The organism is Stenotrophomonas sp. MYb238, assembly GCF_009496535.1.
GTDB lineage: Bacteria > Pseudomonadota > Gammaproteobacteria > Xanthomonadales > Xanthomonadaceae > Stenotrophomonas.
In genome coordinates this window covers 1-85,209 of record NZ_WIDL01000019.1, presented here as the reverse complement: position 1 = coordinate 85,209, position 85,209 = coordinate 1, and the positions used below count along the sequence as shown (strand labels likewise).

Below are 85,209 nucleotides of genomic sequence, written 5' to 3'. Positions count from 1 at the left end.
CCGCCCCCTCCCTCGCCGCCCGCGGCGGCCACCATGGAACGCACGCCATGAGCAAGCGCATTCCGCTGGATGTCGTGGACGACCAGGGCAATTCGTTCTACGTCAGCGAGCGCAAGGTCTACCCGCGCGATGTCTCCGGGCGCTTCAACCGCCTGCGCGTGGCCGCGGTGGTGTGGCTGCTGGGCATGTACTACCTGTTCCCGTGGCTGTCGTGGGACGGCCGCCAGGCCGTGCTGTTCGACCTGCCCGCACGCAAGTTCTACATCTTCGGCCTGGTGTTCTGGCCGCAGGACTTCCTGTTCCTGGCGCTGCTGCTGATCATCGCGGCGATGACCCTGTTCTTCTCCACCGCCCTGTCCGGGCGCCTGTGGTGCGGCTACGCCTGCCCGCAGACGGTGTGGACCGAGACCTTCCTGTGGATGGAGCGCTGGACCGAGGGCGACCGCTCCCGGCGCATGAAGCTCGACGCCGGCCCGTGGAACGGCGAGAAGGTGCTGCGCAAGGGCAGCAAGCACCTGCTGTGGCTGCTGTTCGCGCTGTGGACCGGCTTCACCTTCGTCGGCTTCTTCACTCCCATCAAGGACCTTGGCGCGCGCCTGCTGCCGTTCGCGTGGGGCGGCTGGGAAACCTTCTGGGTGCTGTTCTACGCGCTGGCCACCTGGGGCAATGCCGGCGTCCTGCGCGAGCAGGTGTGCAAGTACATGTGCCCCTACGCGCGTTTCCAGAGCGCGATGTTCGACCGCAACACCCTGCTGATCGCCTACGACCCGATGCGCGGTGAACCCAGAGGCCCGCGCAAGCGCGGCCTGGGCAGCGTGCTGGAGCGTGCGCGCGGCCTGCTGATCCCCGCGGTCGCCTACGACTACGTGTTCCGCGCCGGCCGCCATCCGTCGGCCGCCACCCAGGCCGCGCATGCCAAGGGCACAATCACCTGGGACGGCGACCTGGCCGAGGTCGCGCCGCTGCCGAAGTTCGCGCCCGAGGAACTGGGCGACTGCATCGACTGCACCATCTGCGTGCAGGTCTGCCCGACCGGCATCGACATCCGCAACGGCCTGCAGTACGAATGCATCGCCTGCGGCGCCTGCATCGACGCCTGCGACGAAGTGATGGACAAGATGGGCTACCCGCATGGCCTGATCCGCTACTCCACCCAGAACGCCATCGACGGCAAGCCCACCCGCGTGCTGCGTCCGCGCATCTTCGTCTACGGCCTGCTCCTGCTGGGCCTGTGCGGCGCCTGGGCGTGGGGCGTGACCCACCGCAGCGAACTGATCGCCGAGGTGCTGCGCGACCGCAACGCGCTGTATCGCCAGTCCGCCGACGGCAGCATCGCCAACGACTACACGCTCAAGCTGATCAACAAGAGCCAGGAAACCCGGCGCTACCGCATCACCCTGGAGCCGGCCGACGCCGGCCTGCGCCTGGGCGGCCAGACGGAGGTCCAGGCCGGTCCCGAGCAGGTGCTGCCGGTGGCGCTGAACGTGGTCGCCGACGGCGAGGTCAGCGGCCGCCGTCCCCTGCGCTTCGTGGTCGAACGCGAGGACGGCAGCGAGAAGCGCGTCGTCGAAAGCAGTTTCTTTGGTCCGGTGCAATGAACGAAAACCCGAAATCCCTGTGGCGTATCCCCGTGTTCTGGCTGGTGGTCGGCCTGCCGCTGCTGTCCATCGTGGCCGGCGTCGGCCTGGTGATCGTCGCGGTGCGCTCCGGCGGTGCCGATGTCGTATCCGATCCGGTGCAGCGGGTGTCGCAGATCCAGACCACCGACCTCGGCCCGGACGAAGCGGCGAAGAAACTGGGCCTGAGCGCGGTATTGCGGGTGGAGGACGGCGTGGTCGAGGTCCTGCCGGCCACTGGCAGGTTCGCCCCCAGCGCCTCCCTGCAACTGGTGCTGGAACCCCCCACCCGCCAGTCCGACGACCTGCGCCTGGAACTGGTGCCGCAGGGTCCGGGCTGGCGCATCGAAAAGGCCGTGGACGCCGAGCACGACTGGGTCGTGCAGCTGCGCGATGCCGAAGGCCATTGGCGCCTGCACGGCCGGCTGCCGAAACAGCAGCACGCCGCCCGCCTTTCTCCCTCGCTGGGCGGGGACCGCTGAGCCTGGCCGTGGTCGCCGATCCGGCCCGCCCGCCCGCCGTCGCGGCGGCCAGCGGCACCTGCCACCACTGCGGCGAAGCATTGCCGGCCCAGCCGCACATGGCGGCGCTGGGCGGCGGCACGCAGGCCTTCTGCTGCCACGGCTGCGCCGCCGCCGCCGAGTGGATCGCCAGCGCCGACCTGGACGGCTACTACCGCCTGCGCAGCGCCAATGCCGCGCGCGTCGGCGAGGACCTGCCCGACCTGGCGGTCTGGGACCGCGCCGACGTGCAGGCCGAGCACAGCCGGCAGATACCGGGCGGCCGCGAGATCACCCTGCTCACCGACGGCATGCGCTGCGCCGCCTGCGCCTGGCTGATCGACCGCGCGCTGGCGCGCGAGCCGGGCGTGACCGACTGCGGCGCCAACGCCGTGACCGGCCGCATCCGCATCGCCTGGGACCCGGCGCGCACCGCGCTGTCGGCGCCGCTGCGGCGGCTGGCGATGCTCGGTTACCGCCCCTACCTGGCCGGCAGCGAGGCCGCCGAGCGGCAGCGCACGCGCGAGCGCCGGCGCTGGCTGCTGCGGCTGGGCATCGCCGGGCTCGGCATGCTGCAGGCGATGATGCTGGCCGAGGCGCTGTACCTGGATTTCAACAGCACCATGCCGGTGCCCACGCGCGATTTCTTCCGCTGGCTGACCTTCCTGCTGTGCACGCCGGTGGTGTTCTATTCCGGCTGGCCGTTCCTGTCCGGGGCGATGCGCGAACTGCGCGAGCGCCGCCTGGGCATGGACGTGCTGATCGCCGGCTCCACCCTGCTCGCCTACCTGGCCAGCCTGCTGGAGACCATCCGCGGCGGCCCGCACGTCTGGTACGACGCGGCGGTGATGTTCGTGTTCCTGCTGCTGGCCGCGCGCATGCTCGAACAGCGCGCGCGCTCGGTGGCCAGCGCCCAGGTCGACGCGCTGGCGCGCGCCCGCCCGGCCTTCGCCACCCGCGAGCTGGCCGACGGCCGCCGCGAGGCGGTGCCGCTGGCGGCGCTGGACGTCGGCGACGTGGCCTGCGTGGCCGCCGGCGAAGCGGTACCGGCCGACGGCGTGCTGCTCGGCGACGGCGAGGACGAGGCCTGGTTCGAGGAGGCGTTGCTGACCGGCGAATCGGCGCCGGTGCGCAAGCAGCCCGGCGAACCGGTCTATGCCGGTACCGTCTGCCGCGAGCGCCCGGCGCGGCTGCGCGTGGCCCTCACCGGTACCGCCACCCGCCTGTCGCAGCTGGCGCGGCTGGTCGAACAGGCGCAGGAACACCGGCCCGCGCTGGCGCGCCTGGCCGACCGCATCGGCAGCCGCTTCGTGCTGGCGCTGCTGCCGGTGGCGCTGGCCGTGTTCGCCGGCTGGTGGCATTACCAGCCCGAACGCGCACTGGAAGTCACCCTCGCCCTGCTGGTCATCAGCTGCCCCTGCGCGCTGTCGCTGTCGGTGCCGGCGGCGCTGGCCACGGCGCATGGCGCGCTGGCCCGCATCGGCCTGCTGGCGGTGCGCCCGGATGCGATGGACACGCTGGCGCGCGCCACCGACATCGTGTTCGACAAGACCGGCACGCTCAGCGACGGGCGTCCGGCGCTGGCCGCCACGCAGGTGCTGGACGCGTCGCTGGATGCGGCCGCCGCGCTGGACATCGCCGCAGCGCTGGAGCGCGACAGCGGCCACCCGCTGGCTGCCGCCTTCGCCGGCGGCGATGCCGGCGCGCTGCCCGCCGCCCAGGTCGAAACGGTGCCCGGCCGCGGCGTGCAGGGCCTGGTCGACGGCCGCCACTGGCGGCTGGGCCGGGCCGACTTTGCCGCCGCGCGCGCGGACGACGGTGCGCTGTGGCTGGGCGACGGCCAGCGCGCCGCCGCCCGCTTCGTGCTGGAGGAACGCGCCCGCCACGACGCCGCGCCGGCGCTGGCCGCGCTGCGCGCGCAGGGCCTGCGCGTGCACCTGGCCAGCGGCGACGGCGAGGCCGCCGTGCAGCGCATGGCCGCCACGCTGGGGCTGGACGACGCGCATGCACGGCAGTCGCCCGAAGACAAGCTGGAACTGGTGCGGCAGCTGCAGGCCGAAGGCCGGGTCGTGGCGATGGTCGGCGACGGCCTCAACGACGCGCCGGTACTGGCCGGCGCCGACGTCTCCATCGCCATGGGCGAAGGCGCCTCGTTGGCGCACCGCGCCGCCGACCTGGTCACCACCGGCGGCGGCCTGCGGCGCATTCCCGCCGCGATCGCGCTGGCGCGTGCCACCCAGCGCATCATCCGCCAGAATCTGGCCTGGGCCACCGGCTACAACCTGGTGGCCCTGCCACTGGCCGCGGCCGGCTGGGTCACGCCATGGCTGGCGGCGCTGGGCATGGCCCTGTCCTCGCTGATCGTGACCCTCAACGCCCTGCGCCTGGCGCGGCTCAAGACGCCCATGGAGGCACCCTGATGGCCATCCTGCTGATGCTGATCCCGATCAGCCTGGTCCTGCTGGGGCTGGCCGTGGCCGCCTTCATCTGGGCGGTCAAGCGCGGTCAGTTCGACGACCTCGACACCCCGGCGCTGGACATCCTCGAGGACAACGACCGCCCCGCCCCGCCGCCCGGCCAGGCCGCCGACGCGGACGCCCGCGCCGCGGACCCTGCCCGCGAACGCTGACCGTGTTGCCGCTGGACATCCCGGTCCTGACCGCCGCCTTCGTCGCCGGCCTGCTCGGCGGCCTGCACTGCGCGGTGATGTGCGGCGGCATCGCCACCGGTTTCCCGGCGATGGCGCCGGGCCGCGCCTTGAGCGTGGCCTGGCAGGCCAATCTCGGCCGCGTCGGCGGCTATACGCTGGCCGGCGCGCTGGCCGGCGGTCTCGGCGGCGGCATCCTGCGGCTGGCGCGCAGCGACTCCCTGGCGCTGGGCGTGCGCATCGCCGCCGGCATCGCCCTGGTCCTGCTCGCGCTGCGCCTGCTCGGCCGCGGCGGCCGCTTCGATCTGCTGGCCCGTCCCGGCCAGCAGCTGTGGCAGTGGCTGCGGCCGCTGCACCGCCACCTGCTGCCGGCGGACAGCGCTTGGCGGCGCCTCGCGCTGGGCGCGCTGTGGGGCTGGATGCCCTGCGGCCTGAGCCTGAGCCTGCTGAGCGTGGCCTGGCTGCAGGCCAATGCGCCTGGTGGCGCATTGGTGATGGCGGTATTCGGCCTGGCCACGCTGCCGGTGATGCTGCCGCTGACCTGGTCCGGCGCGCGCATGGGCCGCTGGCTGCAGCGCCCCGGCCTGCGCGTGGCCCTGGCCGGCTTCGTGCTCGCCGCCGGCCTGCTCACCATCGCCGCACCCTGGCTGATGCAGGTGCCGGCCCTGCATGGCGTGCTCAGCGCGCTGGGCTGCCAGCCCCTGCACCCGTAGGAGCGCACCTTGGTGCGCGATGGGCCTTCCCATTGAACCCCGCACATGGATGCGAGGGTTGATCTGCATGCAAGCCCATCGCGCACCAAAGGTGCGCTCCTACGGGGACGGTATTCCCCGCGATGGACCGCGCCGGTCAATGCCGGTGGTCGTGGCTTTCGTGATCGTGATCGTGATCGTGATCGTGATCGCCATGATCGTGCCGTGCCTGCGGCGCGTGCGCGGTGCAGGCATCGCCGCAATGGTCGGCTTCCACCTGCAGGGTCACGTGGTCGATGCCGAAACGCTCATGCAGCATGCCGGCCAGCGCACGCCGCAGCGCATCCGCCGGCTGGCCGTCGGCCGTCACCACGTGCGCGGTCAACGCCGGCGTGCTCGAGCCCAGCGCCCACACATGCAGGTCGTGGATGTCGGCCACGCCCGCGTGCCGGCGCAGCGCCTGCTCGACGTCGGCCAGCGCCATGCCCTTGGGCACGCCTTCCAGCAGCACGTTCAGCGCGTCGCGCAGCAGCACCCAGGTGCGCGGCAGCACCCACAGGCCGATCAGCACGGCCAGGATCGGATCGACCAGGGTCCAGCCGGTGAAGCGGATGATCAGCGCGGCGACGATCACCGCCACCGAGCCGAGCATGTCGCTCCACACTTCCAGGTAGGCGCCCTTGACGTTGAGGCTCTCCCCGCTGCCGGCGCTGAGCAGGCGCATGGCGATCAGGTTCACCAGCAGGCCGAAGCCGGCCACCCACAGCATGCCGGTCGAGGCGATGGCCTGCGGCTCGCGGAAGCGGTCCACCGCTTCCCACAGGATGTACAGGCCCACCGCGAACAGCAGCAGGCCGTTGGCCAGCGCGCCCAGCGCCTCCAGCCGCGCGTAGCCGTAGGTGCGGCGCGCGTCGGGCGGGCGCCGGCTCAGCCGTACCGCGGTCAGCGCGATCACCAGCGCGAGCGCGTCGGTGGCCATGTGCGCCGCGTCGGACAGTAGCGCCAGGCTGTTGGTCATGAACGCGCCGACCACTTCCACCACCAGGTAGGACGAGGTCAGCGCCAGCGCCCACCACAGGGGCTTTTCGTGGCGGATCTCGCCGGGAAGGTGGTTGTGGTCGTGGCTCATGGCGGGCTCCTGCAGGACGCGGCCAGCTTAGTCAGCCCGCTCCGGCGGAGACTATTACATCGCCGCTGCCAGCCCCCGGACCGTCCGCTCAACGCGGCCCCAGCACCGCCTGCAGATCCTCGCCCTGCGGCAGGCCCGAACGCGTCTGCACGCTGCCGTCGGCGTCCTTGAAGACGATGCCCGGCGTACCCTGGAAGCCGAGCTCCAGCATCGCCAGTTCGTTGTCGCGCAGCTTGGCCTCGATGTCGGCCGGCACCTTGGCCACGCCCTTGATGCCGCCGCGGGCGAAATCGCGTTCGTTCTGCTGCAGCGCCTGCTCCGGCGACGCCGCGCCGAGGATCGCCGCGGCCTTGTTGGCGCTGTCCTCGCGGATGACGCCCACCAGGATCTGCCGGATCTGCACCTTGCCCGCGTCCACCCACGGCCGCGCCGCTTCCCAGAAACGGTTGCAGTACGGGCAGTTGGGATCGCTGAAGGCGTAGACGATGCGCGGCGCGCCGGCCTTGCCGTCGGCCACCCAGTGGCTGGCCTCGACCCGCTGCCACATTCTGGCGCCCATCGGGCCGGACACCAGCTCCTTGAGTTTGGCCGCGCCGACATCCTCGCCCTTGGCGTTGACCAGGGTACCGACGATCGCGTGCTGCCCATCTTTGGACACATACACCGCCAGCGGCCGCTGCCCGGCGACGCCGGCATAGCCGGTCAACCCCACCGGCGTGTCGAAGGTGCCCATGAACTCCACGCCTTGCCCGCGCAGGGTCTTGACCACCTCCGGTTCGGCGGCGGCGGTGCTGCCGGTCTTTCCGTCGGTGGGCGGCGCGGCGCCGCCATCGCGGGCGCAGGCGGTCGGCGCCAGCAGCGTGGCGGCAAGCAGGAACAGGGTGGGACGGGAACGGATCATCGGGTATCTCTTCAGCGGAATCGGGAAGTCATCGCAGGTCGCGCAGGCGCGCTTCCAGCGTCGCCGGCGACAGTTCGCCCATGTGCGCGGCGCGCAGCCGGCCGTCGGCATCGAAGAACAGCGTGGTCGGCAGGGCGCGCGCGCCGGTCAGGCGCATCAGCTCCGACTCCGGGTCCAGCAGGATGTTCCCCGGCGCCAGCGCTTCGGTGCGCAGATAATCGGCGACCTCGGCCGCATCCTCGCCCTGGTTGGCGAACACGAACCCGATCCGCGGATGCTCGGCCTGCGCGCGCGCCAGCGTCGGCATCTCGCGCCGGCACGGGCCGCACCAGCTCGCCCACAGGTTGACCACCAGCGGCCTGCCCGCGTGCGTGGACAGCGATACCGGAGCGCCCCGCACGTCGGCGAGCACGATGTCCGGCAGCACGATGGTCGAGCGCTGCAGCGCGAACAGCGCCATGCCGCCGACCAGCCAGAACGCGGCACCCGCGGCCAGCCCCATCAGCACCGGCTTGCGCGGCGCGTGGCGGCGCGTCCGCCACAGCGCGTACGCCACCGCCACAACCAAGCCCGCCCACACCGAATAGCCGCCATCGCCCAGGCGGATGATCGACAGCGGCTGCGGCAGGTAGTCGCCGACGTGCCGCAGCACGTGCGCCATGCGCGCGCCAAGCACACCGAGCAGGAAAGCGTCGAATACCACCGCGCCGGCGCGGCGGCGCGCGTCATCGGCGGCCGTCGTCATTCCACGTGCGCACAGCCACGCGATCAACACCGCGGCAAGACCCAGCACCGCCATCAGCGGAAACGGTCCGGCGCTGATCACGGACACGGCGCCGCACCGCGTCCAGAGCGCGCCCGATCCGGCGCAGGCGGGCAACGGAGCGCGCGCATTGCATCGGGATGCGGTTGCGGCATGGCGGAGAAAAAGGCGCTGGGCGGCACGTGAGCTTGGAACGACAGGGAGAAACGCTCAAACAGTAGCGGCAACGGCCGATAATGTCTCTTCGCCCCCGCCACGCCGCACGCCATCGCCATGATCCCCGTTCATTCACCTCCCGCCGACCACGACAGCCACGGCCTTGCCGCCGACTGGCGCGGGAGCCTGCTGGAGGCTGGCTCCGAGGCCGCGCAGGTGCTGGCCGCGCTGGCCGACACCGACGCCGCCGCGATGGCGGTGCATTTCTACCAGGTGATGATGGACGACACGCGCGCCTCGCGCCTGCTGTCGCACCAACAGGTGCGCACGCGCCTGCAACCGGCGATGCAGCGCTGGGTGATCGGCCTGCTGCGCGCCACCCCGGACGACGTCGACGGCCTGATCGCCGCGCAGCGCGTGATCGGCGACGTGCATGCCCGCGTCGGCATCCCGGTGGACCTGGTCACGCGCGGCACCCGCGTGCTCAAGCAGCGGCTGTTCCAGGCCATCGCCGCACAGGCCGGGCACGGCGAGGCGGCGCATGCCGCCATCGCCAGCCTCACCGCCTCGTTCGACATCGCGCTGGAAGGCATGACCCTGGCCTATTCCAACGCGCGCGAACGCTCCTCGCGCACCGATGCGGCCTACCGGCTGTTCTCGCTGGTGCAGAACGTCGGCACCGAACGCGAGCGCCAGCGCGCGCTCCTGCTCGACTGGGAAAACACCCTGCTCTACGCGCTGGCCAGCCAGTACGACACGGCCGGCTTCCAGCCGCTGGCCGGTTCCGAGTTCGGGCTGTGGTTCACCCACAAGGGCGTTCCCAGCTTCGGCGAAAGCGCAGAGACCCTGCAGATCTGCGGGCTCATCGAAGAGGTCGACCGCGCCCTGCAGCAGGCCCTGCGCGGGGAAAACGACGCGCGCATGCGCGCCGTGCAGCTGCAGGACATCCGCGGCCGCGTCAGCCAGATACGCAACCTGCTGGGCATGCTGTTCGAGCGCATCGGCGAACTCGACGCCGGCTGCGACGCCCTGACCAACCTGCTCAACCGCCGTTTCCTGCCCACCGTGCTGCGCCGCGAGATCGAACTGGCCGCCAAAGCGCAGGGCAGTTTCGCGGTGCTGCTGCTGGACCTGGACCATTTCAAGGCGATCAACGACGAACACGGCCACGAAGCGGGCGACCGCGCCCTGCAGCACGTGGCCGGCATCCTCGGCCAGTTCACCCGCGGCAGCGACTACGTGTTCCGCTACGGCGGCGAGGAGTTCGTGGTGGTGCTGGTGGCGGTGGACGAGCCGCAGGCGATGGTGATCGCCAACAGCCTGTGCCGGCGCGTGGCCGAATCGCCGGTGGTGCTGGCCAACGGCGGCAACCTGGACGTCACCGCCAGCATCGGTGTGGCCGTGCACGACGGGCATCCGGACTACGAACGGGTCATGGCCCGCGCCGATGCGGCGATGTACCAGGCCAAGAAGCGCGGCCGCAACCGCGTCGTGCTGGCCGACGGATCGCTGCCGGAAGCGCCCGGCAGGATCGCGCTGCAACGCGGCTGAATCGGGAAAACTGCTCCGGGCTTACTTCGCCGGAGCCTGGGCTTCCTGCTTCCCGGCGTGCAGTTTCCGCGCCGCTTCCAGGTACTTGGCGGCCTTCGGGTTGTCGGCGTTCCAGCGCGGCGCCTGCGGGTCGTTGGCGATGGTCAGGACCGCCAGCGCCACGGTACGGTCGATCGCCGCCATGTTGGCGTAGTCGATCTTGTCCCAGGTGTCGGCCGGGCCGTGGTAATCGGAGAAGGCGTAGGCGACGCTGACCGTATGCGCCGGCACGCCGAGATCGGCCAGCGCCTGGTTGTCGCTGGCGCCGAAATAGCGGTCGCTGTTCACCGGGTGGCGGGTGATGCGCGTGCCGGTCCGTTCGCCGGCCCTGCGCAGCACGTCGCCCACTTCGGAATAGTCGGCGCCGGTGACCGCGGCGGCCAGCACCTGCGGGCCCTCGCTGTCGTCGGTGCGGCCGATCTGCTCCAGGTTGATGTTGGCCACGGTGTCGGCCACCGGCACCAGCGGATGCGCGCCGTAGTAGCGCGAGCCCACCAGTCCGTGTTCCTCGCCGAACACCGTCATGAACACGATGCTGCGCTTCGGGCGCTGCTTCTGCGCGGCGAACGCGCGCGCCAGTTCGATCACCGAGACCGTGCCGCTGCCGTCGTCGTTGGCGCCGTTGTGGATCGCATCGTCGCCGGTGCCCTCGCGGATGCCGAGGTGGTCGTAGTGCGCCGTCACCAGCACGTAGGTCCCGCTCAACGCCGGATCGGAGCCGCGCAGCAGCCCCACCACGTTGCGTACCGGCAGCGGCGCCGGCGCGTCGGCGAACCTGGCGCGCTCGCGCTCGGGCGCGATTTCCCGCCAGTCCGCGGTCTGGAAGTAGCCGTCGTCGCCCAGCGGCTCCAGCCCGGCGGCGCGGAACTGGGAGGCGATGTATTCGGCGGCGATGTCCAGCCCGCGCGACGGCGTGCCGCGCCCCTCCAGCGCATCCGAGGCGAGGAAGGACAGATGCCCGCGCATCGCGTCGGCGGAAATGCTGTCGAGCAGTTGCGCCTGCGCGGGCGGCAGGCGCGGTTCGCCGGCCTGCGCGGCGACCGCCGCGAACAGGGTGGCCGCCAGGGCGGCGCGCAGGATTCGGGAAACCGGCATGGACTGTTCTCGCAGAGGGAATCAGCGTGGAGTCTAGTGCCTGTGCGCCCAGAAAATCAGCGGCGGGTCCGGGCACGCCCGGTGCCGAGGCCAGTTCCCCGAGCGGCGGCACCCGGTGCGGGGAAAGACCGCGCCGCAACGATGGCCCGATGTTTCCGCGCAGGACCGATGACACATGCCGCCGCGCGGTCGCTGCCATAGCATCGCGCGGTACCCGTCGCTCCAGGACACTCCGATGACGACCATCCGTCCTTCGTTCCGCCACCTCCTCCCGCTGCTCCTGATGCTGCTGGCCAGCGGCCCGGCCCTCGCCGCCGAGCCGCCCGCACCGGCCGCGCATGTCGACGCCGACGGCCCCTACGTGTTCCGCGAGGACGGCCGCCTGCGCGCCCGCTGGATCTGCGACGACGCGGTGCAGGAGCAGGCCTGGGACGCCGCGCAGGCGACGGTGCCGGCGCGTTGCGGCTATGCGCATCCGGTGGCGGTCGCGCTGCCGGCGCCGGTGGCCACGGCGGTGCTGCCGCAGGCGCCGCGCATCGTCGCGGTGTCCGACATCCACGGCCAGTACGGACTGCTGGTGAAGCTGCTGCGCGCCAACGGCGTCATCGACGGCGATGACAACTGGGCGCTGGGCCGCGACACGCTGGTGATCGCCGGCGACGTGTTCGACCGCGGCCCGCAGGTCACCGAGGCGTTCTGGCTGCTGTACGGCCTGCAGCAGCAGGCGGCCGCGGCCGGCGGCGCGGTGCATTTCGTGCTCGGCAACCACGAGACCATGGTGCTGTACGACGACCTGCGCTACGTCAATCCCAAGTACCTGCGCAGCGCGCAGCTGCTCGGCCGCAGCTACCCGCAGCTGTACGGCGCCGATTCGGTGATCGGGCAGTGGCTGCGCACCCGGCCGGTGTTGCTGCGCATCGGCGACACCCTGTTCCTGCACGGCGGCATCTCGCCCGAGGCGCTGCAGCTGGCGCTGGACCCGGCCGCCACCAACGCCGCCTACCAGGCCTCGCTGGGCCGGCCCAAGGCCGAGGTCAAGGCCGATCCGGCCACCGCGCCGCTGTACGACGGCAAGACCAGCCCGATCTGGTACCGCGGCTATTTCGACGGCCGCCTGGACACCGCCGGCGTGCAGGACGTGCTCGACCGCCTGGGGCTGAAGCGCATCGTCGTCGGCCACACCTCGATGCCGCACGTGAGCAGCTTCCATGGCGACCGCATCATCGCCATCGACAGCAGCATCAAGAAAGGCGAGAACGGCGAGCTGCTGTTCATCGAGGACGGCCGGCTCAGCCGCGGCCTGCTCGACGGCACCCGGGTGCCGCTGGCCGAAGGCCGCATCGGCCAGGACGACTGAGGCGGCGGGCGGCCGGCTAGAATCTGTTGCCGCACGGACCATTCCGGCCCGCGCAACGCCCTTCGCAGGCCCCCATGCAGACCATCGTTCCCCAGCAGGTCACCGCCCGCGTCACCCGCGCCGCCCTCTTCCTGGTGGTCGTGCTCCGGCCCGACGCCGACGCGGCCGCCCGCTGCCGCGCCCTGTGCGGCGACCTCGCCGCGCTGGTGCGCTCGATTGGCACGCGCGTGCCCGAAAGCGGGCTGTCGTGCGTGCTGGGGGTCGGCTCCGACGCCTGGGACCGCCTGTTCGGCGCGCCGCGGCCGAAGGAACTGCACCCGTTCGCCGAAATCGTCGGCAAGCACCACGCCATCGCCACGCCGGGCGACCTGCTGTTCCACATCCGTGCCGACCGCATGGACCTGTGCTTCGAGCTGTCCACGCACGTGATGACGCGGCTCGGCGATGCCGTCGCCGGCGCCGACGAAGTGCGCGGCTTCAGCTACTTCGACAGCCGCGACCTGATCGGTTTCGTCGACGGCACCGAGAACCCGGTGGACGACGCCGCCCGCGAAGCCGCCATCGTCGGCGTCGAGGACCCGGACTTCGCCGGCGGCAGCTACGTTGTCACCCAGAAATACCTGCACGACCTGCAGGCCTGGAACGCCGTGCCGGTGGCCGAGCAGGAACGCATCATCGGCCGCACCAAGCAGGACAACATCGAGCTGGACGACCAGACCAAGCCCAGCTGCGCGCACAACGCCCTGACCAGCATCGTCGAGGACGGGCGCGAACTGAAGATCCTGCGCGACAACATGCCCTTCGGCGACACCGCCAAGGGCGAGTTCGGCACCTATTTCATCGGCTACGCGTGTTCGCCCGCGCGCATCGAGAAGATGCTGCGCAACATGTTCGTCGGCAACCCGCCGGGCAACTACGACCGCCTGCTCGACTTCAGCCGCGCGGTCAGCGGCAACCTGTTCTTCGCGCCGCCGGCCGGCTTCCTCGAAGAAGCCGGGCAATAGTCCCGCCGCAGGCGTCGCCGCGGCCCGGTTCGTCGCCGGCGGCCCCGCCCCGTATCATGGGCCATCCATGCACCATGCCCATGCCGCCGCCCTCACCGGCCGGCGCCGCGGGCCATCCGCCGGAAGCCAAGCACTTGCAACACGCCGAACCCACCAAGAAGGGCCGCCAGGACAACGGCGCGGTCGAACACACCCCGCTGATGAAGCAGTACTTCGCAGCCAAGTCCGACCATCCGGACCTGCTGCTGTTCTTCCGCATGGGCGACTTCTACGAGCTGTTCTACGACGACGCGCGCAAGGCCGCGCGCCTGCTCGACATCACCCTGACCCAGCGCGGCAGCTCCGGCGGCGCGCCGATCCCGATGGCCGGCGTGCCGGTGCACGCCTACGAGGGCTATCTGGCGCGGCTGGTGGCGCTGGGCGAATCGGTGGCGATCTGCGAGCAGATCGGCGACCCCGCGCTGGCCAAGGGCCTGGTCGAGCGCAAGGTGGTACGCATCGTCACCCCCGGCACGGTCACCGACGAGGCCCTGCTGGACGAGCGCCGCGACACCCTGCTGATGGCGCTCTCGCGCAGCAAGGCAGGCTACGGTTTGGCCTGGGCCGACCTGGCCGGCGGCCGTTTCCTGGTCAACGAGGTCGAGACCGACGACGCGCTCGAAGCCGAACTGGCGCGGCTGGAGCCGGCCGAGCTGCTGGTCCCGGACGAGGAGAACTGGCCGGAGTTCCTGCGCCAGCGCACTGGTGTGCGCCGCCGCGCGCCATGGCTGTTCGATGCCGACAGCGGCCGCCGCCAGCTGCTGGCCTTCTTCAAGCTGCACGACCTTTCCGGCTTCGGCATCGACGACAAGCCGCGCGCCACCGCCGCCGCCGGCGCCCTGCTCGGCTACGTCGAGGAAACCCAGAAGCAGCGCCTGCCGCACCTGACCGCGATCGCGATGGAGAACGCCGGCGAGGCGATCGCGATGAACGCCGCCACCCGCCGCCACCTGGAACTGGATACGCGCGTGGACGGCGACACCCGCAACACCCTGCTCGGCGTGCTCGACAGCACGGTCACGCCGATGGGCGGGCGCCTGCTGCGGCGCTGGCTGCACCGCCCGCTGCGGCTGCGCGAGGTGCTGCAGCAGCGCCACCACGCGGTGGCGATGCTGATCGACCGCGGCGTGGATGCCGACCTGCGCGAATCCTTCCGCGCGCTCGGCGACATCGAACGCATCCTCACCCGCATGGCGCTGCGCTCGGCGCGCCCGCGCGACTTCTCCACCCTGCGCGACGGCCTGGGCATGCTGCCGGCCATCGCCGCGCAGCTCGAAGCCCTGGATTCGCCGCGCCTGCAGCAGCTGCGCGCCGAGCTGGGCTCGCACGAGGACAGCGCGCACCTGCTGGCGTCCGCCATCGCCGAGCAACCGCCGCTCAAACTGTCCGACGGCGGCGTGATCGCCGAGGGTTTCGATGCCGAGCTGGACGAACTGCGCCGGCTCTCGACCCATGCCGACCAGTTCCTGATCGACTTGGAAGTGCGCGAGCGCGAGAGCAGCGGCATCCCGACGCTGAAGGTCGGCTACAACCGCGTGCACGGCTACTACATCGAGATCAGCAAGGGCCAGGCCGACAAGGCGCCGGTGCACTACACCCGCCGCCAGACCCTGACCAACGCCGAGCGTTACATCACCGAGGAGCTGAAGAGCTTCGAGGACAAGGTGCTGTCCGCGCGCGAGCGCTCGCTCTCACGCGAGAAGCTGCTGTACGAAGGCCTGCTCGACACCATCGGCCAGCACCTGGAGCCGCTCAAGCGCTGCGCCGCGGCGCTGAGCGAACTGGACGTGCTGGCCTGCTACGCCGAGCGCGCGCAGGCGCTGGACTGGTCGCAGCCGGAGCTGGAAACCGCGCAGTGCCTGAAGATCGAGCGCGGCCGCCACCCGGTGGTGGAAGCCGTGCGCGAGGCGCCGTTCGAGCCCAACGACCTGGACCTGCACCCGCAGCGGCGCATGCTGGTCATCACCGGCCCGAACATGGGCGGTAAGTCGACCTACATGCGGCAGAACGCGCTGATCGTGCTGCTGGCCCACATCGGCAGCTTCGTGCCGGCCAGCCGCGCGGTGATCGGCCCGATCGACCGCATCCTCACCCGCATCGGCGCCGGCGACGACCTGGCCAAGGGCCAGTCGACCTTCATGGTCGAGATGGCCGAGACCAGCTACATCCTGCACCACGCCACCGCGCATTCGCTGGTGCTGATGGACGAGATCGGCCGCGGCACCTCGACCTACGACGGCCTGGCCCTGGCCGACGCGGTCGCGCGCCACCTCGCCCACGCCAACCGCTGCTACACCCTGTTCGCCACGCACTACTTCGAACTGACCGCCCTGGCCGACGAAAGCCACGAAGGCGGCCCTAGCGGCATCGCCAACGTGCACCTGGACGCGGTCGAGCACGGCGAGGCGCTGGTGTTCATGCACGCGGTCAAGGACGGCCCGGCCAATCGCAGCTTCGGCCTGCAGGTGGCGGCGCTGGCCGGCCTGCCGCGCGCCACCGTAGCGCAGGCGCGGCGGCGGCTGGCCGAGCTGGAGCAGCGCGGCGGCGAGACCCACGCCGCGCAGATGGCGCCGCAGTCGCTGGACGCGCCGCAGCAGTTCGGCCTGTTCGCGCCGGTGTCCTCGGCGGCGCTGGAGGCGTTGCAGGCGATCGATCCGGATGAACTGACGCCGAAGCAGGCGCTGGAGGCGTTGTACCGGATGAAGTCGTTGCTGTGAGCGCTGGCGCTCGCTGACCGTGAGCCACCCTGCAGTTGCAGTTGCAGTTGCAGTTGCGGTTGCGGTTGCGGTTGCGGTTGCCCGTGATTCTGCTGTCGCCTTTGGCTTTTGACTTCCGGGTCCCCTTCCGCAGCGACGGAGCCGACGGAAAAGACCCCGCAGGGGCGACGTGCATGGGTTCGGCGGAATTAGGCGAAGCACTGCTTCGCCCCGCCGGACGGGCAGGCGCCGTGCGGCGACTGCCCCGGACTCGACCGCGAAGCGGGCGAGCACGTCGTTTTTCGACGAGACATGGATGTCTCGTCGAAAAATCCCGGCGGCGGAGTGAACCCAGCCCGCGTAGCGGGTTGGGCGCGTAGGCAGGGGCGTGTTTCTCTTGGTTACTTCTCTTTGCACGAGCAAAGAGAAGTAACTCGCTCCTGCGAAGCAGGGGCGAAAGCTCTGCTTTCAAGTTCCCGCTTTCATGCTTGGCCTTGGCCTTTGCCTCTACCCCTACTCTGGCTCTGGCTTGGCCCGTTGCCTATCGCTTTGGTACCGACGTCCAAGGGAAGCCAGAGCAAGGCAAAAACTGGATCAAAGGCTTTCGCTCCCCTCCGGGGGCGCGAGCCACCTTTCTTTGCTCGTGCAAAGAAACGTGGCCCAAAGAAACACGCCCCTGCCTCTGCGCCCTCCGTGCCTACGGCACTCCGGGTCCACTCCGCCGCCGGGATTTTTCGACACGACATCCCTGTCGTGTCGAAAAACGACGTGCGTCCCTGCACGTCGCCCCTTCGGGGTCTTGTCCGTCGGCTCCGTCGCTGCGGAAGGGGATACTGAAGTCAAAAACAGAGCAACTTCACAAGCACCGCAACGGCAACAACGGCGACAACGCAACGGCAACGGCAACGGCAACGGCAACGGCAACCGCGGCAGCGTGCTGCGCTCAGGCACTCTCCGCCCGCGCCGCCACCAGCGCATCGTCGCGCGCATTGGCCCGCTGCGCCGCCGGCCGCTGCAGGTGCAGCCCGGCATAGGCCTCGAACCACGGTGTCGGCGCCAGTTCGCCGATGCGCATGTAGTAGCCGAGCAGCGCGGCCATGTACAGGTCGGCCACGGTGAACCGTTCGCCCACCAGATGCGTCCTGCCTGCCAGCGCGCCCTCCAGCGTGCGCATCAGGTCGGCCTCGTTGCCGTAGCCCGCCTCCGTCGACGGCGCCAGCGCACCGTGCCGGCGCGCGGTGATGAAGGCCTCCAGCGGGCCGGCGGCGAACAGCACCCAGCGGTAGCAGGCGCCGCGCTCGGGCGAGCCGGGCGGCGGCAGCAGGCCCTTTTCCGGCGCCAGTTCGGCCAGGTGCAGGCAGATGGCGGCGTTCTCGGTCACCACGACGCCGTCGTGGCGCAACGCCGGCACCTTGCCCATCGGATTGACGGCCAGGTATTCGGGCGCCTTCATCGTGGTGGCGAAGTCGAGGACCACCTCGTCGTACGGCAGGCCGGTTTCCTCCAGCATCCAGCGCGTGACGCGGCTGCGGGAGAAAGGATGGGTGTAGAAGGTCAACGTGGTCATGGCGGCTCCTGTATCGGGAGCCCGCAGTGTGCGCGGGGGCTGCTGACAGCCGCTGTCAGCAGTCGGCGCTGCGGCGTTGCCTGCGCTGGTCGCTCCAGCGCTTGAGCAGGCGGTGGCGCTGCTCGGGATAGCGCATGCCGGTGTCGTGCAGCGTCACCACGCGGTCGGCACGGAAATGGCGGAAGTCGCCGCGCATCTCGCACCACGCCGCCAGCAGGCGCACCTCGGCCAGGAAGGCCATGGCGAACGGCCAGATCATGCGTTCGCTGGCGCGGCCCTCGGCATCGCGGTAGTGGATGCGCACGGCGTTGCCGGCGCGGATCGCACGGCGCAGCGCCGGCAGCCACGGTTCCGGCTCGGTGGGATGCCACTGCGGCGCGTACAGGCCGCTGGTCTCCACCTGCAGGCGCAGGTCCTCGGGCAGCACGCCGGTGACCCGGTCCAGGGCGGCGCCGGCGGCGGCGGCCAGCTCCGGATCGGCATGCGAGGCCACCCAGCGCACGCCGAGCACGATGGCCTCCAGTTCCTCGGCCGAGAACATCATCGGCGGCAGCAGGAAACCGCCGCGCAGCTGGTAGCCGACGCCCGGATCGCCGAGGATGTCCGCGCCCTGCCCGCGCAGCGCGTCGATGTCGCGGTACAGCGTGCGCAGGCTCACCCCCAGCCGCTCGGCCAGCTGCGCGCCGCGCACCGGCGTGCGCCGCCGCCGCAGTTCGTCCAGCAGGTGCAGCAGGCGGGTGGCACGTTCGCTCATGCGGGATTCCGGGGTGTATCGATGGGCCGCCCGGAGTCTGGCAGATCGCGGGCGCCACGGCACCGCGCCCCTTGCGCTTTGCCAGCGCCCGCAACACATTGGCCTCCGGCAACCGCACCGGAGAGGCCCCATGTCGCTGCTGCTCTATGGCCACCCGTTCTCGTCGTACACGCAGAAGGTGCTGATCGCCCTGTACGAGAACGCCACGCCGTTCCAGTTCCGCATGCTCGGGCCGGACACGCCGCAGAACGCCGCCGAATGGCTGCGGCGCTGGCCGCTGCGCAAGTTCCCGCTGCTGGTGGACGGCGAACGCGGCGTGGTGGAGACCAGCATCATCATCGAGTACCTGCAGCAGGCGCACGGCGGGCCGGTGTGCCTGCTGCCGGACGACCCGGCCGCGGCGCTGGACGTGCGTTTCCTCGACCGCTTCTTCGACCTGCACGTGATGACCCCGGTGCAGCACGCGGTCGGCGGCGCGCTGAGCGGCGACGACGGCAAGCGCCGCGAGGCGCTGGCCACGGCGGTGGAACGGCTGGAACTGGCCTATGCATGGCTGGAGGAACAACTGGCCGGCCGGCACTGGGCATGCGGCGATGCCTTCACGCTGGCCGACTGCGCCGCCGCGCCCGCGCTGTTCTACGCCGACTGGACCCACCGCATCCCCGATACCCTTCCCGTGCTGGGCGGCTATCGCGCGCGCCTGCTGGCGCGCCCCTCGTTCGCGCGTGCGGTGGAGGAAGCGCGGCCATACCGCACGCTGTTCCCGCTGGGCGCGCCGGACCGCGATTGAGCCATCACCCGGCCCTGGCCGAAGCGCCGGAGCGCCCGGCTGCCGGCAAGCTCGATACGGACAGCCATAGAAAATCCCTATCGATCCGAGCGGATCATTCGATTTTCCATTTCATCACCCCGTCGCTATCGTCGTCGCAGGATGTTTCCCGAGCCAGCCAAGGAGCCCGCCGCCATGAGCAGCAACGACAGCAAACCCACCTGCCCCTACCACACCGCCCCCACGCCGGCGCAGGCCGCGCAGTCGCAGCGCGATACCAGCACCACCCCGCAGCAGAAGCACGGCGATGCGCCGGTCACGCCGATGACCACCGCCTTCGGCGCGCCGGTGGTGGACAACCAGAACAGCAAGACCGCCGGCCCGCGCGGCCCGCTGCTGATGGAGGACGTCTGGCTGCTGGAGAAACTGGCCAACCTCAACCGCGAGGTGATCCCCGAGCGGCGCATGCACGCCAAGGGTTCGGGCGCGTTCGGCACCTTCACCGTCACCCACGACATCACCCGCTATACCCGCGCGAAGCTCTTCTCGGAGATCGGCAAGAAGACCGAGATGTTCGCCCGCTTCACCACCGTGGCCGGCGAGCGCGGCGCGGCCGACGCCGAGCGCGACATCCGCGGCTTCGCGTTGAAGTTCTATACCGAGGAAGGCAACTGGGACCTGGTGGGCAACAACACGCCGGTATTCTTCCTGCGCGACCCGCGCAAGTTCGGCGACCTCAACAAGGCGGTCAAGCGCGACCCGCACACCAACCTGCGCAGCGCGCGCAACAACTGGGACTTCTGGACCCTGCTGCCGGAGGCGCTGATGCAGGTGACCGTGGTGATGAGCGACCGCGGCATCCCGCGCAGCTTCCGCCACATGCACGGCTTCGGCTCGCACACCTACAGCTTCACCAACGACGACGGCGAGCGTTTCTGGGTGAAGTTCCACTTCCACAGCCAGCAGGGCATCGAGGCATTGACCGACGCCCAGGCCGAAGTGCTGGCCGGCAAGGACCGCGAGAGCCATGGCCGCGACCTGTTCCAGGCGATCGAGCGCGGCGATTTCCCGAAGTGGAAGCTGTTCGTGCAGGTCATGCCGGAACTGGAGGCCGAGACCTACCGCATCCATCCGTTCGACCTGACCAAGGTGTGGCCCACGAGCGACTACCCGCTGATCGAAGTGGGCCAGTTCGAGCTCAACCGCAATCCCGACAACTGGTACCAGGACGTGGAGCAGTCGGCGTTCGCGCCGAGCAACCTGGTGCCGGGCATCGGCCCGTCGCCGGACAAGATGTTGCAGGCGCGCTTGTTCGCCTATTCCGACGCGCAGCGCTATCGCCTCGGCGTCAACCACCACCAGATCCCGGTGAACGCGGCGCGCTGCCCGGTGCACAGCAACCACCGCGACGGCGCCATGCGCGTGGACGGCAACTACGGCGGCTTGCCGCACTACGAGCCCAACAGCTACGGACAGTGGCAGGAGCAGCCGCAGTACCGCGAGCCGGCGCTGCGCATCCGCGGCGACGCCGACTTCTGGAATTTCCGCGAGGACGATGCCGATTACTTCAGCCAGCCCGGCGCGCTGTTCCGCAGCTACGACGCCGCGCAGAAGCAGCGCCTGTTCGACAACACCGCGCGGGCGCTGGGCGATGCGCCGGACTTCATCAAGCAGCGCCACGTGGACAACTGCGGCAAGGCCGACCCGGCCTACGGCGCCGGCGTGGCGGCGGCGTTGAAGAAGCTGGCGGAGATGCCGCCGGCCGATCCGTTCGCTCCGGCAAGGCCGGAGGCGAAGTTCCCCAGGGCCACGCCGGGCGCGGAGGACATCTCGCTCTGAGGCCGATGCGGTGGGGTGGTAACGCCATCCCACCGCATTCCGGCAGAGGCCGGCCGCGGGCCAACTGCGGCCCGGCGCGATCATTCCAGGCCCGCACGGCGCTACCATGCCGCTGTTCACCCACCGCAAGGACCACGCTCCGATGAGCCTCACCGACGATCTCCTTTCCCAACTGCAGGGCGCGCCGCTGCAGCAGGTCTCCCAGCAGCTGGGCCTGGACAGCCAGCAGGCCTCGGGCGCCATCGGCGCCGCGCTGCCGCTGCTGATGGGCGCGCTGGGCAACAACGCCGCCAGACCGCAGGGCGCCGAAGCCCTGCTCGGCGCGCTGCAGAACAACCACAGCGGCCTGGACATCGGCAGCGTGCTCGGCGCGGTGCTGGGCGGCGGCGGCAGCCCGGCCGCCAACGGCGCCGGCATCCTCGGCCACATCTTCGGCGGCAGCCAGGGCCGCGCCGAGGCCGGGCTGGCGCAGGCCACCGGCCTGAGCAGCGACCGCGCCGGCCAGCTGCTGAAGATCCTCGCCCCGATCGTGATGGCCTACCTGGCCCAGCGCATGTCCAGCGGCGGCCAGGCCAACGCCAGCGACCTGAGCCGGATCCTCGGCCAGGAGAAGCAGCATGTGGTGCAGCAGGGCGGCGTCGGCGGCGGCCTGCTCGGCAGTCTGCTCGACCAGGACGGCGACGGCCAGTTCGGCGTATCCGACCTGATCAAGCTCGGCAGCGGCCTGCTGGGCAGCGGCAAGCGCTGATCGGCCGCGCAGGTCGCGGTGCCCGCACCCCGGGACCGCGGCCTGCCACAAAGCACTGCGGATGCCTCCGGGCGGCGCACTGCTCCGCCCTTTCGCCGATGCGAATGCGAGGGTGATTTTGGAGTAAGACGGAGGGCGGCCTTTCCGGCAACGCGCGTGGACGGGCCGCGTGCGGCCTTGCCATAATCGCCGCTCCAGGAGATGGCGTTCCTCCTTCAACCGCAGCGATCCCCTGCTGCTGATGACGCCTGCAGACACCCGGCCAACGCCGGGCTGCAGGCGTTCGCGTCCGCGCCCCGTCGCTGGTCGGCCCGATTCCATCGAGCGGACCCGCCCCATGCGCCCTTTCCCCCGATCCGAACACCTGGAACTGCTGCCGTATATCGGCAAATGGTTGCTCATCGCCAGCACCGTGGCCTTGATGGCCGGCAGCGCCTCGGCCTTCTTCCTAGTCGCCCTCGACCACGCCACCGGCTGGCGCGAAAGCCATCGCTGGATCGTCTGGCTGCTGCCGCTGGCCGGCTTCGGCGTCGGCTGGATCTATCTGCGACTCGGCAAGGCGGTCGATGGCGGCAACAACCTGATCATCGACCAGATCCATGACCCCAACAAGGTCGTGCCGCTGCGCATGGCGCCGCTGGTGCTGGGCGCCACCGTGGTCTCGCACCTGTTCGGCGCCTCGGTCGGGCGCGAGGGCACGGCGGTGCAGATGGGCGGCGCACTGGCCGACCAGCTCACCCGGGTATTGCGCATCCGGCGCGAGGACCGCCGCATCCTGCTGATGGCCGGCATGAGCGCCGGCTTCGCTTCCGTGTTCGGCACGCCGCTGGCCGGCGCGGTGTTCGGGCTGGAAGTGCTGGCCATCGGCCGCATGCGCTACGACGCGCTGTTCCCGTGCGCGGTGGCCGGCATCCTCGCCGACCGGGTGTGCCTGGCCTGGGGCGCGCACCACACGCACTACGCGATGGGCGCGGTCGTCCCGGTCGGCCTGGGCAGCGTGAGCGCGGTGGTCGCGGCCGGGATTGTGTTCGGCCTGGCCGGCATGCTGTTCGCCACCGCCACCCACCGGCTCGGCGCGCTGGTCCGGCGCGCGATCGGCTACGCGCCGCTGCGCCCGGCCGTGGGCGGCCTGGTGGTGGCGGTCGCGGCATGGGCGCTGGACGCCTGGCAGTACCTCGGCCTGGGCATCCTCGGCATCGAGCAGTCCTTCCGGCAACCGGTGGCGCCGTGGGATTTCCTCGGCAAGTTCGGCTTCACCGTGGTGTCGCTGGGAACCGGCTTCAAGGGCGGCGAAGTCACGCCGTTGTTCTACATCGGCGCGACCCTGGGCAACGCACTGGCGCCGCTGCTGCACCTGCCGTTCCCGCTGCTGGCCGGCATCGGCTTCGTGGCGGTGTTCGCCGGCGCGGCCAACACGCCCATCGCCACCACCGTGATGGCGATGGAGCTGTTCGGCGCCGAGATCGGCCCGCTCGCCGCCATCGGCTGCATCACCGCCTACCTGTGCTCGGGCCATACCGGCATCTACCACGCCCAGCGCATGGGGCAAGGCAAGCACCGCCGGCACCGCGACGCCGTGCCCGAAGGCCTGCGCATCGCCGAGCTGGCGCAGTACCGCCGGCGGAAGGACGATCCCGCCGACAAGGCCGGGCCTTCCGGCGAGGACGCCGCACCATGAACGCCGCACCATGAACGCCTGCGCCGCGGCTGATTTCGCGACCGTTGCCACGGCCAAGGCGGCACACCGCCGGCGACGGCGCGCAAGGCGGCGCGCGGCTACAGCGCGTCGATGTCGCCCAGCGCGCGGATCAACCGGCGCGCGCGCTTGTCCGGCTTGTGCTCCGGCGGCAGGTAACCGTCGCGGGCCGCGGCGCGCTGCAGGCGCTGTTCCTGGCGCGCCCTGCGCGAGGCCTCGGTCTCGGCGTACAGCGCCTGCGCCACCGGCGCCGGTCCGCGCGTGTCGCTCAGGCCCAGCACGCCGATCTCGAACGTCTCCTCGCCGCGCTGCACGCGCAGCGCATCGCCGACGCGGACCGCGCGCGAGGATTTCGGGCGCTGCCCATCGATCTCGACCTTGCCGGTCTCCACCGCGTGTTTGGCCAGGCTGCGGGTCTTGAAGAAGCGCGCCGCCCACAGCCAGACATCCAGGCGGACGGCGGCCACCGGCGCGTTTTCCGTTTCAGTCATGCTTTTTCCTGAAATCCACGTCCATCGCATCCTTGCGCGGCTGGCCGATGGTCCAGTTCAGGCTGTCGTCGGGATTGCAGCGGCGGCTGCGCGCCGAAGGTACGCCGCCCTCGTGGCGCGCGTCGGCGCGCTCGCCGCCGACCAGGCAATCGGCGCGGTCGGCCGGGCGCACGCCGGCGTCCATCAGCCGCTCGGAGCTGGCGCAGGCCGACAGGCCCAGCACCACCAGCGCGCCACACAGCGGTTTCAGCATTGCCGCTTCTCCCTTGGATGCATGCAGGTCATCGTAGCGGCACCTGCAACCCTCGTCACAGCGGCGATGCTACTGTCCGCATTCAGCCATCGACCCGCGCCCATGACCGCCGCCGCCCCCCCGACCCGTTCGCTGACCGAAGGCCCGATCGGGCGCAACCTGCTGCTGTTCGCCCTGCCCATCCTGGCCGGCAACATCGCCCAGTCGCTCAACGGCTCGGTCAACGCGATCTGGGTCGGCAAGTTCCTGGGCGAGGCGGCGCTGACCGCCACGGCCAACGCCAACAACATCATGTTCTTCCTGATCGGTTCGGTGTTCGGCATCGGCATGGCCGCCACCATCCTGATCGGCCAGGCGATGGGCGCGCGCGACGTGCCCCAGGCGCGGCGGGTGATGGGCACCAGCGCCACGTTCTTCATCGGCATCTCGGTGCTGATCGCCATCGCCGGCTGGTTCATGGCGCATCCGCTGCTGGCGGCGATGGGCACGCCGGCGGTCTCGCTGCCGCTGGCCGAGGCCTACCTGCGCATCATCTTCCTGGCCACGCCGACGCTGTACGCCTTCGCCTTCCTCAGCGCGGCGCTGCGCGGCGCCGGCGATTCGCGCACGCCGTTCCGCTTCCTGCTGCTGTCGGTGGCGCTGGACATCGTGCTCAACCCGCTGCTGATCTTCGGCATAGGCCCGTTCCCGCAGCTGGGCATCGCCGGCGCGGCGTGGGCCACGCTGCTGGCGCAGTCGCTGTCGCTGCTCGGCCTGCTGGCCTACATGCGCCACCGCGGCCACGTGCTGTGGCTGGGCCGCAAGGACATGGCGCTGTTCCGCATCGACCTGGCCATCCTCCGCGCGCTGGTGGTCAAGGGCGTGCCGATGGGGCTGCAGATGGTGCTGATCTCGCTGTCGATGATCATGCTGATGACCATGGTCAACGACTACGGCACCGACACCGCCGCGGCTTACGGCGCCTCGCTGCAGCTGTGGACCTACGTGCAGATGCCGGCCATGGCGATCGGCGCGGCGTGTTCGTCGATGGCCGCGCAGAACGTGGGTGCGCGCCGCTGGGACCGGGTGCGCGGCACCGCGCGCAAGGGCGTGCTGTTCAACTTCCTGCTCACCGGCGTGCTGATCCTGCCGCTGATCCTGCTGGACCGGCATTCGCTGGCGCTGTTCCTGCCCGACGGCAGCCAGGCGCTGGCGGTGGCGCGGCACCTGAACCACATCGCGGTGTGGTCGTTCCTGTTCTTCGGCGTGAGCTTCGTGATCTCCGGCGTGGTGCGCTCCACCGGCGCGGTGATCGCGCCGCTGCTGATCCTGGCCGCCTCGCTGTGGGGCGTGCGCGTGCCCTTCGCCGAACTGCTGCAACCGTACTGGGGTGCCGACGCGATCTGGTGGAGCTTCCCGGTCAGTTCGCTGGTGTCGATGCTGCTGTCGCTGGCCTATTACCGCTGGGGCGGCTGGCGCAAGGCGACGATGATGGCCGCCCCGCCGCATGCCGCGGAACTGGCGACGCCGGCCGAAGTGCCGGCGTGCCCGCCATCGCCGGTGGCCGACGCGGACGCCGAGGCCTGAAAAGATGGCCTCACCCACCGTAGGAGCGGCTTCAGCCGCGAACGGGGCCTTCGTCGGGAAAGCCTGGTCGCGACTGAAGTCGCTCCTACGGGAATGTGGCGGAAGTGCCGGCATGTCCGTCATCGCCGGTGGCCGACGCGGGCGCTGAGGCCTGAAGACTTGCCTCACCCACCGTAGGAGCGGCTTCAGCCGCGAACGGGGCCTTCGTCGGGAAAGCCTGGTCGCGACTGAAGCCGCTCCTACGGGAATGTGGCGGAAGTGCCGGCGTGTTCGTCATCGCCGGTGGCCGACGCGGGCGCCGAGGCCTGAAGACTTGCCCCACCCACCGTAGGAGCGGCTTCAGCCGCGAACGGAGCCTTCGTCGGGAAAACCTGTCGCGGCTGAAGCCGCTCCTACGGGAATATGGCGGCAGTGCCGGCGTGCCCGTCATCGCCTGTGGCCGACGCGGGCGCTGAGGCCTGAAGACTTGCCCCACCCGCCGTAGGAGCGGCTTCAGCCGCGAACGGGGCCTTTGTCGAGAAAGGCCCTGTCGCGGCTGAAGCCGCTCCTACGGGGTGGCGAGAGGTGCTTCAGTAGCTGCCGTCGAAGGCGAAGATCGGCTTGCGCTGCTGCCACAGGCCGCCGGTGAAGTCGGGGAACGCCAGGGTCTGGAAGCCGTTGGCGATGGACTGTTCGGACAGCGGCGTGATCGCGCTCCAGGTCACCGCGTCGAAGATGTCGATCGGCATAGGCGCGCGCGCCTTCAGCGCCTCGACGAAGGCGTGGATCACGAACCAGTCCATGCCGCCGTGGCCGGCGCCGGCGGCGGTGTCGGCGTGCTGCTTCCACAGCGGATGTTCGTACCGGTCCTGGTAGGTCTTGAAGTCCTCCCACTCGTGCGGCGGGCTGCGGCCCTCGATGTGGATGCCGTGGTTGAGGTCCATCCACAGGCCCTTGGTGCCCTGCACGCGGAAACCCAGCGAGTACGGGCGCGGCAGCGAGGTGTCGTGCTGCAGCAGGATGGTCTCGCCGTTGGCGCAGGCCAGCGTGGTGGTGACGATGTCGCCGAGCTTGAACTGCACCTTCGTGCTCGGATGCGTGGTGCCGCCGCTCTTGGCCACGGTGTAGTCGTGCAGCCCGCGCGCCTTGCTGGCGAAGGCGTTGATGTGGGTGAAGCGGTTGCCGCGGTTGATGCCGGTGTACATCGCGCACGGGCCGATGCCGTGGCTCGGGTACAACTCGCCGTTGCGCCTGACCGAATGCTCGGTGCGCCAGCGCGCCTCGGACCAGCCCCTGGGCCCGAACTCGACGCCGCTGCCGTAGGGATGGTCCGGATCGCCGTCGTTGAACTTCACCGCGCGCAGGTCGTGCTGGTAGCCGCCCTGCAGGTGCACCAGTTCGCCGAACAGGCCCTCGCGCACCATCTGCAGCGCCGCCATCACGTCGCGGCGGTAGCACACGTTCTCCAGCAGCATGTACGGCGTGCCGGTCTGCAGTTGGGTGTTGAGCACGTCCCAGTGGTCCTGCAGGGTGATGCCGGCCACCACTTCGCAGCCGACCGCGACCTTGGCCTGCATCGCGGCGATCGCCATCGGCGCGTGCAGTTCCCACGGCGTGGCGATGACCACCCCGTCCAGGCCGCGCTGTTCGAGCAGGCGCTTCCAGGCGTTGGCGTCGCCGTCGGCGCCGTAGGTCCTCGGCGCCGGCTTGCCGGCCTTGGCGACCATGGCGGTGGCGCGGCCGAGCATGATCGGCTCGATGTCGCACAGCGCCACCACGTCCACGTCGTCGCGGCGCAGCAGCTCCTTGAGCAGCACCTGGCCGCGCATGCCGGTACCGATCATGCCCAGCCGCACCTTGCGGCCGCGCGCCCAGGCCGGGGTATCCGGCAACAGGCTGGTGGCGGCCAGCGCCGCGCCGGCCAGGATGAATTCCCTGCGTTTCATTGCATGTCCTCTTTCACTTGGAATCGCGCCCGTCGCGGCCTGCATGGCGTGCCGCGCGGGCGAAGCGGCGTCCTCCCCTTCATGCCATGCACGCAGGGGAGGACGCAACGGTCCTGCATCAGAACCGGTAGGTGGCCGTCACGCTGTAGATGCGGCCGAAGTTGTTGGTGTAGCCGGGGAAGTTCATCCAGTCGTTCGGGTCGTAGAACGGCAGGCGGTTGAACAGGTTCTTCACCGTCACGCCCACGCTCAGCTTCTCGATCGGCCGCCAGTTCACGCTCAGGTTGGCCGTCCACCACGAAGGCGCGCCCTCGCACTGGCTGGGCGACGCATCGACATAGCTGCCGGTGCACGTCTCGGCGTTGTTGTCCTCGCCATCGACCCGGTCGTACGCCCACTTGGTGCCGCCGACGTAGTTGACGTAGAAGCCGGTGTCCCAGTTGCCGTAGGTCCAGTTGGTGTTGAACGTGGCGCGCAGGCGCGGGTTGTTGTAGTAGCCGACGACATTGCCGTAGTACCAGCCGTCGGCGTCGTCGGAGTTGTACATGTTGCGGTTGGCGATGGTCGCGGCCACGCCGATGTTCAGCCGGCCCCACTCGCCCAGGTCGAAGCGGCCGCGGGCGTCCACGTCCAGGCCGTCGATCAGGGTGCGGCCGCGGTTCTTGTACTGGCCGATGACGCTGGCCACGTTGCCGGTGCTGTAGCCCGGCAGGGTGGACGGGCAGGCCACGCCGCTGGCCGGGTCGGCGCACATGCGGGCCAGCGCGGCCAGGTTGGCCAGGTCGGTCTCGGTGATCGGGAAACGCGTCATCGCGCTGATCTCTTCCGGCTTGCTGTAGTCCGGCGCGACGATCTCGTTGCGGCGGTACACGAACCAGTAGTCGGCCGACACCGACAGCCAGTCGGTCGGCTCGAGCACGAAGCCCAGCGTCGCGATCTTGGCCTTCTCCGGCTTCAGGTCCGGGTTGGGCTGGGTCATGCGCGCCACGTTGCGGCTGCAGTCGCTGTTCCACAGGCTGTTGCCCAGGTCCTTGTCGACCGTACGGCTGGACTGGCGCAGCAGGCCGGCGATCGCGTTGGTCTCGGCGCAGCGGGTCTCGTCGCGGTAGCCGCCGATCTGCGCGTACACGCCGCCGGTGCCCGACTCGGCCAGGCTCGGCGCACGGAAGCCTTCCGAATAGGTGCCGCGCAGCAGCAACTGCGGCAGCGCCTGGTACTTCAGGCCGACCTTCGGCGCGAGGTTGGCGCTGAAGTCCGGGTACTTGTCCAGGCGCAGCGCGGCGTCCAGTTCCAGCTTGTCGGTGAGCGGGGCCACGGCTTCGGAGAACAGCGCGTAGGTGTTGCGCTTGCCGTCGAACCAGGAGCCGCCCTGCTGGGTGATCAGGCCGTCGGCGGCGTCCTGGTTGCCCGGCGTATAGAAGGTCTCGCGGGTGGCGTTGAAGCCGAACGCGGCGCGCACCTCGCCGGCCGGCAGCTTGAACAGCGGGCCTTCGACCTTGCCGTCCAAGGTGTGCAGGCGCGTCCACGACTGGATGTCGAAGGTCGGGAACGCCTCGCGGATCAGCGCGGCGTTGGCCTCGCTGAGCTCGCCGAACTTGTACGCCGGATGGTCGGAGATGATCACCCGCCCGGTGCCCGGGTCGATCGTGTACGGGCCGAAGGCCTTCTCGAAGCCCTTCAGGTTGACGTTGGTGGTCTGGTAGGTGACCGAGTGGGCGCCGGCGGTGGCGAAGGCGGTTTCCCAGCTCCAGTCGCTGTCGCCGAGGCTGCCGCGCAGGCCGGCCAACGCGCGATAGCTCTTGTCGGTGTTGCGCTGGCCGAAGTGGTTGCCGCCCACGTCCTGCAGCAGGTAGCTCAGGCCGACCACGCCGCCCATCAGCGCCTTCATCTCAGGGCTGGCGTGGTTGTACTCGTTGTTCGGACCGAGCCACGGGGTCAGGAACTGGTTGACGGTGTTGCCGGTATTGCGCGAGAACCAGCTCTGCGGGTTGCCGGTGGTGGTGCCGTAGGCGCGCGGGGTGCCGCCGTTGGCGCGCAGGTCGATGTCGGTATAGGTCACCTCGGCGAACGCCTCGGTGGCGTCGTTCACCTGGAAATGGCCGTTGACGTAGGCGGTCACGCGCCGGGAATCGGCGCCGCCGTTGATCTGGCGGTTCATCCACGTCTGCCAGATGCAGCGGGTACCGGTGGCCACCTGCAGCACGTTCTGGCAGCCCGGCGCGGCCTCGTCCACGCGCGCGTTGGTCACCGGGTCGATGGCGTAGTAGTAGCCGGGGTTGAACACGCCCGGCGCGCTGCCGGTGTCCAGGCGCAGGTTCTTGATGTAGTCCGGATTGTTGACGTAGAACTGCGCCGGGTTCTTGTCGTACCACTCGCTGTCGGGGATGCCGTTGCGCTCGTACAGGTTGACGCTGGCGTAGACGTTGTAGCGGTCGGTGGACAGGTCGCCGAAGCCGCCGGTGATGCTGGCCTGCTTCTCGCCGAAGGAATCGAAGCGCGGCGCGGTGTCCCAGGTGCCGCTGACTTCCAGGCCCTGGTAGTTGTTCTTGGTGATGACGTTGATGACGCCGGCCACCGCGTCGGTGCCGTACACGGCCGAGGCGCCGTCGGTCAGCACCTCCATGCGCTCGATGGCGGCGGCGGGAATCGCGTCGATGTTGACGAACTGGGTCTGGAAGCCTGACGGCGCGCCGTAGTACGACAGGCGGCGGCCGTTGAGCAGCACCAGCGTGCCCTGCGGGCCGAGGCCGCGCAGGTTGGCCTGCGAGGCGCCGTCGGAACCGGTGAACAGCGATTTGGAATCCACCTGCGCCGGGCGCGCGGCCGGCAGGTTGTCCAGCACCTGCAGCAGGGTGCGGGCGCCCATGTTCTGGATGTCCTGCTTGCTGATGACCTGCACCGGCGAGGCGGTCTCCACATCGGTGCGGCGGATGTTGGAACCGGTGACCTCGACGCGGGCCAGCTCGGTGGTCTTGTCCTTGTCTTTGTCCTTGCCGGCATCCTGCGCGAGCGCGGGCGCGGCGATGGCGATCAGGGCGCTGGCCACGGCCAGCGACAGCGGCGTGATCAGGCAGCGGTTGGGATTGCGGCGGGCTGGCAACATCGGGGTTCTCTCCTGGCGGTGACGCACGGAACAGCGGATGGCGGGCATGGCGATCCCGTTCCACGGCCGCGGCGGCCGTGGTCGGTGTGTTGGGGGAGCAGCAGCGTTACGCGGGGGTCATGGGGCGACGAGTTCGGCCGAATCGCCCTCCTCGCCGATCAGCACGGCGTTGGCCCAGTTGCCGCAGACCTGGGCGGGTTGGCTGCCCTGCGCGCCCAGCGTGCGCAGGCTCAGCGAGGACAGGCCGCGGATGTCCAGCTCCGGCTTGACCACGCCGGGCGCCTTCACCAGGCCGCTGTCGTAGAGCAGGCGGCCGTCGCCCCAGACCTGGAACTGCATGCCGCCGGCGGCGCGGCAGGCATCGTCGATGCCGAGGTCGGCGCGCAGCAGGTGCCAGCGGCCCTTGAGCGCGAGATCGACGCGGCTGTCCGCGCCCACGCCCAGGCCGCGGCGGAACTGCAGGCCGTTCATGCGCATGGCGGCATCGCCGCGGAAGGACTGGTCGGCGCGGACGCTGCCGGCCAGCGCGGCCGGCAGCGGCAGCTGGGAGAGGTATTGCTGCCGTGCCGGCCGTTCCGGTTGCTGCTGTTCGAGGATGCGGAAGGTGGACAGCGCGATCGGGCCGACGTCGCGCGGCTGCAGCGCGTCGACCGCGCGCGCGGCTTCAGCCTGCGCGGCAGTGACCATCGGATCGCTGCCGGCAGCACCGTCGCCATCCGGGTTCTGCACGCCGAGCACGCGGAAGCGCAGCAGGCGGCCGGCATGGGCCGGGAAGTCGATGCGCTGCAGGCCTTCCTTCAGCGGCAGGCGGCCGCGGGCGATGGGCTGGCCCCACTCGCCGTTGCTGTCGGCCATGTAGATCTCGTAGTCGCGCACCTGGCCGTGCTTCCAGTGCTGGTCGTTGCGCGGCGCCAGTTCGACGCCGTCGATCATGCGCCGCTCGCCGAAGCCGATCACCCATTCGTGGGCGCCGGTGCGGATGGCCTGATTGCGCACGGTGCGGAACCAGGTGGCCGGATCGTCGTCGAAGGCGTTCTCCAGCGGATAGCCCTTTTCCTCGGCCGGGCGGTTTACCACCAGCAGGCTGTCCGGCGGCAGCGCGCGGCCCTGCTCCGGCGCGGCCGGGAACGCGTCGTCGGCCGCGGCCGCGGCGGCCGGGAAATCCATCTGCAGCTGCAGCGGCTGGCGGATGTCGACCGTCGCGGTGCGCACGTGCAGGGTGCCGCGGCGTTCGCCGGCATCGAAGTACCAACCTTCGCCGGCCGCGGCGAAGGCGGCCGCATCGGCGAGCGCGGGCAGCGCGCGGCCGTCCAGCCGCACCGCCGCCGGCGCCTGCCGGTTGAGCACGCGCAGGCCGTAGCGGCGCTGCTGCAGCTGTCCGCGGTACTCGCCCTGCACCGGGTCGATGCGCACCTGCACCGGGCCGCTGCCCTGCGCCGGCGCCTGCACGCGGATCAGCTGCGTGCTCGATTCGCCCTGCTGGTAGCGGCGGGTGCTGCCGTCGTCCTCGTACAGCGTGTAGCTCGAATCGCCCTGCGGATACAGGTCGAAGGTGACCTCGTCCAGCGGCTTCTCGCCGTCGAACAGCATGGCCGGGTACATCGGCAGGATCGCGCCGGCGCGCACGAACACCGGCAGCGTGGCCAGGTCCACCTGGCGGTCGAACTGGCGGCCTTCAGCGCCGGCCTGCACGCGGCGGCCGTCCCAGTAGTCGTACCATCCGCCCTCGGGCAGATGGATGTCGCGGCGCCAGCCGCGGCTGGCGGCCTGGCTGCGGTAGACCGGCGCCACCAGCAGGTCGCGGCCGAGCAGGAACTGGTATTTGTAGGCCTCGTCGCGCGCATGCGGGTCGCGCGGGTTGTCCCACATCAGCCCGCGCACCGGCGGCGCGCCGGTCTGCGCGGCCTCGTGCACCAGCCCGTACATGTACGGGGTCAGGCGCATCTTCAGCTTGAGGTAGTCGCGGTTGATGCCGCGGTAGGGCTCGTCGAACCACCACGGATGCTTGCGCGCGCTCGAGGACCAGCCGCTCATGCCCATCAGTACCGGGGTGAACGCCTTCCACTGCAGGTCGCGGGTGAAGGTCTCGGCGCTGCCGCCGAAGATCGCATCGACGTCGCCGCTGGCGTAGGCCATGCCGGACAGGCCCGAGCCGACCAGGGTCGGCACGTGCCAGCGGATGTAGTCCCAGCTGCTGCTCTGGTCGCCGGTCCAGGCCACCGCGTAGCGCTGGATGCCGGCCCAGCCCATCACCGTCCACAGGAACGGGCGCGAATCGGAATTGTCGAGGATGCCGTTGAACGCCTGGCGGTTGGCGTCCATCGCGAACTGGTAGCCCTTGCCGGTCCAGGCCACGTCCAGTTTCTGCACGCGGGTGCCGGCCTTGCCGACTTCCCAGGCGATCTTGTCCACGCCGTTCTCGGTCCACAGGCCGGTCTTGAAGCCGTACTTCGCCAGGCCCTGCACGGTCTCGGGCAGCTGCCTGTAGCCGCAGCCGTAGCCGTCGTTGGGCAGGATCCAGCCGCCGGGCATGTCGTTTTCGCGGTACCTGGCGGCGACGCTGTCGACCACGTCGATCGTGGTGCCGGTGGGGCCGTCGCTCCAGCCTTCGGGCACGCTGCCGGGCTTCTTGATGTTGTCGCCGTCGTTGTAGCAGTCGGCATCGCCGTAGGACAGCGCCCAGCGCGCGACCATGTTCGGGCGGCCGGTCAGCCGGGTATAGCGCTCGATCAGCCGCGGCAGGTCGGCGCCGACGAAGTAATAGGCGTCGAAACGGTCTTCGCGGTGCAGCAGCGTGGCCTGGTCGGGCTGACGCAGGTCGTAGCTGCCGTCGCTCCACGTATTGCGCAGCATGCCCCAGCCACGCGAGCTGAGCAGCATCGGCGCCGGGCTGGGCCGGTCGCCTTCCTCCCAGCCGCCGGAATAGGAAATCTCCAGTTCGCGGCCCTTGAACTGGTAGCGGCCGTTCTGCTGGCCGCCGCCGAAGAAGGCTTCGTCGGCCTGCGAGGACAGCACCTGCACGCTCTGCTCGGCATCCAGGTCCAGCGGTTGCAGCTCCTGCCACAGCGCGGTGGCGCGGCCGTCGTCCAGCCGCTCCAGGCGCAGCCGCAGCGGTTGCCGCTGCACGTGCAGCACCAGCGCATCGGTGCGCACGCGGATTTCCTGCGCGTCTTCTTCCAGCTGCGCCTGCACGGTGGCCCTGGGCTGCGGCAGCACGATGGGCGCGGCCTTGTCGCCGGCGCCGGTCAGCTTGCCCTTACGGCCGGCCTGCACGCGGACGATGTCGCTGGCCGGCAGTTCGATGCGGATGCGCGCGCCGTTGTCGGTGAGCAGGTCCCAGCCGCGCACGCCGTCGCGGCCGTCGTTGGCGCCGACCGAACGCAGGTTGCCCACCGGCTCGGCATGCAGCGGCAGCGCCGGCAGCAGCAGGACGGAAAGCAGCGCCACCGGCAGTGGCAGACGACGTACGCGCTTGTGCACCTTGCTCCCCAGGCCCGTGCGGGCATTCGATGGCGGTTACGCCGACTCTAGGGCAGCATTTCGAAAGATGTCAACAAAATGAAAGCAAAAGACAAGAATTTTTATATCAATCGAAAGATTGTGCAAAGCACCACTTTCCTTATGCGCTCCTGCGGCGTGAACTCTGCCTGCGAAAGCAATTTCCGGCCGACCTTTCGATTCGGGGCGGCGCGCCGGCAGAAGCGGTAGCACGAAAGAATTCTTTCCTTTTTCTTTCGATGTTTGACATTTCGAAAGAAAAAGCAGATCGTGCACCGGCCCAACAGGAACCAAGAATGGACGCCACCCTGCTTACCGATCCGTCCGCCTGGCAGCGCCTGGGCGGAGCCGATACCGCCGCCGAAATCGCCCAGCAGCCGGCCTTGTGGGAAACCCTGGCCGCCAGCCTGGAACGCGACCAGGAGCGCCTGCAGGCCTTCCTCGGCCAGCGCCTGTCCGACCCGGCGCAGCGCGTGCTGTTCACCGGCGCCGGCAGTTCCGGCTTCATCGCCGAGATGGTCGCCGACCACATCAACGCGCAGTGGCCCGCCGAAGTGCGCGCGGTGCATACCACCAGCCTGCTGACCCACCCGGCGCTGTACCTGCAGCGCGAGCGCCCGACCCTGCTGGTGTCGTTCGGCCGCAGCGGTTCCAGCCCGGAAAGCGTGGCCGCGGTCGAGCGCGTGCGCGCCGACGTGGACGACGCCCGTTTCCTCGACATCACCTGCAACGCCGACGGCGAACTGGCACGCCGCGGCGCCGGGCGCGAGGACACCTGCACCCTGCTGATGCCGGCGGCCAGCTGCGACCGCGCCTTCGCCATGACCAGCAGCCTGAGCTGCATGCTGCTGGCGGCGCTGGCGGTGTTCGACCGCGCGCCGTGGAGCGAACGCGGCGAGCGCATCGGCCAGGTCGCCGCGCTGGCGCGGGAAGGCCTGCAGCGCTGGGACGCGCCGGTGGCCGCGCTCGCCGCGCAGCCGTTCGACCGCGTGATCTACCTGGCCAGCGGCCCGCTGGAAGCGCTGGCGCGCGAAGCCGCGCTGAAGGTGCTGGAACTCACCGCCGGCCGCGTGCTGGCGATGGCCAACACGCCGCTGGGCTTCCGCCATGGTCCCAAGTCCACGCTCGATGCGCGCACCCTGGTGGTGATGGTGCGCAGCGCGCAGCCGCTGGCGCGCCGCTACGAGCAGGACCTGCTGGAGGAACTGCGCGGCGACGGCGTGGCCGGCAGGGTGCTGTCCATCGGCCCGCATTCGGACATCGGCATCGGCGACGACTTCACCCTGCAGGTGCCGGCCCTGCCCGACGCCTGGCTGGCGCCGGCGTGGCTGCCGTTCGCGCAGCTCTATGCGCTGCGCCGCTCGGCCGCGCTGGGGCTGACGCCGGACAATCCGTTCCCCGACGGCACCGTCAACCGCGTGGTCAAGGGCGTCACCATCCACCATGGCTGAGTCCGCCGCCAAGGCCTGCTACGGCATCGACATCGGCGGCACCAAGATTGAACTGGTGGCCTGCGATGCGGCCCTGCAGGTGGCCTGGCGCAAGCGCATCGCCACGCCGCAGGGCGATTACGCCGGCTTCCTGCAGGCCGTCGAAACCCTGGTCGCCGATGCCGACGCGTCGCTGGGACAGGCCGCGCAGGCCGTCGGCATCGCCCTGCCCGGCGTGCGCGACCGCCGCAGCGGCCGCCAGCTCAGCGCCAACGTGCCGGCCCTCACCGGCCAGTGCGTGGCCCGCGACCTGCAGGCGCGCCTGCAACGGCCGCTGCATTTCGGCAACGACCTGCAGTGCTTCGCCCTGTCCGAGGCGCATGGCGGCGCCGCCGACGGCTACGCCAGCATGTTCGGCGCGATCCTCGGCACCGGCGCCGGCGGCGGCTACTGCGTGCAGGGCCGGCTGATCGGCGGCTTCAACGGCCTGGCCGGCGAATGGGGCCACTGGAGCGTGCCGGCCAACCTGCTGCAGCGCCACGGCCTGCCGCTGCTCGATTGCGGCTGCGGCCTGCGCGGCTGCGTGGAGCGCTATGTCTCCGGCAGCGGCGTGGCGATGATCGAACGCCATCTCGGCGGCAGCGCCGCCAACGCCAGCGAGGTCATCGCCCTGGCCGAGGCCGGCGACGCCCGCGCGCGGCAGGCGCTGGACATCCACCGCGACCTGCTCGGCCACAGTTTCGCGGCGCTGATCCTGGCGCTGGACCCGCACGTGATCGTGCTCGGCGGCGGCCTGTCGCAGTACGCGCCGCTGTACGAACAGCTGCCGGCGGCGATCGCCGCGCACCTGTTCGCCGGCGTGCAGGTACCGCCCATCGTGCCACCCCGCTTCGGCGATGCCGGCGGCGCGCGCGGCGCCGCTCTGCTCGCCTGCCAACCCACTTTTTCCTGACCCGGGAGTTCGCCCATGTCTCCGTTGCAGACCCTGCTCGCCGCGCATCGCGCCGGCCACAACGTCGGCCTGTACAGCGTGTGCTGCAGCAACGAACAGGTGCTGCGCGCGGCCATGCACGTGGCCGCGCGCCACGGCACCGTGCTGCTGGTCGAAGCCACCTCCAACCAGGTCGACCAGTTCGGCGGCTACACCGGCATGACCCCGCCGCAGTACCGCGACTACGTGCGGGCGCTGGCCGACGAGGAAGGCTTCCCGCGCGACCGGCTGGTGCTCGGCGGCGACCACCTGGGCCCCAACGCCTGGCAGAAGCAGCCGGCGGCCGAGGCGATGGCGCACGCGCGCGTGCTGATCGAGGCCTACGTCGCCGCCGGTTTCCACAAGATCCACCTGGACTGCAGCATGTCCTGCGCCGACGACCCGGTGCCGCTGCCCGACGCCACCGTCGCCGCGCGCTCGGCCGAACTGGCCGTGATCGCCGAACGCACCGCCGCCGCGCACGACCTGCCGCCGCCGGTCTACGTGATCGGCACCGAGGTTCCCGTGCCGGGCGGCGAAGCCTCGCTGGACGCCGGGCTGGCGGTGACCGCGCCGGCCGCGGCCGCGCAGACGCTGGAGATCCACCGCCGGGCCTTCGACACGCCGCCGCTACGCGATGCCTGGCAGCGGGTGATCGCGATGGTGGTGCAGCCGGGCGTGGACTTCGACCACAGCAGCGTGCACGACTACGATCCCGCGGCCGCCGGCGAGCTGGCCGACTTCCTCGAAAAGCAGCCGCGCATCGTGTTCGAGGCGCACTCCACCGACTACCAGCGCGAGAGCGGGCTGCACGCGCTGGTGCGCGACCACTTTGCCATCCTCAAGGTCGGCCCGGCGGCGACCTTCGCCTACCGCGAGGCGCTGTTCGCGCTGGCCGCGATCGAGGCCGAACTGCTGCCGGCCGCGCAGTGCTCGCGCCTGCCGCAGGTGCTGGAGGAGGTGATGGTCGCGCAACCGAAGTATTGGCAGGCGCACTACCACGGCGACGAAGGCACGCTGCGCCTGCTGCGCGCCTTCGCCTTCAGCGACCGCTGCCGCTACTACTGGGGCGAGCCGGCGCTGCTGGACGCGGTGCGCACGCTGTTCGCCAACCTGGAAAAACACGCGCCGCCGCTGGTGCTGCTCAGCCAGTACCTGCCCGAACAGTTCCGCGCGGTGCGCGAGGGCACGCTGGCCAATACCCCCGGCGCACTGGTGCGGCACCGCATCGGCCTGTGCCTGGACGAATACGCGCGCGCCTGCTCGGCCAATACCGCCGGTGCGCGCGGGCAAGGCGAAAGTTCCGCCCACCCGAACCTTGCGAACGGCTAAGCTCGGCCTTTCGCGGAGAAAGCACGAGATGGCCATGCGCAACACCCGTTCCCGCCGGCAACAGATCCTGCAGCAGCTGATCGAGCAGGGTGCGGTGCAGGTCGCCGAGCTGGTCGGGCGCTACGGCGTGTCGGCGGTGACCATCCGCACCGACCTGGGCCATTTCGAGGAACAGGGCCTGGCCACGCGCACCCACGGCGGCGCCACCCTGGTGCGCACGCCGCCGCAGGAGCAGGACATCCACGAGAAGGATGCGCTGAACCTGCCGCTGAAGGAGTCCATCGGCGCGTGCGCCGCGCAGCTGGTGCAGCCCGGCGACAACATCATCATCGACTCCGGCTCGACCACGATGACCCTGGCCCGCCACCTGCGCGGGCACCGCGACGTGACGGTGATGACCAACGGCCTGAACATCGCCTGGGAGCTGGCCAACGCACCGGGCGTGAACGTGCTGCTCACCGGCGGCCAGCTGCGCAAGCAGTCGCTGTCGCTGCAGGGCAGCCAGGCCGAGGCCAGCCTCAACCCGTACAGCTTCGACACGCTGTTCCTGGGCGTGGACGGCCTGGACCTGCAGTTCGGCCTGACCACCCACGACGAGGCCGAGGCGCGCCTGAACCACCGCATGGTCGAACGCGCCCGGCGCATCGTGGTGCTGACCGACACCTCCAAGTTCGGCCGCGTCAGCCTGCACCGCATCGCCTACCTGGACCAGATCCACGCCGTGATCACCGACGCCGGCATCGACGAGGCCACGCGCGAGGGGCTGCAGCGCCGCGGCATCGAAGTCGTGGTCGCCGAAGCGGCGGCGTAGGCCGGAACGGTCCCTCCCGGAACGAAGCCCCGTTCCCCCTGGAGCGATAGTGCGCGGCTGCGTGCCGCAGGTGTGGGCCGGCGCCAGAGCGGACTGGAAGGGAACCAGCCGCGCCGAAAGCAACCATCGGCAGCGCGACGGCAAACGCATCGCCACCAGCCTGACGGGAAACACGAACGGTGGACACGTCGTGAGGCTTCGCCCTGCCCTCATCCGCCCCTTCGGGGCACCTTCTCCCGTGGGGAGAAGGGACAAGCGCGCCCATGCCATCGGCGCTACACCGCCGAGTGTGGCGAAGGCGCAGGCATCCGTTGGACGCCTCACTTCCCCTGTGGAAAGCGGAAACGCAAACGGCCGCCCGGAGGCGGCCGTTGCTGCGACGGGCGCGAAGCCCGTGGCGGGTATTACTCGGCGGCCTTGGCAGCCTGGCGCGCGGCCTTGGCCTGCGCGGCGGCGGCCAGGTCTTCCTTGATGCGGGCAGCCTTGCCTTCCAGGCCACGCAGGTAGTACAGCTTGCCGGCGCGGACCTTGCCGCGGCGCTTGACTTCGACCGAGTCGATCAGCGCGCTGTGGGTCTGGAACACGCGCTCCACGCCGTAGCCATGCGAGATCTTGCGCACGGTGAACGAGGAGTTCAGGCCGGCGTTCTTGGTGCCGATCACGACGCCTTCGTAGGCCTGCACGCGCTCGCGGTTGCCTTCCTTGACCTTGACGTTGACCACGACGGTGTCGCCCTGGCTGAACTTCGGCAGTTCGCGGGTGATCTGGGCGGATTCGAAGTCCGCGACGATGGATTTGTTCAGCTTGCTCATGGGTGCACCGATGTATTCGGAGTGGGCGTGTCGATTCGACAGCGGGGTCTCATGCAGTCGCCGGATTGCGCTGCACGTTTGTTGTAGTTGGAACCGCCGCTACCGGTCAGGCAGCAGCAAGCCGCGCATTATAGATGACCTTCCGGCCCGGTGCCAGTAGTGCCGGCCAGCCCGCATCACCTGGTATTCCTGCGTTGCCGCCCAGCGGCCGCGCTGCCGGGGTGCCCGGGCGGAACGCGTGGAGTGCCTCCCGATCCGCCGGAAACCCGGTCCACGCGCAGAGGCCGGGCACAAAACCCTGCCGAAGAAACTCGATGCGCGGCAAACCGCCCGCCTACGGTTCCTTGCGGGCCTCGTCCAGCAGCTTGCGGTCGGCCTTGCCGAGGCCGGCTTCGTCCAGCAGGTCCGGTCGGCGCAGGGCGGTGCGCAGCAGCGACTGCTGCCGGCGCCAGCGCGCGATCGCGGCATGGTTGCCCGAGCGCAGCACCTCCGGCACCTCGCCCAGCGCGTGGCTGGCCGGCTGGCTGTAGTGCGGGCAGTCGAGCAGGCCATCGCCCTCGAAACTGTCCTGCACCGCCGATTCGGCGTCGTTGAGCGCGCCTTCCTGCAGGCGGGTGACCGCATCGATGATCACCGCCGCGCCCAGCTCGCCGCCGGACAACACGTAGTCGCCGATGGAGATTTCCTCGTCCACCTCGGCGGCGAGGAAACGCTCGTCCACGCCCTCGTAGCGGCCGCACAGCAGGATCATGCGCGGCAGCGCCGCCAGTTCGCGCACCCCGGCCTGGGTCAGCGGCCGACCCTGCGGGCTGAGGTAGATCAGCGGCGCCGGGGTCGGGTCGGCGGCGCGCGCGGCGGCCAGCGCCGCGCGCAGCGGCTCGATCAGCATCACCATGCCCGGGCCGCCGCCGAACGGACGGTCGTCCACGCGGCGGTAGTTGCCCTCGGCGTGGTCGCGCGGGTTCCAGCCGTGCAGTTCGAGCAGGCCGCGCTCCTGCGCGCGGCCGACCACGCCCAGCGCGGCGGACTGCGCGATGAACTCGGGAAACAGGGTGATGACGTCGACGCGCACCGGGTCAGAACTCCGGATCCCAGTCGACCACGATCAGGTTGGCGTCGAAATCGACCGACTTGACGAAGTCGCCCATCACGAACGGCACCATGCGCTCGCGGTCGCCGCGCACCACCAGCACGTCGTTGGCGCCGGTGTTGAACAGGTGCGAGGCGCGGCCCAGCTTCACGCCGTCCACGGTCTGCACGTCCAGGCCCTCGAGATCGACCCAGTAGTACTCGTCCGGACTCGGCGGCGGCAGCGCGCTGCGCGCGATGTAGATCTCGGTGCCGCGCATGGCTTCGACCGCGTTGCGGTCGTCCACGCCGGGAAAGGTCGCCACCAGCGTCTTGGCGGCTTCGCGGCCGCGCACGCCGGTGATCTGCGACTCCTGCCCGGACGGGCTGCGCAGGATCCACGGCTGATAGTTGAAAATGGCCAGCCGCGGCTCGGTCCAGGACTCGAGCTTGAGCTCGCCGCGCACACCAAAAGCGCCGGTCACCCTGCCCAGCAGGATCCGGCGCTCGGAATCTTTCTTCATAAAGCAGTCGGGCCGCGCTTGCGCGCGGCCCGCCAGGATCAGGCCGCAGCGGCCTGGGCCTTGGTCGCTTCCTTGTACAGGTTGCGAACCTTGTCGGTCAGCTGGGCGCCGTTGGCGACCCACTTGTCGACGGCGGCGATGTCCAGCACCACGCGCTGTTCTGCGCCCTGGGCGACCGGGTTGTAGTAGCCGACGCGCTCGATGTTGCGGCCGTCGCGGGCGCTGCGCACGTCGGTGACGATGATGTGGTAGAACGGACGCTTCTTGGCGCCGCCGCGGGTCAGTCGGATCTTGACCATGGTGGTTTTTCCTTTGTAGCCCAGTCGCCAGGATGGCGCGGTAAGCCGGCGATTATAGCCGCGGCCCTGCGCCATTCCAAGCCCGCCGCCCGTCCTGCCTGAATGGCTGGCTCAGAGCGGCCGCCAGGGCTCCAGCGCCAGCGCCTGCCGCAGCCGTTCCAGCAGCGCCTGCGAATCCGCAAACCGGCATCCGCCGATGCGCGCCAGCGGCCACAGCCCGGTGGCGTTGCAGGCCACCGCCCCGGAGAAACCGGGTAAGGCTTCCAGCGGGATTTCCCGCCGCGACTGCGCCAGCCCCTGCCGCTCCAGCCCGGCGACCAGCAGCTGTTCCGCGGTGCCGCGCAGCGCCTCCGCCTGCGGCCACACCACCTCGTCGCCGGCGAGCAAGGCGATGTTCCAGGTGCTGCCCTCGCCCACCCGCCCGGCCGCATCGACGAACAGGGCATCGTCGAATCCCTCGCGCATGGCCTGGCGCCGGTACTGGAACAGCGGGAAGGTGCCGACATGCTTGAGCTGCGGCCACGCGCGCTGGTAGCGCACCGGCAGGACTGCGCAGGCGGCGGCGGGCACCGTCGCCGGCGCGGCGATGCCGATCAGCACGTCCACCGGCACCGCGCGCAGCGGCTGGCGGAAGTCGAAGGCGCGCGAGAACACGGTGATGCGGACCGAGGCGTCCTCCCTGCCGCAACGCTCCAGCGCCTGCCGCAGCCAACCCAGCAGCCGCGCCTCGTCCAGTTCGGCGTCGAACAGTTCGCGCGTGCCCTGCTGCAGGCGCCGCAGGTGCAGGGCCCAGCCCTGCGCCGCGCCACCGCGCACCTGCAGCGAGGTGAAGTGTCCGTAGTTGACCAGTGCGGCGCCGACCAGCGCCGCATCGACGGGCTCGCCGTTGCAGGTCAGGTGGCTCACAGCAGCGCCTGCGCCTGTTGCCACATCCCCTGGACCACGGCAGCGGCGGGACCGCGCCGGGCCATCCACGCCGATTGCCCGGCCCAGGCCTGCATCGCGTCCAGGCGGTTGTCGGCCTGCGCCTGCCTGCGCATGCCGGCGGTGAGCCCACGCTGCACCGGATAGGGCTGCGGACGCGGCGCATCGGCGGCCTCGGCGGCGCGCACATAGCCGGTATCCAGCGCACGGCCCAGGCGGCCGCTGAAAACGCGGGTGGCACGGGTGTGTTCCGGCTCCGCCGCGGTCAGCGCCTGTTTCCAGGCATCGGGAATCGTGGATTCGTCGGCGGCGAGGAAGGCCGTGCCCACCTGCACCGCGCTGGCGCCGAGCATCAGCGCGGCGGCCACGCCGCGGCCATCGCCGATACCGCCGGCCGCGATCACCGGCACGTCCAACCGGTCGGCCAGGCGCGGCAGCAGCGCGAACAGCCCGCTCATCTGCGCGTCGGCGCGCGCGGCCTCGAACGCGCCGCGATGGCCGCCGGCCTCCATGCCCTGCGCGACCACCGCATCGGCACCGGCCGCCTGCGCCCGCAGCGCTTCGTCCAGCGTGGTGGCGCAGGCGAACCAGGCGATGCCGGCGGCCTTCAGGCGGCGCGCCTGCGCCGCGGAGAACACGCCCATGATGGTCGAGGCCACCGCCGGCCGCGCCGCTATCAAGGCATCGAACTGCGCATCGAAATCGGCCGGGCCGGCATCGCCGGCGCTGGCCGGCACCGGCGGCCCCCAGCGCTCGAGGAAGGCACGGGTCGCCGCTTCGGCCGCGGCATCGCGCGCTGGCGCCGGGTCGGGCACCCAGACGTTGACCTGGGCCGGCCCATCCGACTGCCGGCGGAAGTCGTCCATCCACTGCCCGATCTGTTCCGGCGTGGACAGCACCGCGCCCATCGCGCCCATGCCGCCGGCATTGGCCACGGCCGCGGACAGGGCCACCGGGCAGGCGCCGGCCATCGGCGCCAGCAGGATGGGAAGCGCGATGCCGAAACGCTGGCAGAAGCGGTCCGCGCGTTGCCGGATGTCCGGGGTCATGGCGCACTCCAATCGGGGGTCGCCATCATCGCCGAGCCGTCCTGTGGCGCCAATGTCGGCAGACAGCAAGTCACGCAAGCTCCCGCGGCACGGGCATCTGCATCCGGTACCAGTCCTCGACCCGGCCTTGGCGCAGGTCGAAGTCGCGCACGGCCTGCGGGCGCTGCAGGAAGGGGCCCCACAGCCGCAGGTCAACGAAATCCGTGGCCGGCCGGGCGCGCCACTCCGGCGGCCCGTGCAGTTCCAGCTCCAGGCAGTGGAAGCCGTCGGCGCCGCAGGTGAAGACGTGGCGGCCATCCGCCACGCCGCCGTCGTACAGGTGCGGTCCGCGCACGAAGCCATACAGGCGCAGACGGGCGTCGGTGAAACCGACCGCGCCGTCGTCGCGCGGCAGGCGGCGGCCGAACACGTCCGCCTGCCATGCCTGCTCCAGCACCAGCACGTCGCCCTGGCTCAGCTGCAGGTACCAGCGGTAGAGGTGCCGGTACTGCGCCAGCCAGTCGATGGAAGGATCGCCCACGCCTGCTGCGTCCCATGCATCGGCGACATCGGCGAACAGCAGCACTGCGCCGCACGGCACGTTGGCGACCTCGCGCGATGGCAGGCGCGCGCGCGTCTGCAGCGGGTGTTCGCCGTCGATCCGCACCACCACGCCGCCTTCGCCGTCGCGTTCGTAGCGGCAGGTCGCGCCGTCCTCCGGCTCCAGCGGCAGCGAGAGCGCGTCCGGCGCGGGCACCGCCAGCCAGATGCCGATGCTGCCGGCGGCCGCGGAAGCGCCCGGCGCGTCCTGGCCGATACCCAGCGAATACACGCCGGTGCGTTCGATCGCAATGCGGATCTCGTCCAGGCTGCCGGCGTCGAACCAGCGCCGCCCGCCCGGCGCCGGCGCACACAGGTCGCAGGGCCAGTGCGCCGGCGCGCCGCTCTCGCCCCGCGCATCGGGGTGGAAGCGCAGCAGCAGCACGTCGCCTGCGCGCAGGAACATCTCGTGCGTGGCGCAGATGTCCGCGCGCGGGAAGCGTTCATTGTGAAACGGCTCGAGGTCGGCGACATGCCGGCGCCATTCGCGTCCGGCCGACGCCGGTTCCCGCAGCACATCGGCGCGTGGCGGCGGATCGTGCAGGGGCGACAGGGCGGCAGCCGGCGCGACGGCGGGCTCCCGCTCCGCCCGCACCGCGGGCGATCCTGCACGCCGCCGGAACAGGGCATCGACCAGCCCGGCCCCCAGCAGCAGCGCGACCCACAGTACCAGCGTGGCCGGCAGCAGCGCCCAGCCGGACGCCAGCCGCAGGGCCAGCACCAACGCCAGGCCCAGGAGGATGGCGTGCTGGCCCGGCGACCAGGACACGCGACGGCTCAGCGGAACGGCAGGCCGCCCTTGCCGCCCATGGCGCCGAGCATGCCCTTCATGTTGCGCATCATGCCCTTCATGCCGCCGCCGGCCAGCTTGCCCATCATCTTTTCCATCTGCATGTACTGCTTCATCAGCTTGTTGACGTCGGCCGGCTGGGTGCCGGAACCGCGCGCGATGCGGGCGCGGCGCGAGCCGTTGAGCAGGCCCGGGTTGCGGCGCTCCTTCCTGGTCATCGAGTTGATGATGGCGATCATGCGCGGCACTTCCTTGCTCTGCTGCACCTGCTGCTTGAGGTGCTCGGGGATCTGCCCCAGGCCGGGCAGCTTGTCCATCAGCCCGCCGATGCCGCCCATGTTCTGCATCTGCTCCAACTGGTCGCGCATGTCGTTGAGGTCGAACTTCTTGCCCTTGGCGACCTTCTCGGCCAGCTTCTGCGCCTTGTCCTTGTCGACCTGCTGCTCGACCTGCTCCACCAGCGACAGCACGTCGCCCATGTCCAGGATGCGGCTGGCCACGCGCTCGGGGTGAAACACGTCCAGGCCGTCGACCTTTTCGCCGGTACCGGTGAACTTGATCGGCTTACCGGTGACGTAGCGCACGCTCAGCGCGGCGCCGCCGCGGGCGTCGCCGTCGGTCTTGGTCAGCACCACGCCGGTCAGCGGCAGCGCCTCGCCGAAGGCCTTGGCGGTGTTGGCCGCGTCCTGGCCGGTCATCGAATCGACCACGAACAGGGTTTCGGCCGGGTTGACCGCCGCATGCAGGGCCTTGATCTCGGCCATCATCGCGTCGTCGATGGCCAGGCGGCCGGCGGTGTCGACGATCAGCACGTCGGCGAAGGACTTGCGCGCGTCGTCGATGGCCGCGCGCACGATGTCCACCGGCTTCTGCTCGGCCGCCGACGGGAAGAACAGCACGCCGACCTGCTCGGCCAGCGTCTTCAGCTGCTCGATCGCGGCCGGGCGATAGACGTCGGCCGAGACCACCATCACCTTCTTCTTGCGCTTTTCCTTCAGGTGCTTGGCCAGCTTGCCGACCGTGGTGGTCTTGCCCGCGCCCTGCAGGCCCGCCATCAAGATGATGGCCGGGGCCGGCACGTTGAGGTTCAGGTCGGTGGCCTGCGCGCCCATCACCGCGGTCAGTTCGTCGCGCACCACCTTGATCAGCGCCTGGCCCGGGGTCAGCGACTTGAGCACTTCCTGGCCGACCGCGCGCACCTTGATCTTCTCGATCAGCGCCTGCACCACCGGCAGCGCGACATCGGCCTCCAGCAGCGCGATGCGCACCTCACGGGTCGCCTCGCGGATGTTCTCCTCGGTCAGGCGGCCGCGGCCACGCAGGCGCTCGATGGTGCCGGAAAGGCGCTGGGTCAGGGACTCGAACATGCGGTGCAACCTGCGGGAACGTTGGCAAAGAGATCGAAATTATAGCGGCCGGCGGCTTCGACCGCCGCCCCGCCCCGGCGCACGTCGCCAGCGGCGGGCGCGTGTGCGAAACTGTGGCGATGACAATCGTTCTCATCGCCGTCGCGCTCTACCTGCTGTCCACCGGACTGCTCGTCCATGGCCTGGCGGCCGAGCGCGCCGCCAGCGCCCGCGGTTGGCTGTGGCCGGCGACCGGCGCGGTCGTGCTGCACGGCGGCTACCACCTGATGGTGGCGATGCGCACCAGCGGCGGGCCGGACATGCATTTCTTCGCCGCGCTGTCGCTGGTGGGCCTGGGCATGGCCCTGCTCACCACCGTGGTGGGCGCGCGCGGGCGCATGGCGGCGCTGGGCGTGCTGGTGTTCCCGATGGCCGCGCTGCTGCTGCTGGCCTACCACGGCTACGGCCACGAACCGAGCAAGGTGCTGGGCTGGCAACTGGCCACCCACGCGTGGCTGGCGCTGCTGGCCTACGCCACGCTGAGTATCGCCGCGCTGCTGGCGATCATGCTGTGGCTGCAGGAACGCGCGCTGCGCCGGCGCGACTTCCGCCCGTGGCTGCGCGCCCTACCGCCGCTGACCGACCTGGAAATGCTGCTGTTCCGCACCATCACGGTCGGCTTCTGCCTGCTGACCCTGACCCTGGTCACCGGCGTGCTGTTCGTGGACGACCTGCTGGCGCAGAAGCTGGTGCACAAGACCGTGCTCAGCGTGCTGTCGTGGCTGGTGTTCGGCACGCTGATGATCGGCCGGCGCCGCCATGGCTGGCGCGGGGTGAAGGCCGTGCACTGGACGCTGAGCGCGATGGTGCTGCTGCTGCTGGCCTTCTTCGGCAGCCAGTTCGTGATCGAACTGGTGTTCGGGCACGCACGCTGAGCGGCCGGCCCGGCGCCGCCCGCCTCAGGGGAGCGGCTGCTCCAGTATCCCGCGCAGGGATTGGCCGCGATCGGTGACCAGGTCGTCGACCCGCCAGCAGCCATCATCCTGCCGGCGCATCGCCAGGCGCGTCCGCCGGGGCTCGCCCCAGACCGAAAAACGCACCTCCACCGTGCCGGCCGCCGCAGACCGCGCCTGCCACCGGTAGGCGGCGTCGCTGTCGATCTCGCCGTCCTGGCCGTCCAGCCACGGGTCGTAATCCAGCCGGCAGATGCCCTGCTCGCGTTCCTCGCAGTCGCGTTCGTCCGCCATCGCCGTGGCGAACTGCGTACTCAGCAGGGTATCGGGCGCATCCAGGAAACGCGCCGCCGTGCCCGCCTCGAACAGCGCGCGTGCCACGGCCAGCGGATCGCCGCAGGCGGGCGCGGCCTGTACCGCCGGCGCCAGCAGCAGCCCCAGCATTCCGATCCCGGCCCATGCGCTACGCATCGATGCATTCCCTACGGCGACGAACCGCGAGTGTAAGGCTCAGGCGGCCTCGATCGCCTCGGCCAGGCGCTCGACCGCGATCACTTCCATGCCCTTGACCGAGCCGGCCTTGGGCGCGTTGGCCTTGGGCACGATGGCGCGCCTGAAGCCATGCGTGGCCGCCTCGCGCAGGCGTTCCTCGCCATTGGGCACCGGGCGGATCTCGCCGGACAGGCCGACCTCGCCGAAGGCGATGGTCTTTTCCGCCAGCGGCTGGTCGCGCAGCGAGGACAGCACCGCCAGCAGCACCGGCAGGTCGACCGCGGTCTCCTGCACGCGGATGCCGCCGACCACGTTGATGAACACGTCCTGGTCGCCGACCATCACCCCGCCATGGCGATGCAGCACCGCCAGCAGCATCGCCAGCCGGTTCTGCTCCAGCCCCACCGCGACCCGGCGCGGGTTGGACAGCGGCGAGGCATCGACCAGCGCCTGCACTTCCACCAGCAGCGGCCGGGTGCCCTCGCGGGTGACCATCACGCAACTGCCGGGCTGGCGCGTGCTGCCGCCGGACAGGAAGATCGCCGAGGGATTGGGCACTTCCTTCAGCCCCTTCTCGCCCATCGCGAACACGCCCAGTTCGTTGACCGCGCCGAAGCGGTTCTTGAACGCGCGCAGCACCCGGAAGCGGCTGCCGCTCTCGCCCTCGAAATACAGCACCGCATCGACCATGTGCTCGAGCACGCGCGGCCCGGCGATGCCGCCCTCCTTGGTGACGTGGCCGACCAGGAACACGGCCGTGCCGGTCTCCTTGGCGAAGCGCACCAGCCGCGCCGCGCTCTCGCGCACCTGGCTGACCGAGCCGGGCGCGGCGGTGAGGGTCTCGGTCCACAGCGTCTGCACCGAGTCGGCGACGATCAGCTTCGGCCGCGCCGCGGCGGCGTGCTGCAGGATCAGTTCGATGCCGGTCTCGGCCAGGGCGTTGAGCCCGTCCAGCGGCAGGTCCAGGCGCACCGCGCGCCCGGCCACCTGCGCCAGCGATTCCTCGCCGGTGACGTAGAGCACCGGCAGGGTGCCGGCCATCCTCGCCAGCGCCTGCAGCAGCAGGGTCGACTTGCCGATGCCCGGGTCGCCGCCGACCAGCACCACCGCGCCTTCGACCAGGCCGCCGCCCAGCACGCGGTCGAACTCGCCGATGCCGGTGGACACACGCGCGTGCTCGCTCTGCCGCACGTCCTTGAGCGCGGTGATCTTCGGCGCCTCGACCTTGCCGGCCCAGCCGCCGCGCCGCGCGGCCGGCGCCTTCGCCGCGGCCGCACTCTCCAGCACGACCTCGCCGAGCACGTTCCAGACGCCGCACTCGGTGCACTGCCCCTGCCACTTGTTGTACTCGGCGCCGCATTCGCTGCAGACATAGGCGGTGCGGTTCTTCGCCATCGGGATTCCTTCGGTGGATGCGCGCACAGGATACCCGCCAGCCGTCGCAGCCGATGCGACCGCGCGCCTAAAGAAGCCGGGGCGCTGGCCGTTAGTTGATGCACTCTTTCACCCACGGAACATCGGAATTCCCCCATGGTCGGTACTTACGACCCGCCGCTGGTCGTGTTCTCCCTGCTGGTCGCCATCCTCGCCTCGTACACCGCTCTGGACATGGCCGGGCGCCTGGCGACGGCGCAGGGGCGCGGCCTGTACGGCTGGATGGCCGGCGGCGCGCTGGCGATGGGCCTGGGCATCTGGTCGATGCACTTCATCGCCATGCTGGCCTTCAACCTGCCGATCCCGGTCGGCTACGACCTGGCCATCACCCTGTACTCGCTGGCCGCTTCGGTCGGCGCCTCGGCCTACGCCCTGTGGCTGGTCTCGCGCCCGCGGCTGCCGCTGCTGCGGCTGCTGGCCGGCGCCGTGCTGATGGGCAGCGGCATCGCGGCCATGCATTACCTGGGCATGGCCGCGATGCGCATGCAGCCGGGCATCGACTACGACCCGCTCTGGTTCGCCGCCTCGATCCTTGTGGCTATCGCCGCGTCCGGCGCGGCGCTGTGGATCGCCCTGCGCCTGCGCCGCGAGGGCCGCCATACCCGGCTGCTGCGGCTGGCCGCCTCGCTGGTGATGGGCCTGGCGATCGTGGGCATGCACTACACCGGCATGGCTGCGGCGGACTTCCCGGCCGGCAGCTTCTGCGGCGCTGCGGTCGACGGCGGGCTGCAGAGCCGCTGGCTGGCGGTGCTGGTGATCGTCACCACGCTGGGCATCATCGGCATCACCCTGATCGCCTCGCTGTTCGATAAGCGCCTGCACAGCCGCACCGGACGCCTGGTCGATTCGCTGGCGCGCGCCAACCAGGACCTGGTCGAAGCCGCGCTGCACGACCCGCTCACCCGCCTGCCCAACCGCATGCTGCTGCAGGACCGGATCGAGCAGGCGATCGAGAAGGCCAGGCGCCACGACGCCTCGGTGGCGGTGATGTTCTGCGACTTGGACGGCTTCAAGCTGGTCAACGACGCCTACGGCCACCAGTTCGGCGACCGCCTGCTGATGCGCATGGCCGAGCGCGTGCGCGACCTGCTGCGCCCGCAGGACACCCTGGCCCGCCTCGGCGGCGACGAGTTCGTCGTGGTGCTGGGCGTGGAATCGACCGACGACGCGGTGGTGGTGGCCGAACGCATCACCGCGGCGGTGGCCGAACCGTTCGTGATCGACGCGGCCGAACTGCAACTCAGCGCCAGCCTCGGCATCGCCCTGTACCCGGACGATGCCACCAGCGAACGCGAGTTGATGGCCCACGCCGACGCGGCGATGTACCACACCAAGCAGAGCGGGCGGAACGGCTACACCTTCTTCACCCCGGCCATGCAGGCCAGCGCCAGCCGGCGCCTGCGCCTGCTGCAGGACCTGCGCCGCGCGCTGGCCCGCGACGAACTGCTGCTGCACTACCAGCCCAAGTTCCCAGCCAGCGGCCAGCCGGTGATCGGCGCCGAGGCGCTGCTGCGCTGGCAGCACCCCGAACTCGGCCTGCTGGGGCCGGACGCCTTCATCCCCATCGCCGAACGCAGCGGCCTGATCCTGCCCATCGGCGACTGGGTGCTGGACCGCGCCTGCGCCCAGCTGCGCGCCTGGCACGACGCCGGCCATGGCCACTGGTCGATGGCGGTGAACCTGTCGCCGCTGCAGTTCGCCTCGCCCTCGCTGGTGGAGACGGTGCGCCAGACGCTCCAGCGCCACGCGCTCGATCCCGGCCACCTGACCCTGGAAGTGACCGAGACCACCGCGATGAAGGACGTGGAGAGCAGCCTGCAGCTGCTCAACACGCTGACCGCGATGGGAGTGAAGATCGCCATCGACGACTTCGGCACCGGCTATTCCAGCCTGCTCTACCTCAAGCGCATGCCGGCCTCGGAGCTGAAGATCGACCGCGCCTTCGTGCGCGACCTGGAAAGCAACAGCGAGGACGCCGCCATCGTCTCCTCGATCGTCGCGCTCGGCCGCTCGCTGCAGCTGCAGGTGGTGGCCGAAGGCGTGGAAACCGAGGCCCAGCGCGATTTCCTCGACCAGCTGGGCTGCGACCTGCTGCAGGGCTACCACCTCGGCAAGCCGATGGATCCGGAAGCCTTCCTGCGCCAGGCCGTTCAAGCGGGAAGCTGACGCCCCACCCCGGGCTGCTGGCATCGGCCGGCATGCCGCCACCGGCCTTCGCAGTCCGCCTGCCGGGTGCCCCGGCAACGCCGGGGCCACACTCGGCCACAGCGCTATCGGGAAGCGGGGGCGCATCGCGGCCCGGTGGCCGCGCCGCCAATCCGGAAACCCCGGCCGGCATGCGCCGATGCCGCGCCTGTCGCAGGCCCGCGATGCCGGCTGCGCAGGCAGCCGCCGGCATCGGCAACGCGCCGCCTTTCCCCGTCCAAAAGAAAAGGCCGCCCCGGAGGGCGGCCTTTCTTTCGATCGCGACGCCGTCGGACCTCAGTGCATCATGTGGTAGTTCATGTTCCACATGACCCACAACGTGCCGGCGACGATGATGCCGATCACCACCACGGTGAACAGGCCGGCATTGACGTTCCAGCGCGCGGCCGAGGAGCGGTCCAGGTGCAGGAAGAACACCAGGTGGACCAGCAGCTGCAGCACGCCGGCGACCAGGATCACCAGGGCGGTGGCCAGGGTCGAGGACAGGCCGCCGCCCATCACCACCCAGAACGGGATGATGGTCAGGATGGCGGCCAGCACGAAGCCGATCAGGTAGGACTTGACGCTGCCGTGGCTCTCGCCGCCGGCGCCGTGGTCGTGGTTGTCATGTGCGGACATCAGAGGGCTCCCGACAGGTAGACGACAGAGAACACGCCGATCCAGACCAGGTCCAGGAAGTGCCAGAACAGGCTCAGGCACGCCATGCGGGTCTTGTTGGTCTGGGTCAGGCCGTTCTGCTTGAGCTGGATGAACATCACCAGCAGCCACAGCAGGCCGGCGCTCACGTGCAGGCCGTGGGTGCCGACCAGGGCGAAGAACGCCGACAGGAAGGCGCTGTGGTCCGGGCCGTAGCCCTCGTGCACCAGGTGGCTGAACTCGGTGATTTCCATGTACATGAAGCCCGCACCCAGCAGCCAGGTGACGGCCAGCCACGCGAACATCAGGCCGGTCTTCTTCTGGTGCATGGCGATCATGCCCAGGCCGAAGGTCAGCGAGGACACCAGCAGCAGCGCGGTTTCGCCGGCCACGAACTTCAGGTCGAACAGCTCCTTCGCGCCGGGGCCGCCGTTGGTGCCGCCGGACAGCACCACGTAGGTGACGAACAGCGAGGCGAAGATGAGCAGATCGCTCATCAGGTACACCCAGAAGCCGAAGACGGTGTTCTCGCCCGCGTCGTGGTGGTGCTCGTGGTCGTGGCCATGCTCCGCCGCGTGCGCGGCGTGGCCAGGGTTCAGCGTGTGGGCGGTCGTGCTCATGCCTTCACCTCGGTCTTCACCAGCCCCTGGGCTTCCAGGTGGCGGCGATGTTCGTTTTCGATGCGTTCCACTTCGGCGGCCGGCACCCAGTAATCCACGTCCTTGTCGAAGGTGCGCCAGATGAAGGCGCCGATCATGCCGACCAGGCCGATGATCGCCAGCCACCAGATGTGCCAGATCATCGCGAAGCCGAACACCAGGCTGAAGGCGCCGATCACCACGCCGGCGCCGGTGTTGCGCGGCATGTGGATGTCGCTGTACCTGGCCGGCTTCGGCCAGGCCTCGCCGCGCTGCTTGCGCTCCCAGAAATCGTCCAGTTCCTCGCCCTTGGGCAGGGTGGCGAAGTTGTAGAACTGCACCGGCGAAGCGGTTTCCCACTCCAGGGTGCGCGCGTCCCACGGGTCGCCGGTCAGGTCCACGTTCTTCTTGCGGTCGCGGATGGAGACCACGATCTGGATCAGCTGGCACAGGATGCCGGCGCCGATGATGAACGCACCGATCATCGCGACCACGAAGTACGGCTGGTAGTCGGCGTTCGGGTAGCTCTGCAGGCGGCGGGTGACGCCCATGAAGCCCAGCACGTACAGCGGCATGAAGGCCACGTAGAAGCCGATGAACCAGCACCAGAACGCGCGCTTGCCCCAGGTCTCGTCCAGCCTGAAGCCGAACATCTTCGGGAACCAGTAGGTGATGCCGGCGAACATGCCGAACACCACGCCGCCGATGATGACGTTGTGGAAGTGCGCGATCAGGAACAGCGAGTTGTGCAGCACGAAGTCGATGGCCGGGATCGCCAGCATCACGCCGGTCATGCCGCCGATGACGAAGGTGACCATGAAGCCGATGGTCCACAGCACCGGCGAGGTGAAGTGCACGCGGCCGCGGTACATCGTGAACAGCCAGTTGAAGATCTTCACGCCGGTCGGGATCGAGATGATCATCGTCGTGATGCCGAAGAAGGCATTGACGTTGGCGCCCGAGCCCATGGTGAAGAAGTGGTGCAGCCACACGATGAAGGACAGCACGCCGATGCAGGCGGTCGCGTACACCATGCCCTTGTAGCCGAACAGGGTCTTGCGCGAGAAGGTGGCGATGACCTCGGAGAACACGCCGAACGCCGGCAGCACCAGGATGTAGACCTCCGGGTGGCCCCAGATCCAGATCAGGTTGATGTACAGCATGGCGTTGCCGCCGGCGTCGTTGGTGAAGAAATGCATGCCCAGGTAGCGGTCCAGGGTCAGCAGCACCAGGGTGACGGTCAGCACCGGGAAGGCGGCGATGATCAGCACGTTGGTCACCAGCGCGGTCCAGCTGAACACCGGCATGTGCATCAGCTTCATGCCCGGGGTGCGCATCTTGAGGATGGTGATGAAGAAGTTGATGCCGCTCAGCGTGGTGCCCAGGCCCGAGACCTGCAGGCCCCAGATGTAGTAATCCACGCCGACGCCGGGACTGTATTCCCTGCCCGACAGGGGCGGGAACGCCAGCCAGCCGGTCTGCGCGAACTCACCCACGCCCAGCGAGATCATCACCAGACCCGCGCCGGCCACGAACAGCCAGAAGCTGAGCGAGTTGAGGAACGGGAAGGCCACGTCGCGCGCGCCGATCTGCAGCGGCACGACCAGGTTCATCAGGCCGGTGATCAGCGGCATCGCCACGAAGAAGATCATGATCACGCCGTGGGCGGTGAAGATCTGGTCGTAGTGATGGGGCGGCAGGTAGCCCTCGGCGCCGCCGGCGGCGACGGCCTGCTGGATGCGCATCATGATCGCGTCGGCGAAGCCGCGCAGCATCATGACGAAGGCGACGATCAGGTACATCGCGCCGATCTTCTTGTGGTCCACCGAGGTGAACCACTCGTTCCACAGGTAGCCCCACAGCTTCGCCCGGGTGAGAAGGCCCAGGATCGCGAGGCCGATCAGCGCGGCCGCGCCGAGCGTGATCATGATGATCGGCTCGTGGTACGGGACCGCTTCGATAGTCAGTTTGCCCAGCATTGTCATTCTCCCGAGGCGCCGTGCCCGGCATGGGCGGCGTGCTCGTCAGCGTTGTGTCCGGCGTCGCCGGCAGCGTCCGGCCGGCTGTCGCCGGCGTCGTGGCCGTCATGGCCCTCGTGCGCGGCGGCATCGTGCGGCGCAGCCGCGTGGTTGTGCGTCTTCATGCCGAAGTGGCGGTTCTCGCCCATGTGGCGGGCGAGGATCCAGTCGAACAGGCCGGCCTCGGTGCGCCCGTAATAGGTCACCGGATACCAGTCGTGGTTCTTCTCCGCGCCCAGTTCGCCGAACGCGGCCTTGTCCAGCGTCTTGTCGCCGGCGCGGACCTTGTCCAGCCAGGCGCGGTACTGTTGCTCGCTCACCGCGTGCGCGGTGAAGTGCATCTTGTTGAAGCCGGCGCCGCTGTAATGCGAGGCCATGCCCTCGAACGCGCCGGCCTCGTTGGCGACCAGGTGCAGCTTGGTCTCCATGCCCGCCATCGAATAGACCATGCTGCCCAGGCGCGGGATGAAGAACGCGCTCATCACCGTGTCGGAGGTGATCTTCAGGTTCAGCGGCGCATCGACCGGGAAGGTCAGCTCGTTGACCACGGCCACATTCTCTTCCGGGTAGACGAACAGCCACTTCCAGTCCATCGAGATCGCCTCGACCACGACCGGCGCGTGTTCGGATTCGATCGGCCGGTAGGGATCGAGCGCGTGCGAGGAGCGCCAGGTCAGCACCGCCAGCACCAGCACGATCATGCACGGGATCGACCACACCACCACTTCGATGGCGGTGGAATGCGACCACTTCGGCTCGTAGCGGGCCTTGGTGTTGGAGGCGCGGTACTTCCACGCGAACGCCAAGGTCATCACGATCACGGGAACCACGACCAGCAGCATCAGCACCGTGGCGGTGATCAGCAGGGTCTTCTCGTCGTGGCCGATCTGGCCCTTGGGGTTGAGGATGGCCGCGTCGCAGCCCGCCAACAGCGCGGACAAGGCAAGCAGCAGGCCCGGACGCAGGCTGCGTCCAAGTGATTTCAACGGAATCATCGGTCGATCCAATTGCGAGGGGGGGCCTGGTCCGGCACTCCCTTGCACGCTTGCGCGGAACGACCACCCGATGGATTGCCCACCGGGGAAAACGTATACGGGACTGCCGGATTCAGCTCGGCAATTCTAGGCTTCGCCCATCACTTTAGAAAGGCATTGACAATGATCCAGCGCAGCTGGAGCCCGGTTCAGCATGCGACATGTTGTCGCACCTGCGCGCAGTGCGGCATTTCGTTGCCTCCCGGTGGCCGTTGCCGGCCACCGGGAGGGTATTGCCTGGGTCAGAAGCGGTAGCCCAGGCCCAGCATGACGCCGTTCACGGTCTGGCCGTCGCGGCGTTCGCCGACGTAGTCCAGCATCACCGACAGGCGCTCGCTGGCGCGGCTGCTGACGCCCAGGTTCCACGACAGCAGCTGCTCGCCGAGTTCCTGGCTGGCCGCGCCGAAGGTCAGGTCCGGCGCCGCGGTGAAGGCCGAGGTGAAGCGCGCCTGGCTGTCGCGCAGCTCCTTCTGCCACAGCACCCGCGCGTGCGGGGTGATGCGTTCGCCGTTGCGGCCGTCGAAGGTCTTGAACAGCTGCAGGCCGGCGCCCACGCGCAGGCTCTCCAGGCTGCCGCTGCGCCCGGCCAGGGCGCCGGCGCCCTGGCCTTCATCGAAGCGGGCATCGGACAGGCGGGTGTAGTCGACCACCGGCAACAGCGGCTGCACCACCGCGCCGCCGGCAGTGGTGAACGAGAAGCCGTGCTCCAGCCGTGCCGATACCGCGTTGCTGTCGTACTTCGCGCGCAGCGGGGCTTCCAGCCCCTCGATGCCGGCGATGCCGCGGCGGGTGTCGTGGCGCAGGTCGGTGTAGCGCACCGAGGCGGCCACGTAGCCCTTGGCATAGGCCGCGTCCAGGTAGCCGCCGATGTCCAGCGCGCGCACGTCGCCGTGGAAATCCACGCCGTCGCGCGCCTTGGCCGACATGTCGGCCGCGGCCACGCTCACGCCCAGGGCCACCTTGTCGTCGGCCACGCGGGTATCGGCGCCGACCACGATGCCGCCGATGTTCTGGTTCATGCCGGCGACGCTGCCCTGCGCCTTGATCCGTCCCTGGCTGCCGAAGCCGCGGCCCCAGATGCCGACGCCGCGGCGGCTGTCGCCGCCCTGCATGCCGCCCTCGCCTTCGCCATTGGCGGCCGGCTCGACCAGGTGCATGGCCAGCTGGCTGAACAGGCTGCCGTTGCCCATGCCCGGCTGCGCCGAGGCCGCCTGCGCCGCCTGTGCGGCCAGGCCGTCGGCGTCGCCGCCGTTGCTGCGCAGGTCGAACTGGTGGTGCTGGATGACGCTGCCGATGCCGCCGACCAGCGCGGTGTCAGCCAGCTGCAGCGTGGCGTGCGCGTCGCCGCGCAGCGCGCCGGCCTGCTGCCGGATCGCGTCGCGGTCGGCGAACTGCAGCGCGCCCAGCAGCGGCTTCATGCCGGCGCGCCCGGCATTGGCGGCGGCGGCCAGGGCGCGGCCCAGCCCGTCGCCGGACTGCGCGTTGGCGAACAGCCCGGTCTGCTCGAAGCCGGTGTTGGCGGTCAGCCACAGGCCTTCGGCGGTCTGGTGCACGTTGAAGCTGAGCAGGGAGTTGTGGCGCGGGCGGAACACCTCGCCGTCGGCGATGCTGGCGCTGTAGCCGGCGTCGCCCAGGCGCGCGACCTGCTGGAACCCCTTGTAGCTGCCAGCCATGTAGATCGGCCCGTCGATCAGTTCGCGCGTGTACCCGGCGCCGTAGAAGCCTTCGGCGACGTTCAGCGCCAGCTGCGCGCCCGGGGCCACGACCAGCGCGCCCTCGTTCATGCCGCCGTCGTAGAAGTCGCCCACGCGCAGGCGGCCGGCCGCGGCACCGCCGGCCTCGGTCACGTCGAAGGCGACCAGCGAACCCGGCTGGATGTTGACGTAGCCGTGGGTGGTGAGGTCGCCGCCGCGCGGCATCAGCAGCCCGTTGACGACCACGCGGCTGAAGCCGTCCTCGCGCCACGAGGGACCGCTGGCGTCGAGTAGCGCGTCGGAATCCATCGTCGCCGAGGCGATGTCGCCATGGCCGATCAGCGCGCCGTCGCGCTGGACGCGCAGCTCGGTGGTGCGCAGGGCGCCGCCTTCCAGGGCGATCGCGCCGCTGTCCACCCGCATCAGGTCGGCGCCGGTGGTCGCCGCGGTCCGCCAGATCGCGCCGTTGCCGATGCTGATGACGCCGGCGGAGTTGGCCAGGGCCGAGACGTCCAGCTCGTCCAGGCGCAGCTTGGACCGCAGCATCTCCTGGATGCCCGGATCGCTCAGGTAATCCTGGATCGAGAACTGGCCGATGCCGTTGGGGCCGTTCTGCGCCAGGTTGTAGATGGTGACGGCGAGGTTGATGTAGGTGGTGCCGTATTCCTCGTCGTTCCAGCGTGCGAAATCGTCGTCCACCAGGGCCTGCAGCAGCCGCCCGGTACGCAGGTAGCCGGGGTTGATGTCGCCGGTCACATTGGACGTCACCCGCAGGGTATCGCCCGGGTTGTTGTAATCGGCCGAGGTCATGATGTTGTTGTTGAACATGTCCTGGCCGGGGAAGGTCTGGCTCGCGCGGCCGCTACCGTCCGGATCGAAGCTGACCGAATCGCCGCGGGTGCGCGCCGGGTCGGAGAAGACCAGCAGGCCGTTGGGCTGGGTGACCTGGAACAGCGCCTTGTACAGCAGTTCCTCGTCCATGCCGCCACCGTAGTTGCCGGTGTAGATGCCGAACATGCGCGGCGACGGCCCGTAGGTCACGCGGCCGCCGGAGCTGGCTGCGTGGATCTGCACCGAGTCGACTTCGGTTGGCAGGTCGCCGGCCATGTAACGCTCCACGCCGCCGGACTGCATGATCGAGCAGGAGGAAATGCAGTGGCCGGAAACGATCGTGTTCAGGCCGGCGGTGCGGATCACCGCCTGCAGCCATTCGCCGCTGATCAGCGCGCCGCCGTTGGAGGTGCGCAGCACCACTTCGCGGAACGGCCTGCCTTCAGCCTCGGCCTTGGCCAGCATCGCCGGCAACGCCACGATGTCCGCCAGGGTGACGTCGCCGCTCAGGAAGATGCGGTCGCCGTTGACGTGGACCGTCATCGCGTTCGCGTCCGCGGCCATACCGAAGGCGGCGGTGGCCAGCATTCCGGACAGCGCCATACTCAATACCGATCGTTTCATTCGCACTTCTCTCTCCATGGTGGCGGCGGGCAATCCCGCCCATCCCGCGCCTGCGGGACCAGAGCAGAACGTGGAACGGTGGCGTTCACCCCCGGTCGTCCCGTCGCATGAAAATGAACATGTTCATTCATGCGCTGACACTCGGCCTCGGCGCTTCCCGCCGGCGCCACCCTGCGTACACTCTCCGCACCCTTCGTCTCCGGATCGTCCGACTGCCTCCTTTCCCAGCCACGGCCGACGACACCGCGCACGCCGCCGCCGGCGACGCCTTCGCGCGCTTCCTGCGCGAACAGCGCGAGCCGCTGCGCGCCTTCCTGCGCGCGCGCGGCGCCAGCGGGGAGGACGCCGAGGACATCGTGCAGGACTGCATGGAGCGGCTGATCCGCTACCGGCAACATCCGCAGGAAGAACTGAAGCTGCTGCTGTACCGGATCGCGCGCAACCGCCTGGCCGACCGCGGCAGGTCCCCGCATGCCACGCCGCACCTGCCGCTGGCCGAGCACGACCTGCCGAGCGAAGCGCCGTTCTCCACGCCCGGGCCGCTGCGCCAGGCCGAGTCGGGGCAGATGCTCAACGCCCTGCGCCAGGCGCTGCTGAAACTGCCCGAGCGCTGCCGCGAGGTCTACCTGCTCAACCGCATCACCGGCATGAGCTACAGCCAGATCGCCCGGCATCGCGGCATCACCGCCAAGACCGTCGAGAAACACGTCGCGCGCGCCCTGCAGGGACTGCGCCGGGAACTGGGCGCGGACGCCTTCGGCATGGGCGGGGAGGAATGATGGACCGCGATGCACCGACCCGCGACGCACTGTTCGCCCGGGCCGCGGCCTGGGTGGCGCGGCTGGACGCCGCCGACTGCTCCCGCGCCGAACGCCAGGCCTTCGAGGACTGGCTTGCCGGCGATCCGGCCCGCGTGCGCGCCTGGACCGAGGCGGAACGGCTGCATGCGCGCGCGGCGTCGTTGCGCAATGACCCGTGGCTGCGCGCCGGCGCGCGCCACGTGGTGCGGCGGCCGCCGCTGTACCGGCGGCCGCTGTTCGGGTTCGCCGCCGCCGCGGCGCTCTGCCTGGCGGTGGGCATCGGCTGGGCCTGGACCACCGACGGCAATCCCACCCTGCACACCTACGTGAACAGCGGTGCCGCCCCACAGCAGCAGGTCCTGGAGGACGGCAGCGTCGTGGTGCTGGACGCGCACACGACCCTGACCGCGCGCTTCGGCTGGCGCAGGCGCGGCATCGAGCTGCAGCGGGGCCGGATGCAGCTGCAGGTGGCGCCGGCGCGGCAGGCGATGCGGGTGCAGGCGGGCAACAGCACGCTGCGCGACATCGGCACCACGTTCCAGGTGGAGCGGCTGGACGACGGCCGGATCGACGTCGCCCTGCTCGAGGGCGCGCTGGAGATCGACAGCCGCGGCGCCGAAGGCATGCGCCGCGCGCTGCGGCCGGGGCAACAGCTGCAGGTGCAGCCGTCCGGCCGCATCGCGCCGGCGCAGCCGCTGTCGCGGCAACAGGCCGAAGGCTGGCCGCTGGGGCGGCTGGTGTTCGACGCCACGCCGCTGCCGGTCGCCCTCGCGCGCATGAACCGCTACACGCCCACGCGCGTGGTCCTCGGCGATCCGGCGCTGTCCGCGCTCGCGGTCAGCGGCACCTTCGGCGCCGGCGACCAGGCCGCGCTGCTGTCCGCCCTGGAAGAAGGCTGGTCGATCACCCGCCACGCCCGCGCCGACGGGACGCTCGAACTGCGCCGCAGGCAGTGAGCGTGGCGATGGAGGAATGGCTTGGCCGGCTGCGCCGGACCGCATTGTGCCTGGCGCTGCTGGCGCCCTTGGCGGCCGTGGCCGCCGATGCAGGCGACACGGTGGACTACCGGGTGGCGAACGGGCCGCTGGCGCAGGCCCTGCGCGAATGGTCGCGGCAGGGCGGCACGCCGCTGCTGTTCGACGCGCGCGAACTGGCCGGGCTGGACAGCGCCGGCATCAGCGGCGCGCTGACGCCCGAAACCGCGCTGGAAAAGCTGCTGCGGGGCCTGCCCGTCCGGCTGTCGCGTTCGCCGGGCGGGATATTCACGGTACGCCGTACCGCCGCGCGGGAACGTGCGCACCCGCCGGCGCCCGCCCGCCGGCCTGCGCGCGCGCCGGAGCAGGCCACGCCGGCGGAAGTGGAGCTGGCTCCGGTACACGTCACCGGCAGCCGGCTGCCGCGCACCTCGCTGCAGGCGACCATGGCGGTCGACGTCATCGAGCGCGAGGACATCCGCCGCAGCGGCTACGGCTCGCTGTTCGACCTGCTGCGCCACCTGCCCGGCATGAACGGGCACCCGCCAGTGGACGCGTCCCGCGACGGCGACTCGCCCTACCTGCCCGGCGCGGCCGCCGCGGCCACCAGCCTGGATGGCATGGGTCCGCGCGCCACCCTGTTCCTGGTCAACGGCCGGCGCCTGCCGCGCTACCCGATGGTGTCGCTGCGGCAGGGCGCGCTGACCGACCTGGGCAGCATCCCGCTGAGCTTCGTCGAACGCATCGAACTGGTCCGCGGCGGCGCCTCGGCCATCTATGGCGCCGACGCCATGGCCGGCGTGGTCAACATCGTGCTGCGCGACCAGGCCGACGGGCCGGAAGCCATGCTGCAGACCGGCATCAGCAACCAGGGCGATGGCGCCCAGTACCGGATGCAGGCCGCCACCGGCCGCGGCGGCGCCGGCGACGACTGGTTCCTCGGCATCGACCTGCAGCGGGCCGACCACGTCGCCGGCGACCGCCGCGACTGGCATCGCGAACGGCAGCGCTATCCGATCGGGCTGCTCACCCGCGACGGCTACTACCTGCCGGCCCAGCTGTGCCCGACCGGGATGCGCGAGGACAGTGGCTGCTGGTACGACAGCTCGCGCCCGCGCTCGCTGCAGCCGGCGACGTCCGCCGCCGCCGTGTACGCGCACTGGCGCCACGACGCCGGCGACGGCCTGCACGCCCATGCCGAACTGCGCGCCAGCCATGCCCGTCAGCGCTATGAACTGGGACCGACGGCGGCCGCCCTGCGCCTGGGCGGCGGCGACCTGATCAACCATGTGTTCCAGGAAGGCGGCATCGTGCGCCCTACGATCCGCAGCCTGGAGATCGACCTGGCCGCCGGCATCGGCCGCGACCGCGGTGACAGGGGATGGGACGCGGGCCTGGGCCGGCAACGCAGCGCGACCGCGTTGACCACCGAGGGCGCGGTGCGCACGGCGCGGTTGTTCGATGCGGTGGCGGATGGCTACTTCCCTGGGTTCACGCCCTTGGACCCGACGCTGCGCGATGGTCTGTTCCCCACCACCCGCAACCGCGGCCGCACCGACCAGTGGCTGGCCTGGTGGGGCACGCGCCGCGAGCTGGGCCGCCTGGCCGGAGGCGCCGCGCAACTGGCCAGCGGCATCGACCTGCGCCACGAGACCTGGACCTCGCGCCCGGACCGCCTGCTCGAAGAAGGCGAACTGGCGCTGGGCCTGCCGACCGAGCGCCGCCGCCTTTCCCGCCAGAGCAGCGCCGCCTATGCCGAACTGGGCCTGCCGCTGGCCGTCCCCGTGCGCGTGGACCTGGCCGCGCGTCTGGACCACGACGCCGGCGACCTTTCGTTCTCGCCCCGCGCCGGCCTGCGCTGGAACGTCTCGCCGGCCTGGTCGCTGCTGCTGTCCGCCAGCCGCGGCTACCGCGCGCCCAGCCTGTTCGAGCGCCGGCGTCCGCCCGGCTATTTCGGCACCGAGGCGGTGGCCTGGTCGCCGGACATGCCGCCGTGCGCGCACCCGGCGGACGACGCCTGCCTGGTCGACGTACAGGTCGTCGAGAACGCAGGCGTGAAGGCCGAAACCTCGCGCAACCAGTCGCTGGGCGCCCTATGGAATCCACGGTCCGACCTGAACCTGTCGCTCACCCACAACCGCGTCGAGCTGCGCAACGAGATCCTGGCCCTGCGCCCGGCCGACGCCGGCTGGAACGCCGATACCTGGCTGCTGGACGACAGCGGCCGGCTGCGGTCGCTGCGCCTGTCCTTCGACAACATCGGGCGGACGGTCTCGCGCAACTGGGTGCTGCACGGCGACTACCTGCATGCCGCCGGCGCCGGCCAGTGGCGGTTCTCGCTCGATGCCATCCACCAGCAGGCGCTGCGCCGCCGCGAACGCGCCGGCGACCGCTGGATCGACCTGCGCGGCCACCCCACGCCGGGCACCGCCGCCACCGCCTCGCTGCAATGGCAGGGTGCGCGCTGGGGAACCGCGCTGCATGCGCGCTACGCCGGCAGTACCCGCGCCTGGCAAGCGGGCGCCGCCTGCCCTGCCCCGCAGCGCGGCAACGGCCATTGCAGCAACCCCGCGCAACTGCGCTGGAACCTGCATCTCGACCGCCGGATCGGCACGCGGCTCTCCGCCGCGCTGGACATCCTCAACCTGCTGGATACCAAGCCGGTGGACTACCTGCCCGGCAACGGCGGCCTGGCCACGGGCCAGGACGATCCGCTGGGGCGCTACGTCCAGGTGACCCTGCAGTTTCACTGAAGCGAATTCTCCGACAATCCGCTCCATGCGCACACAGCGGCGGCGCTTCTCATGAATCGCGCCTTTGAGTCATCTGCAAACAAATGAAGCACCGTCAGCATTGAGTCGGCCCACGCTGCCGGGTCTACACGGAACACCCAGAACATTGATTAATGGGGAAGGATGCAGAAAAATGAAAGCGTCCTGCCGGACACGCTGCACATTGAGGTGGCAGTACACCTCGAGACTGTCATCGTTGCCGGCAAGGTTGCCGGCATGATTTCGTACGGTGACCAAGCCACTCGGCCATAACTCAAGGGGAAAACACGGATGAAGAAGATTGTTCTGGCTGCGATTATCGCGGCCTCGGTTGCTGCGTGCTCGACCAATCCGCCGCTCAATTTCTCAGTGCCGAACATTGGCGTATCGGCAAAGAAGATCGATGCCGAACTGAAATCGTTGACCGTATCGCTTGCCCGCCCGGACGAGGCCAAAGGAAAGATACCTGCGCAGGCGCAGCACGAAGTGCCGCAGATGTGGCAGAACGCACTCACCGAAGCACTGAACAAAATGGCCATCTTTCGCGATGATGCACCCCGGAAGCTCAGCCTCTCGGTGAAGATACTCGCGATCGACATACCCTCGTTCGGCGCTTCGATGACGACGACGACGATCGCTCGCTACGAACTGATAGATCGTGCTGATGGCAGCATCATTTATACGCAGGACGTATCTGCCGACGGCGAGGTGCCCTTCAATTACGCCTTCGCCGGGGTAATCAGGGCGCGGGAGTCGGTCAGCCGCTCCGCCCAGAACAATATCGCCCAGTTCCTCCAGGCGCTGGAAACGGTAGACGTGTCAAAGCCGATGTTCCCTAACAGGCAGGAATCCACGCCTTGAACCGTGCCGCGACCATCCTCCTGCTGATCTTTTCCGTCGCGGCATGCGCGCCGAACGTCCGCACGGATAGTTACTCGATTGGCTCAGTAGGCCAGGTCAACCGGACGGTGGCAGGAACCGTCGTCAGTGTCCGACCGGTATCCATAGATGGCAATCGAGGCGGCGGCACTGCAGCCGGGGCCGCTCTTGGAGGCGTTGCGGGATCTCAGGTGGGCGGAAGCGACGCAGCCAATGCCATTGGCGCAATCGGGGGCATTGTCATTGGAGCGATCGCAGGTGCGGCTACGGAAAGAGCCGCATCGAAAACAACGGGACTGGAGTATGTAGTGCAGACCGAGAACGGAAACCTGATGACGATCGTCCAAGGATCGGATCCGGTCTTCTCCAAAGGCGCAAAAGTACTAGTGCTCTATGGATCGCCATCACGCATCATCGTGGATCCGCGCCATTGACCGATCCAGAAGCCCCGCATAGCGGGGCTTTCTGTTGGAGGCGGCTCGGCAGTTGATTATTTCAACTCATATGCTCTGCTTCGCAGAGTGCATCAGCGCCATCCCCCCCCCCAAAAAAAAAATGGCCAGGCGCAATCGCCCGGCCATCTTCGATGCTGGTGCCGGAAACAGGAGTCGAACCTGCGACCTACGCATTACGAATGCGCCGCTCTACCAACTGAGCTATTCCGGCGAAGCAGCGAATTGTAGAGGCGGTTTCCGGGACGGTCAATCGACCAGCCGCAGGCGCAGTTCCTTGGGCAGCGCGAACACCATCGACTCCGGTTCGCCGGCCAGTTCGGCGACGCTGCCGGCGCCGAGGTCGCGCAGGCGCTCGAGCACGCCATCGACCAGCACCTGCGGCGCCGAGGCGCCGGCGGTGAGGCCGATGTTGCGTTTACCGGCGACCCAGCGCGGGTCGATCTCGTGCGCGCCATCGATCAGGTACGACTCCACGCCCTCGCGGCGCGCCAGTTCGGCCAGGCGGTTGGAGTTGGAGCTGTTCGGCGAGCCGACCACCAGCACCAGGTCGCACTGCTGCGCCAGTTCGCGCACCGCGTCCTGGCGGTTCTGCGTGGCGTAGCAGATGTCGTCGTTCTTCGGGCCCTGGATGGCGGGGAACTTCAACCGCAGCGCGGCGATCACGCTGCAGGTGTCGTCCACCGACAGCGTGGTCTGGGTGGTATAGGCCAGGTTGTCGGGCTGGCCGACGTCCAGCGCGGCGACATCGTCCTCGTCCTCGACCAGGTAGATGGAACCGGCGCCGGCTTCGCTGCGCCATTGTCCCATCGTGCCCTCGACCTCGGGATGGCCTTCGTGGCCGATCAGCACCACGTCGCGACCGGCGCGGCAGTGGCGCGCGACCTCGAAATGCACCTTGGTCACCAGCGGACAGGTCGCGTCGAACACCTTGAGCCCGCGCCGGTCGGCCTCGTCGCGCACTGCCTGCGAGACGCCGTGGGCGCTGAAGATCACCGTGTTGCCGTCGGGTACCTCATCCAGTTCCTCGACGAAGATCGCGCCGCGCTGCTTCAGGTCGTCGACCACGAAACGGTTGTGCACCACTTCGTGGCGCACGTAGATCGGCGCGCCCAGCGTCTCGATCGCGCGCTTGACGATCTCGATGGCGCGGTCGACGCCGGCGCAGAAGCCGCGGGGGTTGGCAAGCAGTACGTCCATGCGGGGATTCTACGGGCCGGAACGGGGAAGAAGGGAAACGGGAATGAAACCGTGTTGTGTCATTCCCCGCTCCCCGCTCCCTTTTCCCGTTTCTTCCCATCGAACAGCCCCGACAGGGCGATGCCGATGGCGCCGGCCACGATCGCCGAGTCGGCGATGTTGAACGAGGGCCAGTAATGGTCGCCGACGTACCACTGGATGAAGTCCACCACGTGACCGTGGAGCTGCCGGTCGATGACGTTGCCGATGGCGCCGCCGATCACCAGCGCATACGGCAGCGCGCTGCGCCAGTTGCCGCGCGCGGTGCGCGAGAGCCAGAACGCCATCAGCCCGCTGATGCCCACCGCCAGCGCGGTGAAGAACCACAGCTGCCAGCCGCCGGCGTCGCTGAGGAAACTGAACGCCGCGCCGGTGTTGTAGGTGCGGTACCAGTTCCAGAAGCCGTCGATCACCGGCACCGGCGTGAATTCGGGCAGGCTGGCCAGCACCCAGGCCTTGCTCCATTGGTCCAGGCCGATGACGGCTGCCGAGAGCAGCAGCCAGATCAGCGCGTCGGGTTTGGGTCTTGCGGTCATCGCGTCGTTCTACCGTAAAAGTGGCGACAGGGCCGTTGTAGGAGCGGCTTCAGCCGCGATGGAGCTTTCCCTAGTAAAGCCCCATCGCGGCTGAAGCCGCTCCTACCGGGAATGCGGGCGCTCAGAACCAGCGGCGGTCCTCGCCTGGGCCTTCGATGTTGCTGACGCAGCGGCCGCACAGTTCCGGATGATCGGCATGGCTGCCGACATCGTCGCGGTAGTGCCAGCAGCGCACGCACTTGGCCTTGCCGGTGGGCTGCGCGCTGACGAACACCTCGTCGGTGGTCGCCGCGCGCACGCTCACGTCGCCGCTGATGAACAGGAAACGCAGTTCGTCGGCCAGCGGCTGCCAGTGCGCCGCCTGCTCCGCGTTCGCGGCCACGGTGATCTCCGCCTCCAGCGCGGCGCCGATGGCGCCGTTGGCGCGCATCGGTTCCAGCACCTTGGCCACCTGTTCGCGCAGCGCCAGCAGGTGCTCGAAGTCGGCGGCCGACAGCTGCGCATCGGCCGGCAGCGGCGCCAGGCCGTCGTACCAGGTGGCGAACAGCACGTTGTCGGCGCGCTCGCCCGGCAGATAGCCCCACAGCTCGTCGGCGGTGAAGGTCAGGATCGGCGCGACCCAGCGCACGAAGCCTTCCGCGATGCGGTACATCGCGCTCTGCGCCGAACGGCGGCCGCGCGAGTCTTCCGGCATCGTGTACAGGCGGTCCTTGGTCACGTCCAGGTACAGCGAGCCCAGGTCGACCGAGCAGAAGTTCAGCAGCAGCTGCACGATCTCGGCCATGTTGTAGCTGGCGTAGGCGGCCTTGATCTTCTCCTGCAGCTCGAACGCGCGATGCACGATCCAGCGGTCCAGCGCCACCATGTCCTCCAGCGGGCGCAGGTGGCGGTCCGGGTCGAAGCCGTCCAGGTTGCCGAGCAGGAAGCGCGCGGTGTTGCGCAGGCGCCGGTAGGCATCGGCGTTGCGCTTGAGGATCTCCTGCGACAGCGACATCTCGTTGCTGTAGTCGGCCGAGGCGATCCACAGGCGCAGGATGTCCGCGCCCAGCGTGCGCATGATCTCCTGCGGCTCGATGCCGTTGCCCAGCGACTTGGACATCTTGCGGCCGTGCTCGTCCACGGTGAAGCCGTGGGTCAGGCACTGTCTGTACGGCGCGGCCTTGTCGATGGCCACGCCGGTCAGCAGCGAGGATTGGAACCAGCCGCGGTGCTGGTCGGAGCCTTCCAGGTACAGGTCGGCCGGCTTGCCGAAGCCGCGCGCCAGCAGCACGCCCTCGTGGGTGACGCCGGAGTCGAACCAGACGTCGAGGATGTCGGTGACCTTCTCGTACTGCGCGGCTTCCTCGCCCAGCAGTTCGGCCGGGTCCAGCGAATACCACACGTCGATGCCGCCGTCCTGCACACGGTCGGCCACCTGCTGCATCAGTTCGACGGTGCGCGGGTGCGGCTGCCCGGTCTCGCGATGGGTGAACAGCGCGATCGGCACGCCCCAGGTGCGCTGGCGGCTGATGCACCAGTCCGGACGGCCCTCGACCATGCTGGCGATGCGCGCCTTGCCCCATGCCGGGAACCAGCCGACGTTGTCGATGGCATCCATGGCGTCGGCGCGCAGGCCGGCCTTGTCCATCGAGATGAACCATTGCGGCGTGGCGCGGAACACCACCGGCGTCTTGTGGCGCCAGCAATGCGGGTAGCTGTGGTTGATCTCGGCGAAGGCCAGCAGCGCGCCGTTGCCGCGCAGCACCTCGACGATCAGCGGCTGCGCCTTCCACAGGTGCACGCCGGCCAGTTCCACGTCGCCGGCCGGCGGCGTGGACGGCAGGTAGACGCCGCGGCCATCGACCGGGTTGATCTGCCCGGCGTTGTAGCGATCCATCACCCTGTACTGCTGGCTGACCGCGAAGTCCTCCTGGCCGTGGCCGGGCGCGGTATGCACCGCGCCGGTACCGTCGGTATCGGACACGTGCTCGCCATTGAGCAGCGGCAGGTCGCGCTCGGCGTAGAACGGGTGCGCCAGCAGCTGGTTCTCCAGCGCCGAACCCTTGGCATGGCCGTGCACGACCATTTCAGCCACGCCGTAGCGCGCCAGCGCGCGCTCGGCCAGCGCCGAGGCCAGCACCAGCCAGCGCGGCTTGCCGTCGTGGGCCGGGCCCTCGACCAGCGCGTAATCGATGTCCGCGCCCAGCGACACCGCCAGTGAGGCCGGCAGCGTCCACGGCGTGGTGGTCCAGATCGGCACCGCCACTTCCACGCCTTCCGGCAACTCAGCGCCGAAACTGGCGGCCAAATTTTTCGCATCGCGCGCGGCGTAGGCCACGTCGATCGCCGGCGAAGTCTTGTCCTGGTACTCGATCTCGGCCTCGGCCAGCGCCGAGCCGCAGTCGAAGCACCAGTGCACCGGCTTGGCGCCGCGCAGCAGGTGGCCGTTGGCGACGATCTTGGCCAGCGCGCGGATCTCGTTGGCCTCGAAGTCGAAGCTCAGCGTCTTGTACGGGTTGTCCCAGTCGCCGATCACGCCCAGGCGCTTGAAGTCGGCGCGCTGCAGGTCGATCTGCTCCTCGGCGTACTCGCGGCACTTCTGCCGGAACTGCTCGGCGTCGAGCTTGGTGCCGACCTTGCCCCACTTCTTCTCGACCGCGATCTCGATCGGCAGGCCATGGCAGTCCCAGCCCGGCACATAGGGCGCGTCGAAGCCGTCCAGGTAGCGCGACTTGACGATGATGTCCTTGAGGATCTTGTTGACCGCGTGGCCGAGGTGGATCTGGCCGTTGGCGTACGGCGGGCCGTCGTGCAGCACGAACAGCGGACGGCCCTTGGCGTTTTCGCGAAGCTGCGTATAGATGCCCTGCTCTTCCCAACGCGCCAGGATGCCCGGCTCGCGCTTGGGCAGGTCGCCGCGCATCGGGAATTCTGTCGCCGGCAGATGAAGGGTGGCTTTGTAGTCTTGGGTCACGGGTACTTACCCTTGCGCGGCTGTTATTGAAGAGTCCGCACAGGGATGTGCGGGCTGTTGCGAAGGACTCGCATTTTCGGTGTCCGCACATGAATGTGCGGGCTTTTGCGAGGGACTCGCATGTTTGCTGAGGATATGACGGGCTTGCCGCGCGTCGCGGTGCATCTGCTCGGTCAGCGCCGGCAGATCGTTGAACTTCTCTTCGTCGCGCAGCTTGGCGACGAACTCCACTTCGATGTGGCGCCCGTACAGGTCGCCCTGGAAATCGAACAGGTGGGCTTCCAGCAGCGGCTCCACGCCCTGCACGGTCGGGCGCGTGCCGAAGCTCGATACCGACGGCCAGGGCCCGCTCCTGCCAGAATCGCCGAAGACGCCGTGCACCCAGGTAGCGTAGATACCCGAAAGTGCGGGCGTACGCGGGAAACGCAAGTTGGCGGTCGGAAAGCCGAGGGTGCGCCCGAGCTGCTGCCCGCGCACCACCCTGCCGCCGATCGTGTACGGACGGCCCAGCAGGTCGGCGGCATGGGCGAATTCGCCAGCCACCAGCAGTTCGCGGATGCGGGTGCTGGAAATGCGCTCGCCGCCCAGGTGCACCGGCGCAATCTCGCCGGCGGCGAAACCCAGTTCGGCGCCCATGGCCTGCAGCAGGGCCAGGTCGCCGCCGCGGCGGTTGCCGAAGTGGAACTTCGGGCCGATCCACACCTCGCGCGCGCCCAGCCGGCGCACCAGCAGGCCGCGCACGAAATCCTCGGCGCTGGTCGCCGCCATCTTCGCGTCGAAGCGCAGCAGGCCGACGCTGTCGATGCCCAACCCGCGCAGCGTGGCCACCTTGTCGCGGGCCAGCATCAGCCGCGGCGGCGGGTTGTCGCGGGCGAAGAACTCGCGCGGCAACGGTTCGAAGGCCAGCGCCACCGCCGGCACGCCCAGCGCGCGCGCGCGCTCGACCGCATGGCGCACCAGCGCCCGGTGGCCCCTGTGCAGGCCATCGAAGGCACCGATGCAGGCCACGCTTCCCTGCGGGAACAACACCCCGCCCTCGACGTCTCTAAACAGCCTGCTCATTCAAACCCGGATCCAGCCCTTGCAGGCCGGCGCTTCGTCATGTGTAGCCGGGAAGTATAGCGGCGGCGCGGGCATGCCCGCCTCACTGCCCGCGCAGGTCGCGCGGGCGGAAGCCCATGGCCACCATCGCCAGCAGATAGGTCAGCCCGCCGCCGCCGACCAGCAGGGCCAGGCAGCCGATGCGCTGCCACTTGTCCAGGCCGGTGAAGCCCGGCAGCCAGTGCAGCAGCGCCAGCAGCACCGCGGTCATGGCCGCGCAGGCCAGCACCAGCCGCAGGACATAGCCGCCCCACCCGGGACGACGCTGGTAGACCCCGGTCTTGCCCAGCCAGTACCAGAGCAGCCCGAGGTTCAGGTAGCTGGAAAGCGCGCTGGCGATGCCCAGCGCCAGGTGCAGGCCCGGCTGCGCCGCCAGCGCCGCCATCACGCCCTGCGCCTTCAACGCCTCCGGCACCATCACCTGGTACAGCACCGCCAGCAGCGCGAAGTTGAACACCATGTTGGCGACCAGCGCGACCAGGCCGGCGCGTACCGGCGTGCGGGTGTCCTGGCGCGAATAGAAGGCCGGCAGCACCACTTTCAGCAGGGCGAACGCCGGCAGGCCGAAGCTCAGGCCGTAGACCGACAGCGCGGTCATGCGCGTGTCGAAGTCGGTGAATTCCCGGTACTGGAACAGGGTGGCGATCAGCGGCTGGGCCAGCAGCAGCAGGCCGAGCATGGCCGGCACCGCGATCAGCAGGGTCATGCGCAGGCCCCAGTCCAGCGCGTTGGAGAAACCCTCGCCATCGGTCTTGACGTGGTGGCGGGCCAGCGCCGGCAGGATCACCGTGCCCAGCGCCACGCCGAACACCCCCAGCGGCAGCTCCAGGAAGCGGTCGGCCAGCGACAGCCAGGACTGCGAACCGTCGCTGAGCCGGGCCGCGATCACCGTGTCCAGCATCAGGTTGATCTGCGCCACCGACGAACCGAACAGGGTCGGCACCATCAGGGTCAGCACCCTGCGCACGTCGGGATGGTTCCAGCCCCAGCGCGGCAGGGTGAGCAGGTCGATGCCCTTCAGCGACGGCAGCTGGAACAGCAGTTGCAGCACGCCGGCGGCCAGCACCGCCCAGCCCAGCGCCAGGATCGGCACCTCCAGCCGCGGCGCCAGCCACAGCGCGCCGGCGATCATGCACAGGTTGAGGATCACCGGCGTCAGCGCCGGCATGGCGAAACGCTGGAAGCTGTTCAGCGCCCCGCCCGCCAGCGCGGTCAGCGAAACGAACAGCAGGAACGGGAAGGTCAGCCGCAGCAGGTCCACCAGCAGGCCGTACTTGACCGGGTCGGCCGCGTCGGCGTCGGCGAACAGCCAGGCGATCTGCGGGGTGAAGATCAGCCCCAGCGCGGTCAGCACCAGCAGGACGCCGCCCAGCGTGCCGGACACCCGCGCCATCAGTTCGCGCAGGTCGGCATGCGGCCGGGTTTCCTTCACCTCGGTGAACACCGGCACGAAGGCCGTGGCGAACGAGCCCTCGGCGAACAGGCGGCGCAGGAAATTGGGCACCCGGAACGCCACCCAGAACGCATCGGTGGTGGCGTTGGCGCCGAAGGTGATGGAGATCGCCTGATCCCGCACCAGCCCCAGCACCCGCGAGACCATCGTCATGCTGCTGAACGACAGCAGCCCCCGCAACATGCGCGGTGAACTCACCCACGGCCCCCTTGACAACTCGACTTGACGTTCATTCGTCCAGCCATCATACTTGCGTGCTTGCTGTTCCCACCATACCGATTTTCAGGAAACCACCACCGTGGCCAATATCAAGTCCGCCAAGAAGCGCGCCAAGCAGACCGTTGTGCGCAACGCGCGCAACGTGGCTCAGCGCTCGATGCTGCGCACCGCTGTCAAGAAAGTGATCAAGGCGCTGGACGCCAACGATGCCGCTGGCGCCGAAGCCGCCTTCGCCGTTGCCCAGCCGATCCTGGATCGCTTCAGCGCGCGCGGCCTGATCCACAAGAACAAGGCTGCCCGTCACAAGAGCCGCCTGAACGACCGCATCAAGGCCCTCAAGGCCGCCTGATCCGGGCGATTCACCGGGAGCCGCAAGGTTCCCGCCGCAGAAAACCCGGCCCAGGCCGGGTTTTTTGTTGCCCGGATCTTTCGTAGGAGCGGCTTCAGCCGCGAGGGGCTTTCCCGGGAAGGCCCCATCGCGGCTGAAGCCGCTCCTACGAAACGAAACGCCGCTGCGCCCGGCGGAAACGGAAAACCCGGCCATGGCCGGGTTTTCCTGCGCGCCGCGGCGGGCGCGGCCTCAGCCCTGCGCCTCGCGCGCCTCGGCCTCGAGCAGCTTCTGCTGGTCGAAAAAGGCCATGATGTCCTTCATGATCGGCCAGGTGCCCTCGCGGCCCAGCGCCGAGACCAGGTACCACGGGCCGGTCCAGCCCAGCTCCCTGACCACCTGCTCGGCCGCGGCCTGCGCCTCGTCCTCGAACATCAGGTCGGCCTTGTTCAACACCAGCCAGCGCGGCTTCTCCAGCAGTTCCGGATCGTGCTTGCCCAGCTCGCGCTCGATCGCGCGCACCTGCTCGACCGGGGAAACGCCCTCCACGCCGCCTTCCATCGGCGAGATGTCCACCAGGTGCAGCAGCAGGCGGGTGCGCTGCAGGTGGCGCAGGAACTGCGCGCCCAGGCCGGCGCCATCGGCCGCGCCCTCGATCAGGCCGGGGATGTCGGCGATCACGAAGCTGCGGTAGTTCTCCACCTTCACCACGCCCAGGTTCGGGTACAGCGTGGTGAACGGGTAATCGGCCACCTTCGGCGTCGCCGCCGAGACGGCGCGGATCAGGGTGCTCTTGCCGGCATTGGGGAAGCCCAGCAGGCCGACGTCGGCCAACAGCTTCAGCTCCAGCTTGAGCAGGCGCTCCTCGCCCTCCTCGCCCGGCAGCGCCTGGCGCGGCGCGCGGTTGGTGGAGCTCTTGAAGTGCATGTTGCCCAGGCCGCCCTTGCCGCCCTTGGCCACCAGCAGGCGGTCGCCATGGGTGGTCATGTCGCCGATCACCTCGTCGGTGGCGACGTTGATGACCACGGTGCCGACCGGCACGGTGATGGTCAGGTCCTCTCCGCCCTTGCCGTAGGCCTGCCGGCCCATGCCGTTCTCGCCGCGCTGCGCCTTGAAGATGCGCTCGTGGCGGAAGTCGACCAGGGTGTTCAGGTTTTCGTCGGCGCGCAGCCAGACGCTGCCGCCGTCGCCGCCATCGCCGCCGTCGGGACCGCCGAGCGGAATGAACTTCTCGCGGCGGAAACCGACGCAGCCATTGCCGCCATTGCCGGCGATTACAGAGATTTCGGCTTCATCAACGAGTTTCATCTTGGTATCGCAAGGTTCTCAGAATCACTTCGGCCCGCAGCACCGGCGCATCCTGCGCCGCGCCGGCGGCGCGGTACAGGCGCACGATGCGGCGGGGGGTGCCCTGCCCGTCGGGCAGGAAATAGTGGTTGGAGACGCGGTATTCCACGCCTTCCAGCAGTTCCGCGTCGTCCACCGGACGCCCCTGCGCATCGCGCGCCATGACCTGGCGGCGCTTGCGGACGGCGGCGCCATCGGGCGCGACGCTGGTGGATTCTTCCAGCTCGACCCAGTGGGACGGGCCAAGGGTCAAGCTTCTTTCAAAGTCTTCGCGGCCTTCGACGCCGGGGCGTCGGCCTTTATAGCTCAGGGTGCGCGTGGCGCCAGCATAGCGGATCGTGCCCTCGCCCATCGGCCAGTCCGGCTGCCCGCTGCCTTGCGGCGCCTGCATCCATATCCGCACCGTGGCCGGCGGTGGGCGCCTGCCCTCGCCGTAGGCCATGTGCACTTCCCAGCTGCGGCTGCCGTCCCAGCTGAAGACCGTGGTGCGCAACCAGCCATCGGCATCGAAATCGCCGCGGGCATGGCTGCGCTCGACGCCTTCGACGGCAGGCTCCGGCTGCCAGCCCGCCGGATCGGCCAGCAGGGCAGACAGCTGCGGCGAACTCGGCGGAAGCGTCAGGGTGTCGGCCTGCAATGATGCCAATGGCCCGGCGACCGTCAGGGTGGCGCGATCGCTGGGAATATCGGCCGCGCATCCGGCGCAGGCCAGCAGGCCGGACAGCAGGGCCGCAGCCCAACAACGGATCACCATCCCTGCCTCCTGCCCGTACGCGAAACCGTGGACCACCTGGAAACGACAAGCCCCGCCGAAGCGGGGCTTTCGTCGGCGGCGCCCACGCCGTGGCCTGGGCGCCTGCGCGTGCGGGAGATCAGACTTCCGCGACGACGCTGACGGTACGGCGCTTGTTGGCGCCCTTCACCGAGAACTCGACCTTGCCGTCGACCAGCGCGAACAGCGTGTGGTCACGACCCAGGCCGACGCCGGCGCCCGGGTGGAACTGGGTGCCGCGCTGACGCACGATGATGTTGCCGGCTTCGATGGCCTGGCCGCCGAAGATCTTGACGCCCAGGTACTTCGGGTTGGAGTCGCGGCCGTTGCGCGAGGAGCCTACGCCCTTTTTATGTGCCATGACGGATTCTCCTTGGATTAGCCGGCGATGCCGGTGATTTCGATTTCGGTGTAGTACTGGCGGTGGCCCTGGCGCTTCATGTGGTGCTTGCGCCGGCGGAACTTGATGATCTTCACCTTGTCGGCGCGGCCGTGGGCCACGATCTTGGCGGTCACCGAAGCGCCCTTCAGGGCATCGCCGATCTTGATGCCGTCGGCATCGCCGAGCATCAGGACGGTGTCGAACTTGATCTCGCTGCCGGCTTCGGCCTCGAGCTTCTCAACGCGGAGGGTTTCACCCTGCGCGACGCGGTACTGCTTGCCGCCAGTTACCAGGACTGCATACATGGGATGTCTCTTCTGTAGTTATTCTTGGGATCTGCCACGCCATCGGGGGCGGACAGAAGCGGGATTTTACCGGCATTGCATTTCCCGGGTCAAGCCACCCCTCCGGCCGGAAAACCGTGCCTGAACAATGGCCTGCGCCGCGGCCGCAGGCCCGCGCGAGCGCTGGCAATTCCGGCAATTGCCCCCAAATCGCAAGCTCGTTAGGCTGATCGACTGCCGTCAGCTGCACCCTCCTTGCCCCGCCGCGCCCGGTTCCGCCGGCCGCGGCCAAGACCGGACTCCCCATGGCGATGGATTTCATCCGCATCCGCGGCGCGCGGACGCACAACCTCAAGAACATCGACCTCGACCTGCCGCGCGACAAGCTGATCGTGATCACCGGCCTGTCCGGCTCGGGCAAGTCCTCGCTGGCGTTCGACACCATCTACGCCGAAGGCCAGCGCCGCTACGTCGAGTCGCTGTCGGCCTACGCGCGGCAGTTCCTGAGCGTGATGGAGAAGCCGGACCTGGACCACATCGAGGGCCTGTCGCCGGCGATCTCGATCGAGCAGAAGTCCACCAGCCACAACCCGCGCTCGACCGTGGGCACCATCACCGAGATCTACGACTACCTGCGCCTGCTGTACGCCCGCGTCGGCAGCCCGCGCTGCCCGGACCACGGCTACCCGCTGGAGGCGCAGACCGTCAGCCAGATGGTCGACCAGGTGCTGGCGCTGGATGGCGAGCAGCGCTGGATGCTGCTGGCGCCGGTGATCCGCGAGCGCAAGGGCGAGCACGTGCAGGTGTTCGACCAGCTGCGCGCGCAGGGCTTCGTGCGCGTGCGCGTGGACGGCGAACTGCACGAGATCGACGCGGTGCCGCCGCTGGCGCTGCGCCAGAAGCACACCATCGAGGCGGTGATCGACCGCTTCCGTCCGCGCGAGGACCTCAAGCAGCGCCTGGCCGAGAGCTTCGAGACCGCGCTCAAGCTGGGCGACGGCATGGCCACGGTGCAGTCGCTGGACGATGCACAGGCGGTGCCGCAGCTGTTCTCGTCCAAGTACTCCTGCCCGGTCTGCGACTACGCGCTGCCGGAACTGGAGCCGCGCCTGTTCTCGTTCAACTCGCCGGTCGGCGCCTGCCCGGGCTGCGACGGCCTGGGCATGGCCGAATTCTTCGACCCCGGCCGCGTGGTGGTGCACCCGGAGCTGTCGCTGGCCGCCGGCGCGGTGCGCGGCTGGGACCGCCGCAACGCCTACTACTTCCAGCTGATCGCCTCGCTGGCCAAGCACTACAGGTTCGACGTGGACGCGCCCTGGCAGTCGCTGCCGGAGGACGTGCGCCAGGCGGTGCTGTACGGCAGTGGCGAGGACCAGATCACCTTCACCTATTTCACCGAGAACGGCGGGCGCAGCCAGCGCAAGCACCGCTTCGAGGGCATCATCCCCAACCTCGAGCGCCGCTACCGCGAGACCGAATCGCCGGCGGTGCGCGAGGAACTGGCCAAGTTCATCAGCGAGCGGCCCTGCCCCGAGTGCAACGGCGCGCGCCTGAACAAGGCCGCGCGCAACGTGTTCGTCGCCGACCGGCCGCTGCCGGAACTGGCGGTGCTGCCGATCGACGAGGCCAAGCGCTTCTTCGGCGAGCTGAGCCTGCCGGGCTGGCGCGGCGAGATCGCCACCAAGATCGTCAAGGAGATCAGCGAGCGGCTCGGCTTCCTGGTCGATGTCGGCCTGGATTACCTCACCCTGGAACGCAAGGCCGACACCCTGTCCGGCGGCGAGGCGCAGCGCATCCGCCTGGCCTCGCAGATCGGCGCCGGCCTGGTCGGGGTGATGTACGTGCTCGACGAGCCGTCCATCGGCCTGCACCAGCGCGACAACGAGCGCCTGCTCGGCACCCTCACCCGCCTGCGCGACCTCGGCAACACGGTGATCGTGGTCGAGCACGACGAGGACGCCATCCGCCTGGCCGACCACGTGGTCGACATCGGCCCCGGCGCCGGCGTGCACGGCGGCGAAGTCGTCGGCCAGGGCCAGTTGGAGGACATCCTCGCCGCGCCGCGCTCGCTGACCGGCCAGTACCTGTCGGGCAAGCGCGCCATCGAGATCCCGGCGCGCCGGCACAAGCCGAACCCGAAGATGACGCTGCACCTGCGCGGCGCCAGCGGCAACAACCTCAAGGGCGTGGACCTGGACATTCCGGCCGGCCTGCTGACCTGCATCACCGGCGTGTCCGGCTCGGGCAAGTCCACGCTGATCAACGACACCCTGTTCTCGCTGGCCGCCAACGAGATCAACGGCGCCTCGCACCCGATCGCGCCGTACCGGGAGGTCGAGGGACTGGACCTGTTCGACAAGGTGGTGGACATCGACCAGTCGCCGATCGGCCGCACCCCGCGCTCGAACCCGGCGACCTACACCGGCCTGTTCACGCCGCTGCGCGAGCTGTACGCGCAGGTGCCCGAAGCGCGCGCGCGCGGCTATTCGCCCGGCCGTTTCAGCTTCAACGTGCGCGGCGGCCGCTGCGAGGCCTGCCAGGGCGACGGCCTGATCAAGGTCGAGATGCACTTCCTGCCGGACGTGTACGTGCCCTGCGACGTCTGCCACGGCAAGCGCTACAACCGCGAGACGCTGGAGATCCTCTACAAGGGCTACAACATCAACGACGTGCTGGAGATGACCGTCGAGGATGCGCTGAAGCTGTTCGAGCCGGTGCCGGCCATCGCCCGCAAGCTGGAAACGCTGGTCGACGTGGGCCTGAGCTACATCAAGCTGGGCCAGAGCGCGACCACGCTGTCCGGCGGCGAGGCGCAGCGCGTGAAGCTGTCCAAGGAACTGTCGCGGCGCGACACCGGGCGCACGCTCTACATCCTCGACGAGCCGACCACCGGCCTGCACTTCCACGACATCGAGGCGCTGCTGGGCGTGCTGCACAAGCTGCGCGACGAGGGCAATACGGTGGTGGTGATCGAGCACAACCTGGACGTGATCAAGACCGCCGACTGGATCGTCGATCTCGGCCCGGAAGGCGGCCACCGCGGCGGCACCATCCTGGTCACCGGCACACCGGAGGACGTGGCGTCGCATCCGGCGTCGTACACCGGCCAGTTCCTGGCCAAGATGCTGCCCTCGACCAGTGCGCGCCCGGAACGGCCGGCCGCCACTGCCAACAAACCCGACGCCCGCCCGCCGCGCAAGGAAAAGCCGGCGAAGAAAGCGGCCGCCAAGAAGGCCCCGGCCGGCAAGAAGAAGGTTTCGTGATGAGCACCGAACACAAGCACCTGGCCCGCGTGCCGATCAGCGTGCGCTGGCGCGACATGGACGCGATGGGCCACGTCAACAACGCCAAGTACGTGTCCTACCTGGAAGAAGCCCGCGTGCGCTGGATGCTGGGCGTGGAAGGCGTGTCGATGAGCGACCGCATCGCGCCGGTGGTGGCCAACACCAACATCAACTACCGCCTGCCGATCGAGTGGCCCAACGACATCGTCGTGGAGCTGTTCGTCGAGCGGCTGGGCAACAGCAGCGTGACCATCGGCCACCGCATCGTCGACCAGAAGGACGAGAGCAAGCTGTACTCCGACGGCAACGTGGTGGTGGTGTGGATGGATACCCAGACCGGCAGGAGCGCGCCGCTGCCCGAAGCGGTGCGCGCCGCGTCGAGCTGAGCCCTGGCCGTCTTCCCCGGAGCGGGAAGACACGATGTGTGCGCCACTGGCGCGCGCGAAGGATCGAGACACGCGATGGGACCCGCCATGCATGCGCTTTTCAGGAACCGGAACGTCTGGAAGCGCGTCTTCCAGATCCTCACCTGGCTGCTGATCCTTGCCTTCATCAGCCACCCGGAACTGCGCCTGCTGGTTCCGCTGCTCGACACGCTCGGCCTGGAACTGCTGCTGGGCCTGGCGGGCCTGCAGGTGCTCGACGTCTACCGGGAACGGGTCGCGCCGTGCGCCGCGCTCTTCGTGCGGCGCGTGCTCCATCCGGCCGCCATCGCCGTGGTCGACGCCTTCGCCCATGGCACGACCCGCCCGCTCGGCCGCGTCCTGTGGAACCTGCTGCTGACCGGCAGCGGCTATGTTGGCACCGCGCTCGCGTTCAAGCTGGCCGGCGTCCACCGCGCTGCGCGGAATACCGCCGGGTAGTGCCGCCTTCGGGGGGAGCCCGCACTGCCGGCGCATGCTCCGCGCAGGAGGGCGATCACCGGCACGGCCCGCTGCTGCAGGCAGATGCGCACCGTGGTCGGTACCGGTGCCGGTGCCGGTGCCGGTGCCGGTGCGCACAAGCATTGACTTCCTGTCGCATGAAAGTTCCTGCCCAACCTGCGGCCGGGCGCCACCCCGCCGCAGAACGACGAAGGGCCGCAGTGCGGCCCTTCGTCGTTTCCCTGTTGCAGCGCGCTCAGTCTTCCAGCAGCGGCTTGCGCGGCATCTTTTCCTCGCGCATGGCGGCGTTGTAGACGAACGAGGCGACGATCGCCGCGGCCTGCTTCAGGTCTTCCGGCTCGGCGTGGTCCCAGGTATCCAGGTTGCTGTGGTGGACGTTGCTGAAGTAGTCCAGTCGGTCCTGGATGAACTGGAAGCCCGGCAGGCCCACGCGGTCGAAGCTGATGTGGTCGGTGCTGCCGGTGTTGCGGGTGACCACGGTGGACGCGCCGACGTCGTTGAACGGCTTCAGCCACGCCTCGAAGATCGGCATCGCGGCGATGTTCTCCTGCGCGTAGATGCCGCGGAAGCGGCCCGAACCGTTGTCCATGTTGAAGTACACGGAGAACTTCTCGTAGTCGCGCAGCTTCTGCAGCGGGCCGGTCGGCTCGCGCAGCGAGGCCGGCAGCGCCTTCTGCGCCGGGTCGGTGGGTTCCGGATAGTGCGCGAAGTGCCTGGCCACGTAGGCCTGCGAGCCGATCAGCCCCTGCTCCTCGCCGCTCCACAGCGCCACGCGGATGGTGCGCTTGGGCTTGGCGCCCACCGCCTTGAGGATGCGCATGGCCTCCATCATCACCGCCACGCCGGCGGCGTTGTCGGCCGCGCCGGTGCCGGTGTGCCAGGAATCCATGTGCGCGCCCAGCATCACGATCTCGTCGGCCTTGCTGCTGCCGCGGATCTCGGCGACCGTGTTGTGGCCCGGCTGGTCGGTCTCGTCGGTGAAGCGCGCATCGACGTTGACCCGCAGTTTCACCGGCTGCTTGCGCTCGAGCGCGCGCGCCAGCTGGTTGTAGTGCTCGGCGATCATCGCCAGCTCGGGAATGCCCACCGGCTCGCCGGCCTTGCGCGAACCGCCGCCGCCGACGCGGATGATGCCGTTGTCCCAGCCGCTGATGCTGATCGCCGCCAGCGCGCCTTCCTCGGCGAGGAAGGCATTGGTGGCGCGCGCCAGTTCCTGGCGTTCGCCGTATTCCTTGATGCGCTTGGCGCGGTCCTTGTCCATGGACTTTGGAATGGTGAATTCCTGCAGTCCTTCCAGCGAGGTGGCGTCGTGGCGGTGCGAATCGGCCTCGGTGCCGCGCTTGTACTCGCGCGCATCGCCCAGCAGCAGGATCTTGCCGCGCAGCTTGCCCTTGTACTTCTCCAGGTCGGCCAGCTTCTTGATGTCGACCTTGATCACCTCGCCTTCCACGGTGCCGTTGGTGCCCGGCGTCCACGCCTTGGGCAGCGCGTACAGCTGGGTCAGGCGCGGCTCCAGCATCTCCACGCTGGCCGATTCGAACTCCCAGCCGCGGCCGAAGCCGTCGAAGGCCTCGTCATGCGCGTCGGCCAGGCCCCATTCGCCGAACTTCTGCCGGGTCCAGTCGTTGGCGCGGGCCATGGCCGGCGAGTTGGTCAGGCGCGGGCCGATGCTTTCGGTGAGGTAGGAGAACGTGTCCATCACCTGCGAGCGGTGGAACGCTTCCTGGCGGATCTTGCCCACCATGTCCAGGTCCACCTGCTCGGCCGCGCCCGCGCCGCCCGCGAACGCCAGCCCCATGCCCAATACCAGCAAGCACCGCTTGATCATCACTTCCCCCGGCCCGTGGCCACTCACGACAAAGGCCCGAGTCTAGCCAGCGCCGGGGGCCGCCGAGCCGGCCAATGGTCATGGATGTGGTGAACCCCGCCCCGCTTCCGGTAGGAGCGGCTTCAGCTGCGATGGGGCTTTGCCTGCGAAGTCCCCTTCGCGGCTGAAGCCGCTCCTACGGTGCGGGGTCGCTACCGGCCGGGGACAGCATCGCGCGCTGCAGCGCCGGCTGCCACTGGTCCGGCCAGTCGCGGTCGTTGGCGACCTGCGCCTGCGCGCGGCCGGCCTCGAACGCGGCGAAATCCAGTTCGGCGACCGCCCAGCGCTGGCCGTCGGCGGTCCGCGCCAGCACGCCGTCGTCCGGAAAGCCGCGGTCCATCGGCGCGTATACCGCCGCCTGCCCGGTGTTGACGTCCAGCGCGGGACTCCAGCCGGCCAGCCCGGCCGTCACCGACTGCGCCACGAACATGCGGTTCTCCAGCGCCCGCGCCAGGCAGCCCACGCGCACGCGGGTGGCGCCGGCGTCGGTATCGGTGCAGCTGGGCACCACCAGCAGCCGCGCGCCGGCCTCGTACTGCGCGCGCACCGGCAGCGGGAACTCGCTGTCGTAGCAGACCGCCACGCCGGCGCGGATGCCGTCGATCTCGAACACCTTCAGCGCATCGCCGCCGTCGATCAGCCCGGTGGCCTTCTCGAAGCCGGTGAGCTGCAGCTTGTCCTGCCACAGCGGCGCGCCCTGCGGCGTCAGCCAGTCGCAGCGGTTGCGGTAGCGGCCGCCGCCGGTGTCGAGCAGGAAGCTGCCGGCGACCACGTGCATGTCCAGTTCGCGGGCCAGGCCGGCGAACAGTTCCAGCCACGGCTGGCGGTAACGCTGGATCGCGGCCAGCGAGGCCGGCAGGTCGCGCTGGATGTCCGGGGCGAAGGTGGCCGCCAGTTCCAGCGACAGGTATTCCGGCAGCACCGCGATGCGTGCGCCGGCGGCCGCAGCCTCGGCCAGCTCCCGGCGCTGGCGCCGGGCGAAGGCAGCGAAATCCGCCGGAGCGCCGATCTCGTAGCGGGCGACGGCGATCTTCATGCGGCAGGCTCCAGGGCGCGGGTCCAGAACGTGAGCGGATGCGATACCTCGCCGCGGCCGACTTCTTCCCAGCGCAGGTGCATGGTCATGCCCGGCTGGCGCGCATAGCCGCGCCTGCGCCAGAACACGTCGTTGTCGCGATGGCCGGCGGGCCGGCGCGGGTCGTCGCCATCGCGGTCCACCGCGCAGAAGGCGGTCATCACGAAGCGTCCGAGCGCGCGCGCATGCGCCTCGCGCGCGTCGAAGAAGGCATGGCCGATGCCGCGCCCGCGCCATGCCGGCAGCAGCACCGACTCGCCGAAATAGAACACCCGCGCCGGGTCGATGCCGGCCGCCTCGAACGGCTGGCGGAAGGCCGGGCCGTCGTCCAGCAAGGGCAGGCCGGTCGAAGCGCCGACGATCTCGCCGCCAGCGCGCGCCACCACGCACACCGCATCCGGCGTGGCCGCATAGGCGGCCAGGTAGTCGCGTTCGTAGTCCAGACTGCCCTGGTACAGGTAGGGCCAGTGGTTGAACACGCCGATGCGCAGGCGCGCCACGTCGTCCAGTACCGGCAGCAGTTCGGGGCCGCGCAGGGCGGCGACGGTGGGAGCGGTGTCCATGGCGGAATTCTAGCCCTGCGCTGCACTGCGCCTCGGCCGCAGCCGGCGAAGGCGCTGCCCTCCCCGTCCGGGACGAGGCATCCGTCGCGGCCATCGCGCCCGGTCCGGTGGACAGCGTCGTACGCCGCAGGGTCCCGCGCACCGTCGCGGTAAGCAGCAGCGGCATCGCCAGGCGAAATACCACGATGCCGAGCATCACTGCATAGCCGGCACGACGCTGGCGAAGGCCGACGCCAGCGCCGACACCGCCACGCCGACGGCCGGACCCCTGCTGCAACCCGCGCCGATGGCGGCCGCCACGCCGGCCAGCAGCGGCAACGCGACCACCGCCAGCAACGCCGGGGCGTGATGGAAACGCATCACGCCCCGGCCTGCCGGCGCTTCAATATCCGCGTGCGCAACGCGCCGCTCCCGGCTCGCGCCACAGCAGCCACAGGCGTTCGTGCAGGGCATCGCACACCACCACCTGCCGCGGGTTCCCCAGCACCGCCTTGAAGCGCAGGCCGCGGCGGCCCAGCGCCCGCCAGCGGCCTGCGCCGTCCAGCGCGGGCAGGCCGGCGGCGCCGTGCTGGCGGATCCGTTCCGCCAGCACGGCATCCAGTCGCAGGCGCAGGCAACCGTGGCGTGCGGCCGTTCCCAATGCCAGTGCGGCCAGCGGGGAAGCGGACCAGCTACCGCCGCGCTCCAGCCGCAGCCCCACCCCTGCCAAGCCCGGCGGCAGCAGTTGCCGCAGCCGCCGGAATACCCGTGCGTGCAGCCGCATCGCGTTCACCGCAGGCTGCTGCCGACGTCGTACCAGTCCACCTTGCGGGTGATCCACATGATCGCCGCCAGGATCCCGAACAGCAGCAGCGAACCCATCAGCAGCGCGTTGTTCTCCGAGGCCAGCAGCACGTAGAGAACGCCGTACAGCAGGGTCAGCATGGTGGAAAAGCCCAAGCCGCGCTTCCAGCTGTGCAGCACGCCGGACAGGTAGTAGCCCTGCAAACCGATGCAGGCCGCCGCGGACACCAGGTAGGCCTGCCAGAAGGCGATGTGCTCGGACAGGCTCAGCAGCAGCAGGAAGAAGATCGCCAGCGCCAGGCCGACCAGCAGGTATTGCAGCGGGTGGATCTTCAGGCGCTTGATCAGCTCGAACAGCACGAAACCGACGAAGGTCAGCAGCACGAACAGGATGCCGTACTTGCTGGCGCGGTCGGCCTGGGTATAGACATCGACCGGATCGACCAGCGCCACCTCCAGCGCCTCGACGCCGCCGCCCTCGCCGCGCAGGCTGCGGCGCAGCTGGTCCTGTGCGGCCGAGGCCAGCGAGGACACCGCCCAGTCGGCCTTGAAGCCGGCATCGTCGACGCTGCGCTCGTTGGGCAGGAAGCTGCCGCCGAACAGGGGATGCGGCCACGGCGAGGACAGCGCCACGCGGGTGTCGTCGCCCACCGGCACCACCGACAGCGAACGCGTGCCGTCCAGCACGAACTCCAGCTCGACCCTGCGCCCCTCGGCCAGGGTGCCCTGGTGCGGATCGGCCAGCGGCAGCAGCGCGGCATGCAGTCCCTTGGAAGTGCGCTCCAGCGCCCGCGAGCCGGCCCGCAGCGGCAGCGCGCGCCCGTCCACGCGCAGGTTCGGGGTGCCGACCAGGCCGCGCACGTCGGCGATACCCAGCGCCAGGTAGGGCTGGCCGTAGACCCGGCCGGGCGTGGCGGCATAGGCCGCGTCGGCGAACTCGGCCTGCAGGCGCGCGTGCCAGCTGTACACCGGCACCCGGAACAGGCCGACGCGGCGTTCGTCCGGGCGCATCTCGCCCTGCACGCGCAGCTGCCGCGGCATCTGCAGGTCGTAGCCGTGCTCGGTCTGCAGCTCGGTCTTGCGCAGGCCGGCCTCGACCACCTCGACCTCGCGCTGCTGCGTCCACGGCAGCACCCGCACCGGGCCGATCAGCGACTGCGCGCCGGCACGGCTCTGCGCGACCCGCTCGATGGCCTGGTCGCGGTAACGCTCGCGTTCGGCGATGGTGCCGCGGATCAGCAGCAGGGGAACCAGCAGCAGCACTACCAGCCCGCCGACCACGGCGAAGCGCAACAACAGTTTCAGGGAAGTCATGGGCCCATCCTCGTGTGGAGACGGGGCACAGGGTGGGCGCGGCGGGGGGGCGGGGGTTGTGG

General features: G+C 69.9%; 70 protein-coding genes, 1 tRNA gene and 1 riboswitch. Of the genes, 29 read left to right on the top strand and 42 right to left on the bottom strand.

Annotated features, from left to right (window positions below; all coding sequences use genetic code 11):
* Positions 1 to 47: 47 nt before the first annotated feature.
* Genes CQ393_RS13325 through CQ393_RS13305 form a run of 5 tightly spaced genes read left to right on the top strand, consistent with a single transcriptional unit; the run spans position 48 to position 5,476 of the window.
* Complete coding sequence (locus CQ393_RS13325; protein WP_153192036.1) at positions 48 to 1,598, top strand: 4Fe-4S dicluster domain-containing protein; 1,551 nt, start codon at positions 48 to 50, stop codon at positions 1,596 to 1,598.
* Positions 1,595 to 2,098 carry a FixH family protein gene (locus CQ393_RS13320; protein ID WP_153192035.1) on the top strand — a complete coding sequence of 168 codons (504 nt, stop codon included), beginning with the start codon at positions 1,595 to 1,597 and terminating at the stop codon, positions 2,096 to 2,098. The genes CQ393_RS13325 and CQ393_RS13320 overlap by 4 nt, the downstream gene beginning before the upstream one ends.
* A gap of 8 nt (positions 2,099 to 2,106) precedes the next feature.
* Positions 2,107 to 4,536: a heavy metal translocating P-type ATPase gene (locus CQ393_RS13315; RefSeq protein ID WP_343199969.1), complete on the top strand. Its 2,430-nt coding sequence runs from the start codon at positions 2,107 to 2,109 to the stop codon at positions 4,534 to 4,536.
* Complete coding sequence (ccoS, locus tag CQ393_RS13310; RefSeq protein WP_153192034.1) at positions 4,536 to 4,745, top strand: cbb3-type cytochrome oxidase assembly protein CcoS; 210 nt, start codon at positions 4,536 to 4,538, stop codon at positions 4,743 to 4,745. Before CQ393_RS13315 ends, ccoS begins: the two co-directional genes overlap by 1 nt.
* Before the next feature lie 2 nt (positions 4,746 to 4,747).
* Complete coding sequence (locus tag CQ393_RS13305) at positions 4,748 to 5,476, top strand: sulfite exporter TauE/SafE family protein (protein ID WP_343199968.1); 729 nt, start codon at positions 4,748 to 4,750, stop codon at positions 5,474 to 5,476.
* Between the two features lie 136 nt (positions 5,477 to 5,612).
* On the opposite strand, the gene CQ393_RS13300 is transcribed toward CQ393_RS13305, so the two are convergent.
* The 3 genes from CQ393_RS13300 to CQ393_RS13290 all read right to left on the bottom strand — a co-directional run bounded on the left by CQ393_RS13300 (position 5,613) and on the right by CQ393_RS13290 (position 8,317).
* Positions 5,613 to 6,584: a cation diffusion facilitator family transporter gene (locus tag CQ393_RS13300; RefSeq protein ID WP_153192033.1), complete on the bottom strand. Its 972-nt coding sequence runs from the start codon at positions 6,582 to 6,584 to the stop codon at positions 5,613 to 5,615.
* Between the two features lie 88 nt (positions 6,585 to 6,672).
* Complete coding sequence (gene dsbG, locus CQ393_RS13295) at positions 6,673 to 7,485, bottom strand: thiol:disulfide interchange protein DsbG (RefSeq protein WP_153192032.1); 813 nt, start codon at positions 7,483 to 7,485, stop codon at positions 6,673 to 6,675.
* 28 nt (positions 7,486 to 7,513) lie between these two features.
* Entirely contained in the window at positions 7,514 to 8,317 is an 804-nt protein-coding gene (locus CQ393_RS13290; RefSeq protein WP_153192031.1) for a TlpA disulfide reductase family protein, read from the bottom strand.
* A 204-nt stretch (positions 8,318 to 8,521) separates the two neighbouring features.
* Here CQ393_RS13290 and CQ393_RS13285 point away from each other — a divergent pair, with 204 nt between their 5' ends.
* Positions 8,522 to 9,955 carry a GGDEF domain-containing protein gene (locus tag CQ393_RS13285; protein ID WP_153192030.1) on the top strand — a complete coding sequence of 478 codons (1,434 nt, stop codon included), beginning with the start codon at positions 8,522 to 8,524 and terminating at the stop codon, positions 9,953 to 9,955.
* Positions 9,956 to 9,976: 21 nt separating this feature from the next.
* Here the strand turns inward: CQ393_RS13285 and CQ393_RS13280 are convergent, their stop codons facing one another.
* Positions 9,977 to 11,089, bottom strand: coding sequence for a M28 family peptidase (locus CQ393_RS13280; protein WP_153192029.1), 1,113 nt, complete (start codon positions 11,087 to 11,089; stop codon positions 9,977 to 9,979).
* Positions 11,090 to 11,372: 283 nt separating this feature from the next.
* Here CQ393_RS13280 and CQ393_RS13275 point away from each other — a divergent pair, with 283 nt between their 5' ends.
* From CQ393_RS13275 to mutS, 3 genes are all read left to right on the top strand, one after another.
* The gene (locus CQ393_RS13275) at positions 11,373 to 12,446 is read left to right on the top strand and encodes a metallophosphoesterase (RefSeq protein ID WP_228114535.1); all 1,074 of its coding nucleotides are present in this window, start codon (positions 11,373 to 11,375) and stop codon (positions 12,444 to 12,446) included.
* 74 nt (positions 12,447 to 12,520) lie between these two features.
* Positions 12,521 to 13,450 carry a Dyp-type peroxidase gene (locus tag CQ393_RS13270; RefSeq protein ID WP_153192027.1) on the top strand — a complete coding sequence of 310 codons (930 nt, stop codon included), beginning with the start codon at positions 12,521 to 12,523 and terminating at the stop codon, positions 13,448 to 13,450.
* Positions 13,451 to 13,650: 200 nt separating this feature from the next.
* Positions 13,651 to 16,206, top strand: coding sequence for a DNA mismatch repair protein MutS (gene mutS, locus CQ393_RS13265; RefSeq protein WP_194269671.1), 2,556 nt, complete (start codon positions 13,651 to 13,653; stop codon positions 16,204 to 16,206).
* A gap of 922 nt (positions 16,207 to 17,128) precedes the next feature.
* Here mutS and CQ393_RS13260 read toward each other — a convergent pair.
* Complete coding sequence (locus CQ393_RS13260) at positions 17,129 to 17,752, bottom strand: glutathione S-transferase family protein (RefSeq protein WP_153192025.1); 624 nt, start codon at positions 17,750 to 17,752, stop codon at positions 17,129 to 17,131.
* Between the two features lie 55 nt (positions 17,753 to 17,807).
* Entirely contained in the window at positions 17,808 to 18,506 is a 699-nt protein-coding gene (locus CQ393_RS13255; protein ID WP_153192024.1) for a YafY family protein, read from the bottom strand.
* A gap of 130 nt (positions 18,507 to 18,636) precedes the next feature.
* Here CQ393_RS13255 and CQ393_RS13250 point away from each other — a divergent pair, with 130 nt between their 5' ends.
* The 4 genes from CQ393_RS13250 to CQ393_RS13235 all read left to right on the top strand — a co-directional run bounded on the left by CQ393_RS13250 (position 18,637) and on the right by CQ393_RS13235 (position 23,540).
* Positions 18,637 to 19,296 carry a glutathione S-transferase family protein gene (locus CQ393_RS13250; RefSeq protein WP_153192023.1) on the top strand — a complete coding sequence of 220 codons (660 nt, stop codon included), beginning with the start codon at positions 18,637 to 18,639 and terminating at the stop codon, positions 19,294 to 19,296.
* A 303-nt stretch (positions 19,297 to 19,599) separates the two neighbouring features.
* Complete coding sequence (locus tag CQ393_RS13245) at positions 19,600 to 21,114, top strand: catalase (protein ID WP_194269670.1); 1,515 nt, start codon at positions 19,600 to 19,602, stop codon at positions 21,112 to 21,114.
* A 142-nt stretch (positions 21,115 to 21,256) separates the two neighbouring features.
* A complete protein-coding gene (locus CQ393_RS13240; RefSeq protein ID WP_153192042.1) occupies positions 21,257 to 21,862 on the top strand; it encodes a DUF937 domain-containing protein in 606 nt (201 codons plus the stop codon).
* 188 nt (positions 21,863 to 22,050) lie between these two features.
* Positions 22,051 to 22,120: riboswitch (Fluoride riboswitch) on the top strand.
* A 79-nt stretch (positions 22,121 to 22,199) separates the two neighbouring features.
* Complete coding sequence (locus tag CQ393_RS13235; RefSeq protein ID WP_153192021.1) at positions 22,200 to 23,540, top strand: voltage-gated chloride channel family protein; 1,341 nt, start codon at positions 22,200 to 22,202, stop codon at positions 23,538 to 23,540.
* 98 nt (positions 23,541 to 23,638) lie between these two features.
* On the opposite strand, the gene CQ393_RS13230 is transcribed toward CQ393_RS13235, so the two are convergent.
* Both CQ393_RS13230 and CQ393_RS13225 read right to left on the bottom strand, forming a co-directional pair.
* Entirely contained in the window at positions 23,639 to 24,049 is a 411-nt protein-coding gene (locus tag CQ393_RS13230) for an RNA-binding S4 domain-containing protein (RefSeq protein ID WP_153192020.1), read from the bottom strand.
* Positions 24,042 to 24,302: a hypothetical protein gene (locus CQ393_RS13225; RefSeq protein ID WP_153192019.1), complete on the bottom strand. Its 261-nt coding sequence runs from the start codon at positions 24,300 to 24,302 to the stop codon at positions 24,042 to 24,044. Before CQ393_RS13225 ends, CQ393_RS13230 begins: the two co-directional genes overlap by 8 nt.
* 102 nt (positions 24,303 to 24,404) lie before the next feature.
* On the opposite strand from CQ393_RS13225, the gene CQ393_RS13220 reads away from it, so the two are divergent.
* Positions 24,405 to 25,868, top strand: coding sequence for an MATE family efflux transporter (locus CQ393_RS13220; protein WP_153192018.1), 1,464 nt, complete (start codon positions 24,405 to 24,407; stop codon positions 25,866 to 25,868).
* Positions 25,869 to 26,437: 569 nt separating this feature from the next.
* Here CQ393_RS13220 and CQ393_RS13215 read toward each other — a convergent pair.
* From CQ393_RS13215 to CQ393_RS13205, 3 genes are all read right to left on the bottom strand, one after another.
* On the bottom strand, positions 26,438 to 27,793 hold the full coding sequence (locus tag CQ393_RS13215; protein WP_153192017.1) for a Gfo/Idh/MocA family oxidoreductase: 1,356 nt from the start codon (positions 27,791 to 27,793) through the stop codon (positions 26,438 to 26,440).
* 118 nt (positions 27,794 to 27,911) lie between these two features.
* Positions 27,912 to 30,896, bottom strand: a complete 2,985-nt coding sequence (locus tag CQ393_RS13210; protein WP_153192016.1) for a TonB-dependent receptor — start codon at positions 30,894 to 30,896, stop codon at positions 27,912 to 27,914.
* 117 nt (positions 30,897 to 31,013) lie between these two features.
* Complete coding sequence (locus tag CQ393_RS13205) at positions 31,014 to 34,376, bottom strand: TIM-barrel domain-containing protein (protein WP_343199967.1); 3,363 nt, start codon at positions 34,374 to 34,376, stop codon at positions 31,014 to 31,016.
* Positions 34,377 to 34,690: 314 nt separating this feature from the next.
* Between CQ393_RS13205 and CQ393_RS13200 the strand changes: the two genes are divergently transcribed.
* From CQ393_RS13200 to CQ393_RS13185, 4 genes are read left to right on the top strand one after another with little or no spacing between them, the layout of a single operon-like run.
* Positions 34,691 to 35,845, top strand: a complete 1,155-nt coding sequence (locus CQ393_RS13200) for an SIS domain-containing protein (RefSeq protein ID WP_153192014.1) — start codon at positions 34,691 to 34,693, stop codon at positions 35,843 to 35,845.
* Positions 35,838 to 36,776, top strand: coding sequence for an ROK family protein (locus CQ393_RS13195; protein WP_153192013.1), 939 nt, complete (start codon positions 35,838 to 35,840; stop codon positions 36,774 to 36,776). Before CQ393_RS13200 ends, CQ393_RS13195 begins: the two co-directional genes overlap by 8 nt.
* 15 nt (positions 36,777 to 36,791) lie before the next feature.
* On the top strand, positions 36,792 to 38,126 hold the full coding sequence (locus tag CQ393_RS13190) for a D-tagatose-bisphosphate aldolase, class II, non-catalytic subunit (RefSeq protein WP_153192012.1): 1,335 nt from the start codon (positions 36,792 to 36,794) through the stop codon (positions 38,124 to 38,126).
* A gap of 34 nt (positions 38,127 to 38,160) precedes the next feature.
* Positions 38,161 to 38,937, top strand: coding sequence for a DeoR family transcriptional regulator (locus tag CQ393_RS13185; protein WP_153192011.1), 777 nt, complete (start codon positions 38,161 to 38,163; stop codon positions 38,935 to 38,937).
* A 404-nt stretch (positions 38,938 to 39,341) separates the two neighbouring features.
* Here CQ393_RS13185 and rplS read toward each other — a convergent pair whose 3' ends face one another.
* From rplS to ffh, 8 genes are all read right to left on the bottom strand, one after another.
* Positions 39,342 to 39,749 carry a 50S ribosomal protein L19 gene (gene rplS, locus CQ393_RS13180; protein WP_153192010.1) on the bottom strand — a complete coding sequence of 136 codons (408 nt, stop codon included), beginning with the start codon at positions 39,747 to 39,749 and terminating at the stop codon, positions 39,342 to 39,344.
* Positions 39,750 to 40,083: 334 nt separating this feature from the next.
* Complete coding sequence (trmD, locus tag CQ393_RS13175) at positions 40,084 to 40,821, bottom strand: tRNA (guanosine(37)-N1)-methyltransferase TrmD (RefSeq protein WP_343199966.1); 738 nt, start codon at positions 40,819 to 40,821, stop codon at positions 40,084 to 40,086.
* A 4-nt stretch (positions 40,822 to 40,825) separates the two neighbouring features.
* Positions 40,826 to 41,341 carry a ribosome maturation factor RimM gene (gene rimM, locus CQ393_RS13170; RefSeq protein ID WP_153192009.1) on the bottom strand — a complete coding sequence of 172 codons (516 nt, stop codon included), beginning with the start codon at positions 41,339 to 41,341 and terminating at the stop codon, positions 40,826 to 40,828.
* A gap of 38 nt (positions 41,342 to 41,379) precedes the next feature.
* Positions 41,380 to 41,640 (bottom strand): 30S ribosomal protein S16, encoded by a 261-nt coding sequence (rpsP, locus tag CQ393_RS13165; RefSeq protein ID WP_054664242.1) that lies wholly within the window; start codon positions 41,638 to 41,640, stop codon positions 41,380 to 41,382.
* 111 nt (positions 41,641 to 41,751) lie between these two features.
* Positions 41,752 to 42,546, bottom strand: coding sequence for an aminotransferase class IV (locus CQ393_RS13160; RefSeq protein WP_343199965.1), 795 nt, complete (start codon positions 42,544 to 42,546; stop codon positions 41,752 to 41,754).
* On the bottom strand, positions 42,543 to 43,613 hold the full coding sequence (locus CQ393_RS13155) for a nitronate monooxygenase (protein WP_153192008.1): 1,071 nt from the start codon (positions 43,611 to 43,613) through the stop codon (positions 42,543 to 42,545). The genes CQ393_RS13160 and CQ393_RS13155 overlap by 4 nt, the downstream gene beginning before the upstream one ends.
* A 70-nt stretch (positions 43,614 to 43,683) precedes the next feature.
* On the bottom strand, positions 43,684 to 44,961 hold the full coding sequence (locus CQ393_RS13150) for a hypothetical protein (RefSeq protein WP_153192007.1): 1,278 nt from the start codon (positions 44,959 to 44,961) through the stop codon (positions 43,684 to 43,686).
* Positions 44,962 to 44,969: 8 nt separating this feature from the next.
* Positions 44,970 to 46,349, bottom strand: a complete 1,380-nt coding sequence (gene ffh, locus CQ393_RS13145; protein WP_153192006.1) for a signal recognition particle protein — start codon at positions 46,347 to 46,349, stop codon at positions 44,970 to 44,972.
* Between the two features lie 119 nt (positions 46,350 to 46,468).
* Between ffh and ccsA the strand changes: the two genes are divergently transcribed.
* Positions 46,469 to 47,263, top strand: a complete 795-nt coding sequence (ccsA, locus tag CQ393_RS13140) for a cytochrome c biogenesis protein CcsA (RefSeq protein WP_153192005.1) — start codon at positions 46,469 to 46,471, stop codon at positions 47,261 to 47,263.
* Positions 47,264 to 47,287: 24 nt separating this feature from the next.
* Here ccsA and CQ393_RS13135 read toward each other — a convergent pair whose 3' ends face one another.
* Together CQ393_RS13135 and radA are read right to left on the bottom strand one after the other, a co-directional pair.
* A complete protein-coding gene (locus tag CQ393_RS13135; protein ID WP_153192004.1) occupies positions 47,288 to 47,752 on the bottom strand; it encodes a hypothetical protein in 465 nt (154 codons plus the stop codon).
* A gap of 39 nt (positions 47,753 to 47,791) precedes the next feature.
* Positions 47,792 to 49,168, bottom strand: a complete 1,377-nt coding sequence (gene radA / locus CQ393_RS13130) for a DNA repair protein RadA (RefSeq protein ID WP_153192003.1) — start codon at positions 49,166 to 49,168, stop codon at positions 47,792 to 47,794.
* A gap of 135 nt (positions 49,169 to 49,303) precedes the next feature.
* Between radA and CQ393_RS13125 the strand changes: the two genes are divergently transcribed.
* Positions 49,304 to 51,373 (top strand): bifunctional diguanylate cyclase/phosphodiesterase, encoded by a 2,070-nt coding sequence (locus CQ393_RS13125; RefSeq protein WP_153192002.1) that lies wholly within the window; start codon positions 49,304 to 49,306, stop codon positions 51,371 to 51,373.
* 315 nt (positions 51,374 to 51,688) lie between these two features.
* On the opposite strand, the gene cyoD is transcribed toward CQ393_RS13125, so the two are convergent.
* From cyoD to CQ393_RS13100, 5 genes are all read right to left on the bottom strand, one after another.
* Positions 51,689 to 52,030 (bottom strand): cytochrome o ubiquinol oxidase subunit IV, encoded by a 342-nt coding sequence (gene cyoD / locus CQ393_RS13120; RefSeq protein ID WP_153192001.1) that lies wholly within the window; start codon positions 52,028 to 52,030, stop codon positions 51,689 to 51,691.
* The gene (cyoC, locus tag CQ393_RS13115; RefSeq protein WP_153192000.1) at positions 52,030 to 52,668 is read right to left on the bottom strand and encodes a cytochrome o ubiquinol oxidase subunit III; all 639 of its coding nucleotides are present in this window, start codon (positions 52,666 to 52,668) and stop codon (positions 52,030 to 52,032) included. Before cyoC ends, cyoD begins: the two co-directional genes overlap by 1 nt.
* Positions 52,665 to 54,665 carry a cytochrome o ubiquinol oxidase subunit I gene (cyoB, locus tag CQ393_RS13110; protein WP_153191999.1) on the bottom strand — a complete coding sequence of 667 codons (2,001 nt, stop codon included), beginning with the start codon at positions 54,663 to 54,665 and terminating at the stop codon, positions 52,665 to 52,667. The genes cyoC and cyoB overlap by 4 nt, the downstream gene beginning before the upstream one ends.
* 2 nt (positions 54,666 to 54,667) lie before the next feature.
* Positions 54,668 to 55,699 (bottom strand): ubiquinol oxidase subunit II, encoded by a 1,032-nt coding sequence (gene cyoA / locus CQ393_RS13105; protein WP_153191998.1) that lies wholly within the window; start codon positions 55,697 to 55,699, stop codon positions 54,668 to 54,670.
* Between the two features lie 281 nt (positions 55,700 to 55,980).
* Positions 55,981 to 58,887, bottom strand: coding sequence for an autotransporter outer membrane beta-barrel domain-containing protein (locus tag CQ393_RS13100; RefSeq protein WP_153191997.1), 2,907 nt, complete (start codon positions 58,885 to 58,887; stop codon positions 55,981 to 55,983).
* A 212-nt stretch (positions 58,888 to 59,099) separates the two neighbouring features.
* Between CQ393_RS13100 and CQ393_RS13095 the strand changes: the two genes are divergently transcribed.
* The 5 genes from CQ393_RS13095 (at position 59,100) to CQ393_RS13075 (ending at position 64,745) form a co-directional block, all read left to right on the top strand.
* Complete coding sequence (locus CQ393_RS13095) at positions 59,100 to 59,666, top strand: sigma-70 family RNA polymerase sigma factor (RefSeq protein WP_228114532.1); 567 nt, start codon at positions 59,100 to 59,102, stop codon at positions 59,664 to 59,666.
* A complete protein-coding gene (locus tag CQ393_RS13090) occupies positions 59,666 to 60,643 on the top strand; it encodes a FecR domain-containing protein (RefSeq protein WP_153191996.1) in 978 nt (325 codons plus the stop codon). The genes CQ393_RS13095 and CQ393_RS13090 overlap by 1 nt, the downstream gene beginning before the upstream one ends.
* Before the next feature lie 8 nt (positions 60,644 to 60,651).
* Positions 60,652 to 63,414: a TonB-dependent receptor gene (locus CQ393_RS13085; RefSeq protein WP_153191995.1), complete on the top strand. Its 2,763-nt coding sequence runs from the start codon at positions 60,652 to 60,654 to the stop codon at positions 63,412 to 63,414.
* Positions 63,415 to 63,723: 309 nt separating this feature from the next.
* Complete coding sequence (locus tag CQ393_RS13080) at positions 63,724 to 64,293, top strand: UDP-N-acetylglucosamine acyltransferase (protein ID WP_153191994.1); 570 nt, start codon at positions 63,724 to 63,726, stop codon at positions 64,291 to 64,293.
* Complete coding sequence (locus tag CQ393_RS13075) at positions 64,290 to 64,745, top strand: hypothetical protein (RefSeq protein WP_228114528.1); 456 nt, start codon at positions 64,290 to 64,292, stop codon at positions 64,743 to 64,745. The genes CQ393_RS13080 and CQ393_RS13075 overlap by 4 nt, the downstream gene beginning before the upstream one ends.
* 156 nt (positions 64,746 to 64,901) lie before the next feature.
* On the opposite strand, the gene CQ393_RS13070 is transcribed toward CQ393_RS13075, so the two are convergent.
* The 6 genes from CQ393_RS13070 to murJ all read right to left on the bottom strand — a co-directional run bounded on the left by CQ393_RS13070 (position 64,902) and on the right by murJ (position 72,228).
* Positions 64,902 to 64,977 (bottom strand) — tRNA-Thr (locus CQ393_RS13070).
* Between the two features lie 35 nt (positions 64,978 to 65,012).
* A complete protein-coding gene (ispH, locus tag CQ393_RS13065; RefSeq protein ID WP_153191993.1) occupies positions 65,013 to 65,963 on the bottom strand; it encodes a 4-hydroxy-3-methylbut-2-enyl diphosphate reductase in 951 nt (316 codons plus the stop codon).
* A 59-nt stretch (positions 65,964 to 66,022) separates the two neighbouring features.
* Positions 66,023 to 66,538, bottom strand: a complete 516-nt coding sequence (lspA, locus tag CQ393_RS13060) for a signal peptidase II (protein WP_153191992.1) — start codon at positions 66,536 to 66,538, stop codon at positions 66,023 to 66,025.
* A 121-nt stretch (positions 66,539 to 66,659) separates the two neighbouring features.
* Positions 66,660 to 69,491, bottom strand: a complete 2,832-nt coding sequence (gene ileS / locus CQ393_RS13055; protein ID WP_343199964.1) for an isoleucine--tRNA ligase — start codon at positions 69,489 to 69,491, stop codon at positions 66,660 to 66,662.
* Positions 69,492 to 69,497: 6 nt separating this feature from the next.
* Positions 69,498 to 70,553 (bottom strand): bifunctional riboflavin kinase/FAD synthetase, encoded by a 1,056-nt coding sequence (locus CQ393_RS13050; protein WP_153191991.1) that lies wholly within the window; start codon positions 70,551 to 70,553, stop codon positions 69,498 to 69,500.
* Between the two features lie 82 nt (positions 70,554 to 70,635).
* Complete coding sequence (gene murJ, locus CQ393_RS13045) at positions 70,636 to 72,228, bottom strand: murein biosynthesis integral membrane protein MurJ (protein ID WP_153191990.1); 1,593 nt, start codon at positions 72,226 to 72,228, stop codon at positions 70,636 to 70,638.
* Positions 72,229 to 72,343: 115 nt separating this feature from the next.
* Between murJ and rpsT the strand changes: the two genes are divergently transcribed.
* Positions 72,344 to 72,613, top strand: a complete 270-nt coding sequence (rpsT, locus tag CQ393_RS13040) for a 30S ribosomal protein S20 (RefSeq protein ID WP_005408560.1) — start codon at positions 72,344 to 72,346, stop codon at positions 72,611 to 72,613.
* A gap of 231 nt (positions 72,614 to 72,844) precedes the next feature.
* Here rpsT and obgE read toward each other — a convergent pair whose 3' ends face one another.
* The 4 genes from obgE to rplU form a co-directional block, all read right to left on the bottom strand.
* Positions 72,845 to 73,900 carry a GTPase ObgE gene (gene obgE / locus CQ393_RS13035; protein ID WP_153191988.1) on the bottom strand — a complete coding sequence of 352 codons (1,056 nt, stop codon included), beginning with the start codon at positions 73,898 to 73,900 and terminating at the stop codon, positions 72,845 to 72,847.
* Positions 73,887 to 74,693 (bottom strand): hypothetical protein, encoded by an 807-nt coding sequence (locus CQ393_RS13030; RefSeq protein ID WP_153191987.1) that lies wholly within the window; start codon positions 74,691 to 74,693, stop codon positions 73,887 to 73,889. Before CQ393_RS13030 ends, obgE begins: the two co-directional genes overlap by 14 nt.
* A 118-nt stretch (positions 74,694 to 74,811) precedes the next feature.
* Positions 74,812 to 75,072: a 50S ribosomal protein L27 gene (gene rpmA, locus CQ393_RS13025; RefSeq protein ID WP_055768195.1), complete on the bottom strand. Its 261-nt coding sequence runs from the start codon at positions 75,070 to 75,072 to the stop codon at positions 74,812 to 74,814.
* A 17-nt stretch (positions 75,073 to 75,089) separates the two neighbouring features.
* Entirely contained in the window at positions 75,090 to 75,398 is a 309-nt protein-coding gene (gene rplU / locus CQ393_RS13020; protein ID WP_153191986.1) for a 50S ribosomal protein L21, read from the bottom strand.
* A 284-nt stretch (positions 75,399 to 75,682) separates the two neighbouring features.
* On the opposite strand from rplU, the gene uvrA reads away from it, so the two are divergent.
* The 3 genes from uvrA to CQ393_RS13005 all read left to right on the top strand — a co-directional run bounded on the left by uvrA (position 75,683) and on the right by CQ393_RS13005 (position 79,524).
* Complete coding sequence (uvrA, locus tag CQ393_RS13015) at positions 75,683 to 78,640, top strand: excinuclease ABC subunit UvrA (RefSeq protein WP_153191985.1); 2,958 nt, start codon at positions 75,683 to 75,685, stop codon at positions 78,638 to 78,640.
* The gene (locus tag CQ393_RS13010) at positions 78,640 to 79,047 is read left to right on the top strand and encodes a thioesterase family protein (RefSeq protein WP_153191984.1); all 408 of its coding nucleotides are present in this window, start codon (positions 78,640 to 78,642) and stop codon (positions 79,045 to 79,047) included. The genes uvrA and CQ393_RS13010 overlap by 1 nt, the downstream gene beginning before the upstream one ends.
* 87 nt (positions 79,048 to 79,134) lie before the next feature.
* Complete coding sequence (locus tag CQ393_RS13005) at positions 79,135 to 79,524, top strand: hypothetical protein (RefSeq protein WP_153191983.1); 390 nt, start codon at positions 79,135 to 79,137, stop codon at positions 79,522 to 79,524.
* A gap of 256 nt (positions 79,525 to 79,780) precedes the next feature.
* Here CQ393_RS13005 and CQ393_RS13000 read toward each other — a convergent pair whose 3' ends face one another.
* From CQ393_RS13000 to creD, 6 genes are all read right to left on the bottom strand, one after another.
* Entirely contained in the window at positions 79,781 to 81,343 is a 1,563-nt protein-coding gene (locus CQ393_RS13000; protein WP_228114530.1) for a M20/M25/M40 family metallo-hydrolase, read from the bottom strand.
* 205 nt (positions 81,344 to 81,548) lie between these two features.
* On the bottom strand, positions 81,549 to 82,448 hold the full coding sequence (locus tag CQ393_RS12995; RefSeq protein ID WP_153191981.1) for a carbon-nitrogen hydrolase family protein: 900 nt from the start codon (positions 82,446 to 82,448) through the stop codon (positions 81,549 to 81,551).
* On the bottom strand, positions 82,445 to 83,050 hold the full coding sequence (locus CQ393_RS12990) for a GNAT family N-acetyltransferase (protein ID WP_153191980.1): 606 nt from the start codon (positions 83,048 to 83,050) through the stop codon (positions 82,445 to 82,447). Before CQ393_RS12990 ends, CQ393_RS12995 begins: the two co-directional genes overlap by 4 nt.
* Positions 83,051 to 83,245: 195 nt before the next feature.
* Positions 83,246 to 83,410, bottom strand: coding sequence for a hypothetical protein (locus tag CQ393_RS12985; protein WP_153191979.1), 165 nt, complete (start codon positions 83,408 to 83,410; stop codon positions 83,246 to 83,248).
* A gap of 22 nt (positions 83,411 to 83,432) precedes the next feature.
* Positions 83,433 to 83,813, bottom strand: a complete 381-nt coding sequence (locus CQ393_RS12980; RefSeq protein WP_153191978.1) for a hypothetical protein — start codon at positions 83,811 to 83,813, stop codon at positions 83,433 to 83,435.
* Between the two features lie 5 nt (positions 83,814 to 83,818).
* Entirely contained in the window at positions 83,819 to 85,147 is a 1,329-nt protein-coding gene (creD, locus tag CQ393_RS12975; RefSeq protein WP_153191977.1) for a cell envelope integrity protein CreD, read from the bottom strand.
* Between the last annotated feature and the right edge of the window lie 62 nt (positions 85,148 to 85,209).

Excerpts from the sequence above, each read along its gene's own strand:
- CQ393_RS13325 (WP_153192036.1), top strand. The coding sequence starts at position 48 with ATGAGCAAGCGCATTCCGCTGGATGTCGTGGACGACCAGGGCAATTCG.
- CQ393_RS13320 (WP_153192035.1), top strand. The coding sequence starts at position 1,595 with ATGAACGAAAACCCGAAATCCCTGTGGCGTATCCCCGTGTTCTGGCTG.
- ccoS (WP_153192034.1), top strand. The coding sequence starts at position 4,536 with ATGGCCATCCTGCTGATGCTGATCCCGATCAGCCTGGTCCTGCTGGGG.
- CQ393_RS13300 (WP_153192033.1), bottom strand. The coding sequence starts at position 6,584 with ATGAGCCACGACCACAACCACCTTCCCGGCGAGATCCGCCACGAAAAG.
- dsbG (WP_153192032.1), bottom strand. The coding sequence starts at position 7,485 with ATGATCCGTTCCCGTCCCACCCTGTTCCTGCTTGCCGCCACGCTGCTG.
- CQ393_RS13285 (WP_153192030.1), top strand. The coding sequence starts at position 8,522 with ATGATCCCCGTTCATTCACCTCCCGCCGACCACGACAGCCACGGCCTT.
- CQ393_RS13280 (WP_153192029.1), bottom strand. The coding sequence starts at position 11,089 with ATGCCGGTTTCCCGAATCCTGCGCGCCGCCCTGGCGGCCACCCTGTTC.
- CQ393_RS13275 (WP_228114535.1), top strand. The coding sequence starts at position 11,373 with ATGCTGCTGGCCAGCGGCCCGGCCCTCGCCGCCGAGCCGCCCGCACCG.
- CQ393_RS13270 (WP_153192027.1), top strand. The coding sequence starts at position 12,521 with ATGCAGACCATCGTTCCCCAGCAGGTCACCGCCCGCGTCACCCGCGCC.
- mutS (WP_194269671.1), top strand. The coding sequence starts at position 13,651 with ATGAAGCAGTACTTCGCAGCCAAGTCCGACCATCCGGACCTGCTGCTG.
- CQ393_RS13260 (WP_153192025.1), bottom strand. The coding sequence starts at position 17,752 with ATGACCACGTTGACCTTCTACACCCATCCTTTCTCCCGCAGCCGCGTC.
- CQ393_RS13255 (WP_153192024.1), bottom strand. The coding sequence starts at position 18,506 with ATGAGCGAACGTGCCACCCGCCTGCTGCACCTGCTGGACGAACTGCGG.
- CQ393_RS13250 (WP_153192023.1), top strand. The coding sequence starts at position 18,637 with ATGTCGCTGCTGCTCTATGGCCACCCGTTCTCGTCGTACACGCAGAAG.
- CQ393_RS13245 (WP_194269670.1), top strand. The coding sequence starts at position 19,600 with ATGACCACCGCCTTCGGCGCGCCGGTGGTGGACAACCAGAACAGCAAG.
- CQ393_RS13240 (WP_153192042.1), top strand. The coding sequence starts at position 21,257 with ATGAGCCTCACCGACGATCTCCTTTCCCAACTGCAGGGCGCGCCGCTG.
- CQ393_RS13235 (WP_153192021.1), top strand. The coding sequence starts at position 22,200 with ATGCGCCCTTTCCCCCGATCCGAACACCTGGAACTGCTGCCGTATATC.
- CQ393_RS13230 (WP_153192020.1), bottom strand. The coding sequence starts at position 24,049 with ATGACTGAAACGGAAAACGCGCCGGTGGCCGCCGTCCGCCTGGATGTC.
- CQ393_RS13225 (WP_153192019.1), bottom strand. The coding sequence starts at position 24,302 with ATGCTGAAACCGCTGTGTGGCGCGCTGGTGGTGCTGGGCCTGTCGGCC.
- CQ393_RS13220 (WP_153192018.1), top strand. The coding sequence starts at position 24,405 with ATGACCGCCGCCGCCCCCCCGACCCGTTCGCTGACCGAAGGCCCGATC.
- CQ393_RS13215 (WP_153192017.1), bottom strand. The coding sequence starts at position 27,793 with ATGAAACGCAGGGAATTCATCCTGGCCGGCGCGGCGCTGGCCGCCACC.
- CQ393_RS13210 (WP_153192016.1), bottom strand. The coding sequence starts at position 30,896 with ATGTTGCCAGCCCGCCGCAATCCCAACCGCTGCCTGATCACGCCGCTG.
- CQ393_RS13200 (WP_153192014.1), top strand. The coding sequence starts at position 34,691 with ATGGACGCCACCCTGCTTACCGATCCGTCCGCCTGGCAGCGCCTGGGC.
- CQ393_RS13195 (WP_153192013.1), top strand. The coding sequence starts at position 35,838 with ATGGCTGAGTCCGCCGCCAAGGCCTGCTACGGCATCGACATCGGCGGC.
- CQ393_RS13190 (WP_153192012.1), top strand. The coding sequence starts at position 36,792 with ATGTCTCCGTTGCAGACCCTGCTCGCCGCGCATCGCGCCGGCCACAAC.
- CQ393_RS13185 (WP_153192011.1), top strand. The coding sequence starts at position 38,161 with ATGCGCAACACCCGTTCCCGCCGGCAACAGATCCTGCAGCAGCTGATC.
- rplS (WP_153192010.1), bottom strand. The coding sequence starts at position 39,749 with ATGAGCAAGCTGAACAAATCCATCGTCGCGGACTTCGAATCCGCCCAG.
- rimM (WP_153192009.1), bottom strand. The coding sequence starts at position 41,341 with ATGAAGAAAGATTCCGAGCGCCGGATCCTGCTGGGCAGGGTGACCGGC.
- rpsP (WP_054664242.1), bottom strand. The coding sequence starts at position 41,640 with ATGGTCAAGATCCGACTGACCCGCGGCGGCGCCAAGAAGCGTCCGTTC.
- CQ393_RS13155 (WP_153192008.1), bottom strand. The coding sequence starts at position 43,613 with ATGACCCCGGACATCCGGCAACGCGCGGACCGCTTCTGCCAGCGTTTC.
- ffh (WP_153192006.1), bottom strand. The coding sequence starts at position 46,349 with ATGTTCGAGTCCCTGACCCAGCGCCTTTCCGGCACCATCGAGCGCCTG.
- ccsA (WP_153192005.1), top strand. The coding sequence starts at position 46,469 with ATGACAATCGTTCTCATCGCCGTCGCGCTCTACCTGCTGTCCACCGGA.
- CQ393_RS13135 (WP_153192004.1), bottom strand. The coding sequence starts at position 47,752 with ATGCGTAGCGCATGGGCCGGGATCGGAATGCTGGGGCTGCTGCTGGCG.
- radA (WP_153192003.1), bottom strand. The coding sequence starts at position 49,168 with ATGGCGAAGAACCGCACCGCCTATGTCTGCAGCGAATGCGGCGCCGAG.
- CQ393_RS13125 (WP_153192002.1), top strand. The coding sequence starts at position 49,304 with ATGGTCGGTACTTACGACCCGCCGCTGGTCGTGTTCTCCCTGCTGGTC.
- cyoD (WP_153192001.1), bottom strand. The coding sequence starts at position 52,030 with ATGTCCGCACATGACAACCACGACCACGGCGCCGGCGGCGAGAGCCAC.
- cyoC (WP_153192000.1), bottom strand. The coding sequence starts at position 52,668 with ATGAGCACGACCGCCCACACGCTGAACCCTGGCCACGCCGCGCACGCG.
- cyoB (WP_153191999.1), bottom strand. The coding sequence starts at position 54,665 with ATGCTGGGCAAACTGACTATCGAAGCGGTCCCGTACCACGAGCCGATC.
- cyoA (WP_153191998.1), bottom strand. The coding sequence starts at position 55,699 with ATGATTCCGTTGAAATCACTTGGACGCAGCCTGCGTCCGGGCCTGCTG.
- CQ393_RS13100 (WP_153191997.1), bottom strand. The coding sequence starts at position 58,887 with ATGAAACGATCGGTATTGAGTATGGCGCTGTCCGGAATGCTGGCCACC.
- CQ393_RS13090 (WP_153191996.1), top strand. The coding sequence starts at position 59,666 with ATGGACCGCGATGCACCGACCCGCGACGCACTGTTCGCCCGGGCCGCG.
- CQ393_RS13085 (WP_153191995.1), top strand. The coding sequence starts at position 60,652 with ATGGAGGAATGGCTTGGCCGGCTGCGCCGGACCGCATTGTGCCTGGCG.
- CQ393_RS13080 (WP_153191994.1), top strand. The coding sequence starts at position 63,724 with ATGAAGAAGATTGTTCTGGCTGCGATTATCGCGGCCTCGGTTGCTGCG.
- ispH (WP_153191993.1), bottom strand. The coding sequence starts at position 65,963 with ATGGACGTACTGCTTGCCAACCCCCGCGGCTTCTGCGCCGGCGTCGAC.
- lspA (WP_153191992.1), bottom strand. The coding sequence starts at position 66,538 with ATGACCGCAAGACCCAAACCCGACGCGCTGATCTGGCTGCTGCTCTCG.
- CQ393_RS13050 (WP_153191991.1), bottom strand. The coding sequence starts at position 70,553 with ATGAGCAGGCTGTTTAGAGACGTCGAGGGCGGGGTGTTGTTCCCGCAG.
- murJ (WP_153191990.1), bottom strand. The coding sequence starts at position 72,228 with ATGTTGCGGGGGCTGCTGTCGTTCAGCAGCATGACGATGGTCTCGCGG.
- obgE (WP_153191988.1), bottom strand. The coding sequence starts at position 73,900 with ATGAAACTCGTTGATGAAGCCGAAATCTCTGTAATCGCCGGCAATGGC.
- CQ393_RS13030 (WP_153191987.1), bottom strand. The coding sequence starts at position 74,693 with ATGGTGATCCGTTGTTGGGCTGCGGCCCTGCTGTCCGGCCTGCTGGCC.
- rpmA (WP_055768195.1), bottom strand. The coding sequence starts at position 75,072 with ATGGCACATAAAAAGGGCGTAGGCTCCTCGCGCAACGGCCGCGACTCC.
- rplU (WP_153191986.1), bottom strand. The coding sequence starts at position 75,398 with ATGTATGCAGTCCTGGTAACTGGCGGCAAGCAGTACCGCGTCGCGCAG.
- uvrA (WP_153191985.1), top strand. The coding sequence starts at position 75,683 with ATGGCGATGGATTTCATCCGCATCCGCGGCGCGCGGACGCACAACCTC.
- CQ393_RS13010 (WP_153191984.1), top strand. The coding sequence starts at position 78,640 with ATGAGCACCGAACACAAGCACCTGGCCCGCGTGCCGATCAGCGTGCGC.
- CQ393_RS13005 (WP_153191983.1), top strand. The coding sequence starts at position 79,135 with ATGCATGCGCTTTTCAGGAACCGGAACGTCTGGAAGCGCGTCTTCCAG.
- CQ393_RS13000 (WP_228114530.1), bottom strand. The coding sequence starts at position 81,343 with ATGGGGCTGGCGTTCGCGGGCGGCGCGGGCGCGGCCGAGCAGGTGGAC.
- CQ393_RS12995 (WP_153191981.1), bottom strand. The coding sequence starts at position 82,448 with ATGAAGATCGCCGTCGCCCGCTACGAGATCGGCGCTCCGGCGGATTTC.
- CQ393_RS12990 (WP_153191980.1), bottom strand. The coding sequence starts at position 83,050 with ATGGACACCGCTCCCACCGTCGCCGCCCTGCGCGGCCCCGAACTGCTG.
- CQ393_RS12985 (WP_153191979.1), bottom strand. The coding sequence starts at position 83,410 with ATGCGTTTCCATCACGCCCCGGCGTTGCTGGCGGTGGTCGCGTTGCCG.
- CQ393_RS12980 (WP_153191978.1), bottom strand. The coding sequence starts at position 83,813 with ATGCGGCTGCACGCACGGGTATTCCGGCGGCTGCGGCAACTGCTGCCG.
- creD (WP_153191977.1), bottom strand. The coding sequence starts at position 85,147 with ATGACTTCCCTGAAACTGTTGTTGCGCTTCGCCGTGGTCGGCGGGCTG.